103 protein-coding genes, 1 tRNA gene, 1 other RNA gene and 1 pseudogene (2 of these 106 cut by a window edge) are annotated in these 113,237 nt (G+C 64.3%); 50 read left to right on the top strand and 56 right to left on the bottom strand.

Annotation, left to right across the window (positions count from 1 at the left end):
- Positions 1-172 carry the 3' end of an ATP-binding cassette domain-containing protein gene (locus tag PCJ49_RS08970; protein ID WP_269910636.1) on the top strand. The gene continues 632 nt to the left of window position 1, outside the view, so 172 of the gene's 804 nt are visible here — the last part of the coding sequence; the start codon falls outside the window, past its left edge; its stop codon occupies positions 170-172.
- Positions 173-207: 35 nt separating this feature from the next.
- Here the strand turns inward: PCJ49_RS08970 and PCJ49_RS08965 are convergent, their stop codons facing one another.
- From PCJ49_RS08965 to PCJ49_RS08910, 12 genes and pseudogenes are all read right to left on the bottom strand, one after another.
- Positions 208-1,434 (bottom strand): DUF2336 domain-containing protein, encoded by a 1,227-nt coding sequence (locus PCJ49_RS08965; RefSeq protein WP_269910635.1) that lies wholly within the window; start codon positions 1,432-1,434, stop codon positions 208-210.
- Between the two features lie 65 nt (positions 1,435-1,499).
- Positions 1,500-1,649: pseudogene (locus PCJ49_RS08960) on the bottom strand (twin-arginine translocase TatA/TatE family subunit); the annotation flags it as partial.
- A gap of 223 nt (positions 1,650-1,872) precedes the next feature.
- The gene (locus PCJ49_RS08955) at positions 1,873-2,166 is read right to left on the bottom strand and encodes an energy transducer TonB (protein ID WP_269910634.1); all 294 of its coding nucleotides are present in this window, start codon (positions 2,164-2,166) and stop codon (positions 1,873-1,875) included.
- Between the two features lie 115 nt (positions 2,167-2,281).
- Positions 2,282-3,565: a tetratricopeptide repeat protein gene (locus PCJ49_RS08950; protein WP_269910633.1), complete on the bottom strand. Its 1,284-nt coding sequence runs from the start codon at positions 3,563-3,565 to the stop codon at positions 2,282-2,284.
- A gap of 178 nt (positions 3,566-3,743) precedes the next feature.
- A complete protein-coding gene (locus tag PCJ49_RS08945; RefSeq protein WP_269910632.1) occupies positions 3,744-4,178 on the bottom strand; it encodes a biopolymer transporter ExbD in 435 nt (144 codons plus the stop codon).
- A gap of 45 nt (positions 4,179-4,223) precedes the next feature.
- The gene (locus PCJ49_RS08940) at positions 4,224-4,670 is read right to left on the bottom strand and encodes a biopolymer transporter ExbD (protein ID WP_269910631.1); all 447 of its coding nucleotides are present in this window, start codon (positions 4,668-4,670) and stop codon (positions 4,224-4,226) included.
- Between the two features lie 2 nt (positions 4,671-4,672).
- Positions 4,673-5,575 (bottom strand): MotA/TolQ/ExbB proton channel family protein, encoded by a 903-nt coding sequence (locus PCJ49_RS08935; RefSeq protein ID WP_269910630.1) that lies wholly within the window; start codon positions 5,573-5,575, stop codon positions 4,673-4,675.
- Between the two features lie 59 nt (positions 5,576-5,634).
- Positions 5,635-6,330, bottom strand: a complete 696-nt coding sequence (locus PCJ49_RS08930; RefSeq protein ID WP_269910629.1) for an energy transducer TonB — start codon at positions 6,328-6,330, stop codon at positions 5,635-5,637.
- A gap of 320 nt (positions 6,331-6,650) precedes the next feature.
- Positions 6,651-7,058, bottom strand: a complete 408-nt coding sequence (locus tag PCJ49_RS08925) for a hypothetical protein (protein WP_089286441.1) — start codon at positions 7,056-7,058, stop codon at positions 6,651-6,653.
- 114 nt (positions 7,059-7,172) lie between these two features.
- A complete protein-coding gene (locus PCJ49_RS08920) occupies positions 7,173-7,604 on the bottom strand; it encodes a TIGR01244 family sulfur transferase (RefSeq protein ID WP_269910628.1) in 432 nt (143 codons plus the stop codon).
- A gap of 299 nt (positions 7,605-7,903) precedes the next feature.
- Positions 7,904-8,413, bottom strand: a complete 510-nt coding sequence (locus PCJ49_RS08915; RefSeq protein WP_089286440.1) for a MarR family transcriptional regulator — start codon at positions 8,411-8,413, stop codon at positions 7,904-7,906.
- 173 nt (positions 8,414-8,586) lie between these two features.
- Positions 8,587-9,249: a Fe2+-dependent dioxygenase gene (locus PCJ49_RS08910; RefSeq protein ID WP_089286439.1), complete on the bottom strand. Its 663-nt coding sequence runs from the start codon at positions 9,247-9,249 to the stop codon at positions 8,587-8,589.
- 111 nt (positions 9,250-9,360) lie between these two features.
- Between PCJ49_RS08910 and PCJ49_RS08905 the strand changes: the two genes are divergently transcribed.
- A complete protein-coding gene (locus PCJ49_RS08905; RefSeq protein WP_089286438.1) occupies positions 9,361-10,176 on the top strand; it encodes a hypothetical protein in 816 nt (271 codons plus the stop codon).
- 44 nt (positions 10,177-10,220) lie between these two features.
- Here the strand turns inward: PCJ49_RS08905 and PCJ49_RS08900 are convergent, their stop codons facing one another.
- Positions 10,221-12,026, bottom strand: coding sequence for an ABC transporter transmembrane domain-containing protein (locus PCJ49_RS08900; protein WP_269910627.1), 1,806 nt, complete (start codon positions 12,024-12,026; stop codon positions 10,221-10,223).
- 189 nt (positions 12,027-12,215) lie between these two features.
- On the opposite strand from PCJ49_RS08900, the gene rpmE reads away from it, so the two are divergent.
- A complete protein-coding gene (gene rpmE / locus PCJ49_RS08895) occupies positions 12,216-12,437 on the top strand; it encodes a 50S ribosomal protein L31 (RefSeq protein ID WP_089286437.1) in 222 nt (73 codons plus the stop codon).
- 146 nt (positions 12,438-12,583) lie between these two features.
- On the opposite strand, the gene era is transcribed toward rpmE, so the two are convergent.
- From era to folK, 9 genes are all read right to left on the bottom strand, one after another.
- Entirely contained in the window at positions 12,584-13,618 is a 1,035-nt protein-coding gene (gene era, locus PCJ49_RS08890) for a GTPase Era (protein WP_269910626.1), read from the bottom strand.
- Positions 13,619-14,332, bottom strand: a complete 714-nt coding sequence (gene rnc, locus PCJ49_RS08885) for a ribonuclease III (RefSeq protein ID WP_089286435.1) — start codon at positions 14,330-14,332, stop codon at positions 13,619-13,621.
- The gene (gene lepB, locus PCJ49_RS08880) at positions 14,329-15,150 is read right to left on the bottom strand and encodes a signal peptidase I (RefSeq protein ID WP_269910625.1); all 822 of its coding nucleotides are present in this window, start codon (positions 15,148-15,150) and stop codon (positions 14,329-14,331) included. Before lepB ends, rnc begins: the two co-directional genes overlap by 4 nt.
- Complete coding sequence (gene acpS / locus PCJ49_RS08875) at positions 15,147-15,557, bottom strand: holo-ACP synthase (RefSeq protein ID WP_269910624.1); 411 nt, start codon at positions 15,555-15,557, stop codon at positions 15,147-15,149. The genes lepB and acpS overlap by 4 nt, the downstream gene beginning before the upstream one ends.
- The gene (locus PCJ49_RS08870) at positions 15,554-16,306 is read right to left on the bottom strand and encodes a pyridoxine 5'-phosphate synthase (RefSeq protein ID WP_269910623.1); all 753 of its coding nucleotides are present in this window, start codon (positions 16,304-16,306) and stop codon (positions 15,554-15,556) included. The genes acpS and PCJ49_RS08870 overlap by 4 nt, the downstream gene beginning before the upstream one ends.
- A 3-nt stretch (positions 16,307-16,309) precedes the next feature.
- Positions 16,310-16,849: a DUF2062 domain-containing protein gene (locus PCJ49_RS08865; protein ID WP_160105508.1), complete on the bottom strand. Its 540-nt coding sequence runs from the start codon at positions 16,847-16,849 to the stop codon at positions 16,310-16,312.
- A gap of 67 nt (positions 16,850-16,916) precedes the next feature.
- Positions 16,917-19,130: a bifunctional (p)ppGpp synthetase/guanosine-3',5'-bis(diphosphate) 3'-pyrophosphohydrolase gene (locus PCJ49_RS08860; RefSeq protein WP_244559357.1), complete on the bottom strand. Its 2,214-nt coding sequence runs from the start codon at positions 19,128-19,130 to the stop codon at positions 16,917-16,919.
- A gap of 69 nt (positions 19,131-19,199) precedes the next feature.
- The gene (gene rpoZ / locus PCJ49_RS08855) at positions 19,200-19,586 is read right to left on the bottom strand and encodes a DNA-directed RNA polymerase subunit omega (RefSeq protein ID WP_089286430.1); all 387 of its coding nucleotides are present in this window, start codon (positions 19,584-19,586) and stop codon (positions 19,200-19,202) included.
- 122 nt (positions 19,587-19,708) lie between these two features.
- On the bottom strand, positions 19,709-20,200 hold the full coding sequence (gene folK / locus PCJ49_RS08850; RefSeq protein WP_269910622.1) for a 2-amino-4-hydroxy-6-hydroxymethyldihydropteridine diphosphokinase: 492 nt from the start codon (positions 20,198-20,200) through the stop codon (positions 19,709-19,711).
- Between the two features lie 284 nt (positions 20,201-20,484).
- Between folK and PCJ49_RS08845 the strand changes: the two genes are divergently transcribed.
- Together PCJ49_RS08845 and PCJ49_RS08840 are read left to right on the top strand one after the other, a co-directional pair.
- Positions 20,485-21,117 (top strand): NYN domain-containing protein, encoded by a 633-nt coding sequence (locus PCJ49_RS08845; RefSeq protein ID WP_153202183.1) that lies wholly within the window; start codon positions 20,485-20,487, stop codon positions 21,115-21,117.
- Between the two features lie 11 nt (positions 21,118-21,128).
- Entirely contained in the window at positions 21,129-21,788 is a 660-nt protein-coding gene (locus PCJ49_RS08840) for a uracil-DNA glycosylase (RefSeq protein ID WP_269910621.1), read from the top strand.
- Positions 21,789-22,149: 361 nt separating this feature from the next.
- On the opposite strand, the gene PCJ49_RS08835 is transcribed toward PCJ49_RS08840, so the two are convergent.
- Positions 22,150-22,503 carry an ArsC family reductase gene (locus PCJ49_RS08835; RefSeq protein ID WP_089286427.1) on the bottom strand — a complete coding sequence of 118 codons (354 nt, stop codon included), beginning with the start codon at positions 22,501-22,503 and terminating at the stop codon, positions 22,150-22,152.
- A gap of 210 nt (positions 22,504-22,713) precedes the next feature.
- Positions 22,714-23,583, bottom strand: coding sequence for an SDR family oxidoreductase (locus PCJ49_RS08830; protein WP_269910620.1), 870 nt, complete (start codon positions 23,581-23,583; stop codon positions 22,714-22,716).
- Between the two features lie 83 nt (positions 23,584-23,666).
- Between PCJ49_RS08830 and PCJ49_RS08825 the strand changes: the two genes are divergently transcribed.
- Positions 23,667-24,113 carry a helix-turn-helix domain-containing protein gene (locus tag PCJ49_RS08825; RefSeq protein WP_269910619.1) on the top strand — a complete coding sequence of 149 codons (447 nt, stop codon included), beginning with the start codon at positions 23,667-23,669 and terminating at the stop codon, positions 24,111-24,113.
- Positions 24,114-24,176: 63 nt separating this feature from the next.
- Here PCJ49_RS08825 and PCJ49_RS08820 read toward each other — a convergent pair whose 3' ends face one another.
- Entirely contained in the window at positions 24,177-24,842 is a 666-nt protein-coding gene (locus PCJ49_RS08820) for an NAD(P)H-dependent oxidoreductase (protein ID WP_269910618.1), read from the bottom strand.
- Positions 24,843-25,113: 271 nt separating this feature from the next.
- Positions 25,114-25,461, bottom strand: coding sequence for a zinc ribbon domain-containing protein YjdM (locus tag PCJ49_RS08815; protein WP_269910617.1), 348 nt, complete (start codon positions 25,459-25,461; stop codon positions 25,114-25,116).
- A gap of 281 nt (positions 25,462-25,742) precedes the next feature.
- On the opposite strand from PCJ49_RS08815, the gene PCJ49_RS08810 reads away from it, so the two are divergent.
- On the top strand, positions 25,743-26,729 hold the full coding sequence (locus PCJ49_RS08810; protein WP_269910616.1) for a DUF4157 domain-containing protein: 987 nt from the start codon (positions 25,743-25,745) through the stop codon (positions 26,727-26,729).
- Positions 26,730-26,984: 255 nt separating this feature from the next.
- On the opposite strand, the gene PCJ49_RS08805 is transcribed toward PCJ49_RS08810, so the two are convergent.
- Positions 26,985-28,223: a cytochrome c peroxidase gene (locus tag PCJ49_RS08805; RefSeq protein ID WP_269910615.1), complete on the bottom strand. Its 1,239-nt coding sequence runs from the start codon at positions 28,221-28,223 to the stop codon at positions 26,985-26,987.
- A 196-nt stretch (positions 28,224-28,419) separates the two neighbouring features.
- Here PCJ49_RS08805 and PCJ49_RS08800 point away from each other — a divergent pair, with 196 nt between their 5' ends.
- Positions 28,420-29,919: an acid phosphatase gene (locus tag PCJ49_RS08800; protein ID WP_269910877.1), complete on the top strand. Its 1,500-nt coding sequence runs from the start codon at positions 28,420-28,422 to the stop codon at positions 29,917-29,919.
- 91 nt (positions 29,920-30,010) lie between these two features.
- On the opposite strand, the gene tyrS is transcribed toward PCJ49_RS08800, so the two are convergent.
- The gene (gene tyrS / locus PCJ49_RS08795; RefSeq protein ID WP_269910614.1) at positions 30,011-31,285 is read right to left on the bottom strand and encodes a tyrosine--tRNA ligase; all 1,275 of its coding nucleotides are present in this window, start codon (positions 31,283-31,285) and stop codon (positions 30,011-30,013) included.
- Positions 31,286-31,377: 92 nt separating this feature from the next.
- Between tyrS and PCJ49_RS08790 the strand changes: the two genes are divergently transcribed.
- Complete coding sequence (locus PCJ49_RS08790; protein WP_269910613.1) at positions 31,378-32,457, top strand: anhydro-N-acetylmuramic acid kinase; 1,080 nt, start codon at positions 31,378-31,380, stop codon at positions 32,455-32,457.
- Between the two features lie 124 nt (positions 32,458-32,581).
- Complete coding sequence (locus PCJ49_RS08785; RefSeq protein ID WP_269910612.1) at positions 32,582-34,717, top strand: prolyl oligopeptidase family serine peptidase; 2,136 nt, start codon at positions 32,582-32,584, stop codon at positions 34,715-34,717.
- A gap of 191 nt (positions 34,718-34,908) precedes the next feature.
- On the opposite strand, the gene PCJ49_RS08780 is transcribed toward PCJ49_RS08785, so the two are convergent.
- Genes PCJ49_RS08780 through PCJ49_RS08770 form a run of 3 tightly spaced genes read right to left on the bottom strand, consistent with a single transcriptional unit; the run spans position 34,909 to position 39,742 of the window.
- A complete protein-coding gene (locus tag PCJ49_RS08780) occupies positions 34,909-36,381 on the bottom strand; it encodes an SLC5 family protein (protein ID WP_269910611.1) in 1,473 nt (490 codons plus the stop codon).
- Between the two features lie 30 nt (positions 36,382-36,411).
- Positions 36,412-37,782, bottom strand: a complete 1,371-nt coding sequence (locus PCJ49_RS08775; RefSeq protein ID WP_269910610.1) for a hypothetical protein — start codon at positions 37,780-37,782, stop codon at positions 36,412-36,414.
- A 1-nt stretch (position 37,783) separates the two neighbouring features.
- A complete protein-coding gene (locus PCJ49_RS08770; RefSeq protein WP_269910609.1) occupies positions 37,784-39,742 on the bottom strand; it encodes a beta-galactosidase in 1,959 nt (652 codons plus the stop codon).
- Positions 39,743-39,907: 165 nt separating this feature from the next.
- Between PCJ49_RS08770 and PCJ49_RS08765 the strand changes: the two genes are divergently transcribed.
- Positions 39,908-42,046 carry an alpha-galactosidase gene (locus tag PCJ49_RS08765; RefSeq protein WP_269910608.1) on the top strand — a complete coding sequence of 713 codons (2,139 nt, stop codon included), beginning with the start codon at positions 39,908-39,910 and terminating at the stop codon, positions 42,044-42,046.
- 35 nt (positions 42,047-42,081) lie between these two features.
- Here the strand turns inward: PCJ49_RS08765 and epmA are convergent, their stop codons facing one another.
- Positions 42,082-43,134 (bottom strand): EF-P lysine aminoacylase EpmA, encoded by a 1,053-nt coding sequence (gene epmA, locus PCJ49_RS08760; RefSeq protein WP_269910607.1) that lies wholly within the window; start codon positions 43,132-43,134, stop codon positions 42,082-42,084.
- Between the two features lie 71 nt (positions 43,135-43,205).
- On the opposite strand from epmA, the gene PCJ49_RS08755 reads away from it, so the two are divergent.
- On the top strand, positions 43,206-44,177 hold the full coding sequence (locus PCJ49_RS08755) for a GNAT family N-acetyltransferase (RefSeq protein WP_269910606.1): 972 nt from the start codon (positions 43,206-43,208) through the stop codon (positions 44,175-44,177).
- 24 nt (positions 44,178-44,201) lie between these two features.
- Here PCJ49_RS08755 and galA read toward each other — a convergent pair whose 3' ends face one another.
- The 3 genes from galA to PCJ49_RS08740 form a co-directional block, all read right to left on the bottom strand.
- Positions 44,202-47,078: a beta-galactosidase GalA gene (galA, locus tag PCJ49_RS08750; protein WP_269910605.1), complete on the bottom strand. Its 2,877-nt coding sequence runs from the start codon at positions 47,076-47,078 to the stop codon at positions 44,202-44,204.
- A gap of 137 nt (positions 47,079-47,215) precedes the next feature.
- Positions 47,216-48,094: an HAD family acid phosphatase gene (locus PCJ49_RS08745; protein WP_269910604.1), complete on the bottom strand. Its 879-nt coding sequence runs from the start codon at positions 48,092-48,094 to the stop codon at positions 47,216-47,218.
- A 68-nt stretch (positions 48,095-48,162) separates the two neighbouring features.
- Entirely contained in the window at positions 48,163-49,047 is an 885-nt protein-coding gene (locus PCJ49_RS08740; RefSeq protein ID WP_269910603.1) for a LysR substrate-binding domain-containing protein, read from the bottom strand.
- Positions 49,048-49,159: 112 nt separating this feature from the next.
- On the opposite strand from PCJ49_RS08740, the gene PCJ49_RS08735 reads away from it, so the two are divergent.
- On the top strand, positions 49,160-50,155 hold the full coding sequence (locus PCJ49_RS08735) for a putative sulfate exporter family transporter (protein WP_269910602.1): 996 nt from the start codon (positions 49,160-49,162) through the stop codon (positions 50,153-50,155).
- A gap of 15 nt (positions 50,156-50,170) precedes the next feature.
- On the opposite strand, the gene hemN is transcribed toward PCJ49_RS08735, so the two are convergent.
- The gene (gene hemN, locus PCJ49_RS08730; protein ID WP_269910601.1) at positions 50,171-51,535 is read right to left on the bottom strand and encodes an oxygen-independent coproporphyrinogen III oxidase; all 1,365 of its coding nucleotides are present in this window, start codon (positions 51,533-51,535) and stop codon (positions 50,171-50,173) included.
- A 136-nt stretch (positions 51,536-51,671) separates the two neighbouring features.
- Here hemN and PCJ49_RS08725 point away from each other — a divergent pair, with 136 nt between their 5' ends.
- A complete protein-coding gene (locus tag PCJ49_RS08725) occupies positions 51,672-52,307 on the top strand; it encodes a ribonuclease HII (RefSeq protein WP_269910600.1) in 636 nt (211 codons plus the stop codon).
- A gap of 93 nt (positions 52,308-52,400) precedes the next feature.
- Positions 52,401-53,492 carry a site-specific DNA-methyltransferase gene (locus PCJ49_RS08720; protein ID WP_089286354.1) on the top strand — a complete coding sequence of 364 codons (1,092 nt, stop codon included), beginning with the start codon at positions 52,401-52,403 and terminating at the stop codon, positions 53,490-53,492.
- Positions 53,493-53,525: 33 nt separating this feature from the next.
- On the opposite strand, the gene PCJ49_RS08715 is transcribed toward PCJ49_RS08720, so the two are convergent.
- On the bottom strand, positions 53,526-54,302 hold the full coding sequence (locus tag PCJ49_RS08715; protein WP_269910599.1) for a methyltransferase: 777 nt from the start codon (positions 54,300-54,302) through the stop codon (positions 53,526-53,528).
- Between the two features lie 2 nt (positions 54,303-54,304).
- Complete coding sequence (locus tag PCJ49_RS08710; protein ID WP_269910598.1) at positions 54,305-54,523, bottom strand: DUF2007 domain-containing protein; 219 nt, start codon at positions 54,521-54,523, stop codon at positions 54,305-54,307.
- A gap of 174 nt (positions 54,524-54,697) precedes the next feature.
- Here PCJ49_RS08710 and PCJ49_RS08705 point away from each other — a divergent pair, with 174 nt between their 5' ends.
- Together PCJ49_RS08705 and PCJ49_RS08700 are read left to right on the top strand one after the other, a co-directional pair.
- Positions 54,698-55,720 (top strand): polyprenyl synthetase family protein, encoded by a 1,023-nt coding sequence (locus tag PCJ49_RS08705; protein WP_269910597.1) that lies wholly within the window; start codon positions 54,698-54,700, stop codon positions 55,718-55,720.
- Between the two features lie 234 nt (positions 55,721-55,954).
- A tRNA-Pro gene (locus PCJ49_RS08700) sits at positions 55,955-56,031 on the top strand.
- Between the two features lie 121 nt (positions 56,032-56,152).
- Here the strand turns inward: PCJ49_RS08700 and PCJ49_RS08695 are convergent.
- Positions 56,153-58,321: a TonB-dependent receptor gene (locus tag PCJ49_RS08695; protein ID WP_269910596.1), complete on the bottom strand. Its 2,169-nt coding sequence runs from the start codon at positions 58,319-58,321 to the stop codon at positions 56,153-56,155.
- An 88-nt stretch (positions 58,322-58,409) separates the two neighbouring features.
- Positions 58,410-59,426 (bottom strand): MBL fold metallo-hydrolase, encoded by a 1,017-nt coding sequence (locus tag PCJ49_RS08690; RefSeq protein WP_269910595.1) that lies wholly within the window; start codon positions 59,424-59,426, stop codon positions 58,410-58,412.
- A 172-nt stretch (positions 59,427-59,598) separates the two neighbouring features.
- On the opposite strand from PCJ49_RS08690, the gene PCJ49_RS08685 reads away from it, so the two are divergent.
- On the top strand, positions 59,599-61,434 hold the full coding sequence (locus PCJ49_RS08685) for a tetratricopeptide repeat protein (protein WP_269910594.1): 1,836 nt from the start codon (positions 59,599-59,601) through the stop codon (positions 61,432-61,434).
- 210 nt (positions 61,435-61,644) lie between these two features.
- Here the strand turns inward: PCJ49_RS08685 and PCJ49_RS08680 are convergent, their stop codons facing one another.
- Positions 61,645-61,779 (bottom strand): YdcH family protein, encoded by a 135-nt coding sequence (locus tag PCJ49_RS08680; protein WP_347710428.1) that lies wholly within the window; start codon positions 61,777-61,779, stop codon positions 61,645-61,647.
- A 291-nt stretch (positions 61,780-62,070) separates the two neighbouring features.
- Here PCJ49_RS08680 and PCJ49_RS08675 point away from each other — a divergent pair, with 291 nt between their 5' ends.
- Complete coding sequence (locus PCJ49_RS08675; RefSeq protein ID WP_269910593.1) at positions 62,071-62,703, top strand: UbiX family flavin prenyltransferase; 633 nt, start codon at positions 62,071-62,073, stop codon at positions 62,701-62,703.
- Between the two features lie 6 nt (positions 62,704-62,709).
- Here the strand turns inward: PCJ49_RS08675 and PCJ49_RS08670 are convergent, their stop codons facing one another.
- The 5 genes from PCJ49_RS08670 to PCJ49_RS08650 form a co-directional block, all read right to left on the bottom strand.
- Positions 62,710-62,889, bottom strand: a complete 180-nt coding sequence (locus PCJ49_RS08670) for a hypothetical protein (RefSeq protein ID WP_269910592.1) — start codon at positions 62,887-62,889, stop codon at positions 62,710-62,712.
- Positions 62,890-63,020: 131 nt separating this feature from the next.
- Complete coding sequence (locus tag PCJ49_RS08665) at positions 63,021-63,233, bottom strand: hypothetical protein (protein ID WP_269910591.1); 213 nt, start codon at positions 63,231-63,233, stop codon at positions 63,021-63,023.
- Complete coding sequence (locus PCJ49_RS08660) at positions 63,220-63,969, bottom strand: RNA methyltransferase (protein ID WP_269910590.1); 750 nt, start codon at positions 63,967-63,969, stop codon at positions 63,220-63,222. The genes PCJ49_RS08665 and PCJ49_RS08660 overlap by 14 nt, the downstream gene beginning before the upstream one ends.
- 99 nt (positions 63,970-64,068) lie before the next feature.
- Positions 64,069-65,538 carry an IMP dehydrogenase gene (gene guaB / locus PCJ49_RS08655; RefSeq protein ID WP_269910589.1) on the bottom strand — a complete coding sequence of 490 codons (1,470 nt, stop codon included), beginning with the start codon at positions 65,536-65,538 and terminating at the stop codon, positions 64,069-64,071.
- 204 nt (positions 65,539-65,742) lie between these two features.
- Positions 65,743-67,047: a CAP domain-containing protein gene (locus tag PCJ49_RS08650; RefSeq protein WP_269910588.1), complete on the bottom strand. Its 1,305-nt coding sequence runs from the start codon at positions 67,045-67,047 to the stop codon at positions 65,743-65,745.
- 271 nt (positions 67,048-67,318) lie between these two features.
- Here PCJ49_RS08650 and PCJ49_RS08645 point away from each other — a divergent pair, with 271 nt between their 5' ends.
- Positions 67,319-68,194, top strand: coding sequence for an EamA family transporter (locus tag PCJ49_RS08645; RefSeq protein WP_269910587.1), 876 nt, complete (start codon positions 67,319-67,321; stop codon positions 68,192-68,194).
- A gap of 6 nt (positions 68,195-68,200) precedes the next feature.
- On the opposite strand, the gene PCJ49_RS08640 is transcribed toward PCJ49_RS08645, so the two are convergent.
- Positions 68,201-68,587 carry a VOC family protein gene (locus tag PCJ49_RS08640; protein WP_269910586.1) on the bottom strand — a complete coding sequence of 129 codons (387 nt, stop codon included), beginning with the start codon at positions 68,585-68,587 and terminating at the stop codon, positions 68,201-68,203.
- Positions 68,588-68,656: 69 nt separating this feature from the next.
- On the opposite strand from PCJ49_RS08640, the gene PCJ49_RS08635 reads away from it, so the two are divergent.
- From PCJ49_RS08635 to recN, 22 genes are all read left to right on the top strand, one after another.
- A complete protein-coding gene (locus tag PCJ49_RS08635; protein WP_269910585.1) occupies positions 68,657-69,463 on the top strand; it encodes an N-acetylmuramoyl-L-alanine amidase in 807 nt (268 codons plus the stop codon).
- A 10-nt stretch (positions 69,464-69,473) separates the two neighbouring features.
- An RNA gene (rnpB, locus tag PCJ49_RS08630) (RNase P RNA component class A) lies at positions 69,474-69,903 on the top strand.
- 659 nt (positions 69,904-70,562) lie between these two features.
- Complete coding sequence (locus PCJ49_RS08625) at positions 70,563-71,051, top strand: MraZ family transcriptional regulator (protein ID WP_244559355.1); 489 nt, start codon at positions 70,563-70,565, stop codon at positions 71,049-71,051.
- Positions 71,051-72,016 (top strand): 16S rRNA (cytosine(1402)-N(4))-methyltransferase RsmH, encoded by a 966-nt coding sequence (rsmH, locus tag PCJ49_RS08620; RefSeq protein WP_269910876.1) that lies wholly within the window; start codon positions 71,051-71,053, stop codon positions 72,014-72,016. Before PCJ49_RS08625 ends, rsmH begins: the two co-directional genes overlap by 1 nt.
- Positions 72,013-72,441 carry a septum formation initiator family protein gene (locus PCJ49_RS08615; protein ID WP_269910584.1) on the top strand — a complete coding sequence of 143 codons (429 nt, stop codon included), beginning with the start codon at positions 72,013-72,015 and terminating at the stop codon, positions 72,439-72,441. Before rsmH ends, PCJ49_RS08615 begins: the two co-directional genes overlap by 4 nt.
- Positions 72,438-74,252 (top strand): penicillin-binding protein 2, encoded by a 1,815-nt coding sequence (locus PCJ49_RS08610; RefSeq protein ID WP_269910583.1) that lies wholly within the window; start codon positions 72,438-72,440, stop codon positions 74,250-74,252. Before PCJ49_RS08615 ends, PCJ49_RS08610 begins: the two co-directional genes overlap by 4 nt.
- Positions 74,249-75,721 carry a UDP-N-acetylmuramoyl-L-alanyl-D-glutamate--2,6-diaminopimelate ligase gene (locus PCJ49_RS08605; RefSeq protein WP_269910582.1) on the top strand — a complete coding sequence of 491 codons (1,473 nt, stop codon included), beginning with the start codon at positions 74,249-74,251 and terminating at the stop codon, positions 75,719-75,721. Before PCJ49_RS08610 ends, PCJ49_RS08605 begins: the two co-directional genes overlap by 4 nt.
- A 60-nt stretch (positions 75,722-75,781) precedes the next feature.
- On the top strand, positions 75,782-77,257 hold the full coding sequence (locus tag PCJ49_RS08600; protein ID WP_269910581.1) for a UDP-N-acetylmuramoylalanyl-D-glutamyl-2,6-diaminopimelate--D-alanyl-D-alanine ligase: 1,476 nt from the start codon (positions 75,782-75,784) through the stop codon (positions 77,255-77,257).
- Positions 77,247-78,332 carry a phospho-N-acetylmuramoyl-pentapeptide-transferase gene (gene mraY, locus PCJ49_RS08595; protein WP_089286403.1) on the top strand — a complete coding sequence of 362 codons (1,086 nt, stop codon included), beginning with the start codon at positions 77,247-77,249 and terminating at the stop codon, positions 78,330-78,332. The genes PCJ49_RS08600 and mraY overlap by 11 nt, the downstream gene beginning before the upstream one ends.
- A 13-nt stretch (positions 78,333-78,345) precedes the next feature.
- Positions 78,346-79,743, top strand: a complete 1,398-nt coding sequence (gene murD, locus PCJ49_RS08590) for a UDP-N-acetylmuramoyl-L-alanine--D-glutamate ligase (RefSeq protein ID WP_269910580.1) — start codon at positions 78,346-78,348, stop codon at positions 79,741-79,743.
- A 4-nt stretch (positions 79,744-79,747) separates the two neighbouring features.
- Positions 79,748-80,887, top strand: coding sequence for a putative peptidoglycan glycosyltransferase FtsW (locus tag PCJ49_RS08585; RefSeq protein ID WP_089286401.1), 1,140 nt, complete (start codon positions 79,748-79,750; stop codon positions 80,885-80,887).
- Positions 80,884-81,987, top strand: a complete 1,104-nt coding sequence (murG, locus tag PCJ49_RS08580; RefSeq protein ID WP_269910579.1) for an undecaprenyldiphospho-muramoylpentapeptide beta-N-acetylglucosaminyltransferase — start codon at positions 80,884-80,886, stop codon at positions 81,985-81,987. Before PCJ49_RS08585 ends, murG begins: the two co-directional genes overlap by 4 nt.
- A 197-nt stretch (positions 81,988-82,184) precedes the next feature.
- Positions 82,185-83,618, top strand: coding sequence for a UDP-N-acetylmuramate--L-alanine ligase (murC, locus tag PCJ49_RS08575; RefSeq protein WP_269910578.1), 1,434 nt, complete (start codon positions 82,185-82,187; stop codon positions 83,616-83,618).
- Positions 83,618-84,553: a UDP-N-acetylmuramate dehydrogenase gene (murB, locus tag PCJ49_RS08570; RefSeq protein ID WP_269910577.1), complete on the top strand. Its 936-nt coding sequence runs from the start codon at positions 83,618-83,620 to the stop codon at positions 84,551-84,553. Before murC ends, murB begins: the two co-directional genes overlap by 1 nt.
- A gap of 228 nt (positions 84,554-84,781) precedes the next feature.
- Positions 84,782-85,717, top strand: a complete 936-nt coding sequence (locus PCJ49_RS08565; protein ID WP_269910576.1) for a D-alanine--D-alanine ligase — start codon at positions 84,782-84,784, stop codon at positions 85,715-85,717.
- Entirely contained in the window at positions 85,705-86,619 is a 915-nt protein-coding gene (locus PCJ49_RS08560; protein WP_269910575.1) for a cell division protein FtsQ/DivIB, read from the top strand. Before PCJ49_RS08565 ends, PCJ49_RS08560 begins: the two co-directional genes overlap by 13 nt.
- A gap of 12 nt (positions 86,620-86,631) precedes the next feature.
- Positions 86,632-87,912, top strand: a complete 1,281-nt coding sequence (gene ftsA, locus PCJ49_RS08555; protein ID WP_089286395.1) for a cell division protein FtsA — start codon at positions 86,632-86,634, stop codon at positions 87,910-87,912.
- A 162-nt stretch (positions 87,913-88,074) separates the two neighbouring features.
- A complete protein-coding gene (ftsZ, locus tag PCJ49_RS08550; protein ID WP_269910574.1) occupies positions 88,075-89,781 on the top strand; it encodes a cell division protein FtsZ in 1,707 nt (568 codons plus the stop codon).
- Positions 89,782-90,134: 353 nt separating this feature from the next.
- A complete protein-coding gene (gene lpxC, locus PCJ49_RS08545; RefSeq protein ID WP_269910573.1) occupies positions 90,135-91,034 on the top strand; it encodes a UDP-3-O-acyl-N-acetylglucosamine deacetylase in 900 nt (299 codons plus the stop codon).
- Positions 91,035-91,212: 178 nt separating this feature from the next.
- Complete coding sequence (locus tag PCJ49_RS08540; RefSeq protein ID WP_269910572.1) at positions 91,213-91,992, top strand: transporter substrate-binding domain-containing protein; 780 nt, start codon at positions 91,213-91,215, stop codon at positions 91,990-91,992.
- 139 nt (positions 91,993-92,131) lie between these two features.
- Complete coding sequence (locus PCJ49_RS08535) at positions 92,132-92,959, top strand: outer membrane protein assembly factor BamD (RefSeq protein WP_269910571.1); 828 nt, start codon at positions 92,132-92,134, stop codon at positions 92,957-92,959.
- Between the two features lie 40 nt (positions 92,960-92,999).
- The gene (recN, locus tag PCJ49_RS08530) at positions 93,000-94,694 is read left to right on the top strand and encodes a DNA repair protein RecN (protein WP_269910570.1); all 1,695 of its coding nucleotides are present in this window, start codon (positions 93,000-93,002) and stop codon (positions 94,692-94,694) included.
- A 101-nt stretch (positions 94,695-94,795) separates the two neighbouring features.
- Here the strand turns inward: recN and pal are convergent, their stop codons facing one another.
- Both pal and PCJ49_RS08520 read right to left on the bottom strand, forming a co-directional pair.
- Positions 94,796-95,338, bottom strand: a complete 543-nt coding sequence (gene pal, locus PCJ49_RS08525; protein WP_269910569.1) for a peptidoglycan-associated lipoprotein Pal — start codon at positions 95,336-95,338, stop codon at positions 94,796-94,798.
- Positions 95,339-95,532: 194 nt separating this feature from the next.
- Entirely contained in the window at positions 95,533-96,144 is a 612-nt protein-coding gene (locus PCJ49_RS08520; RefSeq protein ID WP_269910568.1) for a YqgE/AlgH family protein, read from the bottom strand.
- Positions 96,145-96,307: 163 nt separating this feature from the next.
- Between PCJ49_RS08520 and PCJ49_RS08515 the strand changes: the two genes are divergently transcribed.
- On the top strand, positions 96,308-96,790 hold the full coding sequence (locus PCJ49_RS08515) for a peroxiredoxin (RefSeq protein ID WP_089286385.1): 483 nt from the start codon (positions 96,308-96,310) through the stop codon (positions 96,788-96,790).
- 44 nt (positions 96,791-96,834) lie between these two features.
- On the opposite strand, the gene PCJ49_RS08510 is transcribed toward PCJ49_RS08515, so the two are convergent.
- Entirely contained in the window at positions 96,835-97,386 is a 552-nt protein-coding gene (locus tag PCJ49_RS08510; RefSeq protein ID WP_269910567.1) for a DinB family protein, read from the bottom strand.
- A gap of 76 nt (positions 97,387-97,462) precedes the next feature.
- Here PCJ49_RS08510 and bcp point away from each other — a divergent pair, with 76 nt between their 5' ends.
- A complete protein-coding gene (gene bcp / locus PCJ49_RS08505) occupies positions 97,463-97,927 on the top strand; it encodes a thioredoxin-dependent thiol peroxidase (RefSeq protein WP_269910566.1) in 465 nt (154 codons plus the stop codon).
- A 93-nt stretch (positions 97,928-98,020) separates the two neighbouring features.
- On the top strand, positions 98,021-99,271 hold the full coding sequence (locus PCJ49_RS08500; protein ID WP_269910565.1) for a GAF domain-containing sensor histidine kinase: 1,251 nt from the start codon (positions 98,021-98,023) through the stop codon (positions 99,269-99,271).
- Positions 99,272-99,282: 11 nt separating this feature from the next.
- Here the strand turns inward: PCJ49_RS08500 and PCJ49_RS08495 are convergent, their stop codons facing one another.
- The gene (locus PCJ49_RS08495; protein ID WP_269910564.1) at positions 99,283-102,585 is read right to left on the bottom strand and encodes a DUF3971 domain-containing protein; all 3,303 of its coding nucleotides are present in this window, start codon (positions 102,583-102,585) and stop codon (positions 99,283-99,285) included.
- A gap of 98 nt (positions 102,586-102,683) precedes the next feature.
- Here PCJ49_RS08495 and PCJ49_RS08490 point away from each other — a divergent pair, with 98 nt between their 5' ends.
- Entirely contained in the window at positions 102,684-105,644 is a 2,961-nt protein-coding gene (locus PCJ49_RS08490) for a bifunctional [glutamine synthetase] adenylyltransferase/[glutamine synthetase]-adenylyl-L-tyrosine phosphorylase (protein WP_269910563.1), read from the top strand.
- A gap of 40 nt (positions 105,645-105,684) precedes the next feature.
- Here PCJ49_RS08490 and parA read toward each other — a convergent pair whose 3' ends face one another.
- Complete coding sequence (gene parA, locus PCJ49_RS08485; protein WP_269910562.1) at positions 105,685-106,338, bottom strand: ParA family partition ATPase; 654 nt, start codon at positions 106,336-106,338, stop codon at positions 105,685-105,687.
- 99 nt (positions 106,339-106,437) lie between these two features.
- On the opposite strand from parA, the gene PCJ49_RS08480 reads away from it, so the two are divergent.
- The 3 genes from PCJ49_RS08480 to PCJ49_RS08470 all read left to right on the top strand — a co-directional run bounded on the left by PCJ49_RS08480 (position 106,438) and on the right by PCJ49_RS08470 (position 108,566).
- Entirely contained in the window at positions 106,438-106,863 is a 426-nt protein-coding gene (locus PCJ49_RS08480; protein ID WP_269910561.1) for a VOC family protein, read from the top strand.
- Positions 106,864-106,991: 128 nt separating this feature from the next.
- Entirely contained in the window at positions 106,992-107,558 is a 567-nt protein-coding gene (gene efp / locus PCJ49_RS08475) for an elongation factor P (protein WP_089287455.1), read from the top strand.
- Positions 107,559-107,738: 180 nt separating this feature from the next.
- Positions 107,739-108,566, top strand: a complete 828-nt coding sequence (locus PCJ49_RS08470) for an inositol monophosphatase family protein (protein WP_269910560.1) — start codon at positions 107,739-107,741, stop codon at positions 108,564-108,566.
- Between the two features lie 8 nt (positions 108,567-108,574).
- Here the strand turns inward: PCJ49_RS08470 and PCJ49_RS08465 are convergent, their stop codons facing one another.
- The 3 genes from PCJ49_RS08465 to glmU all read right to left on the bottom strand — a co-directional run bounded on the left by PCJ49_RS08465 (position 108,575) and on the right by glmU (position 112,184).
- Positions 108,575-109,048 carry a transposase gene (locus PCJ49_RS08465; RefSeq protein WP_269910559.1) on the bottom strand — a complete coding sequence of 158 codons (474 nt, stop codon included), beginning with the start codon at positions 109,046-109,048 and terminating at the stop codon, positions 108,575-108,577.
- 111 nt (positions 109,049-109,159) lie between these two features.
- The gene (gene gabD / locus PCJ49_RS08460) at positions 109,160-110,638 is read right to left on the bottom strand and encodes an NADP-dependent succinate-semialdehyde dehydrogenase (protein ID WP_269910558.1); all 1,479 of its coding nucleotides are present in this window, start codon (positions 110,636-110,638) and stop codon (positions 109,160-109,162) included.
- A 178-nt stretch (positions 110,639-110,816) separates the two neighbouring features.
- Positions 110,817-112,184 (bottom strand): bifunctional UDP-N-acetylglucosamine diphosphorylase/glucosamine-1-phosphate N-acetyltransferase GlmU, encoded by a 1,368-nt coding sequence (gene glmU, locus PCJ49_RS08455; protein ID WP_269910557.1) that lies wholly within the window; start codon positions 112,182-112,184, stop codon positions 110,817-110,819.
- A 104-nt stretch (positions 112,185-112,288) separates the two neighbouring features.
- On the opposite strand from glmU, the gene gph reads away from it, so the two are divergent.
- Positions 112,289-112,963 (top strand): phosphoglycolate phosphatase, encoded by a 675-nt coding sequence (gene gph / locus PCJ49_RS08450; RefSeq protein ID WP_269910556.1) that lies wholly within the window; start codon positions 112,289-112,291, stop codon positions 112,961-112,963.
- 101 nt (positions 112,964-113,064) lie between these two features.
- On the opposite strand, the gene PCJ49_RS08445 is transcribed toward gph, so the two are convergent.
- On the bottom strand, positions 113,065-113,237 hold the end of the coding sequence (locus tag PCJ49_RS08445) for a hypothetical protein (protein WP_269910555.1). The gene runs 1,708 nt beyond the window's last position; 173 of the gene's 1,881 nt are visible here — the last part of the coding sequence; the start codon falls outside the window, past its right edge; the stop codon is at positions 113,065-113,067.

Below are 113,237 nucleotides of genomic sequence, written 5' to 3'. Positions count from 1 at the left end.
TGACATGGCCAGCGCCCGCAAGATCGCCGACCGTATTGCCATGCTTTATAAGGGCAAGCTGATCTGGGTCGGGCCGGTGTCGCAGATCGACAATTCCGGCAATCCCTATGTCGATCAGTTCATCCATGGCCGGGCCGACGGCCCGATTCAAATGCAGATCAAGGCGTTCTGAGCCGGGTAGCGGCATCAAACGGCGATGCGGTTGAATTATCGCCGTTTGACGCCGGGGGGTGTGCCCCGCACGGGCACGAACAGAACACCCGCCTGATCCATTGCTGCATCAACGAGTTGATCATCCTTGCAATCAAATAATTGCAGGAGCAGATCATCCATCGCCCGCTCTTCCGACTGACCGCATTTGGCGTAGAGGGTGGCCAAAGCCGCCGCCTGATAGTCGCTGCGACCGCTATCGCCGCCAGCATATCCCCTCTCCTGCGCCACGTGATGGGCCAACAGGAAGGGTTGTTGCAGACGCTTGGGCACATGCGCATGGCCCAACAGGGCCCGCAGCCCGTCGCCCGTGCCATCGGCCAGCAAAGCCGCCACATTACCGGGGGCAACCCTGGAGCGGACCGAAAGGGCGGCAGCGAAGAAATCAAAGTCCCCCGCGCACAGGGCGCGCAGCAGCAGCGGCAAGCCCAGGCGGCCGGAATCGTGCAAATGCACCGCCATGGCCCGGGAATCCATGCCTGAACGCCCCAACGGCCGCAACAGCGCCAATGTTGCGCTGTCGCGGCCATGCGCCACCATTTCCTTTACCAGAACGGGGGAGAGGTGGTAGCGGTCGATCAACATATCCCGCACCAGATTGGACGCGCCGGCCACCAGCCGCTCGACCACCGAGGCCGGTAGCAATTCACGTCCAGCCAGCGGCTCCGCGATCAGCGGCACATGGGCATAGCGATCCGCCAGCCCCTGCAACGTCTTCTCCGACAGGTCCGCGCCGGCATTACCCGCCAGCGTGGCAATAACGGCAAGATTGCCGACCCTGGCCAGGGAATGGCTGACGGTTGCTGACAATGCCCGCCGCGCAGCAATGGCCAGATGCTTGGCCGCATCATCCTGGCCGATCACCTCCAGCAAAATCGAATCCGCCAGCCTGTCGGCATGGCGCAGCAGGGGAAAAGCCACCGATGTCACATCAGTGGCAAGCGCATGGGCCAGCTCATCATTCAGCAGTGGGCTGTTATAGACCTGCCACGCCACCGCCTCGCGCACTTGAAGCACGGTGTCACGGGCCAGACGCAGCAACAGGTCCCGCGCCGTTTCCTGCGCACCCGGTGCCATAAGGCCAAGCTCCGCCGTCCGCACAATCTTCTGCACCAGAAGAATACGCGGTTCGGCGGAACGATCCCCGGCCAGATGTTCAACATCCGCCGGGGTTAGGAAATGGTCACGATCCGACATGTCCATGGTGATGGAAGCCGATGTCACACAAGAAACGCCGCTCAGCGCGGCGCGTCGGCGCCCGGCTTGGTCTCGGTCAGCTTGGGATCATCGGCCGGGGCATCGTCGTCGCGCATCCCCTTCTTGAACGCTTTCACGCCCTTGGCCATGTCCCCCATCACATTGGGCAGCTTGCCGGCACCAAATACCAGCAGAACGACAACCAGAACAATAACCCAATGCCAAAGGCTCATCGCGCCCATGGGACTTCTCCCGTTTCAGGTGAAAGCTATGCCGCTGGCATACAGATAAGGACTTCCAGGCCGGAGGGGAAGACCTTCCGCTGCCCGTCACGGAAAAGCTGCCCAGCAATTCAGCAGGGGCTGTGGCAGCGGCATCTAATCGACATTACATCTCGGTCTCGCAGGAGCTGGAGCCCATGCAGATTCGCTGCTTAACAGTGCCTCGTCCGTCCGAGTATTCGCCCTAGGCTTGGCCCCGCATTTCGAAACGGACGACCAGCCTTTGGCGCGCCCGCAGCCGGACATCTAACCCCTCTCCGTCGCCACACACCTCCGGCATGTAGCGGAGGCCGGCAGCATAACGCAGCGCCGATTGTTCGAACAAACCCGGAGGAACAGCCTCCACCACGCGGACATCATGGGGGGAACCGTCGCTGCCAATCTGGAACTCGACAATAACACGCCCTTCCCGCCGCAGCCGCAGGGCCCGTTCGGGGTAATGCAGTCGTGGACGATAGAGCGGTTCGAATTCCGGCATAGGGGGTCCGGCAACAGTCGAGCGACAGGCAACGGCAAAGACAGCCCATGCCCTTCACGCTGATCAGATAAGCAAAGGGGCGGGTGGATTGATCCACCCGCCCCTTCCGGCTGGCTTACTTCTTGGAAGAAGCGGCCAGCAGACTGAGGTGAGCCAGATCGGCGGGGCCGTCGGTACCCTTGATCTGCTTGGCAGCGGCTTCCGCCTTCGCCTTCTGACCGGCGGCAATGTAGTAGGTCACCAGACGCAGGCGCGCATCATCCGGGTTCTTCAAACCGGTGCCCTTGGCCAGGGCCTGTTCGGTCAACGTGATCGCCTTGTCATACTGCCCGTAACCAGCATAGGCCTCTGCAACACGCAGCATCGGACCCGGATTCCCACCGGCAACGGCCTGCTGTTCGGTCTGAGCCAGCGTCTTCTTGTCCTCGGCCACATTCTTGGCGGCCAAGTCCTTAAGACGCTGATGCCGTTCGGCCTCCTTGCCCTGACCCAGCAGCTTCAAGGCATAGCCCTTGTCGACAATCATCTGGGCTTCACCGGGGTTACCAGCTTGCAGCGACAGCTGCGCCATCTCCATGATGTCGTTGGTGCTGTCCAGAAGCCCCAGATTATTCTTCAAGCGATAGAAATCAAGCGCCAGACGGTCACGCGCAAAAGTCGGCTTACGCTGGGCGCGAGCGACCAAGTCGTTCCAATAATCCTTGGTCGGATAATATTGTACCAACTTCTCCAGCGCAGCCGTATAGCCGGCTTCGTTGTTGATGGCGTTGTTGGCGGCAGCCAGCAGACGGAAATCATTCTCGTCAGGCTTCTGCCCGGCCTTCTCCACCGCAGCGATCTTGGCGGAAACCTCCTTGATCGCGTTCGGATAATCTTTGTTCTGGTAATAGGCCTGAAGCAGCAAAGTGCGCATCGTGGCGTCGTTGCCGCCATCCTTGAAATAGCGCTGCGCCCAGGTAACAGCCTTGGCGAAATTCTTCTGCTGATAATATTGCTGGGCAAAAGCCTGCGTGAAGGTCAACAGCTGAGATGCCTGCATACGACCGGAGGCCGCGACCGTCTCAAAGGCCTTTTCGGCGGAGGGCGTATCGCCCGCCTGATAGGCAGCAACCAGACGCATCTGTTCGACCATGAAATCTTCGAACGGCGTCTTGTCGGCAACATTATCGGCTTCGCGGATCTTGGCGACAGCTTCCTTGAACTTCTTCGCCTTCATCAGATCCTGGGCTTCGGTCAGCGGCTTGCCAACCTCGGGCCGCACGGTGTCACCAGCGGGCTTGCCCTTCTCCTCCTTGGCCTTCTGCGCAAAGGCATCGGCCGGCGCCATCACGGCAGCGAAGGAGCCAAAGGCGAGAGCCGTTCCCAGCAGGGCGGCCTTGAAGATACGGGTACGGGTCATTGTCTCGATCTCGGATCTCGCATCGGCGCGCGCACACCAAAAGGGGCGCCCACTCCGCCGATCAGGTGAACCATGACGGCCGGCCATCCGACCGCTGAAAACGGATTAAATCATTACATGACGGCAGAGATGTGGCGCCGGAACAAAACCCGACGCCACGATCTTCGCTGACGCGATATCAGTCCAGGAACTGTTCGCCGCCAATCAAACTGATCTTGGTCAGACCCAGACGCTGGGCCGACGTCAGAACAGTTGCAACGCTCTTGTACTTCACCAGCTTGTTGGACCAGAGGTGAACCTCCGGCTGCGGATTCTTCGCAGCGGCGGTCCTGATCTCCTGCTCCAGTTCAGCACGCCCGGAAAGGGCGCGGCCGTTCCACAGAACAGTGCCGTCGAAGTCAACCTGAATGGTAACCACCTCAGGCTCAACAGGATTTTCCTGTTTGGGCGGGTTACCCATCGGCATGTCGAGCTTCACAGCGTGGGTCTGCACCGGAATGGTGATGATGAGCATCACCAGCAAAACCAACATGACGTCGATCAACGGCGTCGTGTTCATTTCCGGGCTGACCGCACCCTCTTCACCGCTGCCGCCACCTACACTCATGCCCATGAGGGCCTCCTATCGTATAAGTCCCGAAGGGGAAGGAACTGGCGGTCAAAGACCGCCAGTCGCCATCACGCCCGCGGGGGGCTCGGTAATAAAGCCGATCTTCATGATGCCGGCGCGCTGACAGGTCACGACAACCTTACCAACCGCCTCGTACCGCCCTTCCTTATCGCCACGGATGTGGATTTCCGGCTGGGGGTTCAGCACCGCGACTTCCTTCATGCGCTCAAACAGTGCCTTGGTGTCGGGCAACAGACTGGCATTCCAGTAGATGTTGCCGTCAACGTCGACAGCGATGGTCACATTCTCCGGCTTGGTCACAGTCGGAACGTTGGCTTCACTGGGAAGCGTCACGGGTACCGTCTGGATAGCGACCGGAATGGTCAACAGGAAGATGATCAGCAGAACGAGCATCACGTCCACGAGCGGTGTCGTATTGATCTCCGACACCACCGTTTCTTCATCGCCATCGGCGGCTCCGACGCTCATTCCCATGGTCAGGCGCTCCGGGCGGCGGAGGTCTTCACCTTCTGGCCGGCGATCAGCAGGGCGTGCAGATCGGAGGAGAAGTTGCGCAGACGATCCATCACCACCTTGTTACGGCGGGTCAGCCAGTTATAGGCCAGCACGGCGGGCACGGCGACCAGCAGACCGATGGCGGTCATGACCAGAGCGCTACCGACCGGACCGGCAACCTTGTCGATCGAGGCCTGACCGGACAGACCGATATTCACCAGCGCGTTCAGAATGCCCCACACGGTACCGAACAGACCGATGAAGGGAGCGGTGGAGCCGACGGAGGCCAGGAAGGACAGACCGCCCTGCAGACGGGCATTGACGGCATCAACCGAACGCTGCAGCGACATGGTCACCCAGGTGTGCAGGTCGATATGGTCGGTCAGGGCACCATCATGATGCTCGGTGGCGCGCAGGCCATCTTCCACCACGCCACGGAAAGCCGAGGTTTCCTTCAGGCGGGTAGCGCCCTCAGCAACCGAACCGGCGGTCCAGAAATCCTTCTCGGCGGCCTTGGCCTGGCTCATCAGGCGGGTCTGTTCGAACAGCTTGGTGATCAGGATGTACCAAGTACCGGCAGACATGATGACCAGAACAACCAGCACGCCCTGGTCGACCGGGTCGCCATGGGCAACGATGGCCTTCAGACCATAGGGGTTCTCGGTGGGGGCAGCAGGCGCCTCGGCAGCCGGGGCAGCGGCCGGCTCAGCAGCAGCCGGGGCAGCGGCGGGAGCGGCAGCCGGATCGGCCGGGGCGGTCGCGGTGGTGGCCGGGGCGGCAGCCGGATCGGTCGCCTGGGCAAAAACCGGGGCCGACAGGGTGGCAACCAGGGCGGCGGCAGCGGCAAGGCGGCTGATACCGCCGAGGGTGAACATCTTGCTCATCGTAGCTCTGCTTTCAGACTTACGTGTTTCGAATGATTTCGTCGCAGCGAGGGAGGCGCTTAGCGCGCATCTTCCAGCCGGAAGGTCATACCGACGGGTGACGGAATCCACGCTGCGCGCGGCTTGCCATCAACAACAGGCGGTTCGCACTTCCAACGCCCACGCTTTGCTTCCTTGATCCAGGCATTATCCAGGCGCTCATAACCGCTGGACTTCTGCACGGTCGCGTCCGAGATGCGGCCATCTTCATTACAGAAGAGCTGCAAAACCGTCGTCCCGGCTTCTTCGAGGCGAATCGACTGAGACGGATACTCGGCGCGATACTTGGACAAGCTGGCCTTATCCACCTTACCACCCGTCGGCGGGGCCGGCGGTGCGGGAGCAGGCGTCGGATTCGGCGCCGGCGGACGAACTTCCGGGGGCCGCTGGTTGGTGGAAACCGTCATCGGCGGGTTCGCCGGCGGCGGCTGCTGAATCTGGATTTCCGGCGGCGGAACGAACGGCGGCGGCGGCGGCGTATCGAACTGCGGTGGCGGCGGCGGCGGCGGTTCTTCCGGCGGCGGCGGGGCGACCTCCTCGATGATCTTGGTCTCAAGCGGTTCAGTAGCCATCTGAACCACATCGCGAGCAAGACCGGATGCGAGGGCGTAGATCAACCCGATATGCAGGACAACAACCACCACAATGCCAACCAACCGCCCGGACTTTTGCGGCTGTGTTTGCCGCCGATAGGGCGTTTGCGACAGGTAGGACATCGGTCGGTCACTCGATCCACGGGGGATGGGGCATCCGGCATAGCACACATAGGTGGGTTGAATCATCTGCCGGTCTTATTCAAAGCCGACTTTTTTTCAAACCCACAGCCGCGAGCCATGTTCTTGCCAAAAATCAGTGATACACGCGACCTCCCTGTTGCGAAGGAAGCATCACGTCAAGCAATCACCACTATTTGGCAAGGTTCCGAATGCGACGGCCTGACAAGTCCGAAGCAGGACTTCAAAGACAGGGCCTGTTACGGGGACAGTTCTTTGCGGGCCGTAGGCAGGCGAAACGCCGTGCAGAAACCCGCTCACTCTCAGCACGGCAAACCGGGCGGCCCGGTGGGGCAGCGTCCGGCTTCACGATGGCGCCCTTCCGGCGTCAGACCGATGCGAAGGGCACGAACGACGTCGCTGCCACGCAGTGGCAGAGCGTAGAAGAGAGCAATGGCCACAACCAGCAAGGTCGGCAGCAAAGACGGCTCATCACCATCCAGCTGCCGCTCGCGCTTGGCGGAGCCATGGGAGCGACTGGAAGTCGGCTCAATTCCCTTATCGGAAAAACGAGGCGACTGCTGCTTATCCTCCGGAGAGAGTGAAAGCAGCGGTACGGCCAGCAGGCTGGAGGCAAAGGATTGCATCGCGGCCCGGGGAAGCAAACTCCCCTGGACCAACGTCACCGTAAACAGGATTGCGAGGAGCCCTTGAGCCCAACTGCGCATCATGTCGCGTGCAGCCTCCACCTACCGGTACCCCGACCGGACCGGTAGCGACACTCGCACAGCGATGCGGCCAACACAATGGCCTTAAGCGTTTTCGCCGTATGATTATCCCGACTTTTAGCGCTGTCGGTCGAGCAACGGCCGGTGAGCGGTAATATCGTAACCCACAGAGCCGGCTATACGTAATATTTCGTCAATTGAATGCGTTCCCGCTTTCGCTTCAGCGAGTGCCCACAGAATCGTGCAGCGTGTACCGCTGCGGCAATGGGCGAGAACGGGGCCGGGTGACGCTGCAACAGCCCCGGCAAAAGCGGCTGCCGCCTCTGCGCCCAGCGTGGCGCTGGTGACCGGCTGGTGAATGTAGGCAAGCCCCAGCGCCTGGGCACGGGCCGCCGCATCAGCGGCCGTGGGCTGGCCCGGATCCTCGCCATCAGGACGGTTATTGATAATGGTGCGATAGCCCGCAGCCTTGATGGCGGCAAGATCATCCAGCGACATCTGCGGGGCAACCGCGACACCATCGACGAGCGGACGAATATCCAGAGCCATGACAACCATCACCTGTTGACGGAACCTACGGACGAGACCGGGCGCAACGCGATAGGCGGCGCGACGAAGACCCACTGTCGCACTCTATATCGTCACGCCCTTTTCGCGCCGCAAGAAGGCCCAGCCAAAAGGATAGGTGGATCGCCTTAGGGGGCCAGGCACCTGCTGCAACACGAAACATGGCTAACATTGGGTTAAGAGCAGGCTGATTCAACAGCCTGTTCCGCAACCCAGCCCGTTGTGCATAGCAGCAAAACACCTCAATTATGCCATGATTGGCGGGCGGTGCCCGCCACGTTTCAAGCGATCCGCAGGCTTACCGTATCGCCCTCCGCGGTTTCGCGGGCGCGGCGGCGGGCCACCAGCAGCAGGTCCATCAGGCGCTGGCGCTGATCGGCGGACAAGTCAGCCAGCAGGCGATCATTGATCATCTGCCGGCGCGGCTGCAGACGATAGAGGATCTCCAGACCGGCCGGGGTAACGCGCAGCAGCTTGCGACGGCGATCCTGCGGATCATCGGTCTGGCTGATCAGGCCCTTGCGGATCAGCTCGGTCACGGTGGCGCTGATATGCGGGCGCGACAGGCCACGGGCCGACGCGATCTCCGAGGAGAAGATGCCATCGCCGATGCGGCGGCCATCTTGGAAATTCACATCACCGGCCACATTCATCAGCACCGTCCATTGCGGTGCGGTCAGCCCGGCTTCGGCCAGAACCCCTTCGCACTGGTGGGAAAGCGCGTTCGCCAGATCCATCAGGCTCAGCGCTATGGCATCTTCGGCACGAAAACGGAAAGGGCTCTGCGACATGGGTCTTCTCCTGCCATCCAAGGTTCGATTGCAGAAGATTGCCGCAGTGCAAGGGCCGCTGCATTGACACGGATCAATAAGAATTGGCTTAAACAATCATCCGCCGGGCCAATTCGTCGCTGGGCGGCGGAAATCAGGGCCGCCGGGCGGCGCGGCCCCCCAGGGCGCCGAAATCAATCTTCCACCCATTTGCGCAGCAGATTGGCCAGGGATTTAGAGAGAAGATCAAAGGCCGGCGTCTTGCCGGATTGCTGGAACAGGGCCTGACGGGCCGTATCCAGATCAAACAGGATTTCCCGCTCCGCCGCATCGCGCACCAGGGAGCGTATCCAGCCGACGGCCGCCATGCGCTGCCCCGCTGTTACCGGCGCCACATGATGCAGGGTGGTGGAGGGATAGAAGATGCCGCTGCCCGCCGGCAGCTTGAAGGCTACCTCCCCTGCCGTCGTCTCCATCACCAGTTCACCACCTTCATAGCTTTCCGGTTCAGCCAGAAACAAGGTGAAGGAAATATCGGTGCGCACCCCGCCCATCAGCGCATCATCAACATGCGAGCCATAATGCTGACCCCCGGCATAGCGACTGAACAGGATGGGGCCGAAGCGGCGTGGCCTGGTGGCCATCGCCACCACCGGATTACCCCGAACCGCCTGTTCCACCAGAGCCCGCAGATCGGCATGGGCGGGGTCGTCGGCACGCAGCTGTTCATTTTCTTTCACCAGGCGGGCGTGCCAGCCCGCCGTCGCCGCCCCCGGCTGCCAGCGCCCGCCGGTCAGGCGTTCGACAATCTGCTGTATCTGATCCGGGGAAAGCACATTGGCGACGGGCAGTATCATCGGGGCTCCAGCCGTTTCAGAAGAGAATGGTGTTGCGAGTGACTTGCAATATTATAGGCCACATGGCACCGTCTCGCCCATCTTTCGTGCAGCAAATTATGGGAACGGATCATGCAAATTCGTCATCGCCTCTGGCTCGGCATCGGCCTGTCCGTCGTGGCCGGTGCCGCCCCGATGCTCTCTGCCACCGCCAGCCCGACCTTGGACGGCGCACCGCTGCTGATGCAGCTGGCGCAGGGGGGTGAAGGCGGTGAAGGGGGCGAGGGTGGCGAAGGCGGGGAAGCCGGCGTCAGCCCCGAGGCCGCCGCCAAGGATCCAGTGGCCTTCATCTCTGCCCTGGATGTCACCGCCGCCCATTATCATGCCGGGCTGAAAGCCTTCGAGGAGGGCGAAGCCCAGGCCGCCGGGGAGATGTTCGCTCACCCGATTTCAGAGATTTATGTCGATCTGGAGCCTGTCTTCAAAGCCCAGGGCGTCACGCCCTTCCAGGCACAGATGGAAAAGGCCTCCGAGCTGGCGCTGAACAAGGCCCCGCTGCCCGAGGTGAAGAAGGCCGTGAAGGCCGTGCTGGATGCGCTGGAGGCCGCCGCCGGCAAGGCCCCGGCGGGAACGGTTTCCCCGGCCCAGGTTCAGGCCAAACTGCTGGCCGACATGATCGATCGTGGCGCCCGCCAGTATCGCACCGCCGCCGCTGGCACCGCGTTTGAACCCTATCTGGACGGGTACGGTTTCGCCATCGCCGCCAAGCAGCGGCTGAACGGCTTGACCAAGGCGGGCAAGTCGGCCCCGGCGGAGGCAACGCAGGCCATCAGCCTGCTGGAAAAGGCCTATCCGACCGCCAAGCGCCCGGCCACCCTGCCGGTGAAGCCGGAAGACCTGTTGGTCGCCGCGTCCAAGGCGCAACTGGCACTGTCCCGCATCCGCTGACACATCAACGGCCGGGCGGGGAGCCCCCCTGCCCGGCCGGCTGATCAGGCGCCGTGCGGTTGGTCGAACTGCAAGGCTGCCAGCCGGGCATAGAGCCCATTCTGGTGGATCAGCTCCTCATGCCGGCCCACGGCTTCCACCCTCCCCTGATTCAGCACGACGATGCGGTCGGCATTGACGATGGTGGAAAGCCGGTGGGCGATGATCAGGGTGGTACGCCCGCGCATCAGCCCATCCAACGCCTGCTGCACGGCGCGTTCGCTTTCGGCATCCAGCGCGGATGTCGCCTCATCCAGCAGCAGCACGGGCGCGTTGCGCAGAATGGCGCGGGCGATAGCGATGCGCTGGCGCTGGCCGCCAGACAGCCGCACGCCCTTTTCACCTAAGAACGTGTTGAACCCGTCCGGCAGCGCCTGCAGGAATTCCAGCGCATGGGCGGCCTGGGCGGCCGCCAGCACCTCGGCATCACTGGCATCGGGGCGGCCATAACGGATATTTTCCATGGCGTTGGTGGAGAAGATCACCGGGTCCTGCGGCACAATGGCGATGCGGCCGCGCAGGTCACCCAGGGCCGCCTGGGCCACATCCACCCCATCCAGGCGGATGCTGCCCCGCTGCGGATCGTAAAAGCGCAGCAGCAATTGGAAGATCGTCGTCTTGCCGGCACCGGACGGGCCGACCAGGGCCACTGTCTCCCCCGGCTCCACCGCCAGGGTCAGGCCGGTCAGGGCCGACTGGTCGGGGCGGGCAGGGTAATTGAAATGCACATCGTCGAACTGCACCGCCCCGCGCGCCGGCTGCGGCAGGGGCAACGGCTGGGAGGGGGGCTGCACGGGGGACGGCGTGGCCAGCAGGTCAAAGAGCCGTTCGGTGGCCCCCGCCGCGCGGGCCAGATCGCTGGCCACCTCCGACAGTGCCCCGACGGCACCGGCCACCAGCACGGCATAAAAGACGAAGGCCGAAAGCTGGCCGCCACTGATTCGCCCGGCAATGACATCCTGCCCGCCCACCCAGAGCACCAGCCCGATGGCGGTGAAGACCAGCACGATCACCAGCATGGTCAACCACGACCGTGCCTTGATGCGCAGCAGGGCGACATCGACGGCCGCCTCCACCCGGTCGGCGAATCGCTGGCGCTCCCAGGCCTCATGACCAAAGGCCTGCACGGTGCGGATGCCGCCCAGCACCTCATCCACGGCACTGCCGACATCGGCCACAGCATCCTGGGAGGCGCGGGAGAGCTGGCGAACCTTGCGGCCGAAAATCACGATGGGTGCCACCACCAGCGGCACCACCAGCAAGACCATGCCAGTCAGCTTGGCGCTGGTCAGCCCCAGCAGCACCAGACCGCCGGCCATCATCAGGATATTGCGCAGCGCGATGGAGACGGAGGTGCCGATCACCTGCTGCAACAGGGTGGTATCGGTGGTCAGGCGCGACATCACCTCACCCGTGCGAGTCGTCTCATAAAATTCCGGCGACAGGGACACCAGATGGTCAAAGACCCGGCGGCGGATATCCGCCACCACCCGTTCCCCCACCCAGGAGACGAGATAGAATCGGGCGAAGGTCGACACCGCCATCAGGATGATCACCAGCAGCAGGACCAGCAGCGCCTGGTTCAGCAAACTGCCATCCCCGGCGGCGAATCCATGATCCACCAACGCCCGCAGCCCCTGCCCCAGCCCCAGCACCGTGCCGGCGGAGACGATGAGCGCCAGCGTTGCCCCCGCCATCCGCGCCCGGTAGGGCATCAGAAAGGGCCAGAGCAGGCGCAGCGGCTTCAAATCCCGCCGCACCGGGCGGGCGGCGGCGGCATCATCGGAACGGTTGCTGTCTCGAAACGCCAAGGCAGAGCCCTCAATCAGAAAAAGCAGGTGGCATCCACCCGTCACCCGTGGTAACGGCTGCGCGGCCTGAGGGCAACTGGAACACCTGCCGCAGCCCAACCCAGCTTTGCGTTACAGCAATGCGTGATGGGGTTGCCATGCTGCGCGCGATTGTTTATAAGCCCGGCTTCGTTTTGAGGACTGCCGACCATGAAGACCGATATCCATCCCGACTACCACGAGATCACCGTCATCATGACCGACGGCACCTCGTTCAAGACCCGCTCCACCATGGGCAAGGCCGGCGACACGCTGCGCCTGGACATCGACACCAAGTCGCACCCGGCGTGGACCGGCGTTCAGAAGCTGCTGGACACCGGCGGGCAGATCGCCAAGTTCAACAAGCGCTTCCAGAGCTTCGGCCTGAAGTAAGCTGTTGGCCTGACGGCCCTGTGCTTGAAGAAAAGGCGCCGGCGGAAATTCCGCGGCGCCTTTTTCTATGTGGCCAGTCGACACGGCCGGTGAAAGAAAAGGCCCCCGGAACTGCACTGTTCCGGGGGCCTTTTCCGTCGTAACCATCAGGCGTTGAAGTCCAGGCCCCAGGCCTCGTACTGGTCGGGGTCTTCCGACCAGTTCTCCCGCACCTTGATGAACAGCATCAGGTGAACCGGGCGTTCCAGCATCTTGGTCAATTCCAGGCGAGAGGCCACGGAGATGGATTTGATGCGCGCCCCGCCCTTGCCCAGGATGATGGCCTTCTGGCTGTCGCGCTGGACATAGATCACCTGGGAGATGCGCACGCTGCCATTCTCAAACTCTTGCCAGCTTTCCGTTTCCACCGTGGTGGCATAGGGAACTTCCTGGTGGAGCTGAAGGAACAGCTTTTCCCGCGTCACCTCTGCCGCCAGCAGACGTTCCGGCATGTCGGAAAGCTGGTCGGGCGGATAGAGCCAGGGGCCGGCCGGCAGGGCACCGGCAACGAACTTCAACAAGCCCTGCAGCCCGTCACCCGTCAGGGCGGACACCATGAACGTGTCAGTGAAAATGCCGTGGCCGGCAAATTCCTGCGCCAGTTCCAGCAGACGGTCACGCCGAATCAGGTCGATCTTGTTGAGGATCAGCAAAGCCTTGCGGCCAGCCTCCTTCAGCTTTTCGATGATGCCCAGCGTATCATCATCGATGCGCTTCTGCGTGGCGTCGAACAGCACGGCCACCAGATCGGCATCGGTGGCCCCCTGCCAGGCCGCCGCCACCATGGCGCGTTCCAGCCGCTTTTTGGGCGTGAAGATGCCGGGCGTATCGACATAAAGAATCTGGCTGTCGCCTTCCATGCCAATGCCCAGCACGCGCGACCGTGTGGTCTGCACCTTGGGGCTGACGATGGAAATCTTGGAACCGACCAGCGCATTCAGCAGGGTGGATTTGCCGGCATTGGGGGCGCCCACCAGGGCGACGAAGCCGCAACGGGGATTCTCCGGCGCCGGCGTTTCATCGGCAGCCCCCTGGCCAGACAGAAAGCGGGAGACGATATCGTCACCGCTTGCCGGCGGGGTATCCTGTGCCGAAGCGGCTTGGCTGCCATCCGGAGACGGCTTCTTTTCATTCTCGGTCATTCACGTCCTAACACGGCGCAGCAATTGTTCGGCGGCAGCCTTTTCCGCCGCGCGTTTGGATGGCCCCTTGGCCGTCGCCGGTTCGTGTCCATCCACACTGACGCGGACTTCGAACTGCGGGGCATGATCGGGGCCGCTGCGGCCGATATCCTCATAGAGCGGCAATTTTTGTCCGCGCGCCAGCGCCCATTCCTGAAGGCCGGTCTTCGGGTCTTGCGGGGGTGCGGCGCGGGCGCGTTCCAATTGCACATCCCAATGGCGGCGGATGAAGGCCCGCGCTGGCTCCAGCCCGGCATCGAGATAAAGCGCGCCGATCACCGCTTCGCAGGCATCGGCCAGGATGGCGGGCTTGATGCCGCCCTCGGCCGCCTGTTCGGACGGGGACAAGTGCAGATATTGGGCAAGACCGATCTTGCCCGCCACCACCACCAGCGCCTCGGCCCGCACCAGGGCGGTCAGCCGGCGGGCCAGCGCCCCTTCCGGCTCGCTGGGGAAACGGTCCAGCAACCATTCGGCGACCACCAGCCCCAGCACCCGGTCGCCCAGGAATTCCAACCGTTCATAGCCGCGCCCCACGGCGCGGCGATCCATGCCGCCGACAGACGGATGGGTCAGCGCCTCCCGCAGCAGCAGCTTGTTGGTGAAGCTATGGCCCAGCGCGGTTTCCAACCCCTCTGCCGGGGCGGCGGCGGTGGATGGCAGGTTCTTACTCATTCAACCGGCTCCCAAACCCGTCCGTCCCGCAGGACCGACGGCCATTTCCAGAATTGCCAGAGGGGCGCCCCCTCCTCCAGCGACAGCAGGACGTGACTGGCGCGCCCCACCAGATTTTCCAGCGGCACCATGCCCACCGCCTCCGGCACCCGGCTGTCCTGCGAATTGTCGCGGCTGTCGCCCATGGCGAAAACATGGCCCGGCGGCACGGTATAGACCGGCGTATTATCCAGCGGATAGGTGTCGCCCGCCATCTCAATCACCGGATGCTGGCGGCCACCGGGCAAGGTTTCGATATATTGCGCGGCGGTGAAGGTGCCGCCGAAGGTTTCCGCCAGCACGAAATCCGGCACCCGCACGCGGGGGGCCGCCTCCCCATTAATATAAAGTGTACCGTCGATCATCTGCACCCGGTCACAGGGCAGGCCGACGATGCGCTTGATATAATCGATCGAGGGGTCTTTCGGCAGCTTGAAGACGGCGACATCGCCCCGATCCGGCATCCGGCCGAACAACCGGCCGGGCACGGCATGGCAATCCCGTGTCACCGGGGCGGAACGGTCGCCGAACTGCAGGAAGCTGGGCAGCGAATAGCGGCTGAAACCATAAGAGAATTTCGACACCACCACATAATCACCCACCAGCAACGTCGGCACCATGGAGCCGCTGGGGATGTTGAACAGCTCAAAGGCGCTGGTGCGCGCGGTGATGGCAAACAGCAGGGCGATGGCCACCGTGCGCATCACCTCCCCCCAGCCGCTATGGCTGGGCGCCTGGGAAATGGGCTTCACACGGGCGCTCTTGCGGGTCTGGCTCATGGCAGCACGGTGGTGGAGATGACGATGAAGGCTTGGGCATAAGGCGGCTCGTCCGTCATCGACAGATCGATCCGGGCCGCCATGCCGGGCGGGGTCAGCGCTTGCAACCGGGCGAGCGCCCCGCCATGGCACAGCAAGGCGGGGCGACCATTGGCCGCCGACACCACCTCCAGGTCACAGAAATGCACGCCCTCGGCATAGCCGGTGCCCAGCGCCTTGGATGCCGCCTCCTTGGCGGCAAAGCGCTTGGCATAAAAGGCGGCGCGGGCGGCGGGGGTGGGCTTGCCATCACCCGCCGCCCGTTCGGCGGCTGTAAAGACGCGGGCCGTGAAACGGGCGCCGAACCGGTCCAGGCTGGCCTGGATGCGGCGGATATCCACCAGATCGCTGCCGATACCCAGGATCATGCGCCGCCCGCAGCGGCACGGGCGGCATCCATACGCGCCCGCATCTCGGTCAAGGTTGCCGCCAAACCGCTGAAAATCGCCTCCCCGATCAGGAAATGGCCAATATTCAGCTCCACAATGGTGGGGATGGCGGCGATGGGGGCGACATTCTCAAACGACAGCCCATGGCCGGCATGGCATTCCAGGCCGATGGACGCCGCATGGGCGGCCCCGGCCACCAGTCGCGCCAGTTCTGCTTCCCGCGCACGGCCCGCCGGAGCATCGGCATAGGCGCCGGTATGCAGTTCCACCACCGGCGCCCCGACGGTCACGGCCGCATCCAACTGCGCTGTCTCTGCGCCAATGAACAGGGAAACCCGGATGCCGGCATCGGACAGGCGGGCAATGAAGGGCTTCAGATAATCGCGGTTGGCGACCACATCCAGCCCGCCCTCCGTCGTCCGCTCCTCCCGCCGTTCCGGCACCAGACAGACGGCGTGCGGCTTATGGCGCAGGGCGATGGCCAGCATCTCCTCCGTCGCCGCCATCTCAAAATTCAGCGGCCGGGTGATGCTGGCCATCAGCCGTTCAATATCGGTATCACGGATATGGCGGCGGTCTTCGCGCAGATGGGCGGTGATGCCGTCGGCCCCGGCTTCAATCGCCAGCAGCGCGGCCCGCACCGGATCGGGATGTTCCCCGCCACGCGCATTGCGCACCGTGGCAACATGGTCGATATTCACGCCCAGACGCAAAGCCCGCCCCGCCATCTTTTATCCTTTCAGCCTTTTGCGCGCCGCCGCCCGGCGGCGCTCCGCCCTGCGTTGCTGATAGAGCGCGATGAGCGGCTTGGCAACGAGATAGGTGAGCGGTCCCAGCACCGCCCCCAACAGGCCGCCCCCGACCAGCATCGGCATGAACAGCTGCCAGGGATGGTCCAGCAGGAAGGTCAGCGACAGGTCAGGCCCCTGCCCTTCCCCCGGTGACATGCCCAGCAGCAGGCAGCCGAGCCGGTAACTGGCAAACCAGATGGCCGGATAGGTCCAGGGATTGGCGATCAGCGTACCCACCACCCCCGCCATCATCCGGGCGCCCAACAGCCAGGCCAGCCCCATGGACAGGGGCACATGCAGGCCGATAAAGGGGGTCAGCCCCATGAAGACGCCAGCCGCCATGCCCAGGGCAATGGAATGCGGCGTGCCCTGGATGCGGGCCACCTTGATGATGTAATAGCGCCCCTGGCGGCGAAGCCCCATGCGCGGCCAGAGCAATCGGCGCAGCTGTTGTGCCCGGCTCAAGGGGTGACGGCGCATGAACATAATGGTGCCAAAGCCCTTTCCGGCTTGCCAACCCCGCCCCCCTTGACCAGGGGAGCGGATTTCAGCGCCCGCGTTCCACCGACTGGATCACGGGGGTGGCGCGCAAGGCGGCCATGATGTTGGTCAGATGCTTCACGTCATGCACGTCCACATCGATCAACATCTCAAAATAATCCGAGGTGCGGTTGGTGATTTTCAGGTTGGTGATATTCCCACCATTCTTGCCGATCACCGTTGACAGGTTGCCCAACGCCCCGGTTTCGTTCGACACCACCACCGACAAGCGGCCGACCAGATCGTCCGGGCTGTCGGCCGTGGGGTCCCAGGAAACGTCGATCCAGCGTTCCGGGCTGTCATGGAAGCTTTCCAGCGTCTCGCAATCGATCGTGTGGATCGTCACCCCCTTGCCGGTGGTGACGATGCCGACGATACGGTCGCCGACGATGGGATGGCAGCAGCGGGCATAATGCACGGCCATGCCGGGGATCAGCCCGCGGATGGCCAGCGGCGCGCCGGTCTTGCGGGACTTGGCCTTGCTGGCCGCCGCCGCCACAGAGGCCGCCACCTTCTCGTCGCTGGTGGCGGGCGTGACGGTGCGGTGACCGGGGAAGATGGAATTGAAGACATCGCGCGACCCGGTCTGCCCGCTGCCAATGGCCGCCAGCAGATCATCCACCGAGGGCTGCTGATAAATTTTCAGCACCGCATCGAAAGCTTTTTCCGAGTATTCGTAGCCTTCCTGCTTGAAAATCCGCTCCATCAACCCGCGGCCGAGCTTGATATGCTCGCCACGCTGCTGGGTGCGGGTAAAGCGGCGGATGCGGGCCCGCGCCTTGCCGGTGATGACGAAATTTTCCCAGTCCGGCGAGGGCGAGGAATTTTTCGAGGTGAGGATTTCCACCTGATCGCCATTCTGCAGGTGGGAGCGCAGCGGCTGCATCCGGCCATTGATCTTGGACCCGACGCAGGTGTCGCCAACCTGGCTGTGCACGGCATAGGCGAAATCAACCGGCGTCGCCCCGCGTGGCAGGGCGATCAGGTCACCCTTGGGCGTGAAGCAGAAGACCTGATCCTGGAACAGTTCCAACTTGGTATGTTCCAGAAACTCTTCCGGCCGGGTGGCATGTTCCAAAATATCCAGCAGCTCGCGCAGCCAGCGATATTGCCGGCCTTCCGTGCGCGGTGCCTCTGGCCCCGCCCCCTGCTTGTAGGACCAGTGGGCGGCCACACCCATATCCGCCACGGCGTGCATGTCACGGGTGCGGATCTGCACCTCAATCCGCTGCTTTTCCGGCCCGATCACCGTGGTGTGGATGGATTGATAGCCGTTGGGCTTGGGCGTGGAGATGTAATCCTTGAACCGCCCCGGCACCACCGGATAGCGGGCATGGATGATGCCCAATGCCTGATAGCATTCGGTAATATTATCGACGACGACGCGGAACGCCATGACGTCGGACAATTGTTCGAACGCCACATTCTTGGCGTGCATCTTGCGCCAGATTGAATAGGGCGATTTGCGCCGGCCGCTGATCTCCGCTTCCGGGATCGGCGATTCATTGCCGAAGCAGATCGTCTTCTTCAACTCGTCAATGATGCGGTCGACGCGGCCTGCCCCCACCTTTTCCATCTCATCCAAACGGATCTTGATGGATTCGTAGGCGTCCGTGTTCAGCTCCCGGAAGGCGATATTTTCCAGCTCGTCCTTCCAGCGCTGGATGCCGATGCGCTCCGCCAGGGGCACATAGATTTCCAGCGTCTCGCGGGCGATGCGGCGGCGTTTTTCCGGCTTCAGATATTGCAGCGTCTCCATATTGTGGAGACGGTCGGCCAGCTTGACCAGCAGAACGCGGATATCTTCCGACATGGCCAGCACCAGCTTGCGGAAATTTTCCGCCTGCTTGGTGCTCTCGCTCTGCTCACCGATATTCTGCAGCTCGATACGGGACAGTTTGGTGACGCCGTCGACCAGACGCGCCACCTCCGCCCCGAACAGACGCTGGATTTCCTCCAGCGTCGTCAGCGTATCCTCCACCGTGTCATGCAACAGGGCGGTAATGATACTCCGATAGTCCAGCTTCAGTTCGGTCAGCAGCCATGCCACCCAGATCGGGTGCATGTAATAGGGGTCGCCGCTGGCGCGCGTCTGGGACCCATGCGCCTTCATCGCGAAGACATAGGCGCGGTTGAGCGCATCTTCATCCGCGTTAGGGTCGTACCCCACGACGCGCTCAACCAGTTCGTACTGGCGGATAATTTTCGCCTGACGGTTCATCGCGGCGCCCCCGTCAAGCCTTGATCCCTGCGCCAGCACGCACCTTGCATTTTCGCGTTGTCCGGCCCCTTAGAGATCCTCGTCGGCCAGATCGGCGGCGTTAATCTCACCTTCGCTGAAATCGGCGCCCAGATCATCATCTTCGCCAGCATCGGCACGCGGAGCGTCCTGAACCCAGGCAGCCTCACCGGCCATCAGCTCGACGATTTCTTCTTCCGGCTCGTCCTGCTCGGCAACGCGCTGATGCCCCTTGATCAGGCTGTTCTTGAGATTTTCCAGAACAACGGTCTCATCGGCAATTTCACGCAGGGCCACAACGGGATTCTTGTCGTTGTCGCGATCAATGGTCAGCTGCGAGCCGGACGCGATGTCACGGGCGCGCTGAGCGGCCATCATCACCAGCTCAAAACGATTCGGGATTCTTTCGACGCAATCTTCAACGGTAACGCGGGCCATTCCAACGACACTCCAGCCACATGGAAGCTTTCATTTATAAAGGGCTGTCCGCTGCATTGCAAGACACCCTCCCCCACCGCGCGAACAAGGCAGCCACCCGCCCCCAATTTGGCGGGCCGGGATCACTCCCCGTCCAGGGGGCGAATCAATTGCCCCGGCGGCAGATGGGCAATCAGATCGTCAATCGACCGACCGCTGACGGGATCACGCCAATCGGGCGCCAGCTCCCGCAGCGGCAGCAGAACGAAGGCCCGTTCTGCTGCACGCGGGTGGGGCAATATCGGCGGCCCCACCTGACACACACCATTGTAGTCAATCAAATCCATATCCAGCGTCCGCGCCTCATTGACCACGCGCCGCTGCCGCCCAAACGCCGCCTCCACCTGATGCATCAGGGCCAGCAACTCGCCGGCGGCCAGATCGGTGTCCAATGCCGCTACTGCATTGACAAACCAGGGCTGATCCGACACCGGCACCGGGGCGGATTCATAAAAACGGGAAAGGGCGAGAATCCGCACCCCCTGTTGTTGCAGTCGATCCAGCGCCTGACGGCAGGTTTGCGCGGGCGTACCCGAACCGGAACTGAGATTGGAGCCGATACCAATGAAAATCACGTGGCAATTCCATGGTCTTTGTAATATCGCGCCGGCATCTGCCGACATTTACATAACGGCGCTTGCTGACAACGTGGTGATGGCATAGGGTGCCAGAAACTGCCATACAGGGAACGCGCATTCTGGGCAGCCCTGCCCGGTATGCCGCAAAAATGGGGGAGAGGTCTGGCTTTCGGGGCCTGTCGCTCCCACATGGCTGATGCGGATTTCAAGGCCCCATCCCTTTTGGTGGGAACACAATATTCCGCCTGTGTTTTGTTCACGATCAATTTGCCGAGGAAGAAATGGCACGAAAGATTTTCTACCAACAGGAACGGCTGGCGATGTTCATCGACGGCGCCAACCTTTACGCCGCTGCCCGGTCCCTGGGCTTTGACATTGATTACAAGCGTTTGCTGGAACTGTTCGCCGCCGAAGGGCGCCTGATCCGCGCCTTCTATTACACGGCCTTGGTCGAAGACCAGGAATATTCGCCGATCCGGCCGCTGGTCGATTGGCTGGATTATAATGGCTACACCATGGTCACCAAGCCGACCAAGGAATTCACCGACGCGTCTGGCCGCCGCAAGATCAAAGGCAATATGGACATCGAACTGGCGATCGATGTCATGGAGATGGCCGAGCATGTCGACCATATCCTGCTCTTCTCCGGCGACGGGGATTTCCGTCGACTGGTGGAGGCGGTGCAGCGCAAGGGTGTGCGCGTCACCGTGATCAGCACGGTGCGCTCCACGCCGCCGATGGTGGCGGACGAACTGCGCCGGCAAGCGGATAATTTCCTGGAATTGCAGGATCTTTCTGCCTCCATCCAACGCAGCCATGGGCCGCGTTATCAGCAGGCTCCGCTCTCGGCGGAACATGCCCCGCATGATGATCATTCGGTGCAGCCCGATCAACATCCCGATCCGCTGGACTGAGCGCCTTACATATGGTCAGCACCGCTGCTTCCCGTGTCCCGGCCCCTGGCCGGGATTGCGGCCTTTGTCCACGTCTGGCGGAATTCCGCCAGACGAATCGGGCCACCTTCCCCAGCTACCACAATGCCCCCGTCCCTTCCTTCGGGACGCTGGATGGCCGTTTGCTGATTGTGGGGCTGGCGCCGGGGTTGCACGGGGCCAACCAGACAGGCCGGCCCTTCACCGGCGATTATGCCGGCGATCTGCTCTATGACACGCTGATCCGTTACGGCTTTGCCCGTGGTCAGTATGACCGCCGCCCGGATGACGGGTTGGAACTGCTGGATTGCCGCCTGACCAATGCGGCGCGTTGCGTGCCGCCGGAAAACAAGCCCACCCCGGCAGAAATCGCCAGTTGCCGCCCGTTCCTGGTCGGTGAAATTTCTGCCATGCCCCGGCTGCGTGCCGTGGTCGCCCTGGGCACGGTTTCCCATAACAGCACGCTGACCGCCTTTGGTCTGCGCCCGTCACATTTCCGCTTTGGACATGGGGCAACGCATATGCTGCGGCCCGGCGTGACGCTGTTCGACAGCTATCACTGTTCCCGGTACAATACGAATACCGGTCGGCTGACGACGGAAATGTTCCAAACCGTCTTTGCTGCGGTTCGCGCCCATATCGACGCCAGTTAGAACGACCTGCGTTCCGTCAAAACCACAGCCTGTCCGGCGCCTTAAATAAGCGCGCCGACGACAAACCACGCATACATCGTGCCGAAAAAGCCCGTCAGGGCGACAACATCACGGAGATAGGTGAGACGCTTCATCTTGTCCTCCATCTGTTCTGGCTGAACAATGTCAGAACGAAAAAAGAACAGCAAGCGCTTTGTTCTCACTTCGTTCGCATGAAGAACAGGACACTCCATGCGTCTCGCGCATATCGAACCGAGAGAACCGATCTTCAGTTCGGCGATGTTTCCTTTCTGAACATGGTATCCGTTAGGCGGGACGCGGTGATGGCAAGCCCCCTTCCCCCGGCCATCACCGCGTGATTTCAACCCAGCGCCGCCTGATAGCTCTCCGGCTTGAAACCAACCAGCAGCTTGCCGTCAATATCCAGCACCGGCCGCTTGATCATGGAAGGCTGGTCCAGCATCAGGGCCACGGCCTTTTCCTGATCCAGCCCTTCGCGGGCTGCTTCTGGCAGCTTGCGAAAAGTGGTACCAGCGCGATTCAGCAGGATCTCCCAGCCCAGGGAGGCCACCCAGCCTTCCAGGATAGCGCGATCAATGCCTGACGCCTTGTAATCATGGAACACATACGCAACCCCGGCATTGTCCAGCCAGGTGCGGGCCTTCTTCATCGTGTCGCAATTCTTGATGCCATAAAGGGTGACGCGGCGGCTCATATCCTGACAGGCTCCTTGTTGCAGCCCCTGTAAAAGCGGGCATTTCATGCCCAGCTCGTCACAGGTTGGCCCTGGCTGTCAACCGGGGGCCTCGTCATGACCGGCCGATGTGGGACGCCATGAAAGACCGTTCCTGCCGCCAGTCAGAACAGGCATTGGACCGCTGCTGCGGGGGCGAGCGTGACAGCAGCACGCTCGCCTTGCTGTAACTCAACGCGCAAGCGCCGCCGTCAGCACAGCGCCCAGGGACGTGGTGGGACGGCCGATCAGCCGGCTCAGCGTGTGGCTGTCATCGAACAGCCCGCCTTGGGCCGCACCGGCGTCAGCGCTGGCCAGCAGGTCGGCGACCGGCTCCGGCAGGCCTACCTTCACCAGCAGACCGCGAAATTCCGCTTCCGGCAGATTCTGATAGGCAACGGGCTTGCCAGCCGCCTCAGCCAGGGCAGCAGCCCAATCGGCCAGGGTGAAAGGCTGGTCACCGGCCAGCTCGTAAATCTTGCCGGCATGGGCCTCACCTTCGGCGATGACCCGGGCCGCCGCCTCGGCATAGTCGGCGCGGGCGGCAGCAGCAATCCGGCCCTCCCCCGCGGCACCAAACAGGGCGCCATGCTCCAGGGCGGACGGGATGAAGCCGTTATAATTCTCCGTATACCAGCCATTGCGCAGCAACACGAAGGGCAGACCGGCTGCCTGCAGATAGGCCTCCGTCGCCACATGCTCCGCCTTCAGCGGCAAAGGCGAGGCATCCCCCCGCAGCAGGCTGGTATAGGCCAGCAGCTTCACCCCGGCTTTCACGGCCGCATCAATGACATTGCGGTGCTGCGGCAGCCGGGCCCCCACCTCGGAGGAGGAGATCAGCAGCACCCGGTCAACCCCGGCAAAGGCGGCGATCAGCTGGGCCGGCTGATTATAGTCCGCGGCCCGCACCTCCACACCGATGGCGGCCAGATCGGCCGCCTTGGCCGGGTCGCGCACAGCGACAATGATGCGGTCGGCGCCCACCAGGGTCCGCAGCGACTGCACAACCAGCCGGCCCAGCTGGCCGGTGGCACCAGTAACAAGAATACGCGCATTGCTCATGATGAAACCGCCTCTATGGTCTCGGTTCAAGGATTGGTCTATAATAGAGACCATTAAACCAACCCGGAAGGAGGCAGTTTTCCATGCCCAGGTTACCAAAAGGGAACCTTGCCCCGCAGCAGAGGCCCGCCACGGCGGAGAGCCCCCTTGCGCGCTGGGAGCGGCTGGGCTTTTCCCTGACCAATTGCCCGGTGCGCGATGTGCTGGACCAGATCGGCGATAAATGGAGCAGCCTGATCCTGCTGACCCTGGCCGACGGGCCGCAGCGCTTCAGCCAGTTGCACCGCTGCGTGCCGGATATTTCCAAGCGCATGTTGACCCAGTCGCTGCGCAATCTGGAACGCGACGGGCTGCTGATCCGACAGGTCTTTCCCACCAAGCCGCCGGCGGTGGAATATCGCCTGTCCCCCCTGGGGCAGGGTATTCTGGCCCCCCTGGGCGCGCTGGTCGGCTGGGCGGAACAGCATCATGATGCCATCCGTCAGGCCCGGCGGGATTTCGATATCCGGGAGGCCACCTTGCCGGCATGAAAAAGGGCCGGGCCCCTTCCCTTTCAGGAAGGAACCCGGCCCCTGACCATCACGCGACAATGATCAATCGACGAAGCGGAAGACCTGGGCGGCCGCGCGGCGCACCTTCTTCAGATTAACTAGCCAATCGCCGGCCGGATCACGATAGCCCAGCGGCAGAATAACGGCAGACCGCAGCCCCAGCGCCCGCAGGCCCAGGATTTCATCCAGAGCAGCCGGATCGAACCCTTCCATCGGGGTGCAGTCCACCCCTTCAAAGGCGGCGGCCGTCATGGCCAGACCCAACGCAATATAGGCCTGACGCGCGGCATGTTGGAAATTCACCTCCGGATCGCGCTGCGGATAGTTATTCAGCAGCATCTGGCGGTAATTTTCCCAGCCTTCATTGGTGAAACCGCGTTCCTGGTTCACCAGATCGAACATGCCGTTGATGCGATCTGCGGTGTAATTATCCCAGGCGGCAAAGACCAGCAGGTGGGAACCATCGGTGACCTGACCCTGGTTCCAGGCGATCGCCTTGATCTTCTCCCGGATTTCCTTGTTGGTCACCACCAGCACTTCGAACTGCTGCAGCCCGCTGGAGGTGGGGGTGAGGCGGATCGCCTCCAGAATCCGGTCCAGCTTGTCCTGCGGCACAGCCTTGGACGGGTCCATCTTCTTGGTGGCATAGCGCCAGTTCAGCTTTTCAATCAGCAAGATCGCCTCTTCATATCGGACTTCGGTGGACACGCCACCCGGTATAAACCATGGGAAATGGGGATGATGAGGCGGCGAAACGCCCGTCTCCGTGGTGGACAATCCTACGTTCCAGCACAGCGGAAACGCGCCGGCAGCCCCTTCGTCCCCCGCGGATGGGACAATTCCACAAGGCGATAGAGTGGTCTGTGTCAAAGATCACTCTCACCGCATATCCATTTTTTTGAGATAAGCCTGTCTCAGCTTTTCCCATACCTTTACGGGAAATCGGGGCTGAAGAGAAATTCTCTTGAGCCCCTTACATTTATGCTTTCTTCACAAATTCGGACTTCAGGTCCATTGCCCCGATCCCATCGATCTTGCAGGCAATGTTATGGCCATTGGCACCGTCCGTCAGGCGGATGCCCTTGACCTTGGTGCCGCCCTTGATGACCAGGGACGAGCCCTTGACCTTCAAATCCTTGATCACAGTCACGGTGTCGCCATCGGCCAGCACATTGCCATTGGCATCGCGGATCACAGCATCCGCCGCCTCTTCCACGCCAGCCGCATCGGGGTTCCATTCATGGCCGCATTCCGGGCATACCCACAAGCTGCCATCGTGATAGACATGCCCCGAGGAGCATTGGGGGCAGGTCAGGTTGTCGCTCAATTGATCAAATCCTATCGGGCTACGTTCAAGGCGTCATCGACAGGCCTGTCGATGACGAACCATATCCGCCACGCCGATCCGGCGCAACGGTCGCTCCTGCCTGATTGCCGGACCAGCCCCCCGAACCACTTTTGAAGTGCAGAAATATCCGCTATAGTGGCGTTAGCGCAGATGAACACCTTTTATAGGGTGATGCCATGGGCGGACGGATTATCCAGGGGTTTTTCCCCGGTGGCGCGCCACCAGTGCTGTTGCAGGCCCGTGCGGCCCCCGGTGGGCCGATGGCACCGCCGCCACGTCCGGGACTGCCGCCCGCCCGCCAACGCTCCGGTGCGCCGGCACCGGCTTTTCAACCGGCGGCAACAGCACGGACACCGGGCCAGCCGCTGCAGGCCCATGGCGCCAATGCCAGTTTCCCCGTCGATCCGCATCAGTTGGGCCTGAACCGGGGCGGTGGGCAGCCGCTGCCGCCCACCATTCTGGCCAAGATGGAAGCGGCATTGGGGGCGGATTTCTCGTCCGTGCGTATCCATGTTGGCCCCCAGGCCGCCCGCATCGGCGCCATCGCGTTTACCACCGGGACCGACATCTATTTCGCCCCCGGACGCTATCAACCGGAAACGCTGCAGGGCCAGCAACTGCTGGGCCATGAGTTGGCCCATGTGGTGCAGCAGCGCCAAGGAAGGGTAAAGGCGCCGGCCGGAAGCAGTCTTTCTGTCATCCAGGACACCATGCTGGAGGCAGAGGCCGATCGGATGGGGCGCTTCGCCAGCATGGTCCAGCTGAAGCCCGCAAGCCATCAGACTTTCTGTTCTGAGATTGCGCAGCGCGTCATTCTCCCGAAGAAGTCAAAGGCGCAACGGGAATTTGAAAAGCGGGAGCGCAAACGCACCAATGTCAGGGCCCAGACCCGGGATTTGCCCAGGGGAATGAACGCGGAAGCCCAATGTGGCAGCAAGAGGGTGATTGGCAGAAGTGGGAACAGTGCCTATGTCGATGCCGTGCTTAATGGCAAAAATCCCCCTTGGTCGAACCTGACGCCTGTCTTAAATCGACGCTTTGAAGATTGTGCCGAAGCCCATATTTACGCGCAGATTTTTGAGAACCGGGATACGCCGCGACTTTATAAGTTGATTTCGTACAACAGCTTAGGCGAAACCGCTCCACCATGCGCAAACTGTTCCCTGTGGGTCACAAAAACATTTGGAATGGTCATTGGCGGTACGGCAACCTACCGGCCAAACTCCAAGCATTCCGGGGCTATTTAGCGCGGATCATTTGTGAACGTTGAGCTTATTATGCCAACGGCCATGAACCATGAACGTTGGTATTACAGCACCAACGACTAGGAATTACATTCTCAACGCAACTTCAATATCCTGTGCGGGTTTTGATCCTGCAGCGTGGCTGGGGGGCGTCGGCCCGACAACGGTTTTCGCCGTCATGCCGGCAATGGGGTTGATCAACAACCCTGCCGCGGGCTGCCTCACGCGGGCAGAAACTGCCAAGGCGCGCGCCCTCTTTCAGCCACCACTGGGGTGAGCAGCACCGCTACCCCGCCATCCATCCGTCAACGTCCCCAGAAAGGCGACAATATCGGCAATTTCCGCCTCGTTCAGCGCCGGCTTGTCGCCGACCTTGCCGCCAAAGGGCGGGTCCATGTTCAGGTTGGCGCGATAGGGGGCGGGCAGATCGTCGAACACCTCCACCGTGCCATCGGGTTTGCGCGGGAACCAGCGGGCGGGGTCGGTGTCGCGGGTGGCGTAGAAGGCAACCGCCTGGGTCAGGTCACTGAAAACCCCGTTATGGAAGAAGCGCTTGCGCAGGGCGACATTGCGCAGCGACGGCGTGCGGAACAGGCCGCAATAATCCGCACGTGCCTTAAAATCCGTCCGGTCAGGGCCGCACAGGCCCAGATCAAAAAAGGCCGGATCGGCATTGGCCGGGATGGCGCGGTTGCGCGGCACGCCCAGCGCGATCAAACCGTAATCGGTGAATTGCGGCGGCGTGCCGTCCATATCCATCGCACTCTTGTGGCACGACGCACAATTGCCCTTCGCCTCATCATTGAACAGGGCCAGCCCGCGCGCCTCCTGCGCCGTCAGGGTCGCCTTGCCCTGGAGATAGGCGTCGTACTTGCTGCTATAGGGATAGAACAGGGCGGGCGTCTGCTGATAGACCTCCAGCGCCGACAGGGCGAGACTCACCAGCGCTTCATCCTGGGCAAACGCCCCCTCCCCCACCGACTGGCGCAGCAACCCGGCATAGGGGGCAGCGCGCAATGCCTTTGCCACCGCAGCCGGGCCGGATGCGGCCATTTCCACCGGGGAGTACAGCGGGATGCGCGCCTGATCGGCCGTGCGGTCCACCCTGCCATCCCAGGTCAGGCCGCCAGACGGGCCGCCATCCACACTGTCATCGCCATAGGGGTCGGTATCGAACATATGTTCGTTGAAGGCGGGTACAGCCTGGGTATAGGTCAGTGATGGCACCGCCCGATGGCCGGATAGCGACAGGTCCGGCCCGCCCGGCTCCACAGCCTTCCCACTGACCGGGCCGAAGGCGTTGCCCGGCACATGGCAGGAGGCGCAGGCCAGCTTGCCCGACGCCGACAGGCTGGGGTCGGCGAAAATCCCCGCTCCCGCCTGCCGCAACAGCTCTACCCTCGCATAGACCTCCTGCCGTGTCATGGCAGCCGCCGCCCCACCGGCCAGCAGCACCAGGGCCAGCAGCCCCGCCATCACCCGCACACAACGCCCCATCACACCCATCCTGACAAACTCGCTTCCCGCCTTTCATAACGCCGGAATATGACAGCTCAACGCCGGTGCGACATTGTGGCACCGGCACCGCCGATCAAGGATCATGAAACCGACACGCGGGGGGAGTAGGAGATTGCGCCATCCGTTCCGCCGTCTGCGAGAGACACCGATGACCATCCGCCCCTTGCTGTTGCCGATGCTGCTGGCCGCCACCGCGCTGACCTCCCCTGCCCTGGCGGCCACGCCCAAGGGGCTGGAAAAGATTGAGACGGTGGTGGTGATCTATGCCGAGAACCGCAGTTTCGATAATCTCTATGGCCATTTCCCCGGTGCTGACGGGCTGGCGCAGGCGGAAAAATCCGGCATTGTGCAGGCCGACCGCGACGGCAAGCCGCTGGCCGAACTGCCCCCCGTCTGGGGCGGGCTGACGGCCAAGGGGGTGACACCTGCCGTCACCCAGGCCCAGACCGAACATCTGCCCAATGCGCCGTTCGCCATCGATGATCCCAAGGGCTTTAACCAGTCGCTGGGGGTTGCCACCCGCGACCTGTGGCACCGGTTCTATCAGAACCAGATGCAGATCAATGGCGGACGCAATGACCGGTTTGCCGCCTGGGGTGATACGGGCGGGCTGGTGATGGGCCATTATGATGGCTCCAAACTGCCACTCTGGCAGGTAGCAAAGCGCTACACCCTGGCCGACCATTTCTTCATGGGCGGGTTTGGCGGTTCCTTCTTCAACCATTTCCAGCTGGCCTGCGCCTGCGCGCCCTTTTATCCCGATGCGGATAAAAGCCCGGCCAAGGATCTGATTTCCCAGGTCGGGCCGGATGGCGTAACCCTGGTGCTGGCCGAGAATTCACCGGCATCGGCCCTACAGGGGCCGCCGAAATTTGCCAAGGATGGCAACCTGACGCCGGATTTCTACGCCGTCAACACGATGCAGCCGCCCTATCAGCCCAGCAATAACAAGCCGGCCCAAGGCGGCGATCCGGCCTATGCCGACCCGGCCGCCCCCACCACGCTGCCGCCGCAGACCCAGACCACCATCGGCGATCTGCTATCAGCCAAGGGGGTCAGCTGGGCCTGGTACGCGTCGGCCTTTAATGCCACCCTGGCTGGGCAGAATGCCTCGCCCGCGCCGAATTTCCAGTTCCACCACCAGCCGTTCAACTATTTTGCCAATTACGCCCCCGGCACCAAGGCGCGGGCGGAGCATCTGCGCGATGGCGGCATGGACGGGGCGGAATTCATCAAGGCCATCGATGCCGGCACGTTGCCCCAGGTCAGCTTCTACAAGCCGCAGGGCAACCTGAACGAACATGCGGGCTATGCCGATGTGATCAGCGGTGACCAGCATATTGCCGACATTGTGCAGCATCTGGAAAAGAGCCCGCAATGGAAGCACATGCTGGTCATTGTCACCTATGATGAAAATGGCGGCTTCTGGGACCATGTGGCCCCGCCCAAGGCCGACCGTTTCGGCCCCGGCACCCGCATCCCGGCGATCATCATCTCCCCCCACGCCAAGAAGGGGTTTGTCGACCATACGCAGTATGACACCACGTCCATCCTGCGTTTCATCACCAAGCGCTATGGCCTGCCGACGCTGGAGGGCATCAAGACCCGCGATGCCGCCTTGGCCGCCAATGGCGCAAAGCCGCTGGGCGACCTGACCAACGCGCTGGAACTGTAAACAGCGGAGGCTGGCGGGGCGTTCTATACGCCCCGCCAAATTCTACGTTATCGCAGGGTTGGGGCACCGTTCATCACGGCACCCGCGCCCATCAGACCGGCTTCACCAGGGCATGGCGCTTCTTGCCGGCGGACAGTTTGATCACGCCGTCATCGCCGATATGGGAGGCGTAGAGCTTGTACGCCTCGTCCGACACGGCGGCGTCATTCACCTTCACGCCATTGCCCTTGATCAGGCGGCGCGCCTCCCCCTTGCTAGCGGACAGGCCGGTCTGCACCATCAGGTCGGCCAGATAGGCACCATCGGTCAGGCTGCCTTGCGGGATTTCCACCGTGGGCAGGCCATCGGCAGCGGCCCCCTCCTCGAACGTGCGGCGGGCGGTTTCGGCGGCCTGTTCGGCAGCCTCCCGGCCCCGCACCAGGGCGGTGATCTCTGTCGCCAGGATCTTCTTGGCCTCGTTGATCTCTGCACCCGCCAGGGCCCCCAAGCGGGCGATCTCATCCAGCGGCAGTTCGGTGAACAGCTTCAGGAAGCGGACGACATCCGCATCTTCCGTGTTGCGCCAATACTGCCAGAAATCCAGGTTGGACAGCCGGTCTTCGTTCAGCCAGACGGCCCCGGCGGCGGTCTTGCCCATCTTGGCACCCGACGCCGTGGTCAGCAGCGGGCAGGTAAAGCCATACAGGTCGGCCTGGGCGATACGGCGCCCCAGTTCCACCCCATTGACGATATTGCCCCACTGGTCACTGCCACCGGTCTGCAGCGAGCAGCCGAAACGGCGGCTCAGCTCCACAAAATCATAGGCCTGGAGGATCATGTAATTGAATTCCAGGAAGGTCAGCGGCTGTTCACGGTCCAGGCGCAGCTTCACCGAATCGAAGCTCAACATGCGGTTGATGGTGAAGTGGCGGCCGATATCGCGCAGGAACGGGATATATTCCAGCTGATCCAGCCAGTCGGCATTATTCACCAGCCGGGCGGTGCCGGGGGCGCCGTCGCCAAAGGTGAACATGCGGTCGAACACGCCCTTGATGCTGTCAATATTGGCGTTGATATCCTCGGTCGTCAGCAGCTTGCGGGTTTCATCGCGGCCGGACGGGTCGCCGATCTTGGTGGTGCCGCCGCCCATCAACAGGATGGGGTTGTTGCCCGTCTTGCCCAGCCAGCGCTGAATCATGGTGGGCAGCAGATGGCCAACATGCAGGCTGTCCGCCGTGGCATCATAGCCGTTATAGGCCGTGACCGGGCCTTCCAGGAATTTCTTGTCCAGCGCTTCCAGATCGGTGGCCTGGTGATAATAACCACGCTCCACCATCACGCGCAGGAAGTCGGATTTGATGTTCGCGGGTGCGGTGGTCGTGGTCATGATCTCTCAAACCTTGGTCTTTGATCGAAGTTGATCGCCCCTATGGGCAAGGGCGTGGTAGCACAGTTGCCAGCAATGGGCACGGGGGCACGATGGCAGGGCAGGTTTTCACCGCATTGGGTCTGATGAGCGGCACGTCGATGGATGGCATCGATGCCGCCCTGATCCGTACCGACGGGCATGGGCTGGTGGAACCGCTGGGCTTCCTGTTCGCCCCCTATCGCCGGGCCTTCCGCGACCGGCTGCGCGCCGTGCTGGGCGGGGTGGGCGATGTGGCGGGTGTGGAACAGGAACTGACCGACCTGCACGCCGACGCGGTGGCCAGTGCGCTGCGCGTGCATGACCTGACCCCGGATCAGGTGGACCTGATCGGTTTTCACGGCCACACCATCCTGCACGCGCCCGACCGGCGGCATACCTGGCAGATCGGCGATGGGGCCCGGCTGGCGGCTTCCACCGGCATTGATGTGGTGTTTGATTTTCGCACGGCGGACGTGAAGGCGGGTGGCCAGGGGGCGCCGCTGGTGCCGCTGTACCATCAGGCACTGGTGGGCGATCTGGAACGGCCCGTGGCCATCTTGAATATTGGCGGGGTGGCCAATGTCACCTGGCTGGGGCCCGGGGAGCTGGATGTGCTGGCCTTTGATACCGGCCCCGGCAATGCGCTGGTGGATGACCTGATCCTGTCGCGCACGGGCGAGCCCTATGATGATGGCGGGCGGATCGCGGCCACGGGCAAGGTGGATATGGACCTGCTGGTCCGGCTGCTGGATCATGGTTATTTCCAGGCCCCACCGCCCAAATCGCTGGACCGCGACGCCTGGAACCGCACGGCGCTGACCAATCTGGATACTGCCGATGCGGCGGCCACGCTGACGGCCTTCACGGCGGAAAGCATCGTGCGGGCGCTGGACCATCTGCCCACCCCGCCGCGCCGCTGGCTGGTCTGCGGCGGGGGGCGGCGCAATGAAACCCTGATGTGGATGCTGGCCGAACGGCTGGGCGTGCCGGTATCGCCGGTGGATGGCTTGGGCTGGAACGGCGACGCGCTGGAGGCAGAGGCCTTTGCCTATCTGGCGGTGCGCTCACGCCTGGGCCTGCCGCTGTCCCTGCCCGGCACCACGGGCGTGCCAGAACCGATGACCGGGGGACGGTTCAGCCCGGTAGGGTGATTTTGTTTCCGGCTTGTTACGACCGCTTAACCGGCTGGCACCGGGATGGTACCAATTCCATCCTAACCAAAGACCGGTGACTTCGGACGGTCCCGGTCATCCCCGGAACAGGTGGAACAGGCCCATGGTTTTTCGCAAGGCATTGCTGACGGCGGTGGCCGTCGTGGCGTTGGCCGCAACGGCGGCACAGGGAGAAGACAAGGTGCAGGAACCGGCTTTCGCCGCATCGCAGGCAGCCAAGGACCCCTTCGTCTGGCTGGAGGAAGTGGAAGGTGCGAAGGCGCTGGACTGGGGCCGCAAGCATAACGAGGCCACCTTTGCCCGCCTGAAGAACGATCCGCGTTTCGAGCCGATCCGCGCCGAGGCGGAAAAGGTGCTGACCGCCAAGGATCGCATCGCCTATGGCAGCCTGGAAGGCGGCAAGGTCGATAATTTCTGGCAGGACCAGACCAATGTGCGCGGCGTATGGCGGCGCACCAGCCTGGACAGCTATAAATCCCAGGATACCCAGTGGGATATCGTGCTGGATATCGACAAGCTGGCCAAGGATGAGGGCAAGAACTGGGTCTATAAGGGCCATAATTGCGTCGGCGCCGATGCCACCCGCTGCCTGGTCTATCTGTCCGACGGCGGCAAGGATGCCGTCACCGTGCGGGAATTCGACGTCAAGACCAAGAGCTTCGTCAAGGACGGGTTCCAACTGCCGGAATCCAAGCAGACCATCGACTGGGCCGATGAAAACACCCTGATGGTGGCGACCAATTTCGGCCCCGACAGCATGACCGACAGCGGTTATGCGCGGCAGGTGCGCCTGTGGAAGCGCGGCACCGATCTGGCCAAGGCGCCGCTGTTGCTGGAAGTGGGCAAGCAGGATGTCTGGGCCCGGCCCTATGCTGTGCGCCGCCCCGAAGGCACCACCCTGCTGGTGCAGCGCGGCCCCGATTTCTTCACCGAGGAATGGCATCTGGTCGGTGCTGACGCCAAGACCACCAAGCTGGCCCTGCCGCTGGGCCTTGAGCTGCGCGGCGTGATGAATGGCGACCTGATCCTGTCGCTGCGCGATGATTGGTCGGTGGCCGGCAAGGCGCTGAAAAAGGGCGATCTGGTGGCCCTGCCGCTGGCCCAGGCGGCCGCTGGCAAGGTCACATCGGTCGATGTCATCTATTCGCCGGGTGAGACTGCTGCCATCCAGGGCGTGGCCCTGGCGCAGGATGCCATCTATATTGACCTGCTGGATAATGTGACCGGCAAGCTGCTGGCCACCCGCAAGGGCACCGGCGGCTGGCAGCAGACCGCCATCGACCTGCCGGCCAATGGCAGCCTGAACATCATCTCCACCGATGCCTTCAGCACCGATGTGCTGGTCAGCTACACTAACTTCCTGCAGCCCGACACGCTGTATCTGATGGAAAAGGGGGGCAAGCCGCAGGGTATCAAGGCGCTGCCGGCCCGGTTTGATGCCGCCCCCTTCACCACCGAACAGCGCTTTGCCACCAGCAAGGATGGCACCAAGGTGCCGTACTTCATCGTGCGACCGAAGAACCAGAAGGCGGATGGCAATAACCCCACCCTGCTCTACGGCTATGGCGGTTTCGAGATTTCGATGACCCCGTCCTACATGTCCGTGCTGGGCAAGGCCTGGCTGGAACAGGGCGGCACCTATGTGGTGGCCAATATCCGGGGCGGCGGGGAATTCGGCCCGCGCTGGCATCAGGCGGCCCTGAAGGGCAACCGCCAGCGCGCCTATGATGATTTCCAGGCCGTGGCCGAGGATCTGATCAAGACCAAGGTGACAAAACCGGCCAAGCTGGGCATCCAGGGTGGGTCCAACGGCGGGTTGCTGACCGGCGTGACCATGACCCAGCGCCCGGACCTGTTCGGGGCCGTCATTGTGGCTGTGCCGCTGTTGGACATGATGCGCTATCACACGCTGCTGGCCGGTGCCTCCTGGATGGGGGAATATGGCAACCCGGAAATCCCGGCGGAACGCGAATGGCTGGCCAAGTTCAGCCCGTACCAGAACATCAAGAAGGATGTGAAGTACCCCGAAGCGCTGGTTTACACCTCCACCAAGGATGACCGCGTGCATCCGGGCCATGCCCGCAAGTTCGTGGCCAAGCTGGAAAGCCTGGGCCATCCGGTGATGTATTATGAGAACATGGAAGGCGGCCATTCAGCGGCGGCCAACCTGAAACAGCGCGCGGAAGTGACGGCCCTGCAGGTGGTTTATCTGACGCAGAAACTGGTGGACGGTAAGTAATACCTGTCCTCCCTCAAGCGCCGGGCGGCGGCAGTCGCCGCCGTACCGACGGTCATTTTCTTGACCCTCGGTATTGACCGCAAAACCCGGTGACCAGCCATGGTCACCGGGGCAATATGAAAAAGGCGGCCACCAGTCGGGGCCGCCTTTTTGCTTTTGGAGTGGTTGGGGGCACTCAGGCCCCCTGCCCCTTACGACCCGTTTGCCTGTGCGGCGGCACCAGCGACAGCCTTGCCCCGGCCGGAGAGGATGAACGTCGCCTTCCTGCCGAACACGAACCGGTTGACCGTGAGGGAGAAGGCCACCGTCACCCAGAGCGTGATGAACATCATGTGGATATAGTGCAGCGGCGCCCAGACGAAGCTGAAATAGCCATAGAGGGCGACGCCGAACACCACGGCCAGAATGGCCGCACGGGCATCCACATTGCGGAACAGCAGGCCGACGATGAAGGCCGACAGGATCGGCATCGACAACAGGCCGTTCAGCTGCTGCACCAGATTGATGATGCTCTGCGCGTCGGTATAGACCGGCACCAGGGCCACGGCGATCAGCACGAAGATCACGCTGGCCACCCCGCTCAGCACCGGCACATTGGCCGGGCGGGCATTGATATACTTCTCGTGCAGATCGCAGACATAAAGGGCGGCCGTGCTGTTCAGCACAGAGGCGAAATGCGCCAGCATGGCCGTGACCAGGGCGGCGGCGAAGATGCCGGTCAGATATTCCGGCAGCAGGGCCCCGGCGATCTGGCCATAGGCATGGTCCCCGATATGACCATAGAGCTTGTAGGAGACGATGCCGGGGATCACCACCATCGGCGGGATGATGGCCAGCCGCACGGCAGCGGCGGCCAGCACGCCCTTCTGCGCTTCCCGCAGGGTGGGGGCGGCCATGGCGCGCTGGGTGATGGTCTGGTTGGTGGACCAATAGTAAATCTGGATGAACACCATGCCGGTCAGCAGCGTATGCCAGGGAATGGGGCTGTCATTGCCGCCGATCATCGACAGGCGTTCCGGCGGGATGCCGGAAAAATCCCAGCCGATGGCGGCCAGCGCCAGGAACACCACCAGCGTGCCCATGGAGAGCAGCAGCACACCGGAATAGGTGTCGGCCACCGCCACGGCGCGCAGGCCGCCCAGAATGGCGAAGGCCGATCCTGCCACCGCCAGGATGGCGGAAATCAGCAGGATCGGTACCTGCAACCCGAACATGGATTTCAGGAACAGTGAACTGCTGTACAGCATGATGGGCATGTAGATCAGAATATTGCCCAGCATGAACAGGCCGCCGATCGTGCTGCGGATCGACTTGTTATTGTACTTTTTTTCCAGCAGTTCGGTGGTGGTGGTACAATTATACCGGTAATAGATCGGGAGGAAGACCAGGGCCAGGATCGACAGGCCGACCACCGCCGCCAGCTCCCACCAGGCCAGCAGGGCCATCTGGTTGCCATTCATGCCCACCAGCTGTTCGGCTGACAGGTTGGTGATGGTGATCGATCCGGCGATGAAGAACCAGCTGAGGCCACGGCCGGCCAGGAAGAATTCCTGGTTGCCGTCGCTGCTGTGGATCTTGGCCCGGCGGCATTTCCATACAGTCCCGCCGGCGACCAGGGCCGTCAGGGCCGCGGCAATGCCGACTTGCAGCAAGGGTAATTCCATATCCTCCCGATCCTTTTGTTCCGTCGCCGGTTATTGCCCGGCGGATTTGTGATGCAGTTCCAGCCCCAGCGCCCAGCGGCGCTGGAAACCCGGCCAGTAATCGGCACTGCTGGGGGCCTTGTCGTCGGGCCATTTCCCGTCAGCGGCCTTCACCGTGGGGACGTTCAGATAGGCCGCACTGTCCGCCTTGCCCTTCAGGGTGGCGTCCAGAAAGGCGGTGACGAAATGCACATTGATGGACAGGATGCGGTCGCGCCGCCATACCGGCTCGTCATAGCGCTCCACGAAGGAGAAATAATGCGCCAGCTGCGGCGGCGTGCCGTCGCCGGCGATATTGTGGCGGGCGCCCTGATAGACCAGCATCCGGCGGTCGCTGCCCGTCATCTGGTCAAAGATGCGGTGCACCCCGCCATCAAAGCCCGACACATCATCCTGGTCACCCACGATCAGCAGGCTGGGCACCTTCACCGCCGCCAGCCCTTCGGGTGACCAGACGCGCAGGGCATCGCCGGCCCCCCAGGGGGCAAAGCCGACCATCGCCTTCACGCCCGCCGGCACGCCGTTGCGCAAGGGCTCCGCCCCCGCCACCTCACCCGCCAGCAGGTTGCCCGGTATCTGTGGATAGAGCGGCCCCTGTGCATCAAAGCCGGCGCCCATGGTGATCAGCGCGCCGAACCCGCCCATGGAATAGCCCATCAGGCCGATGTTGCTGGGGTCGTAAAGCCCGGCCAGCGGGTTATCGCTGGCCGTGGCCCGCGCCGTCAGTTCAGCGATGACAAAACGCTGATCGGCAGCACGGGTCACCACCGTATTGCCGAACACCAGCGCCATGGGGCTGGTGGCGGACGGTTCGGCATCACGATGTTCGATGGCGACGACCACATAGCCCTTAGAGGCGAGAATCTCCATCGTCTGGGCAAAGCCCGCTGCGAAATTGCGGAAACCATGGCTGAACACGATCAGCGGATAGGGCCCGCCCGTGCGGTCAGGGCTGGCATCGCGGGCGGCGTGCCCATCCGCCATCATCGTGGCCGGCAGGCTTTCCGCCGGAATCACCGGGCTGCGCGGGGTGGTGAAGCTGTAGCTGGCCTTTTCTGCCTCGCCTGCCTTCAGGCTGGCCGGATACCAGGCGATCATGTCCAGGGCGCGATCCTTGGCGGGGATGTTCCCCGTCACCGGATTGATGCCCATCAGGTCCGGCTGGTCCTTATGGGTGAAACGCAGATTGGTGGTGCCCACCTTGTACGGCCCACGGGCCGCCAGGGCCGGGGCGTCGGACAGGGCGGCGGCATTGGTGGAGGGCGGGGCCAGGGGGGCTGCGGGTTTGGGAGCCAGGAAATACCCGGCCCCCACCCCAACCGCCACAGCCAGCGCCAGGAATGCAAACTGGCGCTTGGCCATGTCACACCTTCCAGACGGAGACATCACGCGGGCCGACCATCGGCCCACCGAGGACGAATGCCGCCCCCGCAGGTGCCGGGGCGGGCTGCGCCTCATTAGCATAGTTAAATGCAAACATGATGTTACCGCGCCGCCGCAAACGCATGTCTGGCGGCACCCGCACGGTGGCGATGCCGCGTTCACCGCACAGGCTTTCAAACAGGTCGGTCAGCAGATCTTCGCCGACGATGCTGGCCAGATACAGCGCCTTGTCCTTGCGGACCAAGGCTGCATCGCCATTATCGAAGCGGGCCAGCACTTCTGCACCGTCGCCCACCTCCAGCTGTTCGCGCCAGGTACGGCTTTCATAGGTCTTGTTGCCCCAGACCAATGTATCTGGGCAGTCCGGCCGGGTGGTTTCCACATTCACCACGCGGATCGGCAGCAGCTGGCGCAGCTCACCCGGCGGCAGGCCTTCCGGCATGGTGACGTCCGGCTTCTTCGCCCCGCAGCGGGGGGCAAAGACCAGGGTGGCGCCGCTGTCGGCCAGCCGCTTCACCTGGGCCGCCGTCGGCATGGCCAAGCCGGGGGCCAGGATCAGGTCATAACCGCTGGGGTCGCCATGTGGGGGGATGAAATCGACATCCAGGCCCAGGGCGCGCGCGGCCATGTACCAGGCCAGTGTTACTTTGGTATGGTTATAGGAATTGCCCTGACGTTCAATCTCACCCAGCCATTGCGCTTCCTGGTCGGCGATGATGGCGACGCGGGCCTTGGCCACCGGGGCGGGGGCCAGATCCAGGGCCGCCAGTTCACGCACCACCTGCTGCACCTGCGGGAAGGCTTCGGCTTCCGTGCAGTCGGGGCGCAGCAGGCCGGCGTGCATCTGTTCCTGCGCAAACGGCGCTTGGCGCCAGCGGAAATAGCTGACCACTTCCGCCCCATGGGCGAAGGCTTCCAGCGTCCACAACCGCACCATGCCCGGTTCCGGGCGCGGGTTGTGCCCAGCCCAGTTCACCGGACCCGGCTGCTGTTCCATGATCCAGAACTTGCCGCCGGCCAGACTACGCGTCTGGTCAAAGAAGAAGGTGCCGAAATCCGGGTGGCCGGTGCGCATATAGCGCTGGAAATCCGAGGCCGGACGGTCGGCCATCCACAGGTCAGTGCGACCCAGCGGATAATTATCGTAAGAGGCGAAATCCAGCGATTCCGCCAGCTTGTAATTATCCACCCCCGTCTCGTTCATGGGGATGAAATTATGGGTGATGAAGCGGCCGGGGCTGTGGGCGCGCAGGATATCGACCTGCGCCTGATGGAACCGGGCCACCTGATCCGACGAAAAGCGGAAAAACGCCATGCGGTGGGCCGGGCTAGTCTCCGTCACCGCCAGGAAGGGGCAATCGATTTCGTCGAAGGAGCGATATTCCATCGACCAGAAGATATTGCCCCAGGCCTCATTCAGCGTGGCGATATCGCCATAGCGATCCTTGCACCAGCGGCGGAAGGCCAGCTTGGCGCTTTCGGAGATCGACAGCGTGGTCTTGTGGCAGGAGATTTCATTATCCGTCTGCCAGCCAGCCACGGCATCATGCTTGCCATAGCGTTCCGCCAAGGCCAGCGTGATCCGGTTGGATTCGCGCAGATAGGTTTCAGAGGAAAAATCATAATGCCGGCGGGAGCCGAAGCCGCGCACGGTGCCGGTATGCGGATCGACGGGCAGAATGTCCGGATACTTGTCCACCAGCCATTTCGGCGGCGTGGCCGTCGGCGTGCAGGCCACCACCTTCAGCCCGGCCCCGCCCAGCACATCCAGCGCCCGGTCGAACCAGTCAAAATCATGGCGGCCGGGATCGGGCTCAAACCGCGACCAGGCGAATTCGCCGATGCGTACATAGGTAAGACCCAGATCCTTCATCCGGCGGGCATCGTCGCGCCACCAGGATTCCGGCCAATGTTCCGGGTAATAACAAACGCCGAGCATGGTATTTTCCCCCTATGGGCGGGCGTGCGATCGGTTGCACAGACCCCCTTTTGTTTGACGCCATATTTATACTATAATTAAGGGGCGTCAATCGCCAACTCGCCCGAACGGCACCGCCCGTGGACTGGTCCCGGAGGCGGCGCCCGCATTTCGAGGAAACACCCTATGTCTGCCATTCCCGCCTTTGTCCGCCTGGATGGGGCCGCCTGTTCGCTGGTCATCGATTGCCGGGGGCCATCGCCCGCCGTGCTGCATTGGGGGGCCAAACTCGGGGCCGCCACCAGCCCGGAGATGCTGGCGCTTGCCGCCGCCCGGGAGGATGCGCCCTGTTCCCCGCTGGTGGCCGCCCCCCTGGCGCTGACCCCGCTGGCCGGCCAGGGCTTTCCCGGTCGCCCCGGTCTGCAGGCCCATGGGGCGGGCGGGCGCCGCTGGGCGACCTATACCGCCATTGAAGATGTGCGCAACGGTGGCGATGGCAGCGTGGAAATCCGGTCCGTCGATGCCGCCAACGGCATCGAACTGCTGCACCATCTGGCCCTGCGCCCCGATGGCGGGGTGCTGACCGGCTGGACCCAGGTGCGCAACCTGGGCAGCGATGAACTGGTGGTGGATTGGTGCGCCGCCCCGGTGCTGCCCATCCCGCCGGAGATGGCGGAATGGGTGTCGTTTGAGGGGCGCTGGTCCGGCGAATTCCAGATGCGCACCCTGCCGCGCGCGCTGGGCGCCTTGAACCGGGAGAACCGGCGCGGCCGCACCTCCCACGATGCCTTCCCGGCCCTGCTGGCCCAGGAAGCGGGCGCGCGGGAGCAGGCGGGGGAGGTGTTCGGCTGGCATTTGGGGTGGAGCGGCAACCACGCCACCCATGCCGAAACCCTGTCCGATGGCCGCGCCTCTGTGCAGATGGGCGAATTGTTCATGCCGGGGGAAATGCGGCTGGCACCGGGTGCCGCCTATCGCACCCCCACCCTATATGCCGCCTGGAGCGGCAGCGGGCGCAACGGGTTGAGCAGCGCTTTCCATGCCCATATCCGCGCCCGGCCGCAGCATCGCCGCCTGCGCGCCAAGCCGCGCCCGGTGCATTACAACACCTGGGAAGCCGTCTATTTCAAACACGACCCCGCCCGCCTGCTGCAACTGGCCGATGCCGCCGCCGATATGGGGGTGGAACGCTATGTGCTGGATGATGGCTGGTTCAATGGCCGGCGGGATGACAAGGCGGGGCTGGGCGACTGGTTTGTCGATCGCAGCATCTATCCCGACGGGCTGCACCCGCTGGCTGCCCGCGTGCTGGAACGCGGCATGGAATTCGGCCTGTGGGTGGAACCGGAAATGGTGAACCCGGACAGCGACCTGTTCCGCGCCCATCCTGATTGGGTGCTGGGCACGCCGCCCGCCCCGCAACTGGTGTTCCGCAACCAGTTGGTGCTGGATGCCAGCCGCGATGATGTGCAGGATTACCTGTTCGAACGCATCGACGCGCTGCTGCGGGAATATCCCATCTCCTATCTGAAATGGGACATGAACCGCGATCTCAGCCATCCCGGCGGCGCCGATGGCGCCGCCGCCGCGCACGCCCATGTGCGCGGTCTATACCGGCTGCTGGCACGGGTGCGCGCCGCCCATCCGGGGGTGGAGGTGGAAAGCTGTGCGTCGGGCGGCGGTCGCGCCGATCTGGGCGTGCTGGAATGGACCGACCGGGTCTGGACATCCGACACCAATGACGCTTTGGACCGCCAGTCCATCCAGCGCGGCCTGTCCACCTTCCTGCCATTTGAACTGATGGGCGCCCATGTCGGCCCCACCGACTGCCATATCACCGGCCGGCGCGTCAGCATGGCGTCGCGCGTTGCCACCGCCATGTTCGGCCATATGGGGCTGGAGGTGGATCTGCTGGGGCTGACGGCGGAGGAACGCCGGGAACTGGCCGCCGGCATCGCCCTGCACAAGCAGCATCGCGCCCTGATCCATAGCGGCACCCTGGTGCGGCTGGACCGCCCGGCCAACGAGGTGGCCTATGGCGTGGTGGCCGCCGACGGGCGGCAGGCGCTGTTCAGCTATATGCTGATCAGCGAGCAGGGGGGCTATTTCCCCGGCCGGCTGCGTCTGGCCGGGCTGGAGGCTGGGGCCCGTTACAAGGTCAGCCTGGCCTGGCCCGGCGAGGTGAAAAGCCTCTCCCCCCTGGTGGCCGCTCTGCGGCAGGGGGCCGAATTCAGCGGCGAGATGCTGATGAATATCGGCCTGCAGCTGCCGCGCCAGCATCCGCAATCGGCCCTGGTGTTCGCTTTGACGCGGCTGGGCAATTAACCGCGACGGGAGGCGGGAAGCCCTTTCCGCCTCCCTTACGGCAGCGCCACCGGTGCCCACAGCACCTGATCGATATTGTCCGCCCCGGCCACCAGCATGGCCAACCGGTCAAAGCCCAGCGCGATGCCGGCACTGTCGGGCATCAGCGGTAGTGCTGCCAGGAAATCCTCGTCAATCGGGTAGCGTTCGCCGTAAAGCCGTTCCTTCTCCGCCATGTCCGCCTCAAACCGGCGGCGCTGCAGCACCGGGTCGGTCAACTCCCCAAAGGCATTGGCCAGTTCCACGCCGCAGGCATAAAGCTCAAACCGTTCCGCCACACGCGGATCGTCGGGTTTGGGCCGGGCCAGGGCTGCCATGGAGACCGGGTAATCAGTCAGGAAGGTGGGCCGGCCGAAGCCCAGATGCGGCTCGATCCGGTCCAGGCTGACGCGGAAGAACAGGTCTTCCCAGGTGTCGCTTTCCGCCACGCGGATGCCGATACGCGTCACCTCCGCCGCCAGCCGGTCACGGTCAGGGCGCAGCGGGTCGGGGGCGGTGGCCAGCAGGTCGATCCCGGCATAGGTGTGGAAGGCGTCGGCCACGCTCAACACTTCCCACGCGGCAAACGGATCGCTCTCTTCGCCCCGGAAGCGCAGCCGGTCCCGCCCGGCAGCGGTACAGGCGGCGCGGGTCAGCGCCACGCAATCGCCCATCAGATCACGATATCCAGCCCCGGCGCGGTACCATTCCAGCATGGAAAATTCCGGGTGATGCGTGCCAGACCGTTCCCCGTTGCGATAGACATGCGAAAGCTGGAACAGCCGGGACACGCCCGCCGCCAGCAGCTTTTTCATGGTGAATTCCGGGCTGGTATGCAGGTACAGCCGGATTCGATCATCCGGGTGCGGCCCCACCAGATCGGTGGCGAACGCCATCAGATGCACCTCCAGACCGGGGGAGATCTGCAGGGCCGGTGTCTCCACCTCATCAAAGCCCTGATCTTCAAACCAGCACCGCGCGGTGCGCAACACCTGCTGGCGCACCGCCAGATGCGGGCGTTTGGCCTGGAAATGATCGGGATGCCACCAGGGGGCTTGCTTGCTCATCATCCATGTCTCGACGGGGCGGGAAAAGCGGGGCACTCTCCCTTCCCCTTTGATCTGTCATGCAACCGGCCCTGATGTCGAGTCCTCCCCCGGAAACCCCGAACCTCCGTATTGTCTGGGATGTCGGCCGCCTGTCGGAATGGGCGCGGCTGCTGGCCGAATGCGGGCAAAGCACCCTGACCCAGGGTTTCGGCTATTCCCAGGCATTCTATACGACTGAGCGCTGGCGCCCAAGGCTGGGCATCATTGAGCTGGCCGATAATCCCGTCGGGCTGGTGGTGGTGACGGAGAAACGCATCGCCAAGCTGATCCGCATCGTTCGGCTGCATCGCGGGCCGCTGCTGTTGCCGGTGGCGCGCAAGCCGGCCGTCTTTGCCATGGTGATGAAGCTGTTGCGCCAGGAATACCGACCCGGCCCCTTCTGCTGGACAGCCTTGGTGCCGGAATGGCCGGCGGGGGAGGAGGCGGAAGCCATGATGCGCTGGGCCGGCTGGCGGCGCGACAAGGGGCCGGGCTATCGCACCATCTGGCTGGATTTGCGCCAGGAAGAGGCGGCGTTGCGTGCGGGCTTGGCTGCCAACTGGCGCAACAAGCTGAAACAGGCGGAAAGTTCCGGGCTGGTGGTGGAGGTCGACCGCGACGGCAAGCAGCAACTGCCTTGGCTGCTGGAACAATATCAGGCGGACAAGGCGGCGCGCGGCTATCGCGGGCCGTCACCGCAACTGGTCATCCGGATGCGCACCGGGATGCATAAGGATGGCGATATCCTGCTGCTGCGCGCCATGCAGGACGGGGTGCCGGTGGCCGGTATCCTGGTGCTGGGCCATGGCAAGGCCGCCACATACCAGATCGGCTGGAGCAGTGCGGCCGGCCGGTCAGCGCGGGCGCATAACCTGCTGCTCTGGCGGGCGGTACAGGAATTGAGGGCGCAAGGGCGGGAATGGTTCGACCTGGGTGGCCTGTTGCCCGACAGCCCTTCCGGCTTTACCACCTTCAAACGCGGCATGGGCGGGGAAGAGGTGGAGTTGGTGGGGGCGTGGCGTTAAGGCAGCGCCCCCCCCCGGCACGGCTTACAAAATCCGCACCGCCCCTTCCAGCCCATATTGCTGGCCCGTTTGCACCCGGAACAGCACGGCGATCTTCTGTTTGCCCGTAGCCGGTGGCAGGTCCAGCGACAGCGGGGCGGCGGCGGCTTCTGTCCGGCCGCCGATCCGGCGGCCATTGGCGAAGACCTCCACCGCCCCGGTCACCTTGTCAAACACCAGCGTGCCGCCCGCCTTCTGGATGCCGGCATAGGGTTCGATGGTGATGGCGCACATGACATAGACATCCCGATCCGGTGCCGGCAGCAGGCTGCCGCTGCGATAGGGCGACCAGGAATTCATGTCATTGTCGGCCAGCCCTGCCGTCGGGTCCAAGGGCGTGGCCGACCAGGGCGACACCCGCCAGCGGCCCAGCGTGAAGATATTGCGCTCAAACACCGGCTGATAGGCCGGCCCCAGATCGGGTTTGATCGCGATGCTCAACTTGGCCGGTTTCAGCCCATCCGCCTCCGCTGACAATTGCAGCTTGCCCGAACCGCCCGCATTGCTCTGCACGATCACCTGCGCCAGCCCGTTGAAGGCCGACCGGCGGTCGCCCTTTTCCGGTTCGATGGAATTGGGGTCGCCATTGCCCAGGCCGATGATCCGGCCCTCGTCGATGGCAAAGCGGATCATCGGCTTGGCATCGGGCACCACCCGCCCTGCCCCATCCACCACTTCCACCCGGATCGGCTGGGCATCAATCCCATCCCCGGCCAGTTGCTTGCGGTCAGCCACCAGCCGCAGCGCCTTGGCCGGGCCGGTGGTTTCCACCGTTGCCTTGGCCACCTGCCGCCCGCCGGTAAAGCCCAGCGCCTCCAGCTTGCCCGGCTGATAGGGCACCTGGAACCAATTCATTTCCAGCCGGTCGCCCTTCTGCCGGCCCAGGCTCTTGCCATTCAGGCGCAGTTCCACCTCTTCCACATTGGTCATCACCATCACGCGGATGGGCTGCCCCTCCTGCCCCGGCCAGTTCCAGTGCGGGGCAATGGCCAGCACCGGGCGGTCATCCACCCATTGCGCCTGATGGATATAGAAGGCCGTCTTTTCAAAGCCGCACAGATCCATGATGCCAAAGAAGGAACTGTTGGACGGCCAGGTGTGCGGCGTCGGCTCCCCATGATAATCAAACCCGGTCCAGACAAAGCCGCCGGCCACGAAATCGCGGGTGGCGATTTCCTTCCAGGCCTTGCGGTGGGTGGCGCCCCAGGGGGCCGCCTCATCATCATAGGAACTGGCGATATGGCGTTCCTTGTCGGTGATGAATTCGCCGCGCGTGGAAAAGGCGGATGTATCCTCCGACGACAGCATCGGCTTGGCTGGATTGGCCTTGTGGAAGGCGTCATAATCCTTGGGCTGGTAATTGAAGCCCACCACATCCACCGCCTGGGAGACATTGATCTTGGTGAACAGGCCGCCATTCATGGCCGCCGTCACCGGGCGCGTCGGGTCCAGTTCGCGCACGACATCGGCCATGCGCATCACCATTTCATAGCCCGCTTCCGTGCCCTGCATCGGTTCTTCATTGAACACGGACCAGAGGATGATGCTGGGATGGTTGCGGTGGGCCCGCACCAGCCATTCCAACTGCGCCATCTGGTCAGGCGATGGATTGAAACAGCGGTTTTCATCCATCACCAGCAGGCCCAGCCGGTCGCACAACCGGTAAAATGCCGGGTCTTGCGCATTGTGCGAACAGCGGATGGCGTTGCAGCCCAGTTCCTTCAACCGCCGCAATCGGAATTCCAGCAAGCCATAGGGAATGGCCGTGCCGACGCCGGCATGGTCCTGATGGATGCAGACACCCTTCAGCTTCACCGGCCGGTCATTGAGGAAAAAACCCTTCTCGGCGTCAAAGCGCTGGGTGCGGAAACCGATTTCCGTCTCCACCTCATCCGTCAGCGCGCCATTTTCCCACAGCCGGGTGGTCACGGTGTAAAGGGCAGGCTGCTCCAGGCTCCAGAGCTGGGGGCTGGCCAGTTGCATCGGGGCGGACAGAGTGAGGCTGTCAAAATCGGTGATGCTGCCCGTCGCCTCCGACCGGGCGACGATTTTGCCGTCCGGCCCGGTCAGTTCGGCCGTCAACCGCACCGGCAGGGTGCGCTTGGCGCTGGAATTGACCTGGACGGTCAACGGTATGGTCCAGCCATCGCCCTGCTTCACCGGATGGGCGGAAACGCCATCGGTGGCGATATGCACCGGCGCCCGCTTGACGATGCGGACATTGCGGTAAATGCCCCCGCCCTCATACCACCAGCCCTCCATGGACTGCGCATCCACCCGCACCACCAGCGAATTGCCGGCATTGCCATAGGTGATGAAGGGCGTCAGATCGATATTGATGGCGCTATAGCCGCTCCAGCTACGGCGCACCAGGGTGCCGTTGAACCAGATGGTGGCATAGGTGGAGATGCCATCCAGTTGCAGTTCAATATGCCGGCCCCGGTCGCTCTCATCAAATCGCAGGGTGGTGCGGTACCAGGCATAGCCGCGCGGGCGATAGCCCTGGGAGACATTGGCATTTTCGCTGTGCCGCTGAAAGCTGACAAAATCATGCGGCAGCTCCACCGCCGCCCAACCGGTATCATCATAGGCCGGCGAGGCCGCCCCGAAGGAGATGCCGGCCTTGGCATTCTCATAGGTTTCTTCGTGGCTCAGCAGTTCGGGGAACGGAATATCGCCTTCATGGAAACGCCAGCCGCGATTGAGGGAGAGGATCTGCCGGGGCCCGAGGGCCACGGCCATCGGTGCCTTCGGGCTGCTGGCAAGGGCGCTGCCCGTGCCAGCCAGGTGCCCCAGCAAACCGGATAATGGTGCCGCGGCGACAGCCGCCCCCGTGCCCATCAGGAAGTGCCGCCGATGCATGTTTCCTCCATTTTGTCTGATTTATAATTTGTCATATAAATTAGCCAAAAATGGAAGGGGACGCAACGCCATTGGCTCACAGAAACAATGGCGCCGCCAGCACTACATAGACAATTCCGATAAAGCCCCTGCCCCCGTCACTCCAACCGCAGTGCGTCCGTGACCGGTTGCTTGATGCTGTCATACCAGGCGCCATAGGTGGGGTTGGGGATGACGATCCAGCGGGTTTCCCACAGGGATTTATAGCGGGCGGCGATGGCGGCCCGTTCATCGGGGCCCTGCTGGCGGGTGACGGTCAGCATATCGCTCAACTGATCGCCAAAGGACATGACGATCCGGTTGGTCTTCGCCACTTCCTGGCGGCGGCTGGCCTTGTCGCTGGGCCAGCCATTCTGCCCCTTCAACATCAGGTCAGCCGGGGCCACATCGCCAAAACCAGCCGTTTTCAGATTGGCCAGCGTGTCGGCATGTTGCGGGCAGGCATCACCGGGGGCCGTCGGGCGCGGCTTGCATTCCCGGTTGGTGATGAAGACGACCCGCACCTTGTTGCGGCGCAGTTCGGCCACGAAATCCACCGCCCCCGGCATCGGCGTGGCGCGGCGTTCACCGACCCACTGGTCCCAGGTGGCCAGATTGAAATCACGCTCGCCCTTCAGGATGGCGCGGGCCATGTGGGGGCTGTTGTCCAGCACCGTCTCATCCACATCGAAAATGGCGGCTGGCGGCTTGCCGGCCCCGCCATCGGCCTGTTCCAGCGCCGCCGAACCGGGCGCGGACAGGGCCGCCGGCAGCTTGATCTTCGCCAGGGCATAGGATTGTTCGGACAGGCGCTTGAATTCTTCCGACCGCTGCATGAACAGGGTGGCGATCAGGCGCGGATCATCCAGCGGGCCGGGGGCGGCCTGCGCCACGGGCGGCGGCGGGGCCGGAACGCGCGCATGGTCATTCACAGTGATGGAACAGGCGGAGAGCGCCACAGCAGCACTGGCCAGGGTCAGCAGGGTGATGGATCGCATTTTATGACACTTTGGTGACATTGTTGCCTGCTCGCACAATGCCCAGCGTTCCCGCCCCTGTCCACCCGCTATCCGGCCTGCAGCAGGTCGCTGAGTGCCTGGACCGCACGGGTGCGGTAGCGTTCCCGATGCTGGATCAGGCTGAATCGCCGGGCCGGCAGGCTGGGGCCGACGGCGGCCAGTCGCCCGGCGGCGATCAAGGGGGCCACCACATGTACCGACAGCGCCGCCGCCCCGGCGCCTGCCTGCACCGCCGCGCAGACCGCCTCATTCGACGGCAATTCCAGCGCCACCGTCAGCCGCTCCACCGCCAGCCCCAGCCGGGGCAAGGCTGCGGTAAAGGCCGCACGGGTGCCGGAACCGGGTTCGCGCATCACCCAGGCGGTGCTGGCGGGGTCGAACGGAATGCCCGCCACATGCGGCCCGACCCAGGGGTGACCGGGAGCGACCACGATGGTCAACCGGTCATCTGCAACGGGCGTCACCAGCAAGGCAGCATCAGCCACATCGCCTTCCACCACGCCCAGCTCGGCCTTGCCCTCCAGCACCCAATGGGCGACGGCATCACTGTTGCCCACCGCCAGATGCGGCGCCACGCCGGGATAAAGCTGGCGGAACCGCACCAGATATCGCGGCAACCAATAGGACGCCACCGTCTGGCTGGCCCCGATGGAGAGGCTGCCGCTTTTCAAGCCGGCCAGATCGGCCAGCACCTGTTCGGCTGCCTGCACCCGCGCCAGCACGCCGGCCGCCTCCCCCTGAAAGGCGCGACCCGCCGGGGTCAGTTCCACCCGACGCCCCACCCGGTGCAGCAAGGTCACACCGTGCCGTTCCTCCAGCGCCCGGATGGCGGCACTGACGGCAGATTGCGTCAGATGCAACGCCTCAGCCGCGCGGGTCACATGCTCCCGTTCCGCCACCGCCAGGAAGATGCGCAATTGTTCCAGTGTCATGGATCGGCCAATCGTTCGATTTTATCGATCATATCAAGAAATATCATTCGTTGGATTGCTTAAAAGCAGGGGCGCAGGCTGGAGACAGCAAAACGAGCCCCGGTCCCGTGCCATGCTGACCCTATCCGCCCACCCCCTGCCATTGCCCAGCCTGCCCGGCATGGGTGCCGCTGCCGCCGTGGCGCTGGCGGCCCTGGGTCTGCATCATTGGTTGCCGCTGGATGGCTTGATCCTGGCCATCCTGATCGGGGCCGGCATCCGTAGCGTGAGGCCGCAGATGGGGGGGCTGGAAGCCGGCATCCATCTGGCGGCGAAACGGCCCCTGGAACTGGCAGTGGTGCTGCTGGGAGCCACGCTGGACAGCCGCGCCATGCTGGCCGCCGGGCCGCTGCTGCTGGGCGGCATCGCCCTGCTGGTGGGGCTGTCGCTGCTGATCGGCTATGCTATCGGGCGGGGCTGCGGGCTGGGGCACCGGCTGGCCCTGCTGGTGGCCTGCGGCAATTCCATCTGCGGCAACAGCGCCATTGCCGCCGCCGCCCCGGTGGTTGCCGCCTCTGAACAGGAGGTGGCGACGGCATTGACCTTCACCGCCCTGCTGGGCATCGCGGCGGTCTTGCTGCTGCCGCTGGCCCTGTTTCTGCCGGGGATAGGGGAATTGCGTTATGGCGTGCTGACGGGGCTGACCGTCTATGCCGTGCCGCAGGTGGCCGCCGCCACCGCACTGACCGGCGCGCTCAGCCTGCATATGGCAACCTTGGTGAAGCTGGCACGGGTGGTGATGCTGGGGCCGGTCAGCCTGGGGCTGACGCTGCTGCACCGCCGCCACAACCTGCCCAGCCAAGGCCGCCCGCCGCTGCTGCCCTGGTTCATCATCGGCTTCGCCGCCCTGGCCGGGCTGCGCGCCACCGGTCTGGTACCGGAGGTGCTGGCCGCCCCGGTGGGTGAAGCCGCCCACGGGCTGACCCTCTGGGCCATGGCAGCGCTGGGGCTTTCCATCAACCTGCGGGGTCTGGCCCAGGGTGGCGGCCGGGTGCTGGCCGCAGCATCCCTGTCATTACTGGCGCTGGTGGGGCTGGCCCTGGGCCTGATCTGGATTGTGCAGCCCTGACCCCGCGCCCCTTTATCAAATCGCCTTGCTGTGTCGCCCGCCCTCCGGGTCCAGATGGGCGTCGAACAGGGCAGCCACGCTGCGCACCAGGGGGCGGGCGCTTTCCGGCACGCTGATCCGGTGGCCATGCAGCTCCGCCACCCCATCGGCCAGCAGGGCGGACAAGGCCGGCCCCTCCGGCATGATGCTGTCCGGGTGAAGGCCATGTTCAGCCGCCAGTTCCGCCAGATCGACGCTGAAATGGCACATCAGCCGTTCGATCAGGGCCGCGCGCATCCGGTCATCCAAGGTCATGCGATATCCGCGCGCCACGGCCAGCCCGGTATCTTCCACCGATTTCATATAGGCCGGCACCGGCAGCACATTGGCGACATAGCCCTGCGGCAACCGCCCGATGGCCGAGGCGCCAAAGCCCAGCAGCGCATCCGCCGCATCGGTGGTGTAGCCCTGGAAATTGCGCTTCAACCTGCCGTTTGCAGCGGCCAGCGCGATGGGATCATCCGGCTTGGCGAAATGGTCCAGGCCGATACGGACATAGCCCTCATCCAGCAAGGTCTGCTCAATGGCCAGATTCTGCGCCATGCGCGCGTCGGCATCGGGCAGATCCGCCTCGTTGATGCGGGCCTGATGCGCCTTGAAGCCGGGCATATGGGCATAGCCGAAGATCGACAACCGGTCAGGCGACAGGGCCACCGCCTGGCGCACCGTATCAACGCAACTCGCCACCGTCTGACGCGGCAGACCATAGATCAGGTCCAGATTGATGGCCTGGATGCCGGCCCCCCGCAGCCCTTGCACCGCCGCACGGGTCAGCCCCGGCGGCTGGATGCGGTTGATGGCCGCCTGCACCGCCGGATCAAAGCTCTGTACCCCCAGCGAGGCGCGGGTGAAACCGGTATCGCCCAGCGCCTGGATCATCTCCGGCAGCAAGGTACGCGGGTCGATCTCCACCGCCAGTTCGGCATCGGGTGCAATATTGAACCGCGTGCGCATTTCCGCCATCAGCGACCGCATGGCGTCGGCCGGCATCAAGGTCGGGGTGCCGCCGCCAAAATGCACATGCCGCACCGATGGCCCGCCCTGTTCGCCCTGCGGCAGCAGGGCGGCCACGGTGCGCATCTCCGTCGTCATTGCCGCCAGATAGGCCCAGACGGGGTCTTCATGGCGGACGACGCTGGTATGGCAGCCGCAATACCAGCACATGGTCCGGCAGAAGGGCACATGCAGGTAAAGCGACAGGGTGGACGTCGTGTCCAGCCGTCGCAACCAACCGCGATAAGTCTCCGACGTCACCGAGGGGGCGAAATGCGGGGAGGCCGGGTAAGACGTGTACCGGGGAACCCGCTGGTGACGATATTTGGCGACGAGATCGGGATGCATGATGGGCCCTGACAGCGAGGGAACGATTGTGGCCGTACCATGCGCCCGCCGACATATCCGCGCTTTGATCCAGCGCAATCGCCATCCAAAACCAAGCCCCCTTGCGCCCGCCGCGCGCTTCTGCGACACCAGCGCCATGCCTGATCTGTCCCATGAAATCCGCCTCGGCCATGCCGAAACCTTCCCCGTCTGCGGCGTTGACGAAGCCGGGCGCGGCCCGCTGGCCGGCCCCGTGGTTGCCGCCGCCGTGCTGCTGCCCTGTGGCGGCGGCATCCCGGACTGGTGCGCCGGCATCGATGACAGCAAGGTGGTGAAGCAGGCCAAGCGCGAAGCCCTGTTCGCGCTGATCTGCCAGAACGCCCCCTATGGCGTCGGTATCGCCAGCGTGGCGGAAATTGATGAGATCAATATTCTGCAAGCCACCTTCCTGGCCATGCGCCGCGCCGTGGAGGGTTTGGCGCAAATGACCGGCAAAATGCCGGCAATGGCGCTGGTCGATGGCAATCAGCGCCCGCCCCTGCCCTGTGCCGTGCAAACATTGGTGGACGGTGATGCATTGTCGCTGTCCATCGCCGCCGCCTCCATCATCGCCAAGGTGACGCGGGACAAGATGATGGGGCAGTTGGCGCTGGAATACCCCGGATATGGTTGGGAACGGAACCAAGGTTACGGAACAGCCCAGCATCGCGCGGCCATTAAAACACTGGGTGCGACCCCCCATCACCGCCGTTCTTTTGCACCGGTTTCCCAACAATTGGCCTTAACTCTCTGACTCTTCTGACTCTTCAGAAAAATTCCAGTTGACGGCGACTCGGGGCCGAATCATTGTCGGCGAAAATGAACTCCCGATTCGGCGGCAAATACCATGCGTGAAACCCTGACAACCAACCGGATTCTCGTCGGCGACTGTGTGCAGTTGATGCGGGACATGCCCGCCGGCTCTGTTGATATGGTTTTTGCCGATCCGCCCTATAACCTGCAACTGAATGGCGATCTCTTGCGCCCCAACCACACGCGTGTGGATGGGGTGGATGAGGAGTGGGACCGGTTCCAGGATTTTGAAACCTATGACCGCTTCACCCGCGACTGGCTGTCGGCCGCCCGGCATACGCTGAAGGATGATGGCACCCTGTGGGTGATCGGCAGCTATCACAATATTTTCCGCGTCGGCAGCATTTTGCAGGATCTGGGGTTCTGGGTGCTGAACGACATTATCTGGCGCAAATCCAACCCGATGCCCAATTTCAAGGGCCGCCGTTTCGCCAATGCCCATGAAACCATGATCTGGGCGTCCAAATCCAAGGACAGCAAATATTACTTCGCCTATGAGGCGATGAAGGCGCTGAACGAGGATTTGCAGATGCGCAGCGACTGGACGTTGCCGCTCTGCACCGGGTCGGAACGGCTGCGCGACGAGACGGGGCAGAAGGCACACCCGACGCAGAAGCCGGAATCCCTGCTGTTCCGCGTGCTGATGGCCTCCACCAAGGTGGATGATGTGGTGCTGGACCCGTTCTTCGGCACCGGCACCACCGGGGCCGTGGCCAAGCGCCTGCGCCGCCGCTGGATCGGGCTGGAGCGGGAGCATAATTATGCCCGCCTCGCCAACCAGCGCATTGCGGCGGTGGAGGAAGTGGCCGAGCCGGAATTGCTGGAGGTCACCTCCAAGCGCACGCAGCCGCGCGTGCCGTTCGGCAACCTGATCGAACGCGGCTATCTGAAGCCCGGCACCATGCTGTTCGACAATCGCCGCCGCCATATCGCCAAGGTGCGCGCCGACGGCACCCTGGTGGCACAGAACCATCTGGGCGAACATAAGGGGTCGATCCATAAGGTGGGCGCCGCCATGCAGGGCCTGCCCGCCTGCAATGGCTGGACCTTCTGGCATTTCCAGAAAGAAGGCTCGCTGGCCCCCATCGATGTGCTGCGCCAGCAGGTGATCAGCGAAAAGCATTGAAGGGTCGGGGGCCGGTCATAACGACCGCCCCCTTCACGACAACGCCAACGGGGCCGCATCGCGCAAAATCGCCTCTGTCTCCGGCGTGTAGCCCTGGCCCGGCCCATGCAGCACCAGACCGGGCAGCAGGCGCAGGGGTGATTTCCGGTCGCGCCGCCCCTGCACGATCACCCGTTTGGCCGCCACCCCGGCCCGGGGCCAGAGCGGCAGCACGGCGATATCGCCGAACCGCCCCTCCATCAACGCCAGCAGGCTGGCCAGCCGTTCGGCTGGAAAAATCACCGTCAGGCTGCCGCCACTCTTCAACAGGCGCAACGCCGCCTGGATGAAACCGGCCAGATCGCCCGCCCCCTCCCCATGGCTGGTAGCCTTGCCGGCAACGGGGGAGGCACTGTGCCGCCCCAGCTCCCAGAAGGGCGGGTTGGTCATGACATGATCGAAACTGTTGGGCAGCAGCCCGGCGGCGGCAATATCCGCCACGTCCCCCTGCACCACGCGCGCCCGGTCGGCCCAGCCACCGGCCGCAATGCCAGCCCCGGCCCAGCGCGCAGCATCAGCCTGGATTTCCAGCCCGGTCAGCCCCACATCGGCACAGCGCACCGCCAGACACAATAACGCCGCCCCGGCCCCGCAGCCCAAATCCAGCACCCGCTGCCCCGGTTCGGCCGGCACAGCCGCCGCCAGCAGCACCGGATCAATGGCCGCGCGATAGCCCTTTTCAGGCAGATACAGCGTCACCCGCCCGCCCAACAGGGCGACGGGCGCGGCATCCGGCACATCACTATATAAGTATATGTCACGCCCGGTCACGGTTAGCCTTCCACCCCGGCCAGCCCAGCGGCGCGCAATAAATCCCGCGCTTCGGACGCATCCTCATCCGCGACACAAAGCCGCCGGGGGATGGCCCCGATGGAGCCTTCCAGGGCGGCGGTATGCTGGTCCAGCAGCACACAGGCGATCTCCGAATCAGCCAACAGCGCTTGGGCGAAAGCCAGGGCCACCGGGTCATTGCTGCGCAAGATGATGTCCATTCCCTCTCCATCATGTTCAGACCGGCACTGCTGCGCCGCAGTTTCAGGGCGGTCATGCCCTTTCGGTGCGTGCGCGGGCTTGACCCTGCGGTCTCCCCCGCTATGCTCCCCTGCCATCAGGGGTCCGTCAATCGCGGGCCTGTTTCCGCTTGTCTGGTATGGAGTATCCGACCCGTGGCCACCGTGACCACCCTTGATTCCAAGCGGCGCAAGCCGGGCTCGGATGCGCTCGACAAGCTGGTGTCGCTGGTCAGCGACGATCTGGCCGCCGTGAATGAGCTGATCATTGCCCGGATGCAGTCCCCTGTGGCGCTGATCCCGCAACTGGCCGGCTATCTGATCGCCAGCGGCGGCAAGCGCCTGCGCCCGGTGCTGACGCTGGCCGCCGCCAACCTGTGCGGTTACAAGGGCGACCGGCACAAGGCGCTGGCCGCCTGTGTGGAATTCCTGCACACGGCCACCCTGCTGCATGATGATGTGGTGGATGAAAGCGACCTGCGCCGCGGTCAGGCCAGCGCCAATGCCGTGTTCGGCAATAAATCCTCCGTGCTGGTCGGTGATTTCCTGTTTGCCCGCGCCTTCCAGGTGATGGTGGAGGATGGGTCGCTGGATGTGCTGCGCATCCTGTCCACCGCATCGGCCGTGATCGCCGAGGGGGAGGTGCTGCAGCTCACCACCACCAACGACACGGAAACCAGCGAAGAAGCCTATCTGGAGGTCATCAAGGCGAAGACGGCGGAACTGTTCGCCGCCGCCTGCCGCATCGGCGCCGTGGTGGCCGACCGCAAGGGGGCGGAGGAAGAGGCGCTGCGCAGCTTCGGCATGAATCTGGGCATCGCCTTCCAGCTGGTGGATGACGTGCTGGATTATTCCGCCGTGCAGGCCCGCCTGGGCAAGAATATCGGCGACGATTTCCGCGAGGGCAAGATCACCCTGCCCGTCGTGCTGGCCTTCCGCCGCGGCGATGAGGAGGAGCGGGCCTTCTGGCGCCGCACCATGGAAGAGATGGACCAGCAGGAGGGCGACCTGGACCGCGCCATCGCCCTGATGGCCAAGCACAATACCCTGCATGACAGTGTGGAACGGGCCCGCCATTACGCCGCTATGGCCCGCGATGCGCTGGGCCTGTTCCCGGCCAGCCCGGTGAAGCAGTCCCTGCTGGAGGTGCTGGATTTCGTGGTCGACCGCGACTACTAACCCCCCGACAGATCGGTTCGAGAGGGTGCAAGGCCGGGCATTTGCCCGGCCTTTTTCTTTGTGTTTCAGGCACTTGGATACGCAATGCTGCCATGCGCACCCCCTTTGTCAAAAAACCTGCATCTAGTGCTTGCCATGCTCCGTCGATAGCGCTATACACCCGCCCACGCCACGGGGCGCCGACGACGCGACAGCGAAACGGCAGCCGGTAAAACGGTCCGGTGGCGATAGTGACGGAGTATAGCTCAGCCTGGTAGAGCGCTGCTTTCGGGAGGCAGAGGCCGGAGGTTCGAATCCTCTTACTCCGACCAATAAAAAAGCCGGTTTCGACAATGTCGAAGCCGGCTTTTTTGTTTTCGGCGCCAAGTGCTTTGGATCATGGCCGTCTGGCCATGGATCAAGCGTGATCCATGACCAGCCCTGCCCCGCCCCTTACATCCGCGCCCGCAGCGACACAGTCCAGGTCCGCCCATCCGCCGGCGTCACCAGCCAGGCGCGGGTGAAGCCGGCCGCCGTGGGGCGGGAGAAGCGGACGGCGACCAGCGGGTTGCGTTCATCCAGCAGGTTCTGCACCTTGAAGGTCAGGCGATAGGCCCCCTTCTCCAACCCGGTCCACAGGTTGATCTTGCTGTCGGCTGGCACCCAGGACAGGTTGGAATTTTCCGCATATTGCCGCGACTGCCACAGCCATTCGCCCCCGGCGAAGCCCGCCAGATCATCCAACGGCAGATCGGCCCGGTAATCGGCCCCCAGGGCCAATTGATGGCGGGACTGGCGCGGCAGGGCCAGCCCGCCAATCTGCCCAGCCTGCGCCACAAAGGCGGGGATGTCGCGGTAATCCGGATCGGCATAATCCCGGAATTCGGCATCGATGAAACTATAGGCCCCGCGCAGGTCCAGCCCTTCCAGCGGCCGCGCCGTCAGTTCCAGTTCCAGCCCGCGTGAGCGGCTGCGCCCGGCATTGTTGGTGTAGAAATTATTCAACAGCCCGGCGGTGGATGCCGCCACCACCTGCTGCTGCTGCCAGTCAATATGGAACAAGGCGGCATTGGCGGTGAGGCGGCCATCGGCCAGGACGGATTTCACGCCGGCCTCATAGGTCCAGTTGCTTTCCGGGCCGAAGCTGCGTTCGGCATCGAACAGATTGGCCATATCGTTGAAGCCGCCGGATTTCATCCCCTTGGCCGCACTGACATAGGCCAGCAGATCGTCGCTGGCCTGCCAGGAAACTTGAACGCGCGGCGTCCACAGGGTCCATTGATCAGACAGCCGGATAGGCTGGCCGGCGGCGTTGCGGGCGGTGCTGGCGAAATCCTTGGCATCGCGCTGCCAGCGCAGATCGCCGGTCACCGCCAGCCCCTGGCCCAGCCGCAGCGTGGCCGACCCGTACAGCGCTGCACTGTCGGTACGGGCATCGGTGGCCACGCCGGACGGGCTGGTCTGGCCCTGGAAATACTGGATATTGCGCCGCCAGGTGCTGTTGTCGAAGCGGTAGAGGCTGCCGCCCAGCAGCCAGGTCAGCGCCTGCCCCTGATCCAGCGACAGCAGGCGGATTTCCTGCGACCCGTCCCAGCGCTTGGTCAGTTGCCCGGCGCGGGACAGCAGGGCGGCGCTGTAATCATCATCACGGTTGAACTCGTTACGCTCCTGCCCGATGGCGGTGATGCTGGTCACTTCCACCGCGTCGGCGCTGTAACGCGCCGTCAGGGCGGCGCGTTGGGCATCGCGCATGAAACCCGTATGCTGGGGATTGGCGGCGAACACGCCCTGATATTCCGGGATTTCCCCGCAATATTGCGACAGGGCAAGGGTGCCGGCCCGCGGCTGACAGTTGGTGGCCAGATAATAGCCCTTGGGCTGGCCGTCGCGGTCGCGCGCGGTCAGCAGGCGTAACGTCGCCTCCAGCCGGTCTGTCGGCGTGGCGCGCAGGGTCAGGGCGGCGGAGGTCGATTGTTCCGACCCGATCTCCGGCCCATCCGCCACGCTGTTCTTGTAGAAGCCACCATATTCCTTATGCGCCACATTCAGCCGGGCCGACAGCTTGCCCGGTACCAGGGCCCCGCCGACGGCCCCCGTCGCCTCCCGCCGGTCCTTGGAACCGGCGGTCAGTTCCAGGCTGCCCGCTGTCTCCTCCCCCGGCGGGTTGGTGACCAGATTGACGGCACCGCCGAAACTGTTGCGGCCGAACAGGGCGTTCTGCGGGCCCTTCAGCACCTCGACCCGCGCCAGATCGGCCAGGAACATATTGATGGAGCTGCGGCCAGAGATATAGACGCCATCCAGGAAGAAGCCGACCGACGGTTCGTCCCCCGTACCCGGCTGCGACAGGCCCCGCATGGCCGGGGCCGGGTTGAAGCGCCCGAACGGATCGCTGACCACCAGCCCCGGCGCATGGCTGGCGATGCTGGCAATGCTGCTGATCCCGGCGCGGTCGATGATGGCCGCATCCAGCAGGATCAGGCTGGCCGGCACCTTTTGCGGGTCTTCCGCCCGCATCCGGGCGGTGACGATAATCTCCTCCACCGGCGCCGCATCGGCCAGGGCGGTCGGTGTGAGGATGGGGGTGGCCAGCAGGGCAAGGGCGGGCAACAGGGGGCGCATGGGGCGACCTGGGGATTGTTGTTCTTCGGTAATCCCCGCCCTATCGCGTTTGCCCGGTGGCGTCCATACGCCATCCGGGCATTGCTGATCACAGAACCAGGGTCTGCCCCACCGCCAGCACGCCGAAATCCTGTTCATCCAGCCCCTTGGCCTGCCGGGCGGCAGCCAGGGCGATAACGGGATCGTCGATCCCTTCATCGGTCAGGCCGGCGAAGGTGCCGAAATGCATCCCGATGCTGCGGCGGCTGCCCAGATCCAGATGGGCCTGCACCGCCTCTTCTGGGTTCACATGCTGGGTGCGCATGAACCAGCGCGGCTCATAGGCGCCGATGGGGAGCAGCGAGAGGTCTATGCCGGGAAAGCGCTGCCCAATCTCCTTGAAATGCGGGCAATAGCCGCTGTCGCCACAGAAATAGAGCGTGCGGCCAGCCGCCTGCAGCACAAAGCCACCCCACAGCGTCTCATTCCGGTCAAACGGGCCACGGGCGGAAAAATGCTGCGCCGGGACATAGGTAACCGTCACCCCCGCCAGAGGGTGGGACTGCCACCAGTCCAGTTCCGTCACCTGCTGCGGCCCGCTGGCCTGGATCAGCGCGCGGTTACCCAGGCTGGTCACGACCGGGGCCTGGAAGCGCCGGTTCAATTCGCGCAAGCTCGCCCGGTCCAGATGGTCATAATGATTATGGCTGACCAGGATGCCATCCAGCACCGGCAGATCATCGAAGGACAGGCCCGGTGCGCGAACCCGTTTCGGCCCGGCAAAGGGCACCGGGCTGGCACGGTCAGCATAGACCGGATCGGTGATGAACCAGCGCCCGCCCATGCCGATCAGAAAGCAGGCATGGCCGATGAAGGTGACGGAAAGGGCCGTCTGCGCCACCGGCCCCGGCTTGGGCCAGGGCTGGTTTTCAATCCAGTCCGGCCAGGGGGGCGGCTGTCGCTCCCGCATCCAGCGCCAGAGATCGCCCAGGCTCTTCTCCCGCTCCGCCACACCGGGGTTGAAGAAGCGTTTGCCATCAAAATGATCGGATGGCGGATGGGCGGCAGCGCGGTTGGCCGCCATGCTGGCGGCGGCAAGCCCGGCAAGGGCGGCGCGGCGGGTCATCTTTTCCATATATCCTGTGGCTGAAAGTCCGTGATCCGCCAGCAAGATGGATCAAGCACCGGTCGCTGACAGTGGCGCCGCGCACAGGGGGCACCACCCGCCGCCACGCCGGCTTGACCCGGCGCGGCTGAACGTTACCATAACGACATTTCCACTTTGAATTGGCACCCCCATGTTTCGCCGTCCCGCCCCTCCGCCCGCCGGTGCCATTCCCGCTTTGCTGCAGGCAGGGCTGACGGCCCAGCGCCAGGGGCAGGCGGCGCTGGCGGAACAGACCTATCGGCAGGTGTTGGCCCTGGACCCGCGCAATGCCGACGCATTGCAATTGCTGGGTCTGCTGGCCAAGCAGGCCGGGCAGATGGCGGCGGCGCGCGACTTCATGGAAAAGTCGCTGAAGATCAACCGCCGCCAGCCCAATGTGTTGAGCAATCTGGGCAATCTGCATCTGGCGGAAGGACGGGCGGCCGATGCGCTTGCCTGTTACGATGCGGCCCTGGCGCTGGCACCGGGCAACCAGGATTATCTTTATCACCGCGCCAAGTCACTCCACGCCCTGGGAAAGCTGGCGGAGGCCGAAAAGGCCGTGCAGGCCAGCCTGTCGCGGGGCAGCCAGCATCTGCCCAGCCTGCAACTGCTGGCCTTGATCCTGTTCGGACAGGATCGGCTGGCAGCGGCGGAGGTGGCAAACCGGCAGGTGCTGGCCCTGGCCCCGGATAATATCATCGCGCTGAACAACCTCGCCCTCACCCTGCGTGGCCAGCACCGTTACCCGGAGGCCGAACCCATCTGCCGCCGCGCCGTCGCCCTGGCCTCGGCCCAGAAAGAACCCTGGCTCAATCTCGCCAATGTGCTGAGCGACCTGGGCCAATATGAGGAAAGCATCGGCGCGCTGCGCGAGGTGCTGCGCCGCGACGTCTTTGACCGCGATGCCCATCGCAACCTTGCCCGCCGGCTCTGGACCCTGGGCCGCACGGCGGAGCTGTTCCAGGCGGTCGACCAGATGCTGCGGCAATGGCCAGATCATCCAACCGCCCTGGATATTGCCGCCGGCATCCAGGCGGAATTCGGCCGGGGGGAGGAGGCGCTGGCCAACAGCGCCAGGGCCGTGACGTTGGCCCCGGACGATCCGGCCCTGCAGCGGCGGCGGGCGGATTTGCTGCTGCGCGCCGGGCATCTTGCAGAGGCGACGCCGATCCTGCGCGCCTTGACCGCCCGCTTGCCGCAGGACAAGCCGCTCTGGAACGATCTGGCCGTGGCGCTGACCCGGCAGGGGGAGGTGGCTGCCGCGCGGGAGGCCGCCCGAAGCAGCCTGGCCCTGGACCCTTATGATCAATATGCCATTGCCCTGCTGGCCACATTGGACCGGCTGGCCGACCCCACGGCCCTGGCGGAGCGGGCGGCCATTGATCGCTGCGTCGGGGTTTTCGACCTGCCCACCCCCGACGGCTGGGCCGATAGGGGGCAGTTTCTGGCCGATGCGCTGACGGTGCTGGACCGGCTGCATGATACGGTGAATGAGCCGATACACCTGACCCTGCGCCGGGGCACCCAGACCAGCGCCAACCTGTTCGCCTTCCGCCATGATCCGCCCCTGGTGGCGCTGCGGGAGATGATTTTGGCGCAGGTGCAGGCCTATGTGGCGGCCATGCCGGCGGACCCCGCGCATCCCTATTTCGGGCGGCGAAAGGGCGGTGTGCGCTTTGCCGGTTCCTGGTCATCGCGCCTACGCGATGGCGGCTTTCACACCCACCATATCCACCCGGAAGGCTGGATCAGCGGGGTCTTCTATCTGCAAGTACCGCGAGCGGCCGACAAGGCCGGACAGGAAGGCTGGCTGACCTTCGGCGTACCCAATCTGGGGCCAGAGATCAGCTTGCCCGCCCTGCACGCGGTACAGCCAAGGCCGGGGCGGCTGGTGCTGTTCCCCAGTTTCATGTGGCACGGCACCGTGCCCTTCCAGGATGAAACACCCCGGATCACCATCGCGTTTGATCTGGTGCCTGACTGATCCCAAGGGGCGTGACGCATGGCTCTTGGTGTGTGCGTTCGCCCTCAGTCGCCGGGCGCCGCCATCCGGCGGCTTGGCTACGCGGCACGTGCCGCGCGGCGGCAGTCGCCGCCGTGCCGTTGGTCAAGAACTTGACCAACGGTGTAAAATAAAATGGCGGCCGGATCATCCGGCCGCCATCCATGTTCAAGGCGGGCAAGGGCCCAGCGCTCAGGCGCGGCCCAGGCGTTCCATCTCCTCCTTCACCCGCAATTTCTCCAGTTTCAGCATTTTCAGCACGGTACTGTCCGGCAGGGGCCGGCGGCTTTCCATCCGCACCTCTCGATCCAGGCTTTCATGTTTCATGCGAAGCGATTCCACGCGCTCGGGAAACAACATCAAGTCCCTCCTAAAGTGGCTGATGGATAAGTTGGACTGCCTGCTTTACCTGCTCTTTTGGCTCCTGTCGGGGATGCCCCGGCAAAGGGGGCTTCCTCTCGTGCTTTCTTCATCGGGCACCTGTTGCGCGGGCGCCGGACTTCATCCTGACACGAAATCGCAACTTGGCCATCGTAAATAAGGGTTAGGGGTGGTGACTTTTAAAGGGATGAAATGCCGCGCTGGACGAAGCACGGTGTCAGCGCTACATCACCTCCCATGGCCCATTCATCCCACGACGCGACCGGTTCGCCCGGTCTTATCCACAATCCGCAAAAGAGCGGCCGGCCCCGGCTTGTCGTCGGGATCAGCGGCGCTTCCGGGGTGATTTACGGCATCCGCCTGCTGGAGATTTTACGCCGCATCGGCGTCGAAACCCACCTCGTTATGAGCAGGTCTGCCGAGGTGACCCTTGCGCATGAGACAGGGCTGAAGGCGGCAGAGGTGCGGGCCCTGGCCGATGTCGCCTATTCGCCGGCCGATATCGGGGCGGCCATTTCATCGGGCAGTTTCCGCACCCTGGGCATGGTGGTGGCACCCTGTTCGGTGCGTACCCTGGCGGAGATTTCCGGTGGCGTGACCAGCACCCTGTTGACCCGGGCCGCCGATGTGGTGCTGAAGGAGCGGCGGCGGCTGGTATTGATGCTGCGGGAAACGCCGCTGCATCTGGGCCATCTCCGCAACATGGCCCAGGCGACCGAGATGGGGGCCATCATCTATCCCCCCGTCCCCGCCTTTTACGCCAAGCCGCAGAGCCTGGAAGACATGGTGGACCACACGCTGGGCCGGGTGCTGGACCTGTTCGACCTGGATAGCGGTCTGGTGCGCCGCTGGGGTGAGGATGTGGGCTAAGCCGCCTCAAGCCTGCAGATATTCGTGCATATAGACCATCAGCCGGTCGGCAATACGCCGCAGCATGGCGGCATCATCGGGTTGGGAAGGCTCCAGCCGCGCGGCTTCGGCCTGCAGCTCATCAGCCTTCAGCACGATATCGTGCCGCAGCTCTTCCAGATCCAACCTCTTCAACTTGGCGCCCATCGCCCTCTCCACCCGCTGCTGAAAGCGACCCTTCAAGCCTATAGGCCATGATGATGAACGACATCTTAAGGTCGGGTGTCAGTTATGGATTGTCGATCCGCACAAAGGGATAGGGGCCAATGGTACGGGGTTCAGCCCTGTCCGTCTGCCCCTTCCATCTCTTCCCGGATGCGGCGTTCCAGCGCATCCACCTTGGCCTTCAGCGCATCGATGCGGGCCAGCAGGTCGGGCAGGCCGGCGGCCCCCACGCTGGACAGCGCCGACAGGCTGGCCTGCAGGTCTTCGGCCACGGCGGCCAGATCAGGGGCCGGCAGGTCCGCCGGCGGGGCCTTATCCGCCGGCATGATAGGTGAACAGCGCGATGCTGGCCGCCACGGTGGCATTCAGCGATTCCACCGCCCCGGTGGTGCCGATGGTCAGGCGCGTGGCCGGCAGGTCCGCCGGCACCCCCTGCCCTTCCTCCCCCAGCACCAGCCGCGCATTCTGGGGCCAGGGATATGTCACCAGATCTTCCCCCCCGGCATCCAGCGCCAGCAGCGGGCCGGCTGCCTGGGCCAAATCCGCCCAGCGTCCCCCACGGGCGAGTGTCAGGCTGAACACGCCATTGCTGGCGGCACGCAGGCATTTCGGGTGGAACGGATGGGCCGATTCCTCCAGCAGGATCACCCGGGTCGCCCCAAAGGCGGCGGCGGAGCGCAGCAGCGCCCCCAGATTGGCCGGATCGCCCAGGGCACAGACCAGTTCCAGCCCTTCCGGTGGCAGGCTCAGGTCCGCCGCCGGCATCTCGGGCACCTGCCCCACCAGGATCGGGTAATCGGTGCCGGACACATCCAGTTCCCGGAACAACGGACCGGCCAGCACCACCGGCTGCACATTCTCGGGCAGCGGCCAATCAGCGATCCATTCCGGATGGCGGATCAGGATACGGCTGAACAGGTCCGGCCAGCGGGTCAGCGCCTCCGGCACGGTCTTCAGGCCTGCCAGCAGGAACTGGCCCTGCTTGCGGATGCCACGGCTTTCCAACAGCCCGGCCCAGGCCTTGAACTGCGGATTTTGCGGGCTGTCGATCTGATGGAACATGGGCTACCACGGAAAAACAGAACGCGCCCATCGCAGGACGGGCGCGTTCAAGATCATCATGTTGACGGCGTGATTGCAACCCGCCACCGGTCAAACGCCTCACCCCTGACGGTAGTTCGGCGCTTCGTTGGTGATGGTGATGTCGTGGACATGGCTTTCGCGCAGGCCCGCGTTGGTGATGCGCACGAATTGCGGCTTGGTCCGCATCTCGGCGATGGTGGCGCAGCCGGTATAGCCCATGGAGGCGCGCAGGCCGCCGATCAACTGGTGGATCACCGAGGAGATCGGACCCTTATAGGGCACGCGGCCTTCCACACCCTCCGGCACCAGCTTCAGCGTGTTGGATACTTCGGCCTGGAAATAACGGTCAGCCGAACCACGGGCCATGGCGCCAACGGAGCCCATGCCGCGATAGCCCTTGTAGGAACGGCCCTGGAACAGGATCACCTCACCGGGGCTTTCATCGGTGCCGGCGAACAGGCCGCCCATCATGGCGCAGGAGGCACCGGCGGCAATGGCCTTGGCCAGATCGCCGGAATATTTGATGCCGCCATCGGCGATGACGGGAACGCCATGCTTGTTGCAGGCTTCCACCACATCCAGCACGGCGGTCAATTGCGGCACGCCCACGCCGGCCACGATGCGGGTAGTGCAGATGGAACCGGGGCCGATACCGACCTTGATGGCATCGGCACCAGCATCAATCAGCGCCAGGGCGGCGTCAGCCGTGGCGACGTTGCCGGCGATGATCTGGGTATAGTTGCGCAAGGCACGCGCGGCGCGCACCTGATCGGCCACCTTGCGGGAATGGCCGTGCGCGGTGTCGATCACCAGCACGTCAACCCCGGCGTCGAACAAAGCCTCTGCGCGGGCCAGCCCGTCCGGGCCGGTGCCGGTGGCGGCGGCGGCGCGCAGGCGGCCATCAGCATCCTTGGCGGCGTTGGGGTGCAACTGGGCCTTTTCGATATCCTTGACGGTGATCAGGCCGATACAGCGGAAGGCATCATCCACCACCAGCAGCTTTTCGATGCGGTGGCTGTGCAGCAGGCGCTTGGCCTCATCCTTGCCAACACCGGGCTTGACGGTGATCAACCCCTCATGGGTCATCAGCTCGGAAACCGGCTGGTTGGGATTGTTGGCGAACCGCACATCGCGGTTGGTCAGGATGCCGACCAGCTTACCGGTTTCCGCCGTCACCGGAATGCCGGAGATGCGGTGGCGGGCCATCAGCGCCAGTGCGTCGGCGAGCGTGGCATCTGGGCGGATGGTGATGGGGTTCACCACCATGCCGCTTTCAAACCGCTTCACGGCGCGCACTTCGTCGGCCTGACGTTCGATATCCATGTTACGGTGGATGACACCGATACCGCCGGCCTGGGCCATGGCGATGGCGAGCGCCGATTCCGTCACCGTATCCATGGCCGCCGACAGCAGCGGGATGCCCAGTTCGATCTTGCCCGTCAGCTTGGTGCGGGTATCAACCTCCGCCGGCATCACCGAGCTTTCGGCGGGCACCAGCAGGACGTCATCGAAGGTAAGGGCTTCGCGGAAACGGTCGGCGTAGGACATGAACCTGATCTCCCAAGGGCGGCCGGGCTGGGAACCGCCAGATACGGCTTATGGGACGCCGTTCCGGCACTGAACGCGCGCAGCGCCCAAGGCCAGGTCGACATCCCAATTCAAAAGGTTCGCCGCACTATACACAGGGATAAGCGATTGGAAAGCCACCAGGGTTAGCGGGCCTGGGTTGCTTTTCCAGCAAGGAGGATGGGTTTACCCGACGATCCATAGCAGCCCGTCGCGTTCCTCCACCGTGCCAAGGGTGCCGATGGCCAGCCCGGTAAAGGTGACGCTGACATCGATGCTGCCATTGCCATCCAGATCGGCATGAAGGGTCGCCCCCTTGCTCCCCTCTGCCCCGTCATTGGCGGCCCAGCTCAGTTTCGACAGACCTTTCTGCCAGCCCCACAGGCTGAGCTGCTCCCCCTTGCTGAAATCGGTGATGGTGGACCAGCTGGTCTGGCCGCCCCGCCCATCGGCGAAGAAGATATCGCTGCCGGCCCCGCCGGTCAGGAAGTTGGAGCCGGTGCCACCATCGATCACATCATTGCCGGCCCCGCCATTGGCGGCATCATTGCCGCCACCGAGATTAAGGAAATCTGCGCCGTCGCTGGCCGACACCACTTCGCCAGCGGCACTGCCCAGGAACTGCCATTCCAGCCCGGCGACGGGGCCGGCATATTTCTCCGGCGTCACCGCCAGCCATTTGTTCAGGCTGGCATTCCAGCTTTGGAACTGGCTGGTGACAAAGCTGGCGGCCTTCACATCCAGCCCGACATTCTGCCCGGCCATGGTCACGGGCAAGGCCACGCTGCCGGTCTGGCCGCCGCCGCTGAAGCTGACCGCATGGGTGCCGTTACTCATGGTGACGGCATAGCCGCCCGCCGCCGTGGTGCGGCCCACCACCTGCCCGTCAACCTGGATATCCACCCCGCCGATCCCTTCACCGGGATCGTAATAGCCATCACCATCCCGATCCTGAAACACGATACCGGTGAGAAAGCGGGCGCTGCCGGATGTGCCGAAATTCTGGGTGATCATGGAAGCGTTATAGCCGGTGAACTCCCCCACCCTTTGCCCGATCCCCAGCTCCACGAAATTATCCGCCAGGATATTGGTGCGGTGCCCGGCGCTGAGGAACAGGCCGCGATGCTGGGCTTCGATATAGGATTGCAGGTCACGGGCCGATAGCGGCCCGGTGGTGCCTTGCCAGGCAATATTCTCCCCCCAGGCACGGGCGCTATAGCCGGTGGCGGCAATGCGTTGGCCGGGATTGCTGTTATTCACGCCGGTATGGCTGAAAATATCGCTGTCCAGCATCCAGGCGCTATGGGCGTCGGCCGCCTGTTCCAGCAGGCTGTTGGGGGCCAGCACCGGCTTGGGCGTGGCGCTGATGGTGCCGGCGGGCAGACCCTGGTTCAGATCAATGCCAAAGGCGGCCGCCGTGCCCACCGGGTCCAGCCGCGCCCGGTTGACCAGCGACAGCATATAAAGCTCATAGGCATCCAGTTCGGCCATGGCACAATTCCCATCGGGTCGAAGACGTCACCGGATCATATCCTGGCCCACGGCCTCCCCGCCTGTGGCAAATGCTGGATGAGCCGTCGGCATGGCGACCACCGGGGCGATCCTTGCAGACCGTTTGCCGCCCCCACCATTTGCCGGCCGCCCGGCCCGACCTGCGCAAAGCGCACGCCACAGGGGCGGGCGGATCGGTTATGGATGAAAAACAAACAGCAGCTTGCGTCCAGCCCTTTCCGGCTGGCGGCCCGCCGACCGGAACCGTTTGATGAAACCCATCCATATGTTGATGGCCCTGGCCGTCATGGCCATCTGGGGCACCAATTTCGCCGTGTCGCGGCAGGCGGTGCAGGAGATACAGCCGCTGCTGCTGATGGCGGTGCGCTTCTCCCTGGTGGCGCTGGTGCTGGTACCCTTTGTCAAGCCGCCGCCCCGGTCACAGATGCGGGCATTGCTGTTCTATTCGATCAGCCTGGGGGGCGTGCATTTTCCCTTGATGCTGAGCGGGCTGACTGGCGTTACCGCCTCCATCGCCAGCCTGATCATTCAGTTGCAGGTGCCGTTCGCCAGCCTGCTGGCGGCGATCTTCTTTAAGGACAAGCTGGGCTGGCGCCGGGCGTTGGGCATGGCCACTTCCTTCGGTGGGGTGGCGGTGATCGCCGGGCAGAGCCAGGGCCAGGGCGACCTGCTTCATATGCTGCTGATCGCCGGGGCGGCCCTGGCCTTCGCCTTCTCCTCCATCCAGCTGAAATGGATGGGGGCGATCGAGCCCTTGCAGCTCAACGCCTATATGGCCCTGTTCGCCGCCCCACAGCTGGCCTTGCTCAGCCTGATCGCCGAACGGGACCAGCTACAGCAGATCATGCAGGCCAGCGGGCAGACCTGGGCCTGCCTTGCCTATATGGCGCTGATGTCCACCATCGTCGCCTATATGTTCTGGCAGCCGCTGGTGAAGCAATATGAGGTCAACCAGACCATGCCGTTCCTGATGCTGGTGCCGGTCTTTGGCGTCGGGTCGGGTGTGATCTGGCTGGGCGAGCCGCTGCATTGGAGCCTGATCGCCGGAGGGCTGCTGGTGGTGGCCGGCATCGGCATCATCATCATCCGCCGGCCACGCTTCATGTTTGGTCGAACCACGGTTTAACGCTGCTTACGATTCCGGACGATGACACACCGCTTCGATGTTATGGCCGTCCGGGTCCAACACAAAAGCCCCATAATAATGGGGATGGTAATGCGCACGAATGCCCGGCGGGCCATTGTCACGCGCACCCGCCGCCAGCGCCACACGGTAGAATGCGTCCACCTGCGCCCTGCTGGCCGCGCTGAAGGCGACATGCAGGCAGCCCCGCATCGGCTGGCCGCTGCTGATCCAAAAGGACGGATGGTCGGTGCCATAACCGGCATGGGCGTCGGCCCCCGTCATTTCCGCCGTGACCAGGGCCAGGCGGCTGGCCCCGATGGCGGGTAACACCTGATCATAAAAGGCCATGGATTTTTCCAAATCAGCCACCGGAAAGCCAATGTGGTCGAGCATGTTTCTTTCTCCCTGGTTTCAATGAGATAGTGTCACCGTCCTTCTTCCGGGAAAAGACCGCACAGCCCCATGTCCCTGCCCCTGATCAATCATCCCAGCCCCAACCACGGCCCGCGCGTCGGCGGGCCGCCGGATATGCTGCTGCTGCATTATACCGGGATGCCGGATGGGCAGTCCGCCCTGGCGCGGCTCTGCGATCCCGCTTCCCAAGTCAGCGCCCATTATCTGGTGGGAGAGGATGGGACGATCTGGAAGCTGGTGGATGAGGAACGCCGGGCCTGGCACGCCGGCAAATCATTCTGGCGCGGGGAGCGCGACATCAACAGCCGCTCCATCGGGATTGAGCTGGTCAATCCCGGCCATGAATGGGGCTATCGTCCCTTCCCGCGCGCCCAGATGGAAGCGCTGATCGCGCTCTGCCGGGATATCATGGGACGGCACCCCATTTCGCCGCTGCGCGTGCTGGGCCATTCCGATGTCGCCCCCGACCGTAAGCAGGATCCAGGGGAGAAGTTCGACTGGCTGGCCCTGGCCATGGCTGGCATCGGCGCCTGGCCGGACCCGCTGCCGGCCGATCAGCGCCCGGCAGAACCGGGGGAGGTGGGGCGGCTTTTGACCCATCTGGGCTATGAAACCCCGTTCAGCCGGTCCCCGGATGGGATTTCATGGGAAAATCCCCCACCATCGGAGTCTGGTGGGATTTCATGGGAAAAGACGGGCGAAAATGGCCTTGGAAGCGTGCTGACCGCCTTCCAGCGCCATTGGGCACCGGAAAGCCTGGGCCGGGGCGCGGATCGGCAAAGCGTGGCTGCCTTGCGCGCCCTGGTGCGGCTTTCCGCCGAAGCCGATCTTGCATTCCCCGGCCCGGACGCCTAAAAGCCCCAGGCCAGACGGCTGGATGGTCGCTCCCGTGCAATGGGGAAACCCGCACGGGGGAGGAAAGTCCGGGCTCCACGGAAGTACGGTGCCGGATAACGTCCGGCGGGGGTGACCCCAGGGAAAGTGCCACAGAGAGCAGACCGCCGGCGCGTTGGAATCCTTGAGATTCCAAGGTTCCGGTAAGGGTGAAAGGGTGCGGTAAGAGCGCACCGCGCCCCTGGCGACAGGGGCGGCATGGTAAACCCCACCGGGAGCAAAACCGAATAGGGACGGCAGGGGCGGGCAACCGCCCAGGCGCACTTCCGCGTCGCTGTCCGGGTGGGTTGCGCGAGGCGTCCGGCAACGGGCGTCCCAGAGGAATGACCATCCCCCGAATACCATCCACAGGTGGGATATGGTTCGGTGGACAGAACCCGGCTTACAGGCCGTCTGGCACTTTAATTATGTTAACGGGACGTGAATATTGGGTGTGCAGCACCCTTGCTGCACCTGCTCGATTCAGCCAGAAATGCACAACTTTGCTTCTGCACTGCAGCATGATTCGCTGGGCACCCCTTAACCACTATATCTATTGAACCGGCCTTAGCCCGCACACTAGATATAGGGTTTTCCGGCGCCACACCTACGTTAAATTTCGAATTTAAATCTACTTTTTTCTCAAAAATCGTTTGAACCTCGTTCGCCCCTCTGGACGCCTGGCAGAAAAAATAAATAAAAGCAGACCAAAATCAAATAATCATACCCTAAACTTTCGGGGTAAGAGTCAATAGGTTCAGGTAAAAATTAAAATACAAATTAAATAATGACCCTCGATAACATTCCAAATTAACTAAGCGAACAAAGAATGCATAAAATTATCCACAACCCACCCTATCCTGAAGGATAATTCTTCAGAAAACGCGGATTCTATTGGGCAGCCATTGACCGCCCAATTCCTCCCATGCTATCCCAAGAAAACCCAAACAAAGGGATCACTGGTCCATTCCCGCCCAACCCGGCCCGTTTCGCGGCACCCGGCACAGGCGGCAAGAAGCCCGTGGTGGAGTGCGGATGATGGGACCGGCGCCGACGGCGCCATAAGTGGGGCGTGATAGGAATGTTCCTGTCAACACATACCAACAAGGTCGACAAGAAAGGGCGGGTTTCGATCCCCGCTTCCTTTCGCACGACCCTGTATGGTGGCCCGCTTCCGCCGGCAACCAGCGTCGATATGGTGATTTTCCCCTCCCTGAAGGCGCCAGCCCTGGATGTGGCCCCGCGTTCCTATCTGACAACCCTCTCTGAAGCGCTGGATGATCCGAACATGCCGGAAGAACAGCGCGAACTGATCGAAACCACCGTGTTCGGCCGCATCGTCGAAATCAGCACCGATACCGAGGGGCGCATCATTCTGCCCGCCAAATTGCTGGATTATGCCGGCATCACCGAAAACATCGTCTTTGTCGGCCGCCGCAAGACCTTCCAGATCTGGGATCCGGTCCGGCACGAGGATCACGAGCGGGAGATGGCGGAACTGGCCCGCGCCCATTCCATCTCGCTCTCCACCATCGTGGCCAAGGCGACCGCCCTGGCAAAGGGGGCATGATGACGGCAAGCCCGGTCCATATCCCCGTTCTGCTGGCCGAAGTGCTGCATGAAATGGCCCCGCGCGCTGGCGAGGTGCTGGTGGACGGCACGTTCGGGGCTGGCGGGTACAGCCGCGCCCTGCTGGACAGTGCCGCCTGCACCGTCTGGGGCATTGACCGCGACCCCGCAGCATTGGAACGCGCCCGCCCGCTGGAAGCCGCCTATGCCGGCCGCCTGAAGGTGCTGGAAGGCCGGTTCGGCGATATGGCCGATCTGCTGGCCGCCCGGGGCGTGGCGCAGGTGGATGCCATTGTGCTGGATATCGGCGTCTCCTCCCCCCAGATCGACACGCCGGAACGCGGTTTCAGCTTCCGCTTCGATGGCCCGCTGGACATGCGCATGGGGGCCGATGGCCCCACCGCCGCCGATGTGGTGAACAGCACCGAAGAGGATGATCTGGCCAATATCCTCTATCATTATGGGGAAGAGCGGCTGTCCCGCCGCGTGGCCCGCGCCATCGTGGCCCGCCGGGCCATCGAGCCGTTCACCCGCACGGCCGATCTGGCCGATGTGATCCGTTCCTGCGTGCCGAAATCCAAGGACGGGATCGACCCGGCCACCCGCAGCTTCCAGGGCCTGCGCATCCATGTGAATGACGAGCTGGGGGAGCTGGAGCGTGCCCTGGCCGCCGCCGAGCGGCTGCTGGCCCCCGGCGGGCGGCTCTGCGTCGTCACCTTCCATTCGCTGGAAGACCGGGTGGTGAAGGAATTCATGCGCCAACGCTCGGGCAATCTGCCCGGCCCGTCGCGCCATGTACCGGGACCGGTGGCCACCCCGCCGGCCCCCACATTCCGCCTGCTGTCCAAATCGGGGACCGGCCCCGGCGCGGCAGAGCAGGCCGCCAATCCGCGCGCCCGGTCCGCCCGGTTGCGCACTGCTATCCGCACCCAGGCCCCCGCCTGGTCGACGGGAGAATCCGCATGATCGGCAAGTCCACCATCATTTGGATCGGCACCATCTGTGCTGCCTCCGGCATCCTGTATCAAACCAGCTACAAGGCGCAGGAACAGGAGCGGGAGCTGGCGCGTATCAACCGCACCATTCAGGCGGAACGCGAAGCCATTCAGGTATTGAAGGCCGAATGGGCCTCCCTGAACGACCCGGCGACGCTGGAACGGATGGCGCGCGAACATCTGGTGCTGGCCCCCACCAGCGCCCAGCAGATCGCCGTGCTGACTGACATTCCCGACCGCCAGCCCGATGCGGCCCCCCTGCGCCTGACGCCCATCCCCGGCCGCAAGCCGGGGGCGCCCAGGCCGGCGCCTAGCCCCGCCCCGTCCCATGAACCCGCCGTCACGCCCCGGCCGGATACCCCGGTGATGATGGTGAATTATGGAGTCGCCCGATGACCGATGCGCCCTTCAGCCTCACCGGTTTCGACCTGGCCGGCACCGACCGTGCCGGCAATGGTCGGGCGGAGCCGCGCGTGCGGCTGCACAGCCCGGCGCAGAGCGCGCTGGAGCAGGGGCGCGCCCGTCTGATGGTGCTGATGGCCGTGTTCAGCCTGGGCTTCGGCGCCGTGGGTGCCAAGCTGGTGGGCGCCACGGTGGATTTCGGCCGGGGTGAGGGCAAGGGCGCCGTGGCCAAGACCGCCGCGCGCCACGGCACCGGCACACGGGCCGACATTGTGGATCGCAACGGGGTGCTGCTGGCCACCTCCCTGCACACGGCGTCGCTGTTCGCCGACCCCAAGCTGATCCTGGATGCGCAAGAGGCGGCCGAACAGATCGCCACTGTGCTGCCGGATATCAATGTCGCGCAGTTGACGCAGGAGCTGAAGTCCGACAAGCGCTTCATCTGGGTGAAGCGCAATCTGACCCCACGCCAGCAGCAGGATATTTTCCGCCTGGGCATCCCCGGCATTGATTTCCAGCGGGAAGAACGGCGCGTCTATCCGCAGGGCCCCCTGGCCGCCCATGTGGTGGGGTTCAGCGGCATCGACAATAACGGCCTGATGGGGATCGAACAGTCTTTCGATACCCGCCTGAAGGAAAGTGAAGAGCCGCTGCGCTTGTCCATCGATGTGCGCCTGCAGCATGTGCTGCGCCGCGAGCTGCTGAACACGATGGAAGAATTCAGCGCCATCGGTGCGGCCGGCATGGTGATGGATGTCCGCACCGGTGAAGTGCTGGGCATGGTCAGCGTGCCCGATTTCGACCCGCATTCCCCGCCCCCGCCGACGGAGGAACAGGATACCGACCCCCGTTTCAACCGCAACACGCTGGGCGTGTATGAAATGGGCTCCACCTTCAAGATCTTCAACACGGCGCTGGCCCTGGAATCCGGCCGTGTGCATATGAACGACATGTTCGATGCCACGCGCCCGATCCGTATCGGCCGCTTCACCATCAGCGACTTCCATCCGGAAAATAAGTGGATGGATGTGGCCGATGTGTTCAAGCACTCCTCCAATATCGGCTCTGTAAAGATGGCGATGGAGGTGGGGCCGACGGCGCAAAAGGAATTCATGACCAAGCTGGGCTTCCTGAAGCCCGTTCACCTGGAAGTGCCGGAACGGGGCTGGCCGATGGTGCCCAACCCCTGGCGCGAAGTGAACATGATGACCATCGCGTTTGGCCATGGCATGTCGGTCAGCCCGGTGCATCTGGTAAGCGCCGTGTCCGGCGTGGTCAATGGCGGCGTCATGCACCCGGCCACCCTGCTGAAGCCGGAAAGCATGGCTGCCGTGCCCAGCACCCGCATCGTTTCGGAAAAAACCTCCGAAACCATGCGCAAGCTGATGCGGCTGGTGGTGACCGAAGGCACGGCCACCAAGGCGGATACGCCGGGCTATGTCGTCGGCGGCAAGACCGGCACGGCGGAAAAGGTGAAGGGCCGCGGCTATGTCCGCGCTGCCCGCGTCTCCTCCATGGTGGCGGCCTTCCCCATCAATGACCCGCGCTATGTCGTCTATGTCATGGTGGATGAGCCCAAGGGCACCAAGAAGACCTATGGTTACGCCACCGCCGGCTGGGTGGCAGCACCGGCCATCAACTCCATCGTGGCCCAGATCGGCCCGCTGCTGGGGGTGAAGCCGCAGGACAATAATTCCCCGCAGATCATCAATGCATTGGCGGTGCGGCCGGTCCGGCCGGCGGCACCGGGGGCGCAACTGGCCTCCCTGCCGGTCACCAGCCCGGCGGCGGGGGATGAGGAATGACAAAGAGGCTGTCGGACATCATGGCGTCGCGCACGGAAATCGCGGTATCGGCCCTGGCGCTGGAACGCGACCCACCCATCACCGGCCTGACGGCGGATAGCCGCAAGGTGGTGCCCGGAACGCTGTTCGCCGCGTTGCCGGGCACTGTGCGTGATGGGCGGGACTTCATCCCGCAGGCCATCGCATCCGGTGCCGTCGCCATCCTGGCGCCCAAGGGGACAAGCCTGCCCGAGGGTGCGGGCGATGTGGTCCTGATCGAGGATACCAACCCGCGCCGGCGGCTGGCCCTGCTGGCCGCCGCCTTCCATGGCGAGCAGCCGGCCCATATTGCCGCCGTCACCGGCACCAATGGCAAGACCAGCACGGCCCAGTTCACCCGCCAGCTCTGGCAGGCACTGGGGCACAAGGCCGGGGCCATGGGCACGCTGGGGCTGGTGGCCGATGGCTTCCCGGAAACCCCCAGCCTGACCACGCCGGACCCGGTGGCCCTGCACGCCACGCTGGCCGATGTGGCGCGTGGCGGTGTTACCCATCTGGCGATGGAGGCATCGTCGCACGGGCTGGACCAGTTCCGCCTGGATGGGGTGGTGGTGGAGGCGGCCGGCTTCACCAACCTGACCCGTGATCATCTGGATTATCACGGCACGATGGCGGCCTATCTGGCCGCCAAGCTGGCTTTGTTCGACCGGGTGATGCCCAAGGGCGCCACGGCGGTGATCAATGCCGATATCCCGGAATTTGAACAGATTGCCAGCGTGGCCCATGCCCGCAAGCAGACCATCATCGGCTTCGGCACGGCGGGCAAGGAACTGCGCGTCATCGACGCCACCCCCCTGCCCCATGGCCAGCGGCTGGAACTGGAGTTGTTCGGCAAGCGCCGCACGCTGGAACTGCCGCTGGTCGGCCGCTTCCAGGTCTGGAACGCGCTCTGTGCCCTGGGGCTGGTGATCGGAACCGGTACGGAGCCGGAACGGGCGGCGGATTGCCTTGTCAACCTGACGGGCGTGCGGGGCCGGCTTGAGATGGTGGCAACCCTGCCCAATGGCGCGGCGGTCTATGTGGACTATGCCCACACGCCGGATGGGCTGGAAACGGTGCTGCGCTCGGTACGGCCGCATACGCATGGCCGGCTGTCGGTGGTGTTCGGCTGCGGTGGGGACCGCGACAAGGGCAAGCGCCCGATGATGGGCCGCATCGCCGCCGAACTGGCCGACCGGGTGATCGTGACCGACGACAACCCGCGCAGCGAGGTGCCGGCCACGATCCGGGCGGAGGTGATGGCCGGCTGTCCCGGCGCGACGGAGGTGGATGACCGCGCCAAGGCCATTGCCCTGGCGGTGGGCGAACTGGGCCCCGGCGATGTGCTGGTGCTGGCCGGCAAGGGGCATGAACAGGGACAGATCATCGGCAACGAGGTGCGTCCCTTTGATGATGCGACGGTGGCACGGGCGGCCGTCGCGGCGCTTTGAGTTTGATGTGACGGGGGGCCGGGATGGGCATCCCGGCTGGTGTTGGAAGTGGGGTGGGAAATGGCTGAAGTCCTGTGGACGGCGGATGATGTGGCGGCGGCCTGCAATGGCCGGCGGGCCGGCACCGCTGCCTGGGCGGCCACCGGTGTTTCCATCGACAGCCGCACCGTGGCGGCGGGTGACCTGTTCATCCCGCTGAAGGGGCCGAACTTCGACGGCCATGCCTTCGTCGCCCAATCCCTGGAGAAAGGGGCGGCCGGGGCCATCGTCGCCGACATTCCGGCCGGGCTGGAGGGCGATCCCCGTCTGGTGAAGGTGGAAGACACCATGGCGGCGCTGGAGGATCTGGGCCGCATGGGCCGGCTGAACGCCAGTGCCAAGGTGATCGCCGTCACCGGCTCCGTCGGCAAGACCGGCACCAAGGAAGCGCTGAAGGTTGCCCTGGAAAGCCAGGGCAAGACCTTCGCCACCGTGGGCAGCCTGAACAATCATTGGGGCGTGCCGCTGTCGCTCTCCCGCTTCCCCGCCGACAGCCGGTTTGGCGTGTTCGAACTGGGCATGAACCATGCCGGGGAGATTGGCCCCCTGTCGCGCATGGTGCGCCCGGACGTGGCCATCATCACCACCGTAGAGGCCGTCCATATCGAATTCTTCCCTTCGGTGGAGGCGATTGCCGACGCCAAGGCGGAGATTTTTGAAGGTATGGGGCCAGGCGGCACCGCCGTGTTGCCGCGGGACAATCCGCATTACAGCCGCCTGCTGGCCGCCGCCCGCACCCAGGGCCTGCATATCCTGTCCTTCGGGGCAGATGCCGCCGCCGATGGCCGTCTGCTGACGCTGGACCTGCTGCCCGACAGCAGCCATGTGCAGGCCCACATTGATGGGGTGGATGTCACCTACACCATCCCGCTGCCGGGCCGGCACCATGCCATCAACAGCCTGGCCGTACTGCTGGCCGTGAAGGCGGCCGGCGGCGATGTCGCCATCGCCGCCGCCTCGCTGGCCAACCTTTCCCCCATCAAGGGGCGCGGCCAGCGCAGCGCCATTACCGTGCCCGGTGGTACGCTGACCCTGATTGATGAAAGCTATAATGCCAGCCCGGTATCGGTGAAGGCCGCCGCCGGGGTGCTGGGGCAGGTGCCGCCGGGTGCCGGTGGCCGCCGCATCGCCGTGCTGGGCGACATGCGGGAGCTGGGCGAACAATCGCCGGAGCTGCATGTCAGTGTCGCCCCCGCCCTGGTGGCTGGGCATTGCGACCTGTTGTACTGCTGCGGTCCCAACATGCGGCACCTGTTTGACGCCGTGCCGGCCGCCATGCGCGGGGCCCATGCGGCGGACAGTGCCGCCCTGGCCCCGCTGCTGGCGGCCGCATTGCGCCCCGGTGATGTGGTGATGGTGAAGGGCTCTGCCGGCAGCCGTATGGCCACTGTCGTGGATGCCGTGAAGGCCATGGCCAATAAAATTGACAAATTCGACCCGCAGGGGACAGCCGCCACGCTGAATGGCGGGGAACCGAGAGACAAGAATGCTGTATAATCTGCTTTACCCCCTGGCGGATCAGTTCCAGATTTTCAACCTGTTCCGGTATCTGACCTTCCGGACGGGCGGGGCCATCATGACCGCGCTGATCATCAGCTTCGTCATCGGCCCGCGCGTCATCCGCTGGCTGAAATCCAAGCAGGGGGAAGGCCAGCCCATCCGCACCGACGGGCCGGAAACGCATCTGAAGAAGAAGGGCACGCCCACCATGGGCGGCCTGATGATCATGATCGCCGTCATCATTTCCACCCTGCTCTGGGTGGATCTGACCAATACCTATACCTGGATCGTGCTGCTGGTGACGGTCGGGTTCGGGCTGGTCGGGTTTGGTGATGATTATCTGAAGCTGACCAAGCGCAATACCAAGGGCCTGTCTTCCAAGCTGAAACTGGTGGCCACCTTCGTCGTCGCCCTGCTGGCCACCGGCTGGTATCTCGCGGTCACGCCGTGGGAGCTGGGCAGCGGTCTGGCCCTGCCCTTCTTCAAGGATCTGCTGATCCATCTCGGCTGGTTCTATGTGCCGTTTGCGGTGGTCGTCATCATCGGTTCGTCGCACGCCGTCAATCTGACGGATGGGCTGGACGGGCTGGCCACCGTGCCGATCATGATCGCCGCCGCCTGTTTCGGGCTGATCGCCTATCTGTCGGGCAATGCCATCTTCTCCAACTATCTGGGCATCATCCATGTGCCGGGTACGGGTGAGCTGGCGGTCTTCTGCGGCGCGCTGGTGGGGGCCGGATTGGGCTTTCTCTGGTTCAACGCCCCGCCGGCCATGGTGTTCATGGGCGATACGGGGTCGCTGTCCGTCGGCGGAGCGCTGGGTGCCATCTCCGTCATCACCAAGCATGAACTGGTGCTGGCCATCATTGGCGGCCTGTTCGTGCTGGAGACGCTGTCGGTGATGATCCAGGTGGCCAGCTTCAAGCTGACCGGCAAACGAGTCTTCCGCATGGCGCCGATCCATCACCATTTCGAAAAGAAGGGCTGGTCGGAGCCCACCGTCGTCATCCGGTTCTGGATCATCGCCGTCATCCTGGCGCTGATCGGCCTGTCCACCCTCAAACTACGGTAATCAAGGGGGCATCATGATTGATCTCGGCATCCTGAAGGGGCGTAAAATCGCGGTGATGGGTCTGGCGCGCTCGGGCCTTACCGCCGCGCGCGCCGCCCTGGATGCCGGGGCCGAGGTGCTGGCCTGGGATGATGGGGCCGCCGGGCAGCAGGCAGCCCAGGCGGAGGGCATTGCCCTGACCGACCTCAACAGCGCCGATCTGGCCGGGGTGGAACTGCTGGTGCTGTCGCCCGGCATACCGCACAGCTTCCCTGAGCCCAACAAGGTGGCTGCCCGCGCCAAGGCGACGGGCATCCCGCTGGTCAGCGATATCGAATTGCTGGCCCGCGCCGTGCCGGCGCCCTTCTATGTCGGCATCACCGGCACCAATGGCAAATCCACCACCACCGCGCTGACCGGCCATATTTTCGCCGGGGCCAACCGGCCCACCCTGATCGGCGGCAATATCGGCATTCCGGCGCTCAGCATCGACCGGCTGGGCAAGAACGGCGTCTATGTGCTGGAAATGTCCAGCTATCAACTGGAACTGACGCCCTCGCTCGGCTTTGATGCCGCCGTGCTGCTGAACATCACGCCCGACCATCTGGACCGGCATGGCGGGATGGACGGCTATATCGCCGCCAAGAAGCGCATCTTCCAGAAGGGCGATGGCAGGCCGCAGGTGGCCGTGATCGGCGTGGATGATGAGCCTTGCCGCCAGATGGCCGATGCGCTGGACGGGGAATTTGACGGGCGGGTGATCCGTATTTCTGTTCATGGTGTGCCGCCGGGCGGCATCGGGGTGGAAAATGGCGTGCTGGTCGATGCCACCGAAGGCACGCCCCATCCCTTCACCGATCTGACAAGGCTGACCACCCTGCCGGGCCTGCATAATTGGCAGAATGTGCTGGCCGCCTATGCCCTGGCACGGGCCGGCGGGCTGACCCATTCCGACATTCTGGATGGCTTGCGCACCTTCCCCGGTCTGGCCCACCGGCAGCAGCAGGTGGCGGTGATTGATGGCGTCCGCTTCATCAATGACAGCAAGGCCACCAATGCTGACGCGGCGGCCAAGGCCCTGGTCTGCTATCAGCCGATCTATTGGATTTTGGGCGGCAAGCCCAAGGATACCGGCCTTGCCGGTCTGGAAGAACTGGTGGGCAATGTCCGCCATGCCTTCCTGATCGGGGAGGCGACGGAGGCCTTTGCCGGCTGGCTGGCCGACCACAAGGTGCCGCACACGCGCTGCGGCGTGATGGAAAAGGCGGTGGAAGCCGCCTTTGCCGCCGCCAAGGCCGATGGGGAGGCATCGCCTGTGGTGCTGCTGTCGCCAGCCTGCGCCAGTTTTGACCAATATCCGAATTTTGAGGTGCGGGGCGACGCCTTCACGGCGGCGGCACAATCCCTGGCCACAGCCCGGCAGGGGGATTGAGCCCATGCTCTCCTTCTCCCGCACCGATCATTCGGTTCTGGGCCGCTGGTGGTGGACGGTGGACCGCTGGACGCTGGCCATCATCATCGCCATTGCCGTGATCGGTGTGGTGCTGATCCAGGCGGCCAGCCCGGCGGTGGCCAACCGCATCGGGCTGACCACCTTCCACTTCATCGAACGCCACCTGATCATGCTGCTGCCCTCGCTGGCCATCATGGTCGGTGTCTCCCTGCTCACCCCGCGCGGGGTGCGACGGCTGGCCGTGGTGCTGTTCGGGGGGGCCGTTGTCGGTGTGGTGCTGACCCTGTTCATCGGGGAGGAGATCAAGGGCGCCACGCGCTGGATCCATGTGCCCGGCCTGTCGTCGGTGCAGCCGTCGGAATTCCTGAAGCCGGCCTTCGCCGTTATCTCCGCCTGGATGTTTTCGCTCCACCGCACGCCGGGGCCGACGGGGGGCCATTTTCCCGGCATCCAGGTGAACTGCGCCCTCTATGCCATGATCGTGCTGCTGCTGATGAGCCAGCCTGATCTGGGGCAGACCTTCGTCATCACCTCCATTTTCTTCGGCCAGTTCTTCCTGGCCGGTCTGCCGATTGTGCTGGTGGCCAGCATGGTGGTGCTGGGCATGGGCGGTCTGGTCAGCGCCTATTTCCTGTTCCCACACGTACAAAAGCGCATCGATGGCTTCCTGAACCCGGCAACGGGTGAGAATTATCAGGTCGAAAAATCCATGGAAGCCTTTGCCAATGGCGGCATCTGGGGCACCGGCCCCGGTCAGGGCCGGGTGAAGATGGCCATCCCCGATGCCCATGCTGACTTCATCTTCTCCGTCGCCGGGGAGGAATTGGGGCTGGTGGTCTGCGCCCTGATCATCGTGCTGTTCGCCATCGTGGTGATCCGCAGCTTCAACCGCGCCGCCAATGATCAGAGCCTGTTTGTCATGCTGGCCGCCACCGGGCTGGCCATGCAGTTCGGCCTGCAGGCATTGATCAATATGGGTTCCGCCCTGCATCTGATGCCGACCAAGGGCATGACCCTGCCCTTCATCTCCTATGGCGGTTCCTCCCTGATCGCGCTGGGGATCGGCACCGGGATGCTGCTGGCCCTGACCCGCAAACGCCTGTCACCGGGAGAAGGCCTGTGAGCGCCCGCCCCATCATCCTCGCCGCCGGTGGCACCGGCGGCCATATGTTCCCGGCGGAAGCGCTGGCCCGCGCCCTGATGGCGCGCGGCCATCTGCCTGTTCTGGTGACCGATCCGCGCGGCAAGGCGTTTGGCGACAGCCTGCCGGATGTACGGGTGGAACGTATCCGCGCGTCGAACGGGGCCGCCGGCCTGCTGGGCAAGGCCCGCATGGCCGTCGATCTGGTGCTGGGCACCGCGCAGGCGCGCAGCCTGCTGCGCCGCCTGAACCCGGCCGTCGTGGTCGGGTTCGGCGGCTATCCGTCCGTCCCCACCGTGTTCGCCGCGCAATCCACCGGCATTCCCACCCTGCTGCATGAACAGAATGCCGTGCTGGGCCGGGCCAACCGGCTGCTGATCGGCAAGGCCGCCCGCATCTGCACCAGCTTCCCCGAGGTGAAGGGGCTGGGCCCCGCCGATGGCAGGCGCATCATCCGCACCGGCAACCCGGTACGGCCCGATATCCTGGCCCTGCGCGACGCCCCCTATCCGGCCCCCGTACCGGGCGGGCCGGTCAATCTGCTGATCACCGGCGGCAGCCAGGGGGCCAGCATTTTCGGCGAAGTGGTACCCCGCGCCGTCGAAATGCTGCCGGAAGATTTGCGTTACCGGCTGAAGATCGTGCAGCAGGCCCGCCCGGAAAATATCGAGGTCGCGCGCAAAGCCTATTATGAGATGGGCATTGAGTGCGAGCTGGCCACCTTCTTCAAGGATATGCCGCACCGGCTGGCCGGCTGCCACCTGATGGTAGCCCGTTCCGGTGCCGGAACGGTTGCCGAACTGACGGTGGTGGGCCGTCCCTCCATCCTGGTGCCCTATCAATATGCCATGGATGATCACCAGACCGCCAACGCCAGATCGGTTGAATCGGTTGGCGGTGCCTGGGTCGTTCCGCAGACGGAATTTTTACCCGCCGTGCTGGCCGACAAGCTGACCGCCCTGCTGGCCGACCCGGCCCAACTGACGCGCGCCGCCACGGCCGCCGCTGGCTGGGCCATCCCGGAAGCGGCGGAGAAGCTGGCCGATGCCGTGCTGGGTCTGGCCAGGGAGCGCGCAGCATGAGGCAATCTGTCCCCCCGCCCAGCCTCAGCGACCTGGAAACCGCCTTCCCCCTGCTGCTGGGCAATGGGCCGACGACGCGGCCCCATCTGGCACGACAGGGCCGTGAAAAGGCCACAAGTCATCATTACGAAGCCGAAACTGCCCCCACGCCACGCCGTAAACCCGGCCTTCTTGATTTTCTGTTTGGAGTTTAAGCCATGCGGGCCCTGCCGCTGAACATCGGAACCCTGCATTTTGTCGGCATTGGCGGTATCGGCATGTCCGGCATCGCCGAGGTGCTGCACAATCTGGGCTATGCGGTCCAGGGCAGCGACATGTCCGATAACTATAATGTGCAGCGGCTGCGCAAGCTGGGCATCAAGGTGGAGATCGGCCACCGGGCGGAAAACCTCGGCACCGCAGCGGTGCTGGTCATCTCTTCCGCTGTGAAGAAGGACAATCCGGAGGTGGTGGCCGCCCGCGCCGGCATGATCCCGGTGGTACGTCGGGCGGAAATGCTGGCGGAGCTGATGCGGCTGAAATGGTCCATCGCCGTGGCCGGCACCCATGGCAAGACCACCACCACCAGCATGGTGGCGGCCTTGCTGGAAGGCGGGGCGATGGACCCGACCATCATCAATGGCGGCATCATCAATTCGCTGGGCACCAACGCCAAACTGGGCAGCGGTGACTGGATGGTGGTGGAAGCCGATGAAAGCGACGGCACCTTCACCAAGCTGCCCTCCACCATCGGCATCGTCACCAATATGGACCCGGAGCATCTGGACCATTACGGCACGTTCGAGGAGGAGCGGAAGGCGTTCGACCGGTTTGTCGAGAATATCCCCTTCTACGGTTTCGCGGCGCTGTGCATCGATCATCCGGAGGTCCAGGCCATGCTGGGCCGGGTGGACCGCCGCGTCGTCACCTATGGCTTCTCGCCCCAGGCCGATGTGCGCGCCATCAATGTGGTGACCGATACCAGCGGCTGCGCCTATGACGTGGCGGTCAGCGACCGCGCGCGGGGGGAATCACGGGGGGAGGCGCGCACCATCACCGGCATCCATCTGCCGATGTATGGCCTGCATAACGTCCAGAACTCCCTGGCCGCCATTGCGGTGGCCATCAATCTGGGCATCAGCGACGAGGCGATCCGCCAGTCCTTCGCCAAATTCAGCGGGGTGAAGCGCCGCTTCACCAAGACCGGGGAAAGCAATGGCATCGCCGTGATCGATGATTACGGCCATCACCCGGTGGAAATCTCCGCCGTGCTGAAGGCGGCCCGCATGGCCGGCACCGGCCGCACCATCGCCGTGGTGCAGCCGCACCGCTATAGCCGCCTGCAAAGCCTGTTCGGCGATTTCTGCACCTGCTTCAACGATGCCGACACCGTGCTGGTGGCGGATGTCTATGCCGCCGGTGAACAGCCGATTGCCGGCGCCTCCCGCGATGATTTGGTAGAGGGGCTGCGCGTGCGCGGCCACCGCGACGTGCGCGCGCTCACCGGCCCGGATGCCCTGCCCGCCCTGGTAAAGGACATCGCCAAGCCCGGTGACATGGTGGTGTGCTTGGGTGCGGGCACCATCACCCAATGGGCCAATGCCCTGCCGGCTGAGCTGGACAAGCTGTTTGCCATCGGGGGTGCCGACTGATGGCCGCCTCCCCGCTGCTCGACCGGATCAAGGAACAGGCCCCCGACCTGCGCGGCCGGCTGGTGGCCGACGCGCCGCTGGGGCCGACCACCTGGTTCCGCGTCGGCGGCAATGCCGAGCTGCTGTTCCGTCCGGCCGACCGGGATGATCTGGCCTATTTCCGTGCCCGCTGCCCCGCCGATGTGCCGGTGACGGTGATCGGTGTGGCGTCGAACCTGCTGGTCCGCGATGGCGGGGTGCCGGGTGTGGTGATCCGCCTGGGCGGCGCCTTTGCCGAAATTCATGTCGAAGGCGAAATGATCATTGCCGGCGCTGGCGCGCTGGATTTGAACGTGGCGCTGACGGCCCAGCAGGCCGGGCTGACGGGGCTGGAATTCCTCTCCGGCATTCCCGGCACCATCGGCGGGGCCATCCGCATGAATGGTGGCGCCTATGGCGGGGAACTGGTGGATGTGATCGACTGGGCCGAAGGGGTTGACGGCAAGGGCCATATCCGGCGCTGGACGCGCGATGAACTGCACCTGACCTACCGCCATTGCGGCGTTCCGGACGATGTCATCTTCACCGCCGCCGCCCTGCGCGGCCGGCCCGATGACAAGGACGCCATCCAGGCGCGGATTGAGGCGATCCAGCGGACCCGCGCCGACAGCCAGCCGGTGCGCGCCCGCACCGGTGGTTCCACCTTCGCCAATCCTGAAGGGCACAAGGCCTGGCAGTTGATCGATGCCGCTGGTTGCCGGGGTTTGACCATCGGCGGGGCACAGATCAGCGAAAAACACTGCAATTTCCTGATCAATCTGGGCGATGCCACGGCTGAGGATATCGAGTCCTTGGGCGAGGAGGTACGCCGCCGCGTGAAAACGCAGAGCGGCATAGACTTGCGTTGGGAGATACGGCGGATCGGCGTACCCCGTTCGCATGGGGGGGCCGGATGAACGCGTTCACCCACCTCCTCCCCCCTGACCTTCGGCTTAGCGCCCTCGGCTTTTTTGAAAGCGGCGCAGATTGCCGCTTGCGACCGTTGGGCGCCTCGCTTACACCGGATTTTGTGGGCGGATATGCTGGCCGTCACACAAAATCTTGCGTTTGTGCAAAAGTTGCCGAAATGTTCGGCCATTACGCCCGCATCCTGGTGTATGCGGGCCGTGGGGGAGTTTGGTGTGATGGGTGAGACGAACGCGAAGCATGTCGCCGTCCTGATGGGTGGCTGGTCTGCCGAGCGCGAAGTGTCGCTCGTCAGCGGAAGCAATATTGCCACGGCGTTGGAAGACAAGGGCTACCGCGTCACCCGTGTGGATGTGAAGCGCGACCTGCCGTCCCTGATCGCCGCCCTGTCCCACCCGCGCCCGGACGCAGTGTTCAATGCCCTGCACGGGCGGGGTGGGGAGGATGGGCTGATCCAGGGTGTGCTGGAATATCTGGGCCTGCCCTATACCCATTCCAGCGTCAAATCCTCTGCCATCGCCATGGACAAGGAAATGACCAAGCGCCTGCTGGCCACCGCCGGAATGCCGGTGGCCGATGGCGTGGTGGCGACCAAGGATCAGGTGCTGGCCGGCCATGTGCTGCCCCCGCCCTATGTGGTGAAGCCGGTGGATGAGGGCTCATCCGTGGGCGTGCGCATCGTCAAGGTGGGCGATAATTTCACCGTGCTGGCGGAAGATGCCTGGGTCTATGGCGACAAGGTGCTGGTGGAACAGTTCGTCCCCGGTCGGGAACTGACGGTCGGCATCATGGGGGATGAGGCGCTGGCCGTTACGGAGATCGTGCCGACGCAGAATTTCTTCGACTATACCGCCAAATATACCGATGGCGGCGCCACCCATATCTGCCCGGCGCAGATCCCGGCAGAGGTGGCGGCAGAGGCCAAGCGCCTGGCGCTGCTGGCCCATCGGGTACTGGGCTGTGAGCCGGTATCCCGCTCCGATTTCCGCTGGGATGACAGCAAGCCCGGCGTCAGCGGCCTGTGTTTTCTGGAAACCAACACGCAGCCGGGCTTCACGCCGCTGTCGCTGTTGCCGGAACAGGCCGCCGCGCGCGGCATCGCCTATGCCGATCTGTGCGCCTGGATAGTGGAGCGAGCCCGATGCCACGTGTGACGCACCCCGACGCCATCCCCGACAATCCACGGGCCCGCTTCGCCGAAACGGCGCGGCGGGCCACATTGCGTGCAGCGCAGGAGGCCAATCGCCGCCGCGCCATGCCGCGCTGGGCCGGCCCTGCCATGCGCATCGGCCGCACGGCCTCCCCCTTGCTGCTGCTGGCGGCCGTGGGGGGCTGGGCCTGGGCCAGTGGGCAGGCCGCCATGCTGACCTCCCTGGTGACCGACAAGTTCATGCACGCATCAATGGATGCCGGCCTGTCGGTCGGGGAAGTTTTTGTGCAGGGGCGCAAACGCACGGCGAAGACCGACATGCTGGCAGCCTTGGGCGTGCAGCGTGGCAGCCCGATCCTGGCCTTTGATCCCCACACTGCCCGGCTGGCGCTGGAACAGATCCCCTGGGTGGCGGAAGCGCGGGTGGAACGCCGCCTGCCGGACACGATCTTCATCGCCATCAAGGAACGCAAGCCGATGGCGCTGTGGCAGCATGACCGGCAATTGCGGCTGGTGGATGCCGATGGCGTGGTGCTGACGGACGAAGACCTGTCGCGCTGGCCCAACCTGCCCATGCTGGTGGGGGCCGATGCGCCGGCGCGCGGGCCGGAACTGCTGCGCCAACTGGCGGCGGAAAAGACCATCGCCGACCGGGTGGAGGCCGCCATCCTGGTGGCTGGCCGGCGTTGGGATCTGAAACTGAAGAATGGCATTGATGTGCGCCTGCCCGAACATGAGGTGCCGGAAGCCCTGCACCAGCTGGCGCTGATCCAGCAGACCAATCAGGTGCTGGACAAGGATGTGGTGTCGATCGACCTGCGGATGCCCGACCGGTTGGCCATCCAGACCTCGGCCATGGCGGCCGACCTGCGGCGCAAGCCGCCGGAAAAGAAGCAGAAGATCTGAGGGGCGGCGGACATGGCATTTCCCGGCGCACTGAATACCCGCAAAGGCCCGCGCAAGGTGACGCGCGGCGGCACCATCGCGGCCCTGGATGTGGGCTCGACGAAGGTGGTGTGCTTCATCGCCAAGGTGGACGATCCCGGCTCCATCCGCGTGGTCGGCATCGGCCATCAGGTCAGCCGGGGCGTACGCTCCGGCGGCATTGTCGATATGGAAGCGGCGGAGACCGCCATCGGTACCACCGTCCATGCGGCGGAAACCATGGCGGGTGAGCAGATCCGCCAGGTGCTGGTCAGCCTGTCCGGCGGCCAGCCGGAAAGCCAGACCCTGACGGTGGAAACCCCCGTGATCGGGCCGGAAATCGCCGATGCCGATGTGCGCCGGGCCCTGGCCCAGGCCCGCCGGCTGGATGTATCGGCCGATGCCGAGCTGATCCATTCCATCCCCGTCGGCTATGCCATTGACGGGTCCAAGGGCATCCGCGATCCGCGCGGCATGGTGGGCGAACGGCTGGGCGTGCGGATGAATGTCGTCACCGCCGCCGCCAGCCCGGTGCGCAACCTGACCACCTGTGTCGGGCGCTGCCATCTGGGGGTGGAGGGGTTTGTGATGAGCCCCTATGCCTCCGGCCTGTCCTGTCTGGTCGAAGATGAGATGGATCTGGGCGTCACCCTGATCGATATGGGCGGCGGCACCACCAGCATCGCCGTGTTCAATGATGGCAAAATGGTCTGGTGCGACAGCATTCCGCTGGGCGGTGTGCATGTCACCAATGATATTGCCCGCGGCCTGACCACCACGGTGGTGGATGCCGAGCGGCTGAAGACCCTGCATGGCAGTGCCGCCGCCGCCGTCTCTGACGAGCGGGAGATGATCGACGTCCCCCAGGTGGGGGAGGAAGAGCGCGGCCAGGGCAACCATGTGCCGAAATCCTATCTGGTCAGCATCATCCAGCCCCGGCTGGAGGAGATTTTTGAGCTGGTGCGCGGCCGGCTGGAAGGGTCGGGCTTTGCCAAGGCCGCCGGCCGCCGCGTGGTGCTGACCGGTGGCGGCAGCCAATTGGCCGGCGTGCGCGAACTGGCCGCCAATGTGCTGGACAAGCAGGTGCGGCTGGGCCGCCCGCTGCGTATCGGCGGGCTGGCCAGCAACCTGTCGGGCCCGGCCTTTGCCTCTGCCGCCGGCCTGCTGGCCTATGCGATGCAACAGACCCATGAGATGCCGGCCCTCAGCCCGCTGGACGAGAAACCGTCCAGCCTGTGGGGCCGGGTGAACCTCTGGCTGCGGGAGAATCTGTAAAGATGGAACCGCCGCCATGATGGATCGCCGACGAAGACCGTGCTTTCAGGCCAGCGCCCGCCCACCGGCAGCCAAAGCCTGATCCCCCATTTCCCCGATGATTCGGCCCTGCCCCAGGGCCACCGCCCAAGACCCCCTCCCCCGCCAGAGGAGTTGCCCCAAATGAGCCTGAAACTCGGTATCCCCAGCGTCGAAGTACAGACCAAACCCCGCATCACCGTATTCGGTGTCGGCGGTGCCGGCGGCAATGCCGTCAACAACATGATCCGTTCCAATCTGGAAGGGGTCGAGTTTGTGGTCGCCAATACCGACGCCCAGGCCCTGCAGGGCAATCTGGCCACCAAGCGGGTTCAGTTGGGCTCCACCATCACCCGCGGCCTGGGGGCCGGTTCGCGCCCCGATGTCGGCCGTGCGGCGGCGGAAGAGCAGCTGGAAGAGATTCTGGGCCATCTGAACGGCACCAACATGTGCTTCATCACCGCCGGCATGGGCGGTGGGACGGGTACGGGCGCTGCGCCCGTCATCGCCCGCGCGGCGCGTGAACAGGGCATTCTGACTGTCGGCGTAGTGACCAAGCCCTTCAATTTCGAAGGGGCGCACCGTATGCGCACGGCCGAATCCGGTATCACGGAACTGGCCCAGTATGTCGACACGCTGCTGATCATCCCCAACCAGAACCTGTTCCGCATCGCCACGGAGAAGACCACCTTCGCCGATGCCTTCAAGCTGGCCGACGATGTGCTGCACGCGGGCGTGCGCGGTGTCACCGATCTGATGGTGATGCCGGGCCTGATCAACCTGGACTTTGCCGATATCCGCACCGTGATGAGCGAGATGGGCAAGGCGATGATGGGCACCGGCGAGGCGGAGGGCGACAACCGCGCCATCGACGCCGCCGAAGCCGCCATCAACAACCCGCTGCTGGATGATATCAGCATGAAGGGTGCCCGTGGCGTGCTGATCAACATCACCGGCGGTCATGACATGACCCTGTTCGAGGTGGATGAGGCGGCCAACCGCATCCGCGACGAGGTGGACCCCGAAGCCAACATCATCTTCGGTTCCACCTTCGATGAACATATGTCCGGCAAGATGCGGGTGTCGGTCGTCGCCACCGGTATCGATAATGCTGGCCAGCAGGTGCGCCCGGTGGCCCAGCCGCAGCCCCTGCCGGCCGCCAATGCCGCCGCCCGGCGTCCCGGTGCCCCCTCGGTGCCGCCCGTCCCGGCCGCTACCGCCGCAACCGCCAACGGCATCCCCGCCCGCCCGGTCATGCAGCCGGCCGGCATTCCCGGTGCCGCCGCCACGCCGCATTATCCCGCCATGACCCCGGCCCCGCTGCCGGGTGCTGTGCCGATGCAGCCGGCCCCGCTGGCGCCCCAGCAGCCGGCCGCCATGGCAGAGGCCGCCCCCGCTGCTGAACCGGTGGCGGAAGCTGCCGCCCACCATGCCCCGGTGACCCAGGAACTGCGCCCGGTGGATATGCGCCCGCCGGCACCGGCACGGCGTGACGATGCCTTCATCCCGCCGCGTCCGGCGGAAGGGGCGCCGCGCAGCAATAACCATGTGCCGGAGCGCTTCACCCCGCCGCCGGCGGAAAAGAAGGCCGGGCTGTTCAGCCGGATGTTCGGCCTGGGTGGCGGCAATCAGGCGGCCCAACGGTCGCAGCCGGCCCCCGCACCGCAGGCCCAACCGGCGCCGCAGTTCCAGCCCCAGCAGTCCCGCGCGGCTGCCCAGCCGGCACCGGCCCCGGTGCCGCAAGCGGCCCCGCAGGCCCATCCGGCCGAGGCCGCCCCCCGCGCCAAGGCCCCGCAGAGCGAAGAGGATATGCTGGACATCCCGGCCTTCCTGCGCCGTCAGGCAAACTGAACATCGTTCGCAATCAAGGCTTTATCGCGTTGCATCATGAAGGGCCGGCCCGGCGGGGGCCGGCCCTTCTGTTTTGCCCTTAACCGATCTGGGCAAAATTGTGACGTCAGATCATACTGTTATCCGACAGGTGCGTAACAATCGGTAATAAAGAGTGATTTGTGTCTTGCCGGGACAGGCGTCATGGTGAGGTCGTGAAGGGATGCCATTGCTGCGTTGCAACGCCCCGTGAATGGGACGCCCGGTGGGAAGGGAACGCGACGCAAACCCCAACCAGGGAAGGGTGGGGGCAAGGCAACGGGATCGCTTCGCATGGGGGCACTGTCTAGATTGATCGGAAAAGGGGACATACCATGTCCTGGCAACAGACTCTGAATTCCACGATCGATTGCATGGGCATCGGCCTTCATTCCGGCCGTCGGGTCCATCTGACTCTGTGCCCGGCCCCGGTCGATACCGGTATCGTTTTCATCCGCACTGATCTGCCGGAAGGCCAGGGGATCATCCCCGCCCGCTGGGATCTGGTGGTGGATACCCGTCTGTGCACCCTGATGCGCAACGAACATGGCGCCACCATCGGCACGGTCGAACATCTGATGGCCGCGCTGCGCGGCTGCGGCATCGACAATGCCTATGTGGAGGTAAGCGCCGCCGAAGTGCCGATCATGGATGGCAGCTCGGCCCCCTTCATCTTCCTGATCGAATGCGCCGGCACCCGCGTGCAGGAAAAGCCGCGCCGCGTGATCCGCGTGCTGAAGGAAGTCAGCGCCGTCGATGGCGACAAGAAGGTGACCTTGAGCCCGGCCCCGACCTCCAGCTTCCGGGCGGAGATCATCTATGACAATACCGCCCTGATCCGCCGCCAGGAAGGCAGCCTGCGGCTGACCGACCCGGCCAGCTTCAAGGTTGAAGTGTCGGCCGCCCGCACCTTCGGTTTCGCCCATGAGGTGGAACAGATGCGCAAGGCCGGTCTGGGCCTGGGCGGGTCGCTGGATAATGCGGTGGTCATCGATGGCGACCATGTGCTGAATGAAGGCGGCCTGCGCTTCCAGGACGAATTCATCCGTCACAAGATCCTGGACGCGGTGGGTGACCTCTATCTGGCCGGTGGCCAGATCCTGGGCCATTACCACGGCATCCGTGGCGGTCACGGCATGAACAACGCCGTCCTGCGCGCCCTGTTCGCCGATCCGGCCAATTACCGCATCGAAGATGCCCCGGTCTGGCAGGAAGAACTGGCCACGGTTGCCTGATCTCCCGCGCGGTTTCCGCGACACCGCTCTTTTACCTGCATTTTCTGCCCGGCCGGACATCCATGATGTCCGGCCGGTGTCATTTTGGCCGGCGGCAATCCAACGGATAGTTCATAAAGTCGTCGCGGAACCCATATAGGATCGGTCATCCTGTTCCAGACACTCACGCGCTCAGGCCATGATCCAGCATCGCGCCTTTCGTCTTGTCCTTTTGCTGATCGGCCTGGGCTGGTTTCCGGGCTCTTCCGCCATGGCACAGGCACAGACGGGGCCTTCGGTGCGGCTGGCCAGCCTGGACTGGCCACCCTTCACCGGCCCGAACCTGCCCGCACAGGGGCGCTCCACTGCCATCGTTCAGGCCGCCCTGGCGGGGGCGGGCCTGGCGCTGCAGGTGGATTTTTTGCCCTGGCAGCGGGCGCTGACCAGCGGCCTGCATGACCCCGATTTTCAGGGTTATTTCCCGGAATATCGGGATGCCACGATGGCACGCCACTGCCTGCTGTCGGAGCCGATTGGCAGCAGCCCGCTGGGTTTTGCCGAACGGGTGGATGCACCGGCACCCTGGACACAGCTCCCCGATCTGGCCGGACGGCGCATCGGTACCGTGCGCGGCTATGTCAATAATCCGGAATTCGATGCCCTGGCCGCCGCCGGCGGGCTGAACGTTGAACCGGCGGTCGATGACGCCACCAACCTGCGCAAGCTGGCGGCGGGCCGGCTGGATCTGGTGGTGATTGACAGCAATGTGCTGTCATATCTGCTGGCCACCGACCCGGACCTGATTCCCCACCGCGCCGCCCTGCGGCTGAATGGCCGGCTGCTGGAGGAAAAAAGCCTGCATGTCTGCTTCCGCAACGACGACGCGGGCGCTGCTTTACGGGCCCGCTTTGACGAATCTCTGCGCCATTTGCCGGAAATTCAGGCCGGACAGAACGCCGCGCGCCCTGATCTGCGCTGAAATGCCTTTGTTCCGCCAGGATTTGGCGGCAAAAGCGTGCATGTAATGATAGCGCGTCGTTTGCCGCTTGGCGGGTGCCGTCCCGCGCGTGCTATAAGGCTTCCCGCATTCATGCCCCAGAGCTTGGTTGTCATTGCCGATGCTTCGCACGCCCCGCACCGTCCGCCCGTCCGCCGTCGCCCGTTACCTGGTGCCGGCCGCCTTGCTGCTCCTTACCGCCTGCTCGGGCAAGAAGGAGGAGATCCCCTATGTCGAGCGGCCGGTGGAGCAGATCTACACCGAGGCGTCCAACGCCATCGACAATAAGAACTATACCAAGGCGGCCCTGCTGTTCGACGAGGTCGAGCGCCAGCACCCGTACAGCCAATGGGCGGTGCGGGCCAAGCTGATGTCTGCCTATTCGCACTATGAGGCGATGAAGTATGACGATGCCATCGCCGCCCTGGATGGTTTCATCGCCCTGCATCCGGGCAACCGCAATGCGCCCTATGCCTATTATCTGAAGGCGCTCTGCCAGTATGAGCGCATCACCGACGTGCGCCGCGACCAGAGCACGACGGAAGAGGCGCTGAAGGCCCTGAATGAGGTGGTGCGCCGCTTCCCCACCACGCCCTATGCCCGCGATGCCAAGCTGAAGATCGATCTGACGCGCGACCATCTGGCCGGCAAGGATATGGAAGTCGGGCGCTTCTATCTGAATACCGGCGAATATGTCGCCGCCATCAAGCGCTTCCGCCGGGTGATCGACGAGTATCAGACCACCAGCCATGTGCCCGAAGCCCTGCACCGCATGGTGGAGGCCTATCTGGCCCTGGGCATCCGGGAAGAGGCGCAGGCCAATGCCGCCCTGCTGGGCCATAATTATCCCGGCAGCGTCTGGTATCAGGATACCTATGCCCTGATGAACCGGGCCGCGCGCGGGGAAAAGCCCTCCTTCCTGACCCGCGCCTGGGACTGGATGTTCTGATCTGATCCAAGCCGCTTCATAAACGTCCGGGAATGATCCGATGCTGGTGACGCTCTCGATCCGCGATGTGGTGCTGATCGAACGGCTGACACTGTCGTTCCAGGCCGGTCTCTGCGTGCTGACGGGGGAGACCGGGGCCGGCAAGTCGATCCTGCTGGATTCGCTGGGGCTGGCGCTGGGTGCGCGCGGCGATAGCGGGCTGGTCCGCCATGGCAGCGAGCAGGCCAGCGTGACGGCGGAGTTCGATCTCAGCCGCACGCCGGACCATCCCGCCTTCGCCATCCTGCGCGAACAGGATCTGGAGGTGGAGGATACGCTGGTGATCCGCCGCACCCTGACGGCGGATGGGCGTTCCCGCTGTTTCGTCAATGATCAGCCGGTGGGGGTCACCCTGCTGCGCCGGCTGGGCGAAACGCTGGTGGAGGTGCATGGCCAGTTCGATACCCATGGCCTGCTGGACCCGCGCACCCACCGCGACCTGCTGGATGATTATGTGCAGTTGGCCGACCGCCAGCAGAAGGTGTCGGCCTCCTGGCGGGCCTGGCGGCAGGTGGAACAGGCGCGGCTGACCGCTGCCGACGATGCCGCCCGCGCCCGTGCCGAGGAAGATTACCTGCGCCATGCGGTGGAGGAGCTGGACCAGCTTGACCCCAATGAGGGGGAAGAGACGGGGCTGGCCGAACAGCGCGTGGTGCTGCAGCACCGGGAAAAGCTGATTGAGGGCATCAATCAGGCTAACGGGGAACTGTCCGGCGAACGCGGGGCCGAACGGGCGCTGGCCAGCGCGTTGCGCACCCTGTCCCGGCTGGCGGAAAAGGCCGGTGGCCGGCTGGACCCGGTGATCAGCGCCCTGGATGAGGCCGCCAATGATGTGGGCGAGGCCGCGCGTTCGCTTCAGGCCCTGTCGGCCGACATGGATACCGATGGCGGCAATCTGGACAAGATCGAGGAGCGGCTGTTTGCATTGCGCGCCGCCGCCCGCAAGCATGGCACCGACGTCGACGGGCTGGTGACCCTGCGGGCGGAAATGGCGCGCAAATTGTCGCTGATCGAAGATCAGGGCGACCTGTTGCAGAAGCTGGCCGCCCAGGCGGAAACCGCCAAGGCCGCCTATCTGGAGGCCGCCAAGGCCCTGTCGGCCGCCCGCACGAAGGCGGCATCCAAGCTGGATCAGGCGGTCGCCGCCGAGTTGAAGCCGCTGAAGCTGGAAAAGGCCCGATTCGTCACCAAGGTGGAACCGCAGGGGGAAGAAGGCTGGGGGCCGCACGGCATCGACGATATCGCCTTCCAGGTCGCCACCAATATCGGCAGCCCGCCGGGCCCGCTGGCCAAGATTGCCTCCGGCGGTGAACTGGCCCGCTTCATGCTGGCGCTGAAGGTGGTACTGGCCCAGGTGGGTACGGTGCCGACGCTGGTATTTGACGAGGTGGATACCGGCGTGGGCGGGGCCGTGGCCGATGCCATCGGTGAACGGCTGGCCCGGCTGGGTGACCATAATCTGCAGGTGCTGGTGGTCACGCACAGCCCGCAGGTGGCCGCCCGTGGCGCCCACCATTGGAATGTGCGCAAGAAGGCAGCCGGCGGCCGCACGGTGACCGAAGTGGTGCCGCTGTCCACCGCGGAGCGGCTGGAAGAACTGGCCCGCATGTTGTCGGGTGCCGAAATCACCGAGGCCGCCCGTGCGGCAGCGCAAAGCCTGCTGGCCGGGCGCAACGCCTCCCCCACCCTCTTTTAACGTTCGCCCGTGCCGGTCCCGATGGGAGAATGCCATCGGGACCAGTGCATGAAGAGAACACGAAACCTCCCTGGATCGGTCACGATCAAGGGAGGGTGGGATCAGTTCACCACACTCACCGCGCGGCGGTTCTGGTCCCAAACGGCCTGGCCGCTGCCGGCCACGGCCGGGCGTTCCTTGCCAAAGCTGACCGTCTGCAGGCGGCTGGCTTCAATGCCGCTGGCGATCAGGTAACGGCGCACCGAATCCGCCCGGCGCTGGCCCAGCGCCAGATTATATTCGCGCGTGCCGCGCTCATCGGCATGGCCTTCAATGGTCAGGCTGATATTGGGGTTGCTGCGCAGAAAGGCGGCCTGCTTGTCCAGCGTGGCCGTGGCCTCCGCCGATACTTCAAACTGGTCCACTGTGAAGAAGACCCGGTCGCCGATGCTGGCCAGCTGCTGCTGCGGGGAGAGGTTGCTGTTCAGCGTGCTGCTGTCCACCGGGGTGGCGCCATAGCCCTGCCCCTGGCCGGCGGTTCCGGCCGCTGCCGCATCATAGGCGCCGCTGCCATTGCGCGTGGCGCCGGCCTTGTCATCCCGCACGCCGGCGCAGGCGGCCAGCAGCATCATCGGGGCCAGCAACAGAAGGTGGGAAGGCTTCATGGTGGTCTCTCGCATCCTTATTGGCTTTCGCGGGCGGGCGGTCCGGCACCCATCCAGGCACACCCAGCGCCCAGAACAGCCCATGATTGCGTCTGGAGTAAGACGAAAGACGGGCAAGGCCGGGGCCGACCGCAGCCGCGCGGGTCCGCGCGGCCGGATCGTTAACACAACAGCCGCCCCCTCGGATCAAAAGATCAGGCGTGGCCGATATCGGCGGAGAGCATGGACAGGTCGATGCCCAGCCGGGCCAGCGTGCGCTCCCATTTATGATCCAGGTCGGGATCGAACAGCAGGGCGGCATCGGCCGGCACGTTCAGCCAGCCATTGGCCTGCATCTCCTGATCCAGCTGGCCCGGCCCCCAGCCGGCATAGCCCAGGGCCAGGAAGCCCTTTTTCGGCCCCGCCCCTTCCGCCACGGCGCGCAAAATATCCACCGTGGCGGTCAGCACCACCTCTTCCGTCACGGCCATGCTGCCTTCGCGCAGGTAATCGGCACTATGCAGCACAAAGCCGCGGCCGGTTTCCACCGGGCCGCCATAATGGACGCGCAGGCTGCCGCGGGGCTTCTCCACCTCCACATGCAGCTGTTCCAGCAGGTCGGGGAAGGCCACGCCCTGGAACAGGCGGTTGACCACCAGCCCCATGGCCCCTTCCCCGCTATGGGCGCAGATATAGATGACGGTGCGGGCGAATCGCTCGTCTGGCATCTGTGGCATGGCAACCAGGAACTGCCCGGCCAGCGAATCACCAGACGGGTTAACCGGCTTGTCCGGCCGGTCAGCGGCTTGTTTGATGGGCTGCTTCATGGGCATCGGCTCAACAGGATAATGGGGGGAATGATATCAGTCTCCATGCGAAGAATGTGGGTTAATTTCCCGACTGATCCATCCCCACCTTGCCGTCGGGCGGTCCACAGCCTAGAACCTATGCATCATCCACCCACACGCACCCCATGGGGAGAACCAAGCGATGACCCTTAAGGTTGGCGACCGCGTTCCGTCGGTCACCCTGAAGCATCTGACTGAGTCGGGTATGCAGGAGATCAGCACGGACGATCTGTTCAAGGGCAAGAAGGTGGTGCTGTTCTCGGTGCCGGGTGCCTTCACCCCCACCTGCTCCGCCAAGCATCTGCCCGGCTTTGTCGATAATGCCGAGGCGCTGAAGGCCAAAGGCGTTGAAGAAATCGTCTGCCTGGCCGTGAATGACCCATTCGTCATGCAGGCCTGGGGCAAGGCCAACAACACCGCCGGCAAGGTCACCATGCTGCCCGATGGCAATGGCACCCTGACCAAGGCCCTGGGCCTGGAAATGGATGGCACCGCCTATAATCTGGGCCATCGCGGCCAGCGCTTCGCCCTGGTGGCCGACGATGGCGTGGTGACCCGCCTGGAAGTGGAAAAGCCGGGCGCGTTCGAAGTGTCCAGCGCTGACTACATCCTGAAGCAGCTGTAATCAGCAGCAGGACAGGCGCCGGCTGCGGCCGGCGCCTGTTTGCTTCATTCCCCGTCCCAGGGTTCATCCTGCGCCACAATCCCCAGCGAACCGTCGAACAGGGCCGGCATGGCCACCAGATCGGTGACGCCGGGATCAACGCCCAATTGCTTCATCAGCGTGGTCGCCTGACCGCGATGGTGGGTGCCATGGTTCAGCATATGGGTCACCAGCACCCAAGCCGGCATGACGCGCTGGCGACGCGCCAGCTTGCTGCCATAACGCAGCGGTGCTGCCAGCCATTCCACCGTCAGCTGATTTTCCGCCCAGTGCAGCATATGCGCATCGGCCGCGGCACGCTGTGCCACCAGATCATCCCAGGCCGGGCAGATCAGCCCATCGGGGCTGGGCTGCAGCACAGGGCTGCCGATGAAACGCTGCATCCAGATCAGATCGCCCCATAGCAGGTGATCCAGCGTGCCATGCAGCGATTTGAAGAAAGCCCCCATGTCGCGGCGGCGATCGCTGTCGGGGATGGCGGCACTGGCCTCCAGCAGGCGGCGGTTCATCCAGCTTCCATAGACCACCATGGTCCGCACATAATCGATATTGATCATTTCCCTGCCCTTTTTTGACGCTGCTGGTGGGCTAATTGATAGCCGTCCCATCGTCAACCCATCGGAGAAAACTGATATGACCCTTTCCATCGGTGCAATGGCACCGGATTTCACCCTGCCGACGGATGGCAATGGCAGCGTCACCCTGTCGGCACTGCGCGGCCGCAATGTGGTGATCTATTTCTATCCCAAGGATGATACGTCCGGCTGCACGGCGGAAGCCTGCGGCTTTGGCGAGAGCCTGCCGCATTTCGAAACGGTGGATGCCACCATCATCGGCATTTCCAAAGACAGCGTGGCCAGCCATGACAAGTTCAAGGCCAAGTACAAGCTGCCCTTCATCCTGGCATCCGACGCCGACAGCGACGTGACGGAGCAGTTCGGTGCCTGGGTGGAAAAAAACATGTATGGCAAGAAATATATGGGCATCGAACGCTGCACCTTCCTGATCGACAAGGAAGGCGTGGTCCGGCAAATCTGGCGCAAGGTGAAAGTGCCCGGCCATGTGGAGGCTGTATTGAAGGCGGTACAGTCTCTTTGAGGTTTTATAACAGTCGTTCTATACGGCTGGTCAAATTGACAGAATGGTGCTGACACCCGATTGTTCGTTTACGGGCAACCTCGGAACATCGCCATGAATGTAGGCAACCCCGCAGAACAGGTGCGGCTGCAGGCCTTCGCCGCCTATTGCGGCACAGCGCCAGCCCTGGACAGCCGATTTCTCCGGCTGACGGGGTTGGCGCGCCACCTGTTCGATATGCCGATGGCGATGGTCAGTGTGATTGATGGGCAAACATTATGGCCCAAGGCAAGCGACGGCATTCGCATTGGCCCCACCCCGCGCGACGACACCTTTTGTATGCGTGTGTTGCGCAGTGAAGCCCCCCTGGTTCTGACAGACCTGACAACTGATCCGGAATTCTGCCTGAGCGAACTTGTCACCGGCCCGCCTTGTATCGCCTTTTATGCTGGCGTACCGGTTTTTTCCGAGGCTGGGCATGTCCTGGGCGTCTTCTGTGTCATGGACCACCAGCCCCGGGCGGATTTTGATGCGGCCAAGGTGGCGCTGCTGGAACAGTTGGCCCAATCCGCCGCTGAACGGCTGATGCTGGACAAGGAACAAAGGGAAGCCCGCCTGAACCTGCTGGCCCTGCAGGCGGCCCTGCGCCGGCAACAAGATTTCTGGACCCGGATGAACCAGGAGGTTCGTGATCCGCTGAGCCGCATTTTGGGCTTTGCCGAAATGCTGGCGGCGGAAAAGCTGCCGGCACCACAATTGGAATATGCGGAGATGTTATTGGGGACTGCCCGCGAACTGGGCGGCGTTCTGCGCGCCGGCATGGATTACGGGCGGCTGGGATCGACCGGCATTACCCTGGAATTACTGGAATTTTCGCTGGATGATCTGGCCCGGCGCAGCCTTTACGCCGCCAAACGGACCATACCGGACAAGCCGGTCAGCTTCCTGCTGGCCAAGCAGCCGGGACTGTCCGACAGGATGCGGGGCGACCCGATGCGCCTTCAACAGGTGCTGGGGCTGTTGCTGGCCAATGCTGTCAGCGTCACCGACCAGGGGGAAATCAAGCTGGACATCAGCCAGGGGCTGCGATCCGGCCACCTGCGTTTCAGCCTGTCCGACCAGGGGCCGGGCATTTCCTGTGCGGCACCCGATGCCCTTCTGTTCGACCCGTTTCCCCCGGCTTGCAGCGACCTAGGCCCGCAACGCCCGGCGGATCAGGGCAATCTGGGGCTGGCCACAGCCCGTTATCTGGTCACCGCCATGGGAGGGGAGATTGGCTGTCAGCCCAACCCCTGCGGCGGGGCCATCTTCTGGTTCGAACTGCCCGACGGCAGTGCGGCTGAAAATCGGCCCCCGCAGGGGTAGCCTGGTCAACCTTATGGCGACGGCGGTGATGGCGGCGGCGACGGGGCGGGTTCGCCTGCTGCCGCTTCTGTCGCGGCCGGGGCCGGGGCCGGGGCGGCTTCGCCCTTCTTCTCCTTGGTCGGCTTCGGCAGCTTTGGCGCCTTTTCCTCCTTCGGCGGGGCTTCGCCGGCGGGCGGGGGCAGGAAGAACAGGTTGCGCAGGAAGCCCGGTGCCAGCACGGCCAGCGGGTTTACGCCCGTCTGCAGATTATCCAGCGGCCCTTTCACCGTATAGGTGGCGGCAAACAGGCCCTGGCCTTCGCCGCCCACCAGCAGATCGCCCAGCAGCGGGATGGCCCCCAGCAGCTTGTTGACGGTGGAGAAGGGCACGATCGTGCCCTGCAGCTGGGCGTGGCCCTTCTTCAGGTCGATATTGCCTTCCAGCGTCAGCCCAACCTGCGAACCCGAGGTGCGCATGTCGCGCAGGGAGATGCCGCCGCTGTTCCACTGATACTGGCCATGCAGCCGGGAAAAGGCGATGGGCTGGCCGGACATGAAATTGGCAAAGCCGCGCGGGGACGCGGCGGAGAGCAGCCGCGCCAGCACCGGCGCATCCTGCACCTGATAGTCGCGCAGGTCGGCCTCCCCATTCACCGCCTTGGCCGGATCGTCGGCAGCGCTGCGGCCATTGATGGTCAGGCTGCCGCCCTTCAACTGGCTGATCACATCCAGGTTACGCAGGGTGGCCCCGGCATCATCGGTGGCCATTTCCAGGGTCAGAATACGCGGGTCGGCCGCATCGGGGCCATAACGCACCGAAAGCCGGCCCTTTTCCCCCACGTCCGCATCCAGGTCGGTGCGGAACCAGATATCGCTGTCGCGTTCCATGCGGCCGCGCGCATTGCGGATCACCCGGCCTTCATCGCCCATGATGGCGCGGCCCAGGTCAAAGCTGATGGCCATGGCGGGTGGCTTAGCCGGCTCGGCTGGCTCTGCCGGTTCCGCCGGATGGGTATCGGCCTCCCCCTTTTTCTTCTTGCCCCGGAAGGGGCGGACATCAAAGGCGGGGCCGCGTACATCAATGGCCATGCCGCCCTGCCGGTCGGTGCTGCGCAGATCGATGCGGGCATCATTTTCACCCAGCTTGAAGCTTTCCAGCAGCAGGTGATCCATGCCGAAATCATCCTCGCGCAGGCGGGCGCTGCCGCTGGCGTGCAATTCCTCCGTCTCCACCGTGAAGCCGCTGATCACCAGCGGCTTGCCATCGATGAAGCGGATATTGGCCGTGCCCCGGCCGGGCTTGCCGGCCTCCTTGCGCCAGCCCAGCACATCAATGCGCAAGACACTGGGGGTCAGGTCCAGGGCCGTATCGATGGTTTCCACCCGCGCCGGCCCGCTGCCCCGGCGGGTATAGGTCATGTCCACCCCGGCGGGGCCGTTCAGCCAATCGGGGAAATCCAACTTGAAGGCGGCGCGCTGGGCATCATCCGGGCGGGCCAGCACCTGGACCCGGGTGCCGAACGGGGCGGTATCGTCGAAATTCTCCGTCCAGGCGATATCGGCCGGCACGCCGTTCAGCAGCGTCTTGCCGGTGACATCCAGCTTGTGGGAATCGACGGTCAGATCAAGCTGGCCCTGGCTGGCGCTGATATTGGCAACAATGTTGGGCACGGCGACATCGGCCAGCTTCGCCGTGCCATCCAGCGCCACCATATCCATGGTCAGCTTGGCGATCAGCGGAAAGGCGAAATGCATGTCGACCTTGGCCTGCCCGCTGACGCTGCCCGGCACCAGCCCCACCTTGCCAGCATAATGCAGGGGTTCGGCATCCAGCACCGTCAGGGCGGAGGAGACCGGGCCGGCCAGCGCCACTTTGATATCAATCTTCTGGATGGTTTCCTTATCCAGATCGGTAATCCGCACCAGGCCGGGACCGGCCTGCATATCCAGCAGCTTGCCGGACTTGATATCGATGGCGAAGGTGGCACCATCAAACGTCGCCTCCGCCGTCACGTCCTTCACCGGCGGCAGGGGGCGGCGGTAATGCACGGTGAAGCCGGACATGGCGATACGCCCTTCCAGCTTGGTCGGCTTGATATCCAGTGGTTTCTTGGCCGGTGACGTGCCTTCCAGGGTGAAAATGGTGCTGGTGAAGGTGCCATCGGCCAGATTGCCGACCATCCAGTCGCGCGTGCTTTCCTGTACACCCAGGGGCCAGTAACGCTTCAGGTCCGCCATGGGCAGCCCCGTCAGCTCTTCCTTCAGCGCCAGATGGATCACGTCGCCTTTCTGGTGCGCGGTGCCGGTGACGGTCAGGTCTGCCGGGCCGGTCAGGTCCAGGTTGAACCGATCCAGGATCAGGCGGCGGCCGGCATCTTCCAGCCGGCCATGCAGGGAGACGCTGTCAAAGGATAGCGGTTCCGGCAGCTGATCGGGCAGCACCAGCCTTCCCTGTTTGCCGGTCAGACCCATCACCATGGCGGTGGGGTTCAGGTTCTCATCCACCTCCATGGTGATGGAGCCGTCCAGCGTCACCTCCAGCGCGCTCAGCGGTTCCAGCACCGGGGCCAGCTGGGCGAAATCGGCGGGGCGCAGATCGGCCAGGGCGGTGCGCACATTCATGCCGCCATCGGACAGGCGATAATCGATTTCAGCGGCGATCTGGTTGATCTTGCCGCCCATATCGATATCGGCGGCGGCTGTACCGAAGACACCGCTGCTGCCACGGCGCAGGCGCAGGTCCAGCCGGGGCACCTGCCAGACCGTGCCGGTGGCCAGATTATTGACCACCAGCCGGGCCCGCGTCACCCGCAGGTCGCGCAGGGCGCCGGTCTGTTTCAGCGGGTCGGGCGGTTCCCGCAGGGCCGCCAGCAATTCGCGCGCGATGCGCGCACCGGCATCGGGGTCCAGTTCCTCATCACTGCTGCGGATATCCAGGCGAAATTCGCCGTCCGCCGTGCGCTCGGCATAGAGCCTTGGCTCCACCAGCTCGATCCGGGTGGGGGCGACGGTGCCGCGCAGCAAAGCCGGCACCGACAGGCCCAGCCGCACCTCGGGCACAGCGGCGATGACGGTCCCGCTGCTGCCATAGGCAGTGACGCCGCGCAGGCGCAGATCGACCCGGCTGCCGAACCCGTTCCAGGCCAGGATGGTTTCCCCCAGATCCAGCCGCATGGTGGATTGGGCGTTCAGCGCCTGTTGCAGATAGCGGGTGGCAAAATCAATGGGGATCGGGCCCTTGGTCAGCTGCCAGGCAAGGAACCCGCCACCCAGCACCACGACCGCCAACAGGCCAGCCAGTAATTCCAACAGGATAAGGGCGCTTCGGCGGAACATCAATGAAGGATCTCGGGCGCTATCCGGCTGGGCTTGACCTGGGTCGGGCAGGCGGCGCACTGTGGCCCGCGCCCGACCCACCTCTGGGATAGCCCGGTATGCGCCTTATATTCAATCAAGAAAGCCTCCCGCTTCCCGGTGATGTGCAACGTGCCGCCGTTGGCCTGGAACATTGGCTTGATGCCATCCGCTCCACTGCTGATACGGCGCTTGCCGAATTTGCCCGCACCTTCATGGATCAACCGGAAGGGCGGACGGTGCTTGAAACAATTTTCGGACATAGTCCGTTCCTTGGCACCGCCCTTTTAAGAGAGATCGGCTTTTTCCGCGCCATTGTGGAAAAAGGCTTCGATACCGCCTTTGCTGACCTGCTGACCGATATGGGGGCCCAGTATGGGGCCGACAATAATACCGATCGGGTGATGAAGGGCCTGCGCGTGGCCAAACGCCGCGCCGCCCTGCTGATCGGTCTGGCCGACATGGCCGGTGCCTGGACCCTGGAACAGGTCACCGGCGCCCTGTCCGATTTCGCCCAGGCGTCGTTGCAACTGGCCACTCGGCTGGCGCTGCGGCAGGCGGCCGCGTCGGGCAAGCTGGTGCTACCCTTCCCGGAGGAGCCGGAACGGGGCAGCGGCTTCATCGTGCTGGCCATGGGCAAGTTCGGCGCGCGGGAGCTGAATTACAGCTCCGATATCGATCTGATCGTGCTTTATGATGATGGCATCGTGCAGGTGCCGGATGGGGAGATGACCCGCACCTTCGTGCGCATCACCCGCGAACTGGTGCGGCTGATGGATGAGCGCACGGCGGATGGCTATGTCTTCCGCACCGATCTGCGCCTGCGTCCCGATCCCGGCGCCACGCCGGTGGCGGTCAGCGTCTCCGCGGCAGAGGCCTATTACAGCAGCCTGGGCCAGAACTGGGAACGCGCCGCCATGATCAAGGCCCGGCCGGTGGCCGGCGATCTGGTGGCGGGTGAGGCCTTCATGGATATCCTGCGCCATTTCATCTGGCGCCGGAATCTGGATTTCGCCGCCATCCAGGACATCCATTCCATCAAGCGCCAGATCGGTGCCCATAAGGGCCACCGGGAAAAGACCGTCAACGGCCATAATATCAAGATCGGACGCGGCGGCATCCGGGAGATTGAGTTCTTCGCCCAGACCCAGCAACTAATCTATGGCGGGCGCGACCGTTCCTTGCGCGTGCCCGCCACGGTGCAGGCGCTCTATGCGCTGGTGGAGGCGGGGCGGGTGGAACAATCCGTCGCCGACGACCTGTCCCGCGCCTATCGCTTCCTGCGCACGGTGGAACACCGGGTGCAGATGGTGGATGACCAGCAGACCCACGAATTGCCGAAATCCGATGAGGGGGTGGCCCGCATTGCCGCCTTCCTGGGCTATGCCGATGATCAGTCTTTCCGGCAAGCCTTGCTGGAGACGCTGGGTGTGGTGGGGGACCATTATGATGGCTTGTTCGCCGACAGCCCGACCCTGTCCGGTCCCGGCAATCTGGTCTTCACCGGGACGGAGGATGACCCGGAAACCATGGAGACGCTGCGCTCCATGGGCTATGCCAACCCGTCTGCCATCGCCGGCCAGATCCGGGCTTGGCATCACGGCCGCTACCGCGCCACCCGCAGCCAGCGGGCGCGCGAACTGCTGACCGAGCTGGTGCCGACCCTGCTGGCCGCCTTTGGCCGCACGGCCCATCCCGATCAGGCCTTCCTGAAATTCGACGAATTTCTGGAGCGGCTGCCGGCGGGCGTGCAGCTTTTCAGCCTGTTCTATGCCAACCCCAACCTGCTGGATTTGCTGGCAGAGGTGATGGGCACCGCCCCCCGGTTGGCCGAACAATTGGCCCGCCGCCCGGCGGCACTGGATGCCGTGCTGCTGCCCGGCTTCTTCGATCCGCTGCCGGGGCGGGAGGAGCTGGAAGCCGGGTTTGAAGCCCTGTTGGGCGGGGCTGGCTATTTCGAGGAGTATCTAGACCTTGCCCGGCGCTGGACCAGCGAGCATCGCTTCCGCGCCGGGGTGCATATCCTGCGCCATATCTCCGACGCTGACCGGCTGGGGGCCTTCCTGACCGATGTGGCGGAGGTGGCGCTGGTCGGCCTGCAAAAGGTCGTGGAAGATGAATTCGCCCGCCGCCATGGCCGGGTGCCGGGGGCGGGCTTTGCCGTCATCGCACTGGGCCGGCTGGGCGCCCGCTCGCTCTCCCTGCGCTCTGACCTGGACCTGATCACGGTTTATGAGGTGCCAGACGGGGTGAGCCAGTCGGACGGTGACAAGCCTTTGTCAACCAACGATTATTTTATCAAGCTGACCCAGCGGCTGGTCAATGCCATCACCGCCCAGACGGCAGAGGGGCAGCTTTACGAGGTGGATATGCGCCTGCGCCCCAGCGGCAATGCCGGGCCGCTGGCCGTCAGCTTTGACGGGTTCGCCAAATATCAGCGGGAAAGTGCCTGGACCTGGGAACATATGGCACTGACCCGCGCCCGCCCGGTGACGGGGCCGGCACCGTTGCGGGCCCGGCTGGCGGCGGAAATCAAGGCCGTGCTGACCAGCAGGCGCGATGCGGAAAAGCTGCGCCAGGACGTTGTCTCCATGCGCAACCGCATCGACCAGCAGCATCATACGGATGATATCTGGTCGGTGAAGCATGTGCGTGGCGGCATGACCGACATCCAGTTCATCGCCCAATATCTGATGCTGCTGCATGGCCCGGAGAAGCCGGAAATCCTGGACACCAACACCACCGGGGCGCTCGCCTGGCTGGGGGACAGCGGCTTCCTGCCGGTGGACACCGCCAACCGGCTGATCGAGGCACACAAGACCTGGCGGCGGGTGCAGGGCTTCCTGCGCCTGACCACCGATGGCGCCTTCGACGCGGCCAAGGCCCCGGCCGGGCTGAAACAGCAACTGGCCAAGGTGGCCTTGCCGGACGCCGCCGCCAGCCTGTCCTTCGATCAGGTGGAAAGCCAGCTCCGTGCCATGGCGGCGCAGGTGCTGGCTGATTTTCAGGCGATTGTCGGGGCCGAGGCAGGTGCCGGCTGAACCGTCACGCCCATTGCGGCAAAGGGGAAACGGCCGGCGTTCATCCGGGGGATCGCCGGCCGGCAAAATCCCAGATCTCTGCGGCCAGCGCCTCCACCTCGTCGCGCCCACGCGAACGCGGTTCGGTTTCCGACAGGGTCAACCCTTCCATCAGGGCGGCGGCGAAACCGATGCGGTTGCCCAGATGCGATACGGCCACCGGTACACCCAGCTCCGCCGCCTTTTCCGCCACCGCATCCACCAGACGTCCCCGCGCCGGCACCCGGTTCAACACGATCAGCGCCGGGCGCTTTTCGGCTTTGGCCAGCTCTAACGTAGGGCGGGTGGCCCACAGATCCATCGGGCTGGGCTGCACCGGCACCACCACCAGATCGGCGGCGCGCACGGCGATTCGTGCCTCTGTCTCCGCGTGGGGCGGGCTGTCGATCACCACCACCTCATGCGCCTGCACCAGCTTTTCCACCTCCCGCTGGGTACGCCAGCCGGAAAGCTGGGCATGGGTCAGGCCGGTGCGCCCCTCGCCTAAGGCCGCCACGCGCTGCTGATACCAGGCGGAAAGGCTGCCCTGCGGATCGATATCCACCAGGGCGACGCTGCGCCCGGCCTGCGCCCAGGCATGGGCCAGATGGATGGCCAGCGTCGTCTTGCCCGCCCCGCCCTTCTGCTGTGCGATTGTAAAGACGCGGCCCGCCATGGCAGGTTTCCCCCATTCATGTTCTGCTTATCGGCCTTGGAGTGTGCCGGTAAGGCAGCGGTGCTTCAAGTGCTGCGCCGCACAACAGGAGAAAACAGCATGGAACCCTGGCCCGCCCATCTGCCCATCACCCGCCTGCGGGTCGCCCGGCCGACGGACCAGATCGACACGGTCACCGCCTGGTACCGCGATGTCATCGGCCTGCCCGTCATTGGCGGCTGGCGGGATGAAGGCGGCAATCATGGCGGCTATGACGGGGTGCTGTTCGGCCTGCCCGATGCCGACATGCAGCTGGAATTCACCCAGCACCGCGACGGCAGCCCCTGCCCCGCCCCCAGCCGGGACAATCTGCTGGTAATGTATGTGGATGACCGGGCGGCGCTGAACGCCGTCAGCGCCGCCATCCAGGCGCGTGGCGGGGTTCCCGTGCAGCCGGAAAATGCCTATTGGCTGGATCGGGCGGTCTGTTTCGAAGATCCCGATGGCTGGGGCGTGGTCTTCTCTCTGAAACCGGGGGTGGCCTGATCGGCCGGCCCGCCCCTGCGTGCCCCGCCGGTTGCCTATGCGGTGAGCGCCCGCAGAGGGTGTTTGCCAGATGAGGTTATAGCTGTTAGGTTCCGCGCCGCTCGATTCCAAAGTTTGAGAAGCGTGTCATGAAGGTCAATGCGAACACCATGCGCAAGGGTCATATCCTTGAGCATAACGGCCGTCTCTATGTCATCACCGGCACCCAGATCGTGCAGCCCGGCAAGGGCGGCGCCTTCATTCAGCTGGAAATGAAGGACGTGAAGAGCGGCAACAAGAATATCGAGCGTTTCCGCACCGGCGAAGCCGTTGAGCGTGCGCGTCTCGACGATCACGAGATGACGTTCCTGTTCGCTGAAGACGACAACTTCACCTTCATGGACAAGGAAACCTTCGAGCAGGTGACCATCGGCGGTGACATCATCGGCGACGGCAAGATCTTCCTGCAGGACGGCATGGAAGTGGTCGTGCAGTCCTTCGAAGGTGCGCCTCTGTCGGTTGAACTGCCGCAGACCGTGACGCTGATGATCACTGAGGCTGACCCGGTGGTGAAGGGCCAGACGGCCTCTTCTTCCTACAAGCCGGCCCTGCTGGAAAATGGCGCCCGCGTCCTGGTGCCGCCGCATATCGATTCCGGTACCCGCATCGTCGTCAATATCGAGACGGGCGAGTATCTGGAACGCGCCAAGGATTGATCGGTACCTCCCGTTTGCCGTCTGACGGCGACCGGCTGGACCGTTCCTTCGCATAAGACGCCCGCGCTGAATACACAGCGCGGGCGTTTTGCTTTTGATATAAGGCTCTGAAATGTGGCCGCGACGACCGCGCGCCCTTCAGCGTTCGACCCGTTCTTAGACATTGTGGAGTGTTCGACCATGGCAGCCCGTTCGGCCATCCTGAACGTCATGACCCGTGCGGCGGAAAAGGCCGGTAAGGCCATCCTGCGCGATTTTGGTGAGGTCGAACATCTCCAGGTCTCCCGCAAGGGCCCCGCCGATTTCGTCTCCGCCGCCGATCAGAAGGCCGAGCGCATTGTGCGCGAAGAGCTGCAGAAGGCCCGCCCCGATTTCGGCTTCCTGATGGAAGAGACGGGGGAGATCAAGGGCAAGGACACCTCCCACCGTTTCATCGTCGATCCGCTGGACGGCACCACGAACTTCCTGCACGGCGTGCCGCACTGGGCCATTTCCATCGGCCTGGAGCGTGAGGGCGAGATCATCGCCGGCGTCGTCTATGAACCCGTGCATGACCAGATGTTCTGGGCCGAAAAGGGGGCAGGTGCCTTCCTGAACCACCAGCGTCTGCGCGTCTCCAACCGCCGCGTCATGGCCGATGCCCTGATCGCCACCGGCATCCCCTTCAAGGGCCATGGCAATGCCAAGGAATTCCTGGTGCAGCTGGAAGCGCTGATGGGCCAGATTTCCGGCATCCGCCGCTTTGGTGCCGCCTCGCTGGACCTGGCCTATACGGCTGCCGGTCGCTTCGATGGCTTCTTTGAAGCCGACCTGAAGCCGTGGGATCTGGCCGCCGGCATGTTGATGGTGACGGAAGCCGGTGGCTTTGTCAGCGAGATCGGCCAGGGCAAGAGCCCGCTGACCTCCGGCTCCATCCTGGCTGCCAATGCCAACCTGCATTCGCATCTGGCCGTGGTGCTGCGCAACGCCGGCAAGCCTAAGGTCGCCGCGCCCGCCGCACAGAAGTAATCCGTCTCTCAGCCCGCCCCGTCGGCCTCCGGCGGGGCGGTTCTGGCGGGCAATCTCACCAGCGCCACATCGGCCAACGTGCCCGGCTTCAACTGAAAGCCCGCCACCGCCAGCTGGTCCAGCACTTGGCTGAACAGATGATCGGCCAGCCCCGCCTGTCGCAGGGTCTGGCGGAAGCGGCACAGCGTCGTCTCGTCCGGCGTGCCGCCATCCAGCGTCAGCCCGCAGAAGCGGCGGAACGACACCCGGTCCAGCAAAGCCTCTTCCAGCCCCGGATCGGACAGCCCGTACCATTGCGCCAGCAGCAGCGCCTTGAACATGGTCAGCGGCGCATAGGGCGGCCGGCCCGTGCCGGCCTGGCGCACCTTATTCACCTGCCCCTCGATCAGGCGCCAATCCACCAAGGCGGCAATGCGTTCCAGCACCGCCACCCGGCCAATGCCGGGCGGCAGCAACGCATCGATGAAACTATGCTGGCTCATGGGGGCTGATCTTTGGCAACGGGAAGGGCCGGGTGTTGTAGCGCCGGCAAGCGCCACACTGAAGCCCCTTCCGTCATGCAGGGATAACCGCTTCCAGCCCCCACCACAGCCTTACCGCTTCAACCCGCCCATCAGCATGTACTTGATCTCCAGATAATCCTCGATCCCGTACTTGCTGCCTTCGCGGCCGGTGCCGCTTTCCTTCACCCCGCCGAACGGGGCCACTTCGGTGGAAATGATGCCTTCATTGATGCCGACAATGCCATATTCCAGCGCTTCCGCCACCCGCCAGACCCGGCCGATATCCCGACTGTAGAAGTACGCCGCCAAGCCGAATTCCGTGTCATTGGCCATGGCAATGGCCTCTTCTTCGTCCTTGAAGCGGAACAGCGGGGCCACCGGGCCGAACGTCTCTTCCCGCGCCACCTTCATCTCGGTGGTCACGCCGGTCAGGATGGTGGGTTCAAAGAAGGAACCACCCAACGCATGGCGCTTGCCGCCCAGCGTCACCTTGGCGCCCTTGGCGACGGCATCGGCAATATGTTCTTCGGCCTTGGCCACGGCCCCATCATCGATCAGCGGGCCGGTGGTCACGCCCTCTTCCAGGCCATTGCCGATCTTCAGCTTGGACACCGCCTCGGCCAGCTTGGCGGCAAACGCGTCATAGACGCCATCCTGCACCAGCAGCCGGTTGGCGCAGACGCAGGTCTGGCCGGCATTACGGTATTTCGACGCCATGGCCCCCAACACGGCGGCATCCAGATCGGCATCATCGAACACGATAAAGGGGGCATTGCCGCCCAGCTCCATCGAGACCTTCTTCACCGTGCCGGCGCATTGTTCCATCAGCACCTTGCCGATTTCGGTAGAGCCGGTGAAGGACAGTTTGCGCACGATGGGATTGCCCGTCATCTCCCCGCCGATGGCGCGGGCCGAGCCGGTCAGCACCGACAGCACACCCGCCGGCACGCCAGCCCGTTCCGCCAGCACCGCCAGGGCAAAGGCGCTGTAGGGGGTGGCGGTGGCGGGCTTGATCACCATGGGGCAGCCGGCGGCCAGGGCCGGGCCGGCCTTGCGGGTGATCATGGCGGCGGGGAAGTTCCAGGGCGTGATGGCCGCCGTCACCCCGATCGGTTCCTTGGTCACCACAATGCGGGCATCGGGCTTGAAGGTGGGGATGGTGTCGCCATAGACCCGCTTGCCCTCCTCCGCGAACCATTCGATGAAGCTGGCGGCATAGGCGATCTCGCCCCGGCTTTCCGTCAGGGGCTTGCCCTGCTCTGCCGTCATCAGAACGGCCAGATCCTCCTGGTTCGCCATCAGCAGCTCGAACCATTTGCGCAGGATGGCGGCGCGTTCCTTGGCGGTCTTGGCCCGCCAGGCCGGCCAGGCCTTGTTGGCGGCCTCAATGGCGCGGCGGGTTTCCGCTGCCCCCATCTCCGGCACGGTGCCGATCAGGGCACCGGTGGCCGGATTGGTCACATTGAGGGTGCGCCCGCTGTCGGCCCCCACCCACTCGCCGGCCAGGAACGCCTGGGTGCGGAAAAGCGACGGGTCTTTCAGGGCCGGAAGGCCGGTGCTGCTGCTCATGCTGTTTCCATCCTGCTTTTTGATGCTGGGGCCGCCCGGGGCGGCCTTGCTGTCGTGAAGACATAGGCTCCTGACAGGTGGGCATGGCAAGAGCGCAGGAAAGGGGCGACCGCAGGGCGGTAACGGTTACATCGGTTACCCATCAGGCGATGTAACCCGGCCCCGACAGTGGTAACCGTTACTGCCGCCGACCCTCCCCCTTCCGGGCCTTCAGCGCCGCCTTGGCCTTGCGGTATCGCGCGGCCCAGCCTTCCTTCACCACCTCGTCCGGGCGGGTGATGACCAGGGCATCGTCTGGCACATCGCGGGTCACCACGCTGGCCGCCGCCGTATAGGCACCGTCGCCCAGTTCCACCGGTGCCACCAGCGTGCTGTTGGAGCCGACGAAGACATTCTCCCCGATCACCGTGCGATGCTTCAGATAGCCATCATAATTGCAGGTGATGGTGCCAGCCCCGATATTGCTGCCGCTGCCAATATCGCTGTCGCCCAGATAGGTCAGGTGATTGGCCTTGGCCCCCGGCCCCATCTTCGTGTTCTTCAGTTCCACGAAATTGCCGACATGCGCGCCTTCCCCCACCTCGCTGCCGGGGCGCAGGCGTGCATAGGGGCCGATGATGGCGCCCTTGCGCACAATCACCCCTTCCAGATGGCTGAAGGCGCGGATTTCCACGCCATCTTCCACCGTCACACCGGGGCCGAACACCACATTCTGGCCCACCGTCACATCACGGCCCAGCAAAGTGTCGGCGGCAAACCACACCGTATCCGGGTCCAGCAGGGTGGCCCCATTAACCATGGCGGCCTGGCGCAGACGGTTCTGGAAAATCTTTTCCACGCCCGCCAATTCGGCGCGGGAATTCACGCCCAGCGCATCCTCCACCGGGCCTTCCACCACGGCGCAGGCATGGCCCTGGGACCGGGCGACCGCGACGGCATCGGTCAGGTAATATTCGCCCTTGGCATTATCATTGCCGATGGCGCCGATCAGCCCCGCCATCCGCACCCCGTCAAAGGCCATGAAGCCGGCATTGCACAGGCCGATGGCGCGTTCGGCCGGGTTGGCATCCAGGAATTCGACAATCCGCTCCAGCCCGCCATCGGCCCCCTGCACCAGCCGACCATAGGCACCGGGATCGGCCGGGCGCATCCCCATCACCACCACGGCGGGGTTGCTGGCCCCATTGCGGGTGGCCACCATGTCACGCAGTGTCGCCACCGTGATCAGCGGCGTGTCGCCATAAAGCACCAGCACATCACCGGCAAACCCGTCCAGCAGCGGCAAGGCGGCCTTCACGGCGTCCCCCGTGCCCAACTGGTTTTCCTGCACAACCGTGGCATGGGGCGCCACAGCCTGGGCCACATTCTCCATCCCCGGCCCCACGACGACGACGATTCGTTCGGGCACCAGCGCCTGGGCAGCATCCAGCACATGGCGCACCATGGGCAGGCCGCCCAGCGGGTGCAGCACCTTGGGCAGGGCTGATTTCATGCGTGTACCCTTGCCGGCGGCAAGAATGATGCAGGCGATCGGTCGTTCGGTCATGGCAATCCGCCCATGGCTGCGATAGGGGAACTTGTGCTGGGTGTAGCATAGCCCCCCCCGCTCCCGACAAGATGCCTGCGATCTGAACAGAGGTTTTAGCCGCCATGCCGACAGAAGACCGCTTTCCCGCCTTATTGTTCGATTTCGACGGCACGCTGATCGACAGCGCCCCCGATATCGCCCTGGCGCTGAACCAGTTGCTGGCCGAATCCGGGCGGCCGACATTGACCCTGGATCAGGTGAAGGGCCTGATCGGCGACGGGGCCCCCCGGCTGGTGGAACAGGCCATGGCCGTCACCGGCCACCCGGTGGCGGGCGACGATCTGGCCCGGCTGACCGCGCGCTATCTGGAGATTTACGGCGCCCTGCCGGCCGACCCGGCCTGCGTCTATCCCGGCGTGGCCGAGACCCTGGCTGCCTTGAAACAATCCGGCCACCGGCTGGCCCTTTGCACCAACAAGCCGGCAGGGATTTCGCTGGAACTGCTGCCGGCGCTGGGGCTGGGCGATCTGTTCGATGTGGTGGCCGGCGGCGACACCGCGCCGCGCCGCAAGCCCCACCCCGATCCGCTGCTCTGGGCACTGGACAATCTCGGCTGCCGGCCCGATCAGGCGGTGATGGTAGGCGACAATGGCAATGACGTGGCCGCCGCCCGCGCGGCGGGAATACCGGTGATCGCCGTCGCCTATGGCTATCCGCGCATGGCGCTGGCCGATCTGGGGGCCGATTGCATCATTAACCGCTTTGCCGATCTTCCGGCGGCATTGGCGGGGTTGTGAAGGGGAGCATAATTACAACTCTCCTTCCTCTACCCCCTCGTACCGACCTGTGTGACGATGGTGGAAAATAGCGGCTTGTCACCTTAGGATCAGACGATCTTTTAGCCGCAGTCGATTTCCGCCTGCTTCCATGCCCTATAGGCGTCCTTCAGCCTTTGGGTCGGATTTAATTGTAAGTTCGAAATCTGATCGCTCAAATTGGCGAGTTCGCGGACTCCGGTAACAAGTTGAGTTTCGATCTGATCCCGCTTCTTCGCGATCTCGGCTTTCACAG

It is taken from the genome of Niveispirillum sp. BGYR6 (assembly GCF_027568365.1).
Lineage (GTDB): Bacteria > Pseudomonadota > Alphaproteobacteria > Azospirillales > Azospirillaceae > Niveispirillum.
This window is presented reverse-complemented; position numbering and strand designations above follow the sequence as displayed.

Bases quoted from the DNA above. Each gene is read 5' to 3' on its own strand.
- PCJ49_RS08955 (WP_269910634.1), bottom strand. From the start codon at position 2,166: ATGCCGGAATTCGAACCGCTCTATCGTCCACGACTGCATTACCCCGAA.
- PCJ49_RS08950 (WP_269910633.1), bottom strand. From the start codon at position 3,565: ATGACCCGTACCCGTATCTTCAAGGCCGCCCTGCTGGGAACGGCTCTC.
- PCJ49_RS08945 (WP_269910632.1), bottom strand. From the start codon at position 4,178: ATGGGCATGAGTGTAGGTGGCGGCAGCGGTGAAGAGGGTGCGGTCAGC.
- PCJ49_RS08940 (WP_269910631.1), bottom strand. From the start codon at position 4,670: ATGGGAATGAGCGTCGGAGCCGCCGATGGCGATGAAGAAACGGTGGTG.
- PCJ49_RS08935 (WP_269910630.1), bottom strand. From the start codon at position 5,575: ATGAGCAAGATGTTCACCCTCGGCGGTATCAGCCGCCTTGCCGCTGCC.
- PCJ49_RS08930 (WP_269910629.1), bottom strand. From the start codon at position 6,330: ATGTCCTACCTGTCGCAAACGCCCTATCGGCGGCAAACACAGCCGCAA.
- PCJ49_RS08925 (WP_089286441.1), bottom strand. From the start codon at position 7,058: ATGATGCGCAGTTGGGCTCAAGGGCTCCTCGCAATCCTGTTTACGGTG.
- PCJ49_RS08920 (WP_269910628.1), bottom strand. From the start codon at position 7,604: ATGGCTCTGGATATTCGTCCGCTCGTCGATGGTGTCGCGGTTGCCCCG.
- PCJ49_RS08915 (WP_089286440.1), bottom strand. From the start codon at position 8,413: ATGTCGCAGAGCCCTTTCCGTTTTCGTGCCGAAGATGCCATAGCGCTG.
- PCJ49_RS08910 (WP_089286439.1), bottom strand. From the start codon at position 9,249: ATGATACTGCCCGTCGCCAATGTGCTTTCCCCGGATCAGATACAGCAG.
- PCJ49_RS08905 (WP_089286438.1), top strand. From the start codon at position 9,361: ATGCAAATTCGTCATCGCCTCTGGCTCGGCATCGGCCTGTCCGTCGTG.
- rpmE (WP_089286437.1), top strand. From the start codon at position 12,216: ATGAAGACCGATATCCATCCCGACTACCACGAGATCACCGTCATCATG.
- era (WP_269910626.1), bottom strand. From the start codon at position 13,618: ATGACCGAGAATGAAAAGAAGCCGTCTCCGGATGGCAGCCAAGCCGCT.
- rnc (WP_089286435.1), bottom strand. From the start codon at position 14,332: ATGAGTAAGAACCTGCCATCCACCGCCGCCGCCCCGGCAGAGGGGTTG.
- lepB (WP_269910625.1), bottom strand. From the start codon at position 15,150: ATGAGCCAGACCCGCAAGAGCGCCCGTGTGAAGCCCATTTCCCAGGCG.
- acpS (WP_269910624.1), bottom strand. From the start codon at position 15,557: ATGATCCTGGGTATCGGCAGCGATCTGGTGGATATCCGCCGCATCCAG.
- PCJ49_RS08870 (WP_269910623.1), bottom strand. From the start codon at position 16,306: ATGGCGGGGCGGGCTTTGCGTCTGGGCGTGAATATCGACCATGTTGCC.
- PCJ49_RS08865 (WP_160105508.1), bottom strand. From the start codon at position 16,849: ATGCGCCGTCACCCCTTGAGCCGGGCACAACAGCTGCGCCGATTGCTC.
- PCJ49_RS08860 (WP_244559357.1), bottom strand. From the start codon at position 19,130: ATGAACCGTCAGGCGAAAATTATCCGCCAGTACGAACTGGTTGAGCGC.
- rpoZ (WP_089286430.1), bottom strand. From the start codon at position 19,586: ATGGCCCGCGTTACCGTTGAAGATTGCGTCGAAAGAATCCCGAATCGT.
- PCJ49_RS08845 (WP_153202183.1), top strand. From the start codon at position 20,485: ATGGCACGAAAGATTTTCTACCAACAGGAACGGCTGGCGATGTTCATC.
- PCJ49_RS08840 (WP_269910621.1), top strand. From the start codon at position 21,129: ATGGTCAGCACCGCTGCTTCCCGTGTCCCGGCCCCTGGCCGGGATTGC.
- PCJ49_RS08835 (WP_089286427.1), bottom strand. From the start codon at position 22,503: ATGAGCCGCCGCGTCACCCTTTATGGCATCAAGAATTGCGACACGATG.
- PCJ49_RS08830 (WP_269910620.1), bottom strand. From the start codon at position 23,583: ATGAGCAATGCGCGTATTCTTGTTACTGGTGCCACCGGCCAGCTGGGC.
- PCJ49_RS08825 (WP_269910619.1), top strand. From the start codon at position 23,667: ATGCCCAGGTTACCAAAAGGGAACCTTGCCCCGCAGCAGAGGCCCGCC.
- PCJ49_RS08810 (WP_269910616.1), top strand. From the start codon at position 25,743: ATGGCACCGCCGCCACGTCCGGGACTGCCGCCCGCCCGCCAACGCTCC.
- PCJ49_RS08805 (WP_269910615.1), bottom strand. From the start codon at position 28,223: ATGGGGCGTTGTGTGCGGGTGATGGCGGGGCTGCTGGCCCTGGTGCTG.
- PCJ49_RS08800 (WP_269910877.1), top strand. From the start codon at position 28,420: ATGCTGCTGGCCGCCACCGCGCTGACCTCCCCTGCCCTGGCGGCCACG.
- tyrS (WP_269910614.1), bottom strand. From the start codon at position 31,285: ATGACCACGACCACCGCACCCGCGAACATCAAATCCGACTTCCTGCGC.
- PCJ49_RS08790 (WP_269910613.1), top strand. From the start codon at position 31,378: ATGGCAGGGCAGGTTTTCACCGCATTGGGTCTGATGAGCGGCACGTCG.
- PCJ49_RS08785 (WP_269910612.1), top strand. From the start codon at position 32,582: ATGGTTTTTCGCAAGGCATTGCTGACGGCGGTGGCCGTCGTGGCGTTG.
- PCJ49_RS08780 (WP_269910611.1), bottom strand. From the start codon at position 36,381: ATGGAATTACCCTTGCTGCAAGTCGGCATTGCCGCGGCCCTGACGGCC.
- PCJ49_RS08775 (WP_269910610.1), bottom strand. From the start codon at position 37,782: ATGGCCAAGCGCCAGTTTGCATTCCTGGCGCTGGCTGTGGCGGTTGGG.
- PCJ49_RS08770 (WP_269910609.1), bottom strand. From the start codon at position 39,742: ATGCTCGGCGTTTGTTATTACCCGGAACATTGGCCGGAATCCTGGTGG.
- PCJ49_RS08765 (WP_269910608.1), top strand. From the start codon at position 39,908: ATGTCTGCCATTCCCGCCTTTGTCCGCCTGGATGGGGCCGCCTGTTCG.
- epmA (WP_269910607.1), bottom strand. From the start codon at position 43,134: ATGATGAGCAAGCAAGCCCCCTGGTGGCATCCCGATCATTTCCAGGCC.
- PCJ49_RS08755 (WP_269910606.1), top strand. From the start codon at position 43,206: ATGTCGAGTCCTCCCCCGGAAACCCCGAACCTCCGTATTGTCTGGGAT.
- galA (WP_269910605.1), bottom strand. From the start codon at position 47,078: ATGCATCGGCGGCACTTCCTGATGGGCACGGGGGCGGCTGTCGCCGCG.
- PCJ49_RS08745 (WP_269910604.1), bottom strand. From the start codon at position 48,094: ATGCGATCCATCACCCTGCTGACCCTGGCCAGTGCTGCTGTGGCGCTC.
- PCJ49_RS08740 (WP_269910603.1), bottom strand. From the start codon at position 49,047: ATGACACTGGAACAATTGCGCATCTTCCTGGCGGTGGCGGAACGGGAG.
- PCJ49_RS08735 (WP_269910602.1), top strand. From the start codon at position 49,160: ATGCTGACCCTATCCGCCCACCCCCTGCCATTGCCCAGCCTGCCCGGC.
- hemN (WP_269910601.1), bottom strand. From the start codon at position 51,535: ATGCATCCCGATCTCGTCGCCAAATATCGTCACCAGCGGGTTCCCCGG.
- PCJ49_RS08725 (WP_269910600.1), top strand. From the start codon at position 51,672: ATGCCTGATCTGTCCCATGAAATCCGCCTCGGCCATGCCGAAACCTTC.
- PCJ49_RS08720 (WP_089286354.1), top strand. From the start codon at position 52,401: ATGCGTGAAACCCTGACAACCAACCGGATTCTCGTCGGCGACTGTGTG.
- PCJ49_RS08710 (WP_269910598.1), bottom strand. From the start codon at position 54,523: ATGGACATCATCTTGCGCAGCAATGACCCGGTGGCCCTGGCTTTCGCC.
- PCJ49_RS08695 (WP_269910596.1), bottom strand. From the start codon at position 58,321: ATGCGCCCCCTGTTGCCCGCCCTTGCCCTGCTGGCCACCCCCATCCTC.
- PCJ49_RS08690 (WP_269910595.1), bottom strand. From the start codon at position 59,426: ATGACCCGCCGCGCCGCCCTTGCCGGGCTTGCCGCCGCCAGCATGGCG.
- PCJ49_RS08685 (WP_269910594.1), top strand. From the start codon at position 59,599: ATGTTTCGCCGTCCCGCCCCTCCGCCCGCCGGTGCCATTCCCGCTTTG.
- PCJ49_RS08680 (WP_347710428.1), bottom strand. From the start codon at position 61,779: ATGAAACATGAAAGCCTGGATCGAGAGGTGCGGATGGAAAGCCGCCGG.
- PCJ49_RS08675 (WP_269910593.1), top strand. From the start codon at position 62,071: ATGGCCCATTCATCCCACGACGCGACCGGTTCGCCCGGTCTTATCCAC.
- PCJ49_RS08670 (WP_269910592.1), bottom strand. From the start codon at position 62,889: ATGGGCGCCAAGTTGAAGAGGTTGGATCTGGAAGAGCTGCGGCACGAT.
- PCJ49_RS08665 (WP_269910591.1), bottom strand. From the start codon at position 63,233: ATGCCGGCGGATAAGGCCCCGCCGGCGGACCTGCCGGCCCCTGATCTG.
- PCJ49_RS08660 (WP_269910590.1), bottom strand. From the start codon at position 63,969: ATGTTCCATCAGATCGACAGCCCGCAAAATCCGCAGTTCAAGGCCTGG.
- guaB (WP_269910589.1), bottom strand. From the start codon at position 65,538: ATGTCCTACGCCGACCGTTTCCGCGAAGCCCTTACCTTCGATGACGTC.
- PCJ49_RS08650 (WP_269910588.1), bottom strand. From the start codon at position 67,047: ATGGCCGAACTGGATGCCTATGAGCTTTATATGCTGTCGCTGGTCAAC.
- PCJ49_RS08645 (WP_269910587.1), top strand. From the start codon at position 67,319: ATGAAACCCATCCATATGTTGATGGCCCTGGCCGTCATGGCCATCTGG.
- PCJ49_RS08640 (WP_269910586.1), bottom strand. From the start codon at position 68,587: ATGCTCGACCACATTGGCTTTCCGGTGGCTGATTTGGAAAAATCCATG.
- PCJ49_RS08635 (WP_269910585.1), top strand. From the start codon at position 68,657: ATGTCCCTGCCCCTGATCAATCATCCCAGCCCCAACCACGGCCCGCGC.
- PCJ49_RS08625 (WP_244559355.1), top strand. From the start codon at position 70,563: ATGTTCCTGTCAACACATACCAACAAGGTCGACAAGAAAGGGCGGGTT.
- rsmH (WP_269910876.1), top strand. From the start codon at position 71,051: ATGACGGCAAGCCCGGTCCATATCCCCGTTCTGCTGGCCGAAGTGCTG.
- PCJ49_RS08615 (WP_269910584.1), top strand. From the start codon at position 72,013: ATGATCGGCAAGTCCACCATCATTTGGATCGGCACCATCTGTGCTGCC.
- PCJ49_RS08610 (WP_269910583.1), top strand. From the start codon at position 72,438: ATGACCGATGCGCCCTTCAGCCTCACCGGTTTCGACCTGGCCGGCACC.
- PCJ49_RS08605 (WP_269910582.1), top strand. From the start codon at position 74,249: ATGACAAAGAGGCTGTCGGACATCATGGCGTCGCGCACGGAAATCGCG.
- PCJ49_RS08600 (WP_269910581.1), top strand. From the start codon at position 75,782: ATGGCTGAAGTCCTGTGGACGGCGGATGATGTGGCGGCGGCCTGCAAT.
- mraY (WP_089286403.1), top strand. From the start codon at position 77,247: ATGCTGTATAATCTGCTTTACCCCCTGGCGGATCAGTTCCAGATTTTC.
- murD (WP_269910580.1), top strand. From the start codon at position 78,346: ATGATTGATCTCGGCATCCTGAAGGGGCGTAAAATCGCGGTGATGGGT.
- PCJ49_RS08585 (WP_089286401.1), top strand. From the start codon at position 79,748: ATGCTCTCCTTCTCCCGCACCGATCATTCGGTTCTGGGCCGCTGGTGG.
- murC (WP_269910578.1), top strand. From the start codon at position 82,185: ATGCGGGCCCTGCCGCTGAACATCGGAACCCTGCATTTTGTCGGCATT.
- murB (WP_269910577.1), top strand. From the start codon at position 83,618: ATGGCCGCCTCCCCGCTGCTCGACCGGATCAAGGAACAGGCCCCCGAC.
- PCJ49_RS08565 (WP_269910576.1), top strand. From the start codon at position 84,782: ATGGGTGAGACGAACGCGAAGCATGTCGCCGTCCTGATGGGTGGCTGG.
- PCJ49_RS08560 (WP_269910575.1), top strand. From the start codon at position 85,705: ATGCCACGTGTGACGCACCCCGACGCCATCCCCGACAATCCACGGGCC.
- ftsA (WP_089286395.1), top strand. From the start codon at position 86,632: ATGGCATTTCCCGGCGCACTGAATACCCGCAAAGGCCCGCGCAAGGTG.
- ftsZ (WP_269910574.1), top strand. From the start codon at position 88,075: ATGAGCCTGAAACTCGGTATCCCCAGCGTCGAAGTACAGACCAAACCC.
- lpxC (WP_269910573.1), top strand. From the start codon at position 90,135: ATGTCCTGGCAACAGACTCTGAATTCCACGATCGATTGCATGGGCATC.
- PCJ49_RS08540 (WP_269910572.1), top strand. From the start codon at position 91,213: ATGATCCAGCATCGCGCCTTTCGTCTTGTCCTTTTGCTGATCGGCCTG.
- PCJ49_RS08535 (WP_269910571.1), top strand. From the start codon at position 92,132: ATGCTTCGCACGCCCCGCACCGTCCGCCCGTCCGCCGTCGCCCGTTAC.
- recN (WP_269910570.1), top strand. From the start codon at position 93,000: ATGCTGGTGACGCTCTCGATCCGCGATGTGGTGCTGATCGAACGGCTG.
- pal (WP_269910569.1), bottom strand. From the start codon at position 95,338: ATGAAGCCTTCCCACCTTCTGTTGCTGGCCCCGATGATGCTGCTGGCC.
- PCJ49_RS08520 (WP_269910568.1), bottom strand. From the start codon at position 96,144: ATGAAGCAGCCCATCAAACAAGCCGCTGACCGGCCGGACAAGCCGGTT.
- PCJ49_RS08515 (WP_089286385.1), top strand. From the start codon at position 96,308: ATGACCCTTAAGGTTGGCGACCGCGTTCCGTCGGTCACCCTGAAGCAT.
- PCJ49_RS08510 (WP_269910567.1), bottom strand. From the start codon at position 97,386: ATGATCAATATCGATTATGTGCGGACCATGGTGGTCTATGGAAGCTGG.
- bcp (WP_269910566.1), top strand. From the start codon at position 97,463: ATGACCCTTTCCATCGGTGCAATGGCACCGGATTTCACCCTGCCGACG.
- PCJ49_RS08500 (WP_269910565.1), top strand. From the start codon at position 98,021: ATGAATGTAGGCAACCCCGCAGAACAGGTGCGGCTGCAGGCCTTCGCC.
- PCJ49_RS08495 (WP_269910564.1), bottom strand. From the start codon at position 102,585: ATGTTCCGCCGAAGCGCCCTTATCCTGTTGGAATTACTGGCTGGCCTG.
- PCJ49_RS08490 (WP_269910563.1), top strand. From the start codon at position 102,684: ATGCGCCTTATATTCAATCAAGAAAGCCTCCCGCTTCCCGGTGATGTG.
- parA (WP_269910562.1), bottom strand. From the start codon at position 106,338: ATGGCGGGCCGCGTCTTTACAATCGCACAGCAGAAGGGCGGGGCGGGC.
- PCJ49_RS08480 (WP_269910561.1), top strand. From the start codon at position 106,438: ATGGAACCCTGGCCCGCCCATCTGCCCATCACCCGCCTGCGGGTCGCC.
- efp (WP_089287455.1), top strand. From the start codon at position 106,992: ATGAAGGTCAATGCGAACACCATGCGCAAGGGTCATATCCTTGAGCAT.
- PCJ49_RS08470 (WP_269910560.1), top strand. From the start codon at position 107,739: ATGGCAGCCCGTTCGGCCATCCTGAACGTCATGACCCGTGCGGCGGAA.
- PCJ49_RS08465 (WP_269910559.1), bottom strand. From the start codon at position 109,048: ATGAGCCAGCATAGTTTCATCGATGCGTTGCTGCCGCCCGGCATTGGC.
- gabD (WP_269910558.1), bottom strand. From the start codon at position 110,638: ATGAGCAGCAGCACCGGCCTTCCGGCCCTGAAAGACCCGTCGCTTTTC.
- glmU (WP_269910557.1), bottom strand. From the start codon at position 112,184: ATGACCGAACGACCGATCGCCTGCATCATTCTTGCCGCCGGCAAGGGT.
- gph (WP_269910556.1), top strand. From the start codon at position 112,289: ATGCCGACAGAAGACCGCTTTCCCGCCTTATTGTTCGATTTCGACGGC.